Below are 114,144 nucleotides of genomic sequence, written 5' to 3'. Positions count from 1 at the left end.
GCGGTGGATTAACTAGGATTTAGTGATTCGACAGAAACTCGGTGCAATTCAGCAGCGCCCAGTACATGTCTTCCCAGGCCTGCTCGCGCGGCGTGTCGCCACCCGGCGCGCCGGCCAACGCCTGGAACGGTGCCTCGGCCGCAAAGGCCTGGAACGCTTTGACGAATAAGCCGGCGTCGGCGTTGTTCTTCATCTTGTCGCGCAAGGCCGCGAAGTCGGCGCCGGTCTTGGCGTGCTTCAACAGTTCGGCAAAGTCAGCGTCTTTGTCCGCTTTGGTGATCTCGTCGCTGACCTTCAACGCGGCCAGCCCTTGCGGCGTGGTGCTGGCCGGTCCCTTGGTGCGAACCACGGGGCGAGTCTGCTTGAGGAACACTTGCCACTTTTTCGACTCGTCGCTCGATGGCCGACGCGACAACGTGCATAGGTACAACCGCTCGATCACCTGCGCATCGTTGCCCGAGTCGAGCTTCAAGGCCGACAGACCATAGCCCGGGCCGGCGCGCGTCGAGCCGTTGACCAGCGCGCCGTTCAGCAACATCAGTGAGCGGGGAATCGTTTCTTCCAACTCGGTCACTTCGGCGTTTTCGTCGGTCCCCATTTGCGTGACAAACTGGCCGATAAACGCATTGCGGACTAGCATGAAGTTGCTCTTGGTCAGCTTGTCGATGGCCGGCTTCGAGCCGCTCGCCTGAACGATCATGTCGAACAGTTCTTCGACATCGAGGGCCTTGATCGGGTAGCTGGCCCAATAGGTCGGCTTGTCCGGCGGCAGCTTCAACTCGACGCAGGCCCGCTGGTACGCCTGGGTATTCAGGATCACCGTCAGCAAGTGGCGAATGTCGTAACCGCTGCCGCGGAAGTCGTCGGCCAACAGCTTCAACGTCTCGGGCAATAGCGCCGGATTCCCCGGCCGCGCGTCGTCGATCGGTTCAAAGAACCCGGTCCCCAACAGCTTGCCCCACATCCGGTTCACCAGCGCCTGGGCGAACCAGGGGTTGTCGGCCGCGGTGACCCAATTGGCCAACTGCGTGCGTCGACTTCCCCACCCCTTCACCTCGGGACCGTTCAGCAGCTTGGGCGTCTCGTTGATGTAGTCCTTGTACGAGCCGAAGAAGGTTTCGTACTTGTCGGCCGGCGGCGAGAACAGGCGATCCTTCACCTCCAAACGATACGTGCCGACCATTTGCGCCAGCATCCCCGGCCGATCGACGTACGACGCCCAGGTTTTGCTGAAGCAGGCGGTGAACTGTTTGAAATCCTTCTGCGTCCACTTTTCCGTCTTGTGGTCGTGGCATTGCGCGCATTGAATCTGCACGCCCAGAAACACTTTCGACGTGGCCGACGATAGATCGGGAATGCTCCGCGAGTGTCGCAGGAACCAGTTCGAGGCCGGGCTGAAACGGCTCTCCAAGTCCTTGGGACCGGGGCTGCCCCCCTTCAACGGCTGGCGGTTGGTGTTGTACCCCTCGGCCGTCAGCAACTCGCGAGCGAGCTTGTCCCAGCGCTTGTTCTCGGCAAAACCTTCGCGCAGGTATTCGTGGAACGCTGGCCGATCGAGGTAGGCCTCGCGGGTCAAACGCCCCATCAGGATGTTGTCCCAATAAGTGGCCCAGTGGACGGCGTATTCGGGACTGGCCAGCAACCGCTCAATCAGCCGCGCGCGCTTGTCGCTCCGCGAATCGTTCAGAAACTCGGTCACCTGGTCCGGCTCGGGCAGTCTGCCGGTCAGGTCGATCGTCACGCGGCGCAGGAACCGCGCGTCGTCCACCTCGAGGGCGGGCGTGATGTTGTTCGCTTTCCAGGCCGCGGCGATTTGCTGGTCGACTTGGGAGACGACCTTCGGCACATCGGCCCCTGCCACGGTCGCAATGAACAGCGTCGCAATCACCGCTAAGCTGATTCCGCCTCGTCGCATCGCCTGCTCCTTTGCCGTTGGCACGTCCGTTGAGTTAGCTATTACTGAAACGACTCCGTCACGGCTGTGGTTACAACGAATATCAAGATCCCACCGCTGGGGCCCCGTAGGGCCAGCGATGTTTCTCGCCCTGCGATCGTTTGACCGCTTCGCGCAGTTGTTCTTGCTGTGACTCGTCAAGCTGCGGCATCACCTCGGTCAAAAGCTTGCCGACCACGGCTCGCCAGCGCTGGCTCGACTCGTCGCGCAGCTCGCGCATCTCTTGCATCGAACGCTCGACGAGCGGGCGGACGGCGCTTTCCTGATCGGGGCGCAGCTTGGCCTCGCTGCGCAGCCAGTCCAAGGTCCGCGGCGTCCAGTTGTCCGGGTTCATCCGCTCGCGCGCGGTTCGTTGGATCGCGCCGACGGTCAGCGCGCTGCCAATCAACAGTCCCGCCGTGAAGACCACCAGCAACCCGACGATTGTTTTCCAGTACGGGACGATCATGGCCACAACTCCAGCGAATCGAGCGGCGCGGCAATCTCGGGGGGCGGCGTCCAGGCCGCCTGCAAGTCGGACCAACTCCACAGACAGACCAGCAACGAGGCCGCCAGCGCAAACCAAGCCGCCGCCGAGACCAGTCGCTGCTGTCCCGCTTCGTATTGTGGTCGAACTGCCAATTTCAAGCGCGGCCCGCTCGCAACGGCAGTCAGCACCCGCGCCGCGAAATCAGCCGGCGCAGCGTCATCGCCTGCCCCCGACGCCGGCAGCGCCTGCCGCTGCGCTGCCGACGTCAGTTGTCGCCAGGCCTGGGCGGCCCGATTCAAGTTGTCTTGATTCTTCCCAGTCATCGTTCTTCGCCTTCAAAACTGCAACCGGCGCCGCACAAAACCCTTCTCCCCTCGGGAGAAGGTGGCGGCGCAAGCCGCCGGATGAGGATCCCGCGTCAATCTCGCGCGACGCCCCTACCCTCCCCCAGCCCCTCCCTGCAAGGGAGGGGTGTTCACCGAATCCGCCACAGGCTCTGCTACACCTAGCAAACGTATCAGTACGCCACGCAGCTTGCGTCGTGCTCGCATGGCTCGCACCTTGACACCCACCTTGGTGCGCCCGGTCAGTTCGGCCACCTCGGCCACCGAGCGCCCTTCCAAATCCAACAGCGAGACGATCATTCGATCGTCCGCCGACAACGTATCGAGCAACTTGTCCACCACCTCGCGTGACGCCAGCGCCTGCATCGCGTCCCCTTCGACGCCGGCTCGCGCCGCCTGGGCCACGACGGCCGCTTCGGCAACATTCAGGTCGGCCCAACGCAGCTCGCGCCGTCGCCGCCGGCTGCGCAGCGCATCGACACACACGTTCACTGTCAGCCGGGCCACCCAATGTTCCAGAGGCGCGACCGGCCGATACTGATTCAACCGGGTCAGCACCCGCACGAAGACCTCTTGCGTGGAATCATCGACCGGCATGGTCCGCGGCAGGTTGGCCCGGACGATCCTGATCACCAGCGGGTAAAGCCGATCGATCAGTTGCCGCGCCGCCTGCTCGTCCCCCGCCCTAACGGCCGGCAGCAATTCGCGCAAATCTATCGAGGCGTGGTCCATGCCCAGAGTGTCCGCCGATCAGGCAGCCCCGGTTCGCGATCGCACTGCGCACTGCCGCGCCAATCGTGGTAACGCCGCCCGCCGGTTGCCGGTTACAGCCGGCCGCGAAAGATTACAAAAATCGCCAGCCCGAAAAGGTCGCCGCCTGCCCTACTCGTACCCCGGCCGAGTCGACCAGGTTCCAAACCGTGGCCCGATCGATCTGAAACCGTTGCCCCGTGCTCGAAATGCGAACGCCGGAGTAATCGTCCACAAAGCCGTCGCGCGTGGTCCGCTCGAGCAACCTGGCCCGCTCGTCACGGTGCATCGGTTCGGCCGTCAGCCGCGACGGCGTGGCCGTAAACCGCTCGACATCCAGTTCCCACAAGTCGAGGGCCGTCTGGTTGCCGTAGTTCAGCACCGGGTCGGCCTCGACGCCGTGCGAGACCACGACCAGCGGCGCGCGGAACAGCCGTTCGGCCTGCTCGGCCACGGTCCCTTGCCGATCGATCAATTCGACGCCGACCCAACGGCGGTACGAATCGAGCATGATTTGGCTGTGAGCAATCCAGCCTGGGCGTTGCCAGATAACTTCGGTCACACACGAATCCTCACGACACGATCAGAAACGTCGTGAGTTTACCGGGCCGAAACGTGCGAGCCCAGAGGCATCGTGCGATCCCCCAAGCCGGCGGCTCTGCCGCCATGATCGGTGGCACAGCCACCGGCTTGGTCGATTCGCCGCGATTCATTGAATCGAGAAGCGTTTTAATGAACCGGCGCGTGAAGCGCGGCATCGTTCCGCTGGGGAATCAGCGGCAGGAACTGGGGATAGCAGACGCGAAACGCCTCGACGACCACCGGGTCGAAGTGCTGTCCACACTCGGCTTCGATCATCCGCCGCGCCACCTCGGGATCGAACGCCGCCTTATACACGCGCGGCGAGGTGAGGGCGTCGAACACGTCGGCCAGAGCCACAATCCGCGCGGCCAGCGGAATCTCGGCGCCGCGCAGCCCGTGCGGATAGCCGTTGCCGTTGAAGCGTTCGTGGTGATACTTGGCAATGTCGGCGGCCATCCGCATGAAACTGCCCGAGCTGGAATGCCGCACCACGTCTTCCAGGGTTTCGGCGCCGATCAGCGCGTGCCCCTTCATAATGTCGAACTCGGACGGCGTCAGCTTGCCTGGCTTGAGCAGAATGTTGTCTGGAATGGCCACCTTGCCAATGTCGTGCAGCGGCGTCGAGCGATACAGGTCTTGCAGGAACTGGGCGTCGATCAGGTCGGCGTACGGTCCTTCATTGCTCAGTTGAATGGCTAGCATTTGGCTGTATTCGCGCATCCGTTCCAGGTGCTGACCGGTCTCGGGGTCGCGCGATTCGGCCAGTTTGGCCATGGCGAACATGCTCAGGTCGCGCGTGGCGACGACTTCTTGTGTCTGCTGCTCGACCACGCGGAGCAACCCTTGAATGCCGCGGCGCACGTCGCGGGCCGTGTGCCACTTGCACAACAGCGCCGACAAGCCTTGCCGCGCCTCGATCGCCGCCAAGGGCAACCGCAGCAGCAACAGCCGGTCGGTGTCGCCCAACAACTGACCGATCAGCGTTTCGATCTCGGCATGGCTCTCGGCGCACAGCACCATCTGCAAGTCGCTGTCGATCTGCCAGAGTTGGCGCACCGACTGCAATACGTCAAAGGCCCGATGCAGCGGGACGTGGACAAACACCACGCTGTAGGCTTCGCCGCGCGCGAGCCCGCCCGCCACGATGGTTTCAGCCTGGGCAAAGCCATCGACACAGGCCATGGCCGGGCTATTGCCCAAGCCCGTGGCCGGCGCGGCCTGGGCCGTGCCATTCGCGGCGCCGGGGCGCGACCCCAGCGGCGCGATGTTCATACCCACCAGCGCGGCGGTCAATGGTTCGCGGAGCACGCGCTGGGGATCGACAATCAACACCCGCGCCGCGGGCAACACCGACTGTGGTGCGGCCGGCGCAGCAGCGGCCCCAGTCGACAAGTGCTTGTCGACAGCGAAGGCCGGCGTTGATTGCTGAGGGGCGTGCATTTCGCTGCAATCCCAATGGTCCGCCAGAACCGCTTGTCGCTTGCGCCGCACAATGTCGCGGCGCGTCCGACCGGGGTCGACCCCCGAGCAGTTCCTGGATTAAGTCGCTTTCAAACTTAGGCCATAGATAACGGCGCGCGTGCCAGCGGGCTAAGGGTGCGGGTCCGCGCCAGCGCGCCCTATATATATGGTCAACGTGCGACGGGCCGACGTGCTAGCGTCCGCACCCTGTTCGGCTTTGCCGGTGGTAACGATTATGCCGACGAGTAGCCTGGGCGCATGAAAAAAGCCCAGGGGATCGAGCCCCTGGGCTTCTGTTGTCATTCGTTAGCTAGCGAAGCCGCGGATCACGGACCAATGCCGCGCGGGTTCGGATTCAAAAAGTCGCGCGGGCCGCGGGTGGTGTAGTACGGATAGACCACTTGCGGCGTCATCGGGCCATTGTAGCGCTGAGCAACGCGCGGGTTGCGGGCGTAAGCCGGTTGATGATGGCCAGCCTGGCGGATGCCATGTCCGCCCGAGCCGTCGGCGTAGAAACCATCGTCAGTCGATGGGCCAGCGTAGGCGCCGCAAGAACAAGCGTGCGAATTGGCGTTGCCCGGCACCGGCGCCGACGAATAAAAGTCATCTTGCTGGCAGCTTTGACAGTTGCCGCCACAGGCAGGACCACAGCTCGAGCCACAACCGCGATTGCATCCCGGCACCAACGGATAGCCGGGGTGTACGCCACAGAGGCGGTCCAACAGGCAACAGCCGGTGTTGAGTCCCACGAGCGACAACATCAGAGCAGCCCACACGAGTCGTTTCATGGATCGCAATTCCTGAATGATGTCCTGCGCAAGTGCGCGCCAATGAACCACCTGCGGTGTGTTATCGTCCGCAGAGTCGTTAAAGTTGAGTGATTCGGCAGGACCGGCTTAAACGCTAGCGACGGCGTGCTTGAGCGGTTTGAGCGACCGCTGCTAGCACGATCCGCGGCGACTAAACCGCCAGCATTCGGCAAATTGCTCGCGATACCGCACGACGCAATTTGTTCTCTTGGCCCGCGCGGGGGCATCTGTTACAAGTTGGCACGCTTGCCCCCTTTCGGCGCACTGGCCGCGACGGTCTGCGCCCCGTGGGTGCTAGCGGGGGCGAATCTCACAAGGCCGCATGCGTCAGGAACGGCGACGGATGAACGATTTCGGCAGGGCGCTGCGCCTGGCACTCAAACACCGCTGGACCTTCGCCTTCTCGGTGGCCTGCGCCCTGATCATCGCCGTACTCTGGGGCAGCAACATCACGACGATCTACCCGGTCGTCGAAATGACTTTCCAGGGCAAATCGTCGCATCAATGGACCGACGAGCGGATTGCCGAGTTGCGTCAGGAGATTGCTGGCCAGGAAGCACAGCAGGTCGAACTGACCGCCGCACCCGTTGCGCACGATCCCGCGGAACAAGCGCGTCATGACGCTCAGTCCGCCAAGCTGACTCACGACCTGACGCTCAATCGCGCCACGCTCGCTTCCTTTGAGTGGTTCAATCGCGAGATCGTCGACGCCTGGCTGCCGGACAACGCCTTTCAGACCCTGGTGATCGCCATTCTGTTTCTGTTGGGTGGGACGATCATCAAAGGGTTGTTCACCGTGGCCCATTCGATCCTCTGTGATCGGATGTCGCAGTTGGCGGCTTATGACTTGCGCACACTCTTCTTTCGCCGCACGTTGCACATGGAGTTGGCCCGGTTCAACCAGGAAGGTACTTCCGATCTGATGAACCGCTTCACCAGCGACAGTGAAAGCGTTGCGTCAGGCATCAACGAGCTGATCGGCAAGCTGGTCCGCGAGCCGTTGAAGATGATCGTCTGTCTGATTGGCGCCGGCTGGGTCTGTTGGCGGTTGCTAGTCTTCTCATTGGTGCTCGCGCCGCCGGCCGCATTACTCATTCGCTGGCTGGGGAAGAGCCTGAAGCGGGCCAATCGCCGCGCCATGGAAGAGATGTCGCAAATCTACGGCGTCCTCGACGAGACGTTCCAGGGGATCAAGGTCGTCAAGGCCTTCACTATGGAACGCCAGGAACGTCTGCGATTTCATCGAATCGGCAAGAACTATTTCCTCCGCGCCATGCGGATCGCCTATCTCGACGCGCTGACGCGACCGCTCATCGAGTTGCTAGGCATTACGATGATCTGTCTGGCCGTGCTGGCCGGCGCGTACCTGAGCATCAACAAGCACACGCACCTGCTGGGCATCAAGATGTGCGACGTGCCGCTGGATCGCGGTATGCTGATCCTGTTCTGGAGCCTGCTGGCCGGCACCAGCGACCCGGCCCGCAAGCTGTCGGAAGTGTTCGCGCGAATCCAGCGCGGTTCGGCCGCGGCCACGCGCATTTACCAGTTGCTCGACCGCCAGCCGGCCATTGACGATCCCGCGCGTCCGCGCCCCCTGCCCCGACACAACCAGGCGCTAGTGTTCGACAACGTCTCGTTTCAATACGAAACCGGCGCGCTCGTGCTGCACAACCTCAGCCTGGAAATCGAAGCAGGCGAGACCGTGGCCATCGTCGGCCCGAATGGTTGCGGCAAGAGCACGCTGTTGAACCTGATTCCGCGGTTCTTCGACCCGACCGGTGGCGCGGTGAAGCTCGATGGCGTTGACCTGCGCGAGGTGCGCGTGCGCGACTTGCGCCAGCAGATCGGTATCGTCACCCAAGACCCCGTCTTGTTCGACGACACGGTCTTCAACAACATTCGCTACGGCTCGGCCGACGCCACCCACGCCCAAGTCATGGCCGCGGCCCAGCAAGCGCACGCCCACAAGTTCATCACCGACAAGCTCGACGCCGGCTACGAAACGATCGTCGGCCCGCGCGGCGCGCGCTTGTCGGGTGGTCAACGCCAGCGGATCGCGCTGGCCCGGGCCATCTTGCGCGACCCGGCCTTATTGATCCTGGACGAAGCGACCAGCCAGGTCGACCTGGAAAGCGAACAGCTGATTCAGATGGTGCTGGAAAAGTTCACCAAGCACCGCACCACCTTACTCATCACCCATCGGCTTGGGCTGTTGGCGCTGGCCGATCGGATTGTGGTCATGGATCATGGCCACATTCTGGACGTTGGCACGCACGACGAGTTGATCCGCCGCTGCGAAGTCTACAGCCGGCTCCACGATATTCAGTTCCGCAAGGGAGCGTGAGCAAGACGCGACTGAAATACTTCGCCACGGAGACGCAGAGGCACGGAGTATTTCACGGAGAAGAGTTAGGAGTGGCAATCAAAGCCTCAATGTCCAAATCCCAATGACCAATAATTGAAGCGCACTTTGTCCTTGGGCGTTGGTCATTGGTGCTTGGTCTTTATCCCATCCTCTCCGTGCCCACCTCCGTGCCTCAGTGTCTCCGTGGCTAATCCCCTCACTCCGGCGGGGCATCGGGGAGCGGCACTTGCTGCGGGCTGGCCAGGTAGCCGACCAGGTCGCGCACGTCGTCCGGTGACAGGGCGTTGAACAACCCCTCGGGCATCATCGACAACGGCGATCGGGCCCGCTCGTCGATGTCACTCTTGGCCAGCACCAGCCGCTCAGCCGTCGTCTGCAGCGTCAGCGTCTGGTCGGTCTCCTCGGCGACGATCCCGGTCAGCAATCGCCCGTCGTTCAACACCAACTGCGTCATCTGATAGTCGCGGGCCACGGCCGCGCTCGGGTCCAGCACGTTGTCGAGCACATAGTCCAGGTTCGACCGTTGCGAGCCGGTCAGCTCGGGGCCAATCCGCTTGCCGGTGTCGAACAAGACGTGACACGCCGCGCAGCTTTTCGCGAACAACTGCCGGCCGTGCGACAGGTCGGCTTTGGCCAACAGATCGGCCGTAAGCTGCGACTGGTAGCGCGACTTCAGCTCTTGCTTGTCCTTGGACGGCGGACGGAGCGCGCCCCAAATCTGCTCGATCGACTTGTCGATCTCCGGCTGCTTGAACGCCTTCAACTGGCGAACCACCGTCAGCGGCACGTCCCCCTTGGCGATCCGCTGCTTGGTGACGGCGTCGAGCAACACCGTCGCGTACTTGGCCCGCGAGGCAAGTGTATTGATCACGTCGGCCCGCTCGTCGTCGTCGAGTTCGGCGTAAACGACCAGCAGCCGGAACGGCACCTCAGGATCGTCGATGGCCGACAGGGCGCGAACCGCGGCCCCGCGCACGACGGTCCGATCGCTGAGCAACTGGGGCAAGTTCGCGCCGAGCGGCCCGTAGTGAATCTCCTGCAAGATCGCCAGGGCCAGCAGGCGGCGCTCGACCGGCGCATCGCGTGTCAGCAGGGTGACCAGCAGCCGATGCTGTGACTCGGCGTCCCCCAATCGCGAGGCGACCTGCAGTTCGAGCCAGTCGATCAACTGATCGCGCTCGAACGGCGCGGACTTTAGCTTGGACCATTCCCCGGGCATCGGCATGGTGCGGCGGCCGCGCCAGGCGTTGGCCATGCCTCCCAGGACGTCGCGCGCGACGTTCGCATCCTTCTGAATTGCCAGCCAACCGACCAGCGGCGGCAGAATCTCGGCCAGCGACTTTTCATCGCGCTCGACCAGCCGGCGCACAATGTTCTGACGCACGAGGGGTATTTTACAAGCTTCGATCAACTCGCAGGCTTGCGCGACGCTTTGCGCGGCCAACGGCTCGACGCCGTACCAGATCATTAGCGGCAAGGCGGGATCGTCGGCATCCTCGGCCCGCGCGACCATCGCCTTGGCCAGCGGCAGGCGATCCTTGACCAGAATGCGCTGCAACGCGCTGGCCAGCGCCAAGCGCACCTGCGGTTCCGTTTCGCGGCCCGCCAATTGGGTCAACACCCGTACCGTTTCCGCTTCAATCTTCGGGTGGTTTGTCTCTAGCCGCACTGCCCATGCGCGGGTGCGCGGTGTGGAGTTCGCCGTACCGATCAACATCTCCATCCAAGGCAAGTCACCCAGGCTCATGGCCCACATCAGGCGCAAGCCGATCCGATCTTCGATTTGCTCAGGTTCGGCCTCTTTGGGGAGGGCTGCCAGCCAATCGGTTGGATCGACTTTACGCGCCGCTACCCGCTCTTGGATCTTGAGCCTCGCCTGGCGCGAGTTCCATTCGTTGGTGTCGATCACCAGTTGCATCAATTGCGCCAACGACTGCTTCGCCCAATCGACCGCTTCATACTTCGGCGTGCCGTAGACCACCTTGTAAATCCGCCCGTTGCGTAGATCGACCTGTTTATAGTTGTGGCACTCGCCGGTGTCGGTCCAATCGCTGACGTACAGCCCGCCGTCGGGACCGTACTTCACGACCAGCCCGCGGAACCATTCGTCGTGGGCGTGCAGAAAGTCTGGCCCGTGCTTGGCGGTGTAGGTCGAGCCGTTCGGCTCTAACAGATCACGATTCAGCCGATTGCCGTGCAGGTTGCACATCAGCACGCTGTTCCGGTACTCGGCCGGAAAATTCGTCCCCAGGTAGACGCAACAACCGACGTGGGCGTGGCCGCCACCGGCCACATCGTGCGAACCTTTGCCGCCGCGCGAGTCGGTCCAGTTGCCGCCACCCCAGTGGATGTGATCGGCGCAGCTGGGCAACAAGCCGTACGTGTGCGGCGTCACATCCTGACCATACATCCGGTCGTAGTGCGCGCCGGGAATCACATGGAACAGGTGCTTGATCACGCAATTGGTGATGAACGCTTCGCCGTACTCGTCCCAGTCAAGCCCCCAGGGGTTGGTCGTGCCCGAGGCGACCACCTCGAACCGTTTGTCGGTCGGGTGATAGCGCCACACGCCACAGTTCATCGCCGTCCGCTCGGCCTCGGGCGTGCCGGGGCGGCCGATCAGCGACTCGGCTTGAATGCCGTTACAGCCCCACAGCCAACCATCGGGGCCCCAGCCCAGGCTGTTAAACACGTTGTGCTTGGTCTTCACGCAGTCCCAGCCGTCGAGCAGCACCTCGGCCGGCCCGTCCGGCTTGTCATCGCCGTTCTTGTCCGGCACAAAGATCAAGTTCGGCGCCGAGCAGAGCCACACGCCCCCAAACCCCAGTTCGATGCCCGACAAGTTGGAACCATTCTCCAAGAACACGGTTCGCGTGTCGTGCCGGCCGTCGTGGTCGCGATCTTCGAGGATCACCACCCGGTCGCGGCCGGTGCCGTCCTGGCTCCAATTCGGGTACGAGTAGCATTCCACAACCCACAGCCGGCCACGATCGTCAAAGGCCATGGCGATCGGCTGGACGATGTCCGGCTCGCCCGCGAAGAGCGTGACCTTGAACCCCTCGGGCACAGTGATCGCCGCCGCCGCCTCGGCCACCGGCCGCGGCCCGTCTTGGGCGAGGGCCGTCGAACAAATGGCAATCGCTACGGCGATTGGGGCATAAATCGATCGGCAAACGTACATCGCGATTCCTGTCAGTGGTCCGTTGTCAGTTGTGAAAGGCAGCTAATCATCACTCAGCACTCATCATTCATCACTCGCCTCCGGCACCGGCGTTGCCCCGGGTGGCGGCGTGCCGCCGCCGGCGCGGATGTACGCAGCTCGTTGCTTAGCGTAATCGGCCGCGGCGAGGTCGGCAGCGCTGCCGACCTGGCCAGCCTGATATTCCTCGAACAATCGCGTCAGATAGGCCCGGCACCAGCCGCAACCGGTGCCCGCGCCGAAGCACTGGCTTAACTGGCTGGCGCGCTGCGGCCGCTCGACGCGCAGAAAGTTCACCACCTTGCGCTTCGAGACGTGGAAACAAAGGCAGAGTTCTTCGTCAAGGTTCATGGGAAGCGGTTAGCAATTAGCGGTTAGCAATTAGCGGTTAGCAATTAGCGGTTAGCAATTAGACAAATGCGGCAGCATTCGCCTCGAACACTCCCCCACCCCCCAACACCCCCACGCCCCCACTTCTTACCCCGCTCCCACGGCCAAGCGCAGCGCGACGCGGCAGGCGCGCTCGAACTCGTCGACGTTCAGCGTCTCGCTCGTCGTGTGAACATCTTGCTGGCCGCAACCGAGCGTGACCGTCGGAATGCCGTGAGCCGTCATCCAGTTGGCGTCCAGGCCGCCGTTGCCAATGGCGCGCAATGGTTCGGCCCCCGTCGCACGCAGCGCCCCCTCGGCCGCCACCACGCACGCTTCGTTGTCCGCCAGCCGGAACGATTCATAGTCGAGCCGGCTCGCGATCGTCACCTTGCCGGTTGCGCCGCCCGCGCTCTTCACGCGCCGAGCCGCTTGCTTGAAGGCTGTTTCGATTGTGCGGAGCATCTGCTTGCGGAAGCGGGGATCGTGGCTGCGGCATTCGGCCCGCAGCGCCACGCGATCGGTGACCACGTTCGTGGCCGCGCCGCCGTTGATGACGCCGATGTTGCTAGTGCCGGAGCTTTTGCCTTGCGTCACCTTGCCGAGCCAGCCGCCGCGTTCAAGCTCCGCGATCGCCAGCCCGGCGATGGTGATGGCGCTCACTCCTTTCTCGGGGGCGACGCCGGCATGGCTGGCCAGACCGGTGATCTCGATGGCAATCCGATACGCGCCGGTCGCGCCGACGCTCAGCTTGTTGGCCGGGCCGCCGTCCCAATTGAAGGCCAGCGCCGGCTTGCCCAGTAGTTTGATATCGACGAACTGCGCTCCATGCAGGCCGACTTCTTCCTGCACCGGCCAGAAGAATGTCAGCGGCGGATGCGGCAACTTGCGGCGCAGGATTTCCAGCGCCGCAGTCAGCACCACCGCCACGCCGGCCCGGTCGTCGGCCCCCAGTCCCGTGGCCGGATTGGCCGAGCGAATCTGCCGGCCATTGAGCTTTGGCTGTGAACCGGCACACAACGGCACGGTGTCCAGGTGGGCCATCAACAATCGTCGCGCCCCGCGCAGCGTGCCGGGCAGTTGCACGATCAGGTTCCCCGTCTCGCCGCCCAATGGGGACCGCGTGTGCGCCGTGTCGATCTTCACGGCCGAGCGGGGCAAGCCGGCGTCGAGCAGTTGGCCGATCACATAGTCGCGGACCTTTGTCTCGTGACCGCTCAGCCCCTCGATCCCCATCAGCTCAATCACCCGCTTCAAGGCGGCGGCCAGATCGGGCTCGGGCGAGGCAGTGTTCGCCGACGAAGTGCTGGGCGACGCAGGCTTTTTCTTTACAGTGCGCGAAGCAACGGGCACGCGGTATTCTCCTGTTTCGGTGTGCCGGCCGTGCGATGTCACGCGCACCGGCTTGCCAACCCCGCGAATGAATCTATCATCGAACACGCGCCGGCTGCAAATTGCGCCCCTGCGCCCTGACCTTTAGCCCCCGGTCAATGACCGGGGGCGTGCGAGCTTCTACTGTCGTGAACGCTTGAACCCTTCTTGCAATACAACAACCATTGCCATGCGCATCTTCTTGGCCGGCATCATGCAAGGCTCGCACCTGGGGGCGATCCTGCACAACCAGGACTACCGGCCTCGGCTCAAGGAGTTGCTCCGCACGCACCTGCCCAAGGCCGACCTCTATGACCCGTTGGCCGACCATGCCGACTCGCTCGACTACGACGCCGACCGGGGGCGCAAGGTATTCCTGCATCATAACCAGATGTGCGGCCAGGTCGACGTGGTGGTCGCGTTCGTGCCCGAGGCCAGCATGGGGACCGCCATCGAAATCTGGGAGGCCCATCGCCACGGCCGCGTGGTGGTCACCGTCAGCCCGTTAGTTCACAACTGGGCCGTCAAGTTCTTGAGCGACATTCTTTATCCGACCGAAGCGGAGTTCGAAAGCGAACTAGCCAGCGGGCGACTGGCCGAGCGGCTTGATGTGCTGCTCAAGGCGCGCGAGGCGCTGTGAGCGAATTCTCAATACGGTATCGATGGCCCCCGGTCATTGACCGGGGGCTAACGGTGGTGATGCTGACGGTCCAGACACGTTAATAGATCGTTAACTCGTGGCAAATCCCGCGACTTTGGCATGTGTCGCGCGCCGACCCACCCCCGGAACCGTGACGTAGAATTGACGGCGTAGCGGCTTGCTCGGCGAAGCGCGGGGTAGCTTGGCGTCATGTGGCGACACGGTGGGTTCATCGCAGTTCTGGCCGGTGCCTTACTCGGCGTGCCTGGGCTGCTGCGCGCCGCCACACCTTCGTCGACCGCGCCCGAGCCGATCGTCGTCACCAACTCGATCGGCATGACCTTGGCGCTCGTGCCGCCGGGCGAGTTCATGATGGGGCTCGAAGAGCCGATCGGCGACGCCGCGGCCAAGTTTCCCTACGAGGCCGAGAGCCGGCTCCAAAATGAATCGCCGCGGCATCGCGTGCGGATCACCAAGGGGTTCTACCTGGGTCAGCACGAGGTGACGATCGGACAGTTCATGACCTTCTTGCGCGAGTCGGGCTACCAACTCGAAGCCGATCGCGACGGCCGGGCCGATTGGGGTTATGTCGGGGCCAAGTTCGTCAAAGGGACGAACTACCGCCCCTGGTCGCCGGGCTGGCCGATGACGAACGATCATCCGGCGGTCTATGTCTCGTGGAACGACGCCGTAGCGTTCTGCAATTGGCTCGGCGGCAAGGAAGGAATCAAATATCGCTTGCCGACCGAGGCCGAGTGGGAATACGCCTGTCGCGCCGACTCGAACACGCGCTATTCGTTTGGCGACGACCCGGAGCAAGGCGTGCGCTACGGCAACCTGGCCTCGCAAGATTGCCTGCAAATCTCCACCCACCTGTACATCAACAACTTCAGCGCCCACGGCGACAAGCATCGGACCAAGATTCCGATGCCGCTGCTGCACAGTCGCGACGGCTACGCCTGGACCGCGCCGGTCGGCAAGTTCCGCCCCAATGCGTTTGGCATCCATGACATGCACGGCAACGCCCGCGAGTGGTGCAGCGACTGGTACAGCAGCACCTATTACGGCACGTCGCCGGTCGACGACCCGCAAGGGCCGCCGACCGGCACGTCGAAGGTGTCGCGCGGCGGCGGGTTCATTTCGCCGCCGTTCGAGGCCCGTAGCGCCGCCCGCATTGCCACCGAGCCGGACCAGCGGTCCTTCAGCCGAGGTTTCCGCGTGGTGCAGGAGCCCACGGGACCGAAGCTGCCGCTGCGTGGCGAGATGATCGTCACCGCGGCCAATTGAACGCGCGTGCGTGAGCGAAAGCTCACGGCTTATTCAAGGCCGCTCGCGCCGGCCACGGGCAAGGCCTGGCCGCCGACGTTGCCGAACCGCGAGCGCGGAATGATGCGCGGCTCGATCATGAAGTTGATGCCGACGTTGTGCTTGTACGGATCAGCCACGAAGTTGAAGTTCGTCAGGAACGCCTCGCCGATGCGCGTCAACGACAACTGGTTTCCCACCAGGCCGTTCCCCGCCAGGTCGTACGTGATGCCGGCCGACGACAGCCACTTGGGGCTGAGCCGATAGCTGTAGAACGTCGACAACACATCGGCCGTGATTGGGCCGTTCATGGCGTAAAAGCCCAAGTAAAGCTGTCCGCGCGGCGGGCGTGTCAGGGTGATGCCGAACGTGGCGATCTTTTGTCCCTGGTTGAAGAAGTCGAACTGCCCGCTCGAGACCAGCGACAACCGGTCGCCGATGTACCAGCGATAGTCATAGTTCGCCAGGCCCAGCGCCTGGCCAAAGTTATCGCGGTTCGGGTTGGGGAACAGCGTGGCCCCGGCGTCGAGCGTCATCCAGTCGATGATCCGCCGATTGTCGGCGCGGCCGCGCTTGGTCTGCAAGCGCTGTCGCGCGCCAAAGCGGAAGGCCGCGAACCGATCGGCGATTTCAGACGCCGGCGAAGTGACCGAGCTGGCGAGGCCGCTGCGCAGGGCGTAAAACCGCTCGTCGAACTGCGCCGGCATGGTGCCATTCTGGTTATAGATGTTGTATCGCATCCGCTCGCGGAACACTTCCTGGGCGTCGTCGTCCAGCGGGTCGTACAGCGTCATGTTGTTCAGGTGCGTGTTGGCGTCCGAAACGGACAGATCGCCGTCGAGCACGACCTTGTGCGCCAGACCATGCACGTTGAGCAACGAACTTTCGATCGTGGGATCGACTCGCCAGAAGGGAATGTTGGCCCGAATGCCGGCCTGTCCATACAGGCGGTCGACTGAATTCAACTGCAAGTCCTGGCCCCAGTAGCCATACTGGCCCAAGGCGTAAGGCACGACCTTGAAGGGCCCCAGGTCAACGGGCGCGTCGACTTCGTGCGTCGAGATCACCCGCGCGCCTTGCGCGCTGACCATCCACGCCAGCGGCTGCTCTTTCAACGCATCGACCGGGTTCAAACCGCCGCCAGCCACGCGTTCGCGGTAGTAACCGGCCGAGGTATGCTCGTAATAGGTCAGCCGATCCGCCAGGAACGATTGCCCCAGCCAGTAGTGATCGCCGCGCGGCAGTTGTTCGGTCTGGGTCAAGAAGCCGTTCGGACGCATGTCGACATTGACGCCGTACGACATGTTGCCGTCGAGCCGCTTCAGTTGCCCACCGGTGGTGAAATCTTTCTCGGTGTCCCAATCGCGCTCGAAGTATTGCTCGAGGAAGTTGCGATCGGTGATCAGCCATGACTCGGTCTTCAACCGCCAGCCATTCGCTAGCTCTTGCTGATGCCGGGCCTCGATGCGGCCGCGGTTCACCTTTTCGGGAGACAGGTTCATCCGGTCGGAACCGAGCGTATCGGTGCCGCCATCATACGGCAGACCCCAAGCGTCGATGAACCCGCGCGCCGGCCCACGGAGCCCGAACAACTCGTCCCGCGAGTAGCGAAAGTTGGTTCCGCCCGCGAAGCCGCGGTAGCTGAAGTAATCGGCGCTGATCGTCCAAGACGTTCCCTTGGGCTTGCGCTTGATGCCGAGCATCTGGTAGGCGTCGAACCGCGAGAGGAACTGCGTGCCGTAGATATTATCCTGCCGCATGGTCAACTGGCGGATGAACATCGACGGCTCTTCCAGGTCGGTGGCGAACGTCGGCCAATAGAAGACTGGCACCGGCCCGACGTAAACGAAGTTGCCATTGCTGGTCAGCGTCTGCCGGCGATCGATGACCTGCTCGCCTTCTTCATCGACGACGGGCGTGCCGGTCAGGCCGTCGATCACCGGCACGTCCTCGTCCTCGAACACCATCTCGCGCGCTTGCAGCCGGTAGGTCGGCAGTTCGAACTTGCTGGTCGTCACCGAGGTTTCACGCGCCACGAAGCGGTTCTTGCCCACCTGCTGAATCAGATCGCTCTTCAAACGGACCACGCCCAAGTACGACGGGACCGGCGCGTTTAAGTCGGCTTCGACCAACGTGCCCAACTGGTTGTTCACGTCGTAATAGACGCGATTGGCGTAGATGACGCGGTCCCCCTGGCGGAACGTCACGTTCCCTTCCAGGTACAACTCCATCGGCGTGCCGGCGGCCTGGGCCGTCTGGCCGGCCAGGTCGGGCTGCTCGGCGCCACGCGTCCACAGCACCAGTCGATCGGCGGCAATGTCGAGCGTGCCGATCGTCGGATCGTTGTCCACGATCAGATTCACGCCCGAGGTGATCACCGCCACCCACTCTTGTCGCTCGGGCACCGAAAACCACGAGGCCTGCACCCGGGCGCCGCCCCGCGGGTAGGCCCGCAAGCGGCGACCTGCCGACGGCAACGCCGCCGGCGCCGGCACGCCCTCGGGCTGGAACTGGGTGCGGTGGATCGATTGGCCCAACAGCGGGTCGCGCCGCGCCTGGGCGCGCTGGAACACCGCCGGTTTCACGGCCGGTTCCGAGCGCGGCGGCGGTGTGCGGACCACGACCGGCGCGGTGCTAAAGAACTCGCCAAACCAGGTGGCGTCTTGCAGCTTGTAGGGGAAGCCGGCACGCTGGTAATCGATTTGCACCTGGCCTTCGAAGTAGGCCGTGACAAAGTTCTGGCGATCGCCGAATTCGCCCGAGCGCTTGATCCACAGCACGGCTTCGTTGCCGCGGGCCACGGTGGCCCCTTGCTTCAGCGCGCACTGCCCGGTGAGCCACCAGACTTCATACGGCCCTTGCGTCCAGCGATGCGCTTCTTGGGCCGAGATTTCGATCGTCTCGTTCTTGTCGGGTCGGGGCGGCTCGATCTGCGCTTGCAGCGGCGCGGCACAGCTTAGCGACACGACCAGCGCGGCCCCCAGCGCGCACCACCAGCGCCACGGCGCGCGATCGACAGTTCGCGCGCGCGACAAATCGCGCCAACAATTTGGCCGACGAACGAAAAGCAGAAGAGCGTCCTTGCGAACACGCGCAGGCCGGCGATAACTCGGGGAGAGCGACCGGCTTGCGAACCAAACGAGCGATGAGTTGCAGACGAGGAGACTGACCGGGTGGGGCCTGAGTGTTCAGGTGGGGCGGGATTATAGGTTTGCCCCCTGTTCGCAGCAAGGCAACTTGAGGTCCGCTGGCGCTACTCAAGCCGTTTGCCAATAAGCCGTTTACGCTCAGACGCTAGCCCTGCTGGCTGGGGCGTTTTCGAGGCCCACATCGCAGGTGAGTTTCCCGCGTTCAACGTGGGGTAGCCCCGACAACTCGCTTGTCGGGGTCGCGCCAGCGACAAGAGGGCTCGGAACACGGTGAAAATCGCTCGCGATTGCAACCGCTAGCATGCCCTCGTGCGGCTGCGCCGCCCCGACAATGAGTTGCCGCGGCCACCCAAAATCTGCTAGCCCCTCGCCTCTCACCCCTAGCCCCTCTCCGCCCCGCATCACTCGTAGAGCGAGTACATCACCACGTTCAGCCCAATTTGCGCAGCATCCTTGCGCGCATAGCCAGCACACTCGATCGATTCGTGGCGCTCGAGCGAGCAGCTTAGATCGTGCGGCGAGAAGATCACTCCATAGTGCCCGTCGATTTTGATCCCTTCCAGGTCGGGCGGGCCATCGCGCGTGATCAGCTTGCGCGGCCCACCACCGGCCGCCGGCTGCGCTTCGCGCAGGCTCACCGTCCGCACGTCGAAGCCGCCATACTTCTTGGTGAACATCGGGTGCGCCGGCGGAATCCGTTCCAGTGGATGATCGGGAAAGACTGCCGCCATCTCTTGCCGCATCGCGTTCGTAAACTCCGGGCTCGAGCAAATCGAATCGGCCAGAATGCACCCGCCCCGGGCCACATAGGTCCGCAGCTTGGCGCGCTCGGCTTCGCTGAACTTAAAGCTGTGCCGACCGTGCATGAACAGCATGTGATGCTGGAAGAGCGCGGGGTCATCCAGGCTCAGGTCTTCGGCGTCGAGCCGCACCCGCAGTCCCGCTTCGCGCTGGACGATGTTCATCAAGTTCGGCAGCGCGGCCGGCGCCACGTTCCACCCGCCAGCATGGCGCACCTTGCCGACCCAGATTTTGGCCCGCTCGACTTTGTCGCGATCGTGGCTCGCCAGCGGCGGCGCGATTTCATCGAGCTTGCCGCGCAGCTCTCGATTGGTGGCATAGGCCAGCACGTTCAAGCCCAGCGACCGAGCCGCTTCGACCTGCGCGCGTGGACGTCCCCTGAGCCATTCGTCGCGCATCGGCGACGCCACTTCCCAATAACACCCCAGATCCTCGGGACAATACGCCACGGCCGTGCGACAACCGACGTCGATCCCCCACAGCGGCTTCAAATAATTCGAGTCGACTCGCTCTTCGGCCGTCCAGATCGGATGCTCGGGCGGCAGCAAGCGCAGTTCGTGTTCGACCTCGGGGAACATTCGTTTGACCAGCGCGCGGAACGACTGGTCGAAGTCCTTGCCGCCGCAGCATTGCTCGGCGAATAGAAAACCACCCCGATCGACGTAGTCGCGCAGCGACGCAACTTGCGCATCGGTCAGTTGCAACTTGTCGCGCCCCGACAACCAGACGACCGGCGATTGCAGCAAGTCGTCGCTCGACGCACGGGGCCAATCGATCACTTGCCAGGTCATGTCGCGCTTCCAGCGCGTCTCGGCGTACTCGGTCAGATTCCCCAAGTCGTTGGGATGATGGTTCCAGTCCTTGCTCGGCTCGTGCTTCAGCTTGCTGATCAGCACCGGCCGGCGGCCCTTCGACAGAAACAGCAGCGCCAGCGGCGTGGCTACGCTGGGACTATCTTCGCCGGTGCCGGGGCCGACCCACAGCCCCCCCTTGCGGTCCTGCATTTCGACCAGCATGTTGGCCCCTTCGCGATACCAATCGTGGCCGCCCAGGAAGCGTTGATTGGTTAGCCGGCCGACGCGCTCGACGCCGTACAGGTAATAGAGCAGCCAGTTGCGCGCCATGCCCGGGTTGGTTTCGACCTTGAAATGGCTGCCCAGCCATTGCAGCGCGCGCTGCACCGGCGTGTCGTCGGGCGCATCGCCACAGCAACGGATCTGGTCGCCATGCACCTCGGCGCTGGTCTCGGCCAATTCTTCCGACGCGATCACCACGGCCGCAATGCCGGCGCAGGTCATGCTGCCCGTGCCGGGCGCGCCTTCCATGTATCCCCACGACCCGTCCAAGTTCTGGGTTCGCAGCCAATAGGCCAGCGCCAGCTTCCACGTCTGTTTGCTGACGGGCACGCCCACGCGCCGCGCCTCGTGCAAGGCGAGCATGGCGAACTGGGTGTTCGAGTTGTCGCCGGTCCCTTGGCTGTTGCCGTAACCCCAGGCTCCCTTCTTTTCATTTTCGCGAATCTGCTGGCTTTCGAGCCATTGCACGTTCTCGCGAATCCGCAGCAGATCCTTCTGGGGCTCGGCCGCGCAGAGCACGAGCGTCTGGAGCGAACAGGTGTACGTCATCCGCGGCCGCAGGCTGCGCAACAGCGTCAGCGATTTTTGCACCTGCGGATCGTGTACACTGACGCCCGCCGTGATCAGCGACAGGGTACACAGCGCCGTCACCCCGCCGGGCAGGCCCGGGTGCTCTTGCCAGGTGCCGCTCCGCTGGTCCTGCATGGCCAGCAGCTTGGTCGTTCCCAACTCGATCGCCTTGCGGACCCGCTCGGCGTCGATATCGGCCCGGGCCGAGCGGCCCGTGGTGGCAATGACAAGCAGTCCGATCAGCACCAGTCGAGCGGCCATTGAACTCACGATGGCGACCATCCTTTGCTGAAAAGCAACGCCGGAAAAGAACCGCGCTCCGCGACCGTTCGTACAGCAAGCAGATTCATCGAACTGACCTGCTTACATCATAGCATTTGCCCGGCGGAAGCGAACTTGCGAACCCGCCATGCCGCCAGCGCTCGACCGCCGGACGCTGCCGACCGTAGCCCGATCACAAACCAACCGATAAGATACCGGACGTGCCCGACGGCGTCTGACAACATCGAAAGAACCGCTGCGCGAAGGAGCTGCGTTGTCTACCGGAAGTACCCGCAACTTGGGAGACGTGCTGCGCGAGTTCAGCCAACACCGGCGGCTCATGCAGGAGGAATTGCAAAAGGTCATCGTCGGCCAGAACGAGGTGATCGAGCAACTGTTCGCGGCTATCTTTACCCGCGGGCACTGCCTGCTCGAAGGGGTGCCGGGGCTGGCCAAGACGTTGATGGTGAGCACGCTGGCCAAGATTCTGGACGTGCAGTTCAAGCGCATTCAGTTCACGCCCGACCTGATGCCGTCGGACATCACCGGGACCAACGTGCTGGAAGAAGACGAGCACGGCCGGCGGAACTTCCGCTTTGTCGAAGGGCCGATCTTCACCAACATTCTGTTGGCCGACGAAATCAACCGCACGCCGCCCAAGACGCAGGCCGCGCTGTTGCAGGCGATGCAGGAGCGCGAAATCTCGGTCGGGCAGCAGACCTACACCCTGCCCGAGCCGTTCTTCACGATCGCCACCCAGAACCCGATCGAGCAGGAAGGAACCTACCCGCTGCCCGAGGCGCAGCTCGACCGGTTCATGTTCAACATCAAGGTCGGCTACCCGACCGCCAGCGAAGAGGAACAGATTCTCGCCGCGACCACGCGCGGCGAGCGCCCCGAGGTGCGCAAGGTGTTGTCGGGGCGCGCGATCCTGAATCTGCAAAAGCTGGTCAACTCGGTAGCGGTCAGCGAGTACATCATCAAGTACGTGTCGCGGCTGGTCCGGGCCACGCGCCCCAAGGACCCCAGCGCGCCGAAATTTGTGCAAGAGCTGGTCGATTGGGGAGGGGGTCCGCGCGCCGGGCAGTTCTTGATTCACGGCGGCAAGGCGCTGGCCGCGATGGATGGCCGCTTTTCGGTGGCCATCGAAGACATCCAGCGCGTGGCGGTCCCGGTGCTGCGACACCGCATCAGCACGAACTTCCAGGCCCAGGCCGAAGGGATGAGCAGCGAAGAAGTGATCCAACGGCTGATCAAGGAAATCCCCGTGCCGGAAATTCCGAAGTTCGAGTGAGCGGAGAGTTTGAACCGCAAAGACGCAAAGGGCGCAAAGAATACCAAAGACATTTGAAACGCAGAGATCGCAGAGAGACGCGGAGAAACTTTCATATCAACTTCCCTCTCCGCGATTCTCAGAGTCCCCCGCGATTCAACTCTTTTGCAATTTCCTTTGCGTCTTTGCGCTGAAAAACCTGCTGAACTGAAGCTCAACAGATGACCGCGGCTGAGAAGTATTTACGCCCTGACGTTGCGCGGCAGATTTCGCGGCTTGATCTGCGCGCGCAGTTCATCGTCAAAGGCTTCTTGCAAGGTCTGCACGCCAGCCCGTTCCAGGGCTTTTCGGTCGAGTTCAGCGAGCACCGCAAGTACACCCCAGGGGACAATCCGCAAGACATCGACTGGCTGGTCTACGCCAAGACCGACAAGTACTACGTCAAAAAGTTCGAGGCCGAGACGAACATCACCGGCTACCTGGTGATGGACCTGAGCCGGTCAATGGCCTACACCTACCGGCAGCAGATGAACAAGTTCGACTACGCCATCTGCCTGGCCGCGGCCCTGGGCTACTTGATGATCCACCAGCAAGACCCGGTCGGCCTGATCACCTTCGACGAGCGAATTCGCAACAGTCTGCCCCCTCGGTCCAAGCGCACGCAGTTGGCCAATATCTTGTCGCTGCTGGCCAAGCTGCAACCGACCGGCAAGACCGAGATCGCCAAGTCGATCATCCAGATCGCCGCCATGCTCAAGCACCGCAGTCTGGTGATGATCTTCAGCGATCTGCTGGCCGACCCGGAACCGGTGCTGCGCGCGCTGCATCGACTGCGCCACGGCGGGCATGACGTGATCTTGTTCCACATTTTGGACGAAGCCGAGGTGCGGTTTCCGTTCGACGGCATGGTCGAGTTGGAAGACCCCGAGGCGAACGAGAAGCTGACGCTCGACGCCGCCGGCTACCGGCACGAATACCTGGAACAGATCGAGTCGTTCCGCGACGAGTATCGCCGCGACTGCGCCCAGACCGGCGTCGACTATGTGCCGCTGGACACCAGCATGCAATTCGACCGCGCGCTGATGGAATACCTAATCAGCCGCCGCACGCGGTGCTGAGAGCCAGGAACCAATCATTCGCCCCGCTTCAATCGCGGCAGCCAATAAAACGGCCGACGGCTGGCGTGACTCACCGCCACAACGGTCACTTGCTCATTTGCAACCGCATACACCACTAGATACGGAAACGGTGCAAGGCGAATGCGGCGAACGCCACGAGAGCTGGGAAGCCCTTCCAGCAGGGGCGCGCGCTGCGGAGCAAGACTGATCTGCCGCAGCGACTCGCCGAACGTCGATAGAAACCTGGCCCCCAACCCGACCGACTGGTTGTCGTACCAAAGGGACGCTTCGCTCACTTCGAGCTCAGCTCGTGGGAGTACAATCACCTTCACGAGGACGCCTGCTGCTTGCGGAAGGCGGCCAATCGCTCGTGCAAGCGAACTAGAACCTCATCGGCATCCAAGCCTTTGACCTCGCCGCGCTCATACTCCGCCAGCCGTCGCTCGATCTCCGCTGACCACGCCGCAGCGATTTCAGGGGTGGCAAAACCGTCGTTCGACAGGCTCTGCTCCAACACGTCGGCAACGTACATGCGGTCTTCGGCATTCAGCGCCAATGCCTGTTGAGCGATTTGTTCTCGCGACATCATGGTTCCACTCCCGATTGGCTTCCGATATACCCATCGTCGCATTCGATCGAATAAATGTCGAGCATTATCGGCGATTTCTGCATGCATCAACTGCGTCACTCACCCTCCCTGCCCCCTTGCTCCCCTGCGTTCTCCGCCGTCTCCTCTCCGTGCAAACCTCCGTGCCTCGGTGTCTCCGTGGTTAGTCCCCACCAGCCCTGCCCCAAGACTGCCCGGCTGGCTATAATTGTCCGTTTCCCTGCCGATCGGAGATTGCTGGCGTGCCGCTGCGCATTATCACCTACCCGCACCCTACGCTTCGTCGCAAGGCGCTCCCGCTGCGCCGCGTCGATGCCGAGCTGCGCGGCATGGTCGCCGAGATGTTCGAGCTGATGTACAAGCACAAGGGGTGCGGGCTCGCCGCCACGCAAGTCGATTTGCCCTATCGGCTGTTCATCGTCAACGAGTCGGGGGATCCGGGCTTGAAGGACGAGGAGTTCGTCATTTTGAATCCGGTCCTCAGCAAGCACAAAGGCTCCGAAGAAGACGAAGAAGGTTGCTTGAGCCTGCCGGGCCTTTACGCCCAGGTGCGGCGGCCGGCCCAGGTGTCGCTCGAAGCGTTCGATCTTGCCGGCAAGCCGATCCGGCTGGAAGCCAAGGGGCGCTTCGCCCGGGTGTTGCAACACGAGAACGATCACCTGGATGGGGTGCTGTTCATCGATCGGCTCAGTCCGACCCAGTTGCTGGCGTCGAAGGATCAGATTGCCGAGTTCGAAACCGAGTTCGCCCAGCGGCGCGAGCGGGGCGAGATTCCCGGCGACGCGCAAATCGCCGCTCGCATCGCCGAACTCGAAGCCCAGCGCAGCTAACCAAGGGCGGCCACCGTGACAGAAAACGCCCGCCCCAACGACTCCGACTCGTCACCCTCCCACGCCCCCACACCCCCACTCCCCCACGGTTCCGCCCCACTCCGCATCATCGTCATGGGAACCGGCCCGTTCGCGGTCCCCATGTTCGAGGCGCTGCTCGCTTCGCGTCATCAAGTGTTGCTGCTGGTCACCAAGCCGCGCCCCGCGGAGCATGGCCGCGGCGGCCCGCCGCCGAATCCCATGCGCGCAGCCGGCGAGCGGCACAACATTCCGATCTTCGACCCCGAGTCGATCAACACACCCGAAGCGCGCGACGAGTTGGCCAAGCACCAGCCCGACGTCCTGGTCGTGGCCGACTACGGTCAAATCCTGGCCCCCGAGACACTGGCCCTGGCGCGGCTGGGGGGTGTGAACCTGCACGGGTCGCTGTTGCCCAAATATCGCGGCGCGGCGCCGATCAATTGGGCCATCTATAACGGCGACGCCGAAAGTGGCGTGACGGTAATTCAAATGACGCCGCGCGTCGACGCCGGGCCGGCGCTGGCGATCACAAGTACGCCGATCGAGCCCGATGAAGACGCCGTGGCTTTGGAACACCGCCTGTCGCAACTTGGCGCGCCGCTGGTGGTTACGGCGCTCGAACAACTAGCGGCGGGCCAATCGGGCGCTATTCCACAAGACCCGGCGTTGGTGTCACCGGCGCGCCGCTTGCGCAAGACCGACGCCGCGATCGACTGGCAACGCACGGCCCAGCAGCTCAAGGATCAGGTCCGCGCGTTCGAACCGTGGCCGCGCACGTTGACGTTCTTGCATCGCGCCCACGGCGGCGCGCCGCTGCGGCTGATCCTCGGTCACGTGCAAATCGTCGCGAGCGATGCCCCGCAACGAGCGCCGGGCCAGGTCGCCCACGCGGGTAAGCAAGCCGCGAGCGGCGAAACCGAATTGCTCGTGCAAACCGGCGCTGGGCAGTTGCGAATCGATTCGCTGCAACCTGCCGGCAAACGGATGATGAACGTCGCCGAGTTCCTTCGCGGCCATCCGATCGACGTCGGCGATTACTTCGGCCCCGAGTCGCCGTCGGCAACTGGCGGCGGCGCGGCAGGACGCTGATTCTCCGGCGGCTTCGGCCCCTCGCCAGGTTTAGCGCCATCCTTGGGTTTAGCACCGTCGTTGGGCGCGCCACCCATGCCGCGATTTACGCCCGGCCGACCCTGTGGGGTCTGATTCTGATTGCGCGGGCCAAACTGATTCGGCCGGTTGAACGGCGGCTGGCCGCCCGGCTCGATGTTGCCGCGCTCGTTCGGCTTGCCCGGCTCGCCGTTCGGTCGGCGACGATTCGCCCCCGAGTTGTCACTCGGCGACCCCGCCGGACGATTCGGCACCAGACTCTGAATTTGGTAGAGCCGCCAGAGTTGCTGCTTCATTTCCTCGGCCGGCAAACCCATCAGCCGCTGGCGATCGGCGTCGGACAATTCGTGCTGGAAGAAGTTCCACATCCGCTCCGGCGTCAACTCACCTTGCTGCGCCGCGGTCTTCCGCATGGCCAGCGTCATCAGCCCTTGCCGCATCCAGGCGGTCAGAACTTCCAGCTTCTGTTGCGGCGTGGTGGCTTTGTTCAATTGCTCGCGCGCGGGCTCGGACAACTGCTCGCGCAGCGTCATCAAGTCGTTGAAGACCGGCCCACGCCCTTGGTCACCAGCGAAACCTTGTTGTAGCGCAATGCGGCGGACCAGTCGCTCGGCCTCGGCCGGTCCCAGTCGAGCAAGCAGCTTCTCGAGCCAGTCGGCCACGGCTGCCGCGTCGGCCGGGGTGAGCCGGCGTGTCATGTCGAACCGCTCGGCACGACGGGCTTCTTGCATTCGCTGGATGCGTTGCTCGCCCGGCAAGGCGAGCAGTTCCTGCCGCTGAGCCGCCGGCAACCGATTCAACGCCAAGTCATAGCGGACCAGCAGCTCGCGCAGCGCCGCGCCGTCGGCAGCCGAGTTGATGTCTCGATCGAGCTGTCTAAGTCGTTCGCGCTCGGCTTCGTCAAGCCGCTGGTAGCGATCGTACTTGTCGAGCAGTCGTTCCCGATCGGCGGGGGCAAGCTTGGCAACACGTTCGCGCCGCTGACTCAACCTCTCGCTGACAGCAACCTTCGCTTCAATGGTTTCGCCAGGTCGATTCGCCGCTGGCAACTTGCTGTCCGCTGGCTTGCTGCCCGACGACTTGTCAGTGAACAGCCCGCTGGCCTGCAATTTGCGCAGGAAGTCGATGCTTTCGGCGTGCCGATAGGCGTCCAGGTTTTCGATCACCGGCAAGTCTGCGAGCAGCAGCCGATTCGGGTCGGGGCGCGCGAGCGCCACGCCCAGGAACCCCCCCGCCGCGGCCAAGAACAACGCCGCCGGCCACAACACCCAGCGCCGCGACGCACCGGCTGCGGTCGTTTCGAGCGCGGCCTCGTCGGCTTCGCGGACGGCGGCCATGGCCAAGGTCGTGGAGGTGAAGGTCGACGCCACCTCCTGCCGGGGCAGATCGTCGAGCATCCGCCACGCCTTCTCCAGGTGTTGCAACTGCTGGCGCAGCGCCGGCTCGGCGGCCAAGCGCTCGTCGATCTGCCGGCTTTGCTCGGCATCGAGCTCGCCGTCGAGATACGCCGTCAATTGCTCGAACGTCGCCTGGCTGGCGTCGGGCGTTTCGTCTTTTAAATCAGACTCAGACATGCTCGGTCTTACACTTTTACTGGGCGTCGCACTTACTGGGCTTCACGCTGCCGACCGGTTGCCAGGTAGGGTTCCAGCACCTCGCGCAACTGCACGCGGGCGCGCGATAACAACGACTTCACCGCCTCGGGCGATAGCTCCATCGTCTCGGCAATGTCGGCGTAGCTCATGTTCTCGAACTTGTTCAACAGCACCGCCAATCGCTGGCGCTCATTCAATGAATTGAGCGCCTGGCGGACCTGAGCCCTTAGCTCGGCCTTGTCGACCTGCCGCGCCGGCATCAGCCCGCTGGCGGCCAGGGCGATTTGCTCGAGCGGCATCGTCGTGGTCGTGGCCACGCCGGCCGGCGCGACCATTTGCACTTCGCGCCGCCGGGCCAACGTCCGCCGCGCGTTGCTGGCCACGTTGTTGGCGATGGTAAACAGCCAGGTCGAAAACTTCGAGCCGGGCGTGTACTTCTTTCGCGCGCGATAGATCCGCAAGAAGACCTCCTGGGCCAGGTCTTCGGCCAGCTCGGCGTCGCTGACCAGGTGGGTGAGCACCGTGACCAGCCGATTCTGGTAGCGCAACACCAGTTCCTCGAAGGCCGTGGCGTCGTCGTTGCGCACCGCGAGCATCAGCCGGACGTCGGGGTCCCGCAGCGCATAGGTCGACGACGAACTCAGGCCGTTGGACAAGGGCGCTCTTCCTCGAATCTGCTCCGCACTCGATTAAACCCCGGCCGCGCCGGGAAAGTTTCCCGCCGTTTGCGCTCGGACGACTTTCGCACGCTCAGCACGCAACTCGGGAGTTTGTAGCGCAAGATTACCCAAGCCGGCGACTTTGTCGCCTTTGATCGGCGGCAGAGCCGCCGGCTTGGTTTCCGCTACACTATCACGGAAAGCGCTCAAGCCGAGTGTTTAACCGCTCGGCAGCGGTGCTAGCGTCACCACGTCGACGTTCGAGCGGCGCAATTGGCCACAGGCGGCGTCGATCTGATCTCCTTTGCGGACACGCACTTGCACGTTAACTCCGCCGCGTCGCAGGATGTCCAAAAACGCGGCTTGGTCGCGCGCGGTCGGCGTCTGGTAGGGCAAGCCCGAGACCGGGTTATAAGGAATCACGTTCAGCATGGCCGTCCGCCGGGACAACAGCCCGACCAGTTGCTTGGCGTGCTGGGGTCGATCGTTCAGACCGCCGAGCAGGACGTACTCGAACGTCAGCCGTCGCCCCGAGGCCTCGAAGTAGCGATCGGCCGCGGCCAGCACGGCGGCCAGCCCGATGTTTTTGTTGACCGGCACCAGTTGATTGCGCAACTCGTCGTTGGGCGCGTGGAGCGACACGGCCAGGTGGTAGTGGGCTTCTTCCTGGGCCAACCGGTCGAGGGCCGGTGGCAGCCCGACGGTCGAGACGGTGACCCGCCGCTGACTGATGCCGAAGCATTCGGGATCGCAAATCGTCTTCAGCGCCGGCAGCAAGTGATTCAGATTGGCCAGCGGCTCACCCATGCCCATCACCACGACATGGCTCAAGCGCTCTTCAGCCGGCAGCAGCCGCGACAGACGCAACATCTGTTCGATGATCTCGCCGGTGGTCAGGTTGCGGGCCACGCCGTCCAGGCCGCTGGCGCAAAACACACAGCCCATCGCGCAGCCGACTTGGGTGCTGATGCAGACCGTGCGGCGTTCCCCTTCGCGAATCAGGACGCACTCGATCCGGTGCTTGTCGTGCCATTCGAGCAGTAGCTTTTCGGTCCCGTCGCCGGCCTGCTTGTGAGTGACGATCTGGCTGGTCCAGAGGGTGAACTCGGACTTCAAGGCGTCACGAACCGCGCGCGGCAAGTCGGACATGTCGTCGAACGACGCGGCCCGGGACTGGTAGAGCCAGCGGCGGATTTGCGCGGCGCGATACGCGGGCAGCTCGCGCTCGGCAAGCCAGGCTTTGAGGTCGTCGAAGGAAAGGTCGAGGATGGGGCGCATGGCTCCATTCTACCCGGCCGAATCGGCCCAAGCCCAGGGGCCGCCTTCCCCGCGAATTGCAGCACTTTTTCGCCACGGAGGCACGGAGCCACGACGGACGTAGAAGAAAGAAAAGGACCAATACTATCTCTCGCGGATCCGTTTGTTTGTTTTGTCGATGTACCAGGATCCTCCTCGCCCATCCACGGAGGCGAGCCCGCCGACGAACTCAGATCTGTTTTCAAACTGGGGCTCCATTACCCATCTGCCATCGCGGTCGATGAATCCCCACTTCTCGTCCTTCCACACGCACGCCAACCCGTCCGAAAACTCTAAGGCGATTTCCAAGCCCAAACTGATCACGACCTTCCCGTCGTGGTCGATGTAGTACATCTCGCCCTCTGGTCCACCATTGTCCGTTACAACGGCTCTGCCCTCGGAAAACTCGTATCCGTTTGCGAATGGGCCCGCGATTTTCACATTGCCGTGCTGATCGATATACCGGCAGTCGCGCAACGGCGAGTTTCGAATCAATAGTACATCGTCGACAGCAGCAAGCCCTTCGGAAAAGTCTCCTACGTACGGATACTGAGGATTAATCTGAAAACTTCCGGTTCGATCAATGAATCCCCATTTGCCGTCTTTCTTCGCGCGAGCGAGACCCTCGAAAAAATCGCCCACGTCTTCGAACTGAAGTTCGATCGCAACCTTGCCAGAGGTGTTGATATAGCCCCACTTGCCTCCCTTGACATCGCCGCGAAAGACACGAGCCCCTTGATTCACCCTCGCCAAGCCTTCAGAGAAGTCGCCGGCAACGTCAAACCACTCTGTTGATATTTGCTTCCCATCCAATCCAACAAACGAGAACCGCTCGAAATTACCGACAAACATCTTCAGCTCGTTCTGCCGCTTGGCAACACGCGCTCGACCGTTTGAAACGCGATAGATCCTGTCGTATTCCGGCACGGCCAAGAATTCACCTGACGAGTTAAGCAGACCTTTGACACCGCCTTTCTCGGTCACCGCTACGTCATCGAAAAAATCACCAGGGCCGCCAAATTCAGGGGCAATGACAGTCTTCCCCTCGCGATTCATATATCCCCAAGCACGACCGTCGTGATAAGGAAAAAGCGTGCGTGTGAACTGCCTAAGATTGGAGGACGCCTGTTCGATCGGCGGGTCGGCTGAATGTGCCGGTCTTTCGACCGTTGACCGATCGCACCCCCAAATAAAGACGCATGGCAGAATCGCGGCCGTAATCAGGCGTTTTGTCATGATTCGATTCCCGACCCGTTGGGTAATCCAGTGGAAATTCTATTTCCCCTTCGGCGGTTGCTTCGGCTTGAAGTCGGGGTTTACCGTCGGCAACCGCGCGCCGATCGATTCGCGCCACGCGGCTAGTTGCGCCTTCAGTTCCTTGGCGCGCTCGGGTTGATCGGCGGCCAGGTTCTTTTGTTCCCCCAGGTCACTGGCCAAGTCGTACAACTCCAACCGCCCGTCCTCGAAGTACTCGATCAGCTTCCACGTGCCGGCGCGGACCGCGCTGGCCGGCGACGTGGTGTGATAGTAGTGGGGGTAATGGAAATAGAGCGCCTCGCGCGCCAGCTGCTGTGTCGGCTCCTTCAGCACCGGCGTCAGATCGAGTCCGTCGGTCACCGCATCCTTCGCCGGCGGCAAGCGGGCCGCCGTGGCCAACGTGCACGGCAAGTCCATCGTCACGACCGGCGTCGTGCTGACAGCGCCGGCGGGCGTGACCCCCGGCCAGCGGACGATCAACGGCACACGCACGCCCCCTTCATAGAGCGAACCCTTGCCCGAGCGCAGCGGCGCGTTGTCGGTCACCGGCACGGCGTCGCGGCGCTCGCGGCCGACGTAGCCACCGTTGTCGCTGGTAAACAGGATCAACGTGTTGTCGGCCAGGCCGCGCTTTTCCAAGCGATCCATCACGCGGCCGACGCTTTCGTCCAGACTCTTGATCATCGCGGCGTACGTGGCGTGACGGTGCTTCATGTCGGGGCGCACTTTGGCCTGAAAGTACGACACGTCGGCCGGCTTGGCTTCGATGGGCGTGTGCGGCGCGTGATGGGCCAGGTACAGCAAGAAGGGCTGGTCGCCGGCGCGATCGATCACATGCAACGCCTCGTCGGTCAGCCGGTCGGTCAGGTATTCCCCCGGCTTGCCGAATTCCAAATGGGGCACGTAGCGATACTCGTTGCCGTACATCCCCTGCCCACGGTACGGGTAGAAGAACGTCTGGGGCGCACCCCACAAGGTGCCGCCGATGTTGATGTCGAACCCGTGCGTCTCGGGATAGTGAAGCGGATCGCCGAGGTGCCATTTGCCGACGAGCGCGGTCAGATAGCCGGCCTGCTGCAAGCGCGACGCGATCGTCGTTTCGGTGCGGGACAAGTTATGCTCGGCCGGCGGCGGAATGAGCCGTTGCGGTTTGGGCGGCTCGAAGGCGGCCTCGGCCCAGATGGTCATGCCCAAGCGGGCCGCGTGCTTGCCAGTCATCAAACAAGCGCGCGTCGGCGTGCAGACGCTCATGGCGTAAGCGTCGGTGAACCGCACCCCCTCGCGGGCCAGCCGATCCAAGTGAGGCGTCTCGTGCAAGTCAGCGCCGTAACACCCTAGATCGGCCCAGCCGAGGTCGTCGGCTAAAACGACGACGATGTTCGGCGGCCGATCCGCGCGCGCGGCATGGGCCAGCGGCAACGGAAACAACTCATTGGCAAGCGCCAAGAGAACGACCGCCGCGACAAGCAACCGACCGTCCACGCCTTGCCGCGCCGTGCCGCGCCGCTTCAGCACTTTGAGCAACATTGGTGCATCTCGAACCCGAGATTGTCACAACATCTAGTTTGCCGCCAACGTGATTCTCAAGATGGCGAACATGGCCAGCCAGACGACAAGGTCCGAGCGGAATGCCGGGTGTCGGGTCGGCCGCGCAATAGCTTCGCGGCGCCAACTTGATCGCGCCTCGCGCAGGTCAGCTCCGGCGCGATCAATCCTAGCGCGACTATTTGCCTTTTGTGGCCCGGTCCCAGGTTTCGCCCCGCTTGTAGCGGTTGGCCCGTTCAACCACCTCGGGATTGCTGGTCGCGGCGATCACCTTGTCGAGCGCCTTGTCGAACTCGGCCTTGTTCGGGTCGCGCACCTCGCGATGGTGAGCCAGTTCGACGATCGTCTCGCAAGCAATCTGGGCAAACGGCGACTCGTCCACGTAGGGCAGCACGAACCGTAGCGTGTCGACGTCATACGATGTCCGCGCCAGGCGAATCACCAGCGTCTTCTCCTCGTCGGTCTGCGCTTCCTTGATGGCTTGCTTCATCCGGTCCAGGCGCTGCTTATCGTTCCGCTTGTCGCGCATCGACGCGACTTTGACGTAGCCTTGAAAGGCCGTGGCCCGATCCGCGGGCGAGCCGGCCTTGCGCGCGATTTCCAGCAGCGTGTCGGCCGGGCTGGCGTCGGGCCACTTGGTCAGAGCGTCGACCCCCAGCTTGCGGCGGGCGGTATCCGAACCGGTGGCGATGTCAGCCACGAACTTGATCAGCTTCTTGCCGCCCACTCGACCGACAAGCGACAACAACTGGTCCCGCTCGGCCGGCGACACCGTGTCGAGCGCCTTGATCAGCGCGTCGCCGCGGCGGTCTTCATTGTCGATCCGCGCGCAAATCAGCGCCACGTTCTTCTCGGCCTCGTCGCGCTCGCCCCCCTTGGGCGCTTTGAGCACGGCGACCAGCATGGGGCCAATCTGCTCGGGCCGGCCGATCTGTCCCAGCGCCTTCACGGCCGCGGTGCGAACCTGGGCGTTGTCGTCAAGCGCGGCCGTCAGGAAGGTCGGAATCTCGTCGCTGGCGCGTCGCGTGGCCAACACTTCGATCAACGCCGCCTTCACCACCGGCGAGGCGCTCTTCAAATCGGCGGCCAAAGCGCTCGTCACGGCGTCACCGCGCATCTGAGTGAGCGCCAGCTTCGCGGCCGCGCGCTCGACGGCCGATTGAGCCGATAGCGCGGTAATAATCAACGGCAGTTCATTGGCCGAACCCAAGGCCGCCAGCGCGCCCAGGGCCGCGCCGCGGACGCTTTCATCGCCACTGGCGGCCAACAACTTCAGCACAGCGGGTCGAGCGGCCTTGTCGCCCCGGTCGGCCAGCGCGCTGAGCAAGCCGACCTGCTGGGCAGGCTCTTTCAATTGCTCCAACAGCGCGGCAAACTCCTTGGTCGCGGCCTCGCCCGCAAAGGCGCTGCGCACCTGGTCGAGCGCCGCCGCGCGGAACTCGGGATCGCTGTCAGCGATCAACTTGACGACCATCGCGCGACCCGATCCCTCCTTCTCCCCCGCCGGCGCGATGCCCGCCGTCGCGTGCCACAACAGCCCCAAGGCCAGGCAACCCATCATCGTTCGTAACATGGATATCTCCGCGAGAGTTGAATGCCGTGTGAGTGGGTTAAGCTTGCTGCGACGAACAGGCCAGAATGCCGCGCGTGGCGGCCAGCCGTGTGAGCCGCGCTTGGCCATCGCCGGCCAGCGCTTGATAGATCGCCAACGCCGCGCTGCTGTTCTTGCCGGCCAGCAACGATTCGGCGCAGTGGAGCAAGGCGTCGACGACGTTCGTCTGGTTCGAGCCAGCCGACTTGGCGACCGCTTGCAGGGCCGCGGCAGCCTCGGCCGTGCCGATAGCGCCGAGCGCCAACGCCGCCGCCCGCGCGGTCGCCGCATCGCTGTCGCCGAGCAGTCCCTTCAACAGCCCGACCGCGGCCGCGTCCTGACGCGCGCCGAGCGAACCGACGATGCCCACTCGCACGCCGCCGCTGGTCTTGCCGGCGGCGTCGCGCAGGGCCTGCGCCGCTTCCGGCGCACTGCTTTGCTCCAGGGCGAACCGCGCCATGTGGGCGTGATCGGGTTTGACCACCAGTGCGGCCAGGGCCGGCACCGAGGCCGCCGAGCCGATGACCGTCAGCTTGCGACAGATGTAGTCCTTGGCATCGCGCGAGACATCGCTGGTCAGCACCTCGACCAGCTTGGCCTCCAGCGCGCGGGTCGCCGCGGCGTTGCCGTGGGCCGCGGCCAAGGCGTCTTCCAGCGGCGCGAGCGGGGCCAACTCGGTTCCCCAATCGTATTCCTTCAAGGCGGCCAGGGCGTCGTCCAACATCGTTGATTCCTTATGAGGCAATGCTTGTTTTATGTTTCAGGTTGCGGGACGAGCCGACGCGCGTCGCGCACCGGCCGAAAGGACGACTACAACTGCCACGGTTCGCGCCGCGCCCGATCGCACAGCCGGTTGGCCTCGGCGTCGCCGGGGAACTCTTGCTTCACCGTGTCCCACTTCACCGAGCGGCGCAACTGGTAGGCGATGTTCCCCAGGTGGCTGACCACGGCCGTGTTGATGGCCAACTCGATGTCGCGGAACGGCTTCTCGCGCCGCTTCACACACTCGATGAAGTCGCCGAAAATGCTGTCCCCCTTGTAGACCGGCACCGGCTTGGCCGGCAGCTTTTCGCCCGGCGTTCCTTCGATGGCCAGGTTGTCCGTCTTGGGCTTGTTGTGCGTCAGCAGCAAACCGTTCGGATACTGGTAGCTCAGCCAGGGGCCGTCCTTGTCTTCGTGATAGGTGACGTCGGTCGGCTGTAGCTCGCGCACGTCACAGGTGAACAACGCGCCGCCAAAGTGGTGCGCGCCCCAGTCGGTCATGCCACCGCCGGAGTAATCGCTGAACGAACGCCAGCTCGAACCGTTGATCGAAAAGCTGCCGCTGCAGCGCTTCGAGTTGTACGGCGCCCACGGCGCCGGTCCCAACCACAAGTCCCAGTCGATCTTCTCGGACATTTCTTCCGCCGGCAGATTGCACAGTTGCGGCAGCGGCTTGACGTTGACGTTGATCGACTTGATCGTGCCGTACTCGCCGGCCCAGGCCGGATCGACGTACTTGCGATAATCGCCCAGCACGCGCTGGCTGCCACCCGAGACCACGCGCCCGTAGCGCCGCGCGGCCGCGACCATCAACGGCCCCTCGGCCAGGGTCAGCGACTCGGGCTTCTGGCAATAGACGTCTTTCCCTTGGCGGCAGGCTTCGATGACCATCACCGCGTGCCAATGGTCGGGCGTGGCGATGTGGACCGCGTCGATGTCAGGCCGCGCCAGCAGCTCGCGGAAGTCGTTGTAGACCTGGCAGTCCTTGTTGCTGTATTTGGCGTCGACGTTGGTTTTGGCCTTCTGACGGACTTCGTCGCGGACGTCGCTGAGGGCGACGTACTGAACGTCCTTGCGATTCAAAAAGGCGTTCTGGTCGCCGCGCCCTTGATTGCCGATGCCGATGCCGCCAACCACGATCCGGTCACTGGCCGCGGCACGCGACGCGCTGCCCAGCGCCGCCGAGGTGATCACGTACGGCGCAGCCACCGCGGCGCCAGTCGCCTTGAGAAAACTACGTCGCGTTGAATGCAGGGGAGTGGTCATGGGCCGTGCCTCGGTGAAGGGATCGTGGTTCGCGCGGGGAGCGCGCCTGGGGCTGGGAATGAATCCTCCCAGAGTATCACGCCGCGCAGCCGACAACAAACGTCCGGGCGGGCAGAGTTGGCGTCAGATTGACGCGAATTCAAGCCTAAAGTGAATACACAATGCCGCGACGATGGAACGATTACGGGGAAAGCAAGGGACGCGCGTGGGCCTACTCTGACAAACAACCGAGGAACGAAGCACCGTGACTGACAGATTCATCGAGGCCAAGTGAGCGTTGAACTAGAGCGAGCGCGGATTGACGACGGCAATGTCGCCATATCGCTGAAAGTCTCGCTCATTAAGAGTGACCACCGTCGAGACACCACGCGCGAGCATCACAGAAACCAATCTCGCATCATGCACGGCAACGCCCGTCACTGCATGAGTGATGAGCAACCCCTTCCAAATGCGATACGAGTGTTCGTCCTCGGTCACGACCTCGCAGATTCGCTCAACAATTGTCAACCGCCTTTCCGCAAGCTCAGCGGACAAGCCAAAGCCGTTCTTGTCGATGGGCCTGGTCGAGACGTTCCAGAACTCAGCGAGGTTTTGCAGCGTGACGACGAGGCGCTCTTGACGCAACCAGAGCGTGCGAAGCGCTTGCCGGATGGGGCGATACTCCGGGGAAGATGTATCGAACGCCCGCAACAGAACCCCGGTGTCAATCAGGCTGGCCATCAGTCGTGGTCGCTGTATAGCTCGGCCCGAGCGAACGTGCCCGCTGGTGATGAACCGCTGGTCGCTTCCGCATCCAGCAAGCGGTCCAGTTCCTCAACAGATAGTCGTGCCGTGGGGCGTAACGGCGCAGCCAGCAACACGCATTCGAGATATGCCTCGACCGTCATCCCCTGGGCGGCGGCCCGGGCACTCAAAGCAGCAGCGACCGTGTCATTGAGCGGAATGTTAACCATACGACAAGCATACCACGCACCGAGGAGCGATGCACCTGCTGGTTGAATCGCCTCTGCCGTGGAAATGGATCATGGCCTGCTGAGAGTCGGCGGTCTGACCCCGCAGCCGACGTCAGCAAACTGGGCGGCCAGTTCGTCGAAGTGCCGACCCGTGGCGGTGTGAATGACGACGGCGCGTTCGCGGCCGGCGGTTTGTACCTTGCGCACGCCGTGACCGAACCCCTTCAAGCGCCGCCGCGTCTGCGACGCCCCCAGGTTCACGAACAGTTTGTATCCCTTGGGATCGGCCATTGGTCAGTGCCTTGTCCGGCGTGACAGTATTACTGCCAGCTTATCGCGCCGCAGGCTCGTCAGACCGACTTCTTCTGATAAGGCTTGGCGGCCTTGATGATTTTCCGATTCGCTCGTCGAGATAGGCGTCGCAGTAGCGCCCACATGCGCATTTGGTCATCGTCGAGCTGATCGAAGTCGCACCAGCCGTCGTACAGCCTGTCCAGGACCGGGGCCAATTGCCGGCTGAGCGCGTCGGGCACGTTCTGCTCCCTCGTCATGCTTCTGCTCTCGATTCAAGGCCAGACCATTCGGCGGCACGCCGGGCCAGATTTGGTAGGTCAGCTACCTGTACCTGACGATTGTGGCCTGCTTTGAAACGAATTGCCAGTTGCAGGGGACCAGCCCTTTCAACATGCGTACCACGCACACCATCGCGAAACGAGACATGCCGTCATTCCCGCGCAGGCGGGAATCTAGGGTGCCATCCACAAGGTCTAGATTCCCGCCTGCGCGGGAATGACGGCAAGCGCGAGGCGTAAGGGCGAATCCCGTGCGGTAATTCAGGCCGCGAGGGTACGCATCCGTGCGTACCACGCGCCGGCGTCCATCGTCACCGAGCCAGCGCAAACCCTTCTCCCCTCCGGGAGAAGGTGGCCGATAGGCCGGATGAGGGTCCACGCGCCACTGCAAATCGCGCCCGCCTGACGCGACCCCTCACCCAGTTCGCTAACGCGAACCACCCTCTCCCGCAAGGGGCGAGGGTCAGAAACAGGTCGCGCGTCACGCGGAGTTGGCGCCATAGCTCGCGCCGCACTTTAGCGTCTGGGTGGCACGCCCGTCCTTCGGGCGTGGGGAAGCATGTACGGATGCCGATATTTGATTGGCGATTCCCCACGCCCTGCGCTGCGCTGGGGACGTGCCACCCCCGCTATCGTCTCTTGAGTGCTGCTCGAATGCGACGCCCCGCCTCTTGCGTTGCGCGGCGTGGCGGTTGAAAATCTCGCTGACTCGTAACCCTCCCCTGCCCTGGTCATTCAGGATTCGCCGCCATGAACATTCGCGCGTTTGCTCTCGCCTCGTTCTCCGTTCTAGCCGCCGCTTCGTTGGCCCGGGCGGCCGGGGGTGAAGCGTTCACCGAAGCGGCTTCGGCCGGACCTGACTTTCAGGTGCAAGGGGAATACCGCTCGGTCGACGGCGACCCGAAATGGGGCGCCCACGTCATCGCGCTGGGCGAAGGCAAGTTCGACGTCGTCGGCTACCGGGGCGGGCTGCCGGCCGAAGGGTGGCAGCGCGGCGACGAACGCAAGCGCGGCACCGGCGAGTTGAAGGACGGCGTGCTAACCGCCACGGGGGACGATTGGCGCGGCACGATTCGCGACGGCGTCTTGACCGTCAGCGACACGGCTGGCAACAAGCTCGTCGCCCTGCGCAAGGAAGAACGCAAGAGCCCCACGCTGGGGGCGGCGGCTTCGTCGGGCGCGATCGTCCTGTTCGACGGCAGCTCGGCCGACAACTTTGTGAATGGCAAGTTGGTCGAAGGCAACCTGTTGGGCGCGACCGGCTGTGAAAGCAAGCAGAAGTTCAACGACCACACGCTGCACATCGAGTTCCGCACGCCGTTCATGCCCAAGTCGCGCGGCCAGGCCCGCGGCAACAGCGGCGTCTACATCCAAAGCCGCTACGAATGCCAGGTGCTCGATTCGTTCGGCCTGGAAGGTGAGAACAACGAGTGCGGCGGCATCTACAAGCAACAAGCGCCGGCCGTCAACGCGTGCCTGCCGCCGCTGGCGTGGCAGACGTATGACATCGACTTCAAAGCCGCTCGCTACGACGCCGACGGCAAGAAGACGCGGAACGCACGAGTGACCATTCGGCACAACGGTGTGCTGATCTACGACGATCTCGAGTTGACCGGCAGCACGCCCGGTCGCCATGCCGAGGGGAACTCGCCCGACGCGCTGTTCCTGCAAGATCACGGCAACCCGGTCGCGTTTCGTAACATCTGGGTCGTCGAGCGGTAATCGCCGACGATCCAACAGCGACGACGAGTGAAGTTTCCGCGAGGCGCAGGCACGAGACGCATGAGTCGAATCGTCACGTTCGGCGAGATCATGGGACGCCTGGCCGCGCCGGGTTTCCAGCGATTCCAGCAAGCGATGCCCGGCGCGATGGAAGTCACCTTCGCCGGGGCCGAGGCGTCGATCGCCGTCTCGATCGCTTACCTGGGTGGCGAGGCGGCGTTCGTGACCGCGCTGCCGCGGCACGCGCTGGCCGACGCCTGTGTGGCGGACTTGCGCTCGCTGGGGGTTGACACTCGCCACATCGTGCGGACGCCGACCGGTCGGCTGGGGCTGTACTTTCTCGAGCACGGCGTCAACCAACGGGCCGGCCAGGTGATCTACGATCGCGAAGGCTCGTCGGCCGCGGTCACGCCGGCCAGCGCGTATGACTGGCCGGCGATCCTGGACGGGGCCGAGTGGTTCGTCATCTCGGGCATCACGCCCGCCATCTCGCGCAATGCCGCCGAAGTGGCCCGTACGGCCATGCAAGAGGCGAGCCAGCGCGGCGTGAAGGTCGCCTGCGACATGAACTATCGAAGCAAGCTCTGGAATTGGGAGCCGGGGCTCAAGCCGCGCGAGCTGGCCACAAGGACCATGCGCGAGTTGCTGCCGCTGGTCGATCTGTTCGTCGGCGGCCCGGAAGACGCGGAACAGATGTTGGGCCTGACTGGCACGTCCGACAACACGGCGCTGGTGCGCGAGATCGTCCGCGCGTTTCCTCGCATCAAGCGAGTGGCCATGACGGTGCGTGAAACCGTTTCCGCGGCGCACACCCGATTCGGCGGCTTGCTGTACGAAGCCGGCGCGGGCCAGGTGTTTCACGGAACCGAGACGGGGCAACTTTACGACGTGCCGCAAATCGTCGATCGGCTGGGGGCTGGCGACGCCTTCACGGCCGGGTTGATCTTCGCGCTGACCACGCCCGAGCTGGCCGCGCCGCATACGGCCGCCCGCTTCGCCACAGCGGCGGGTTGCCTGGCCCATTCGATCGCCGGCGATTTCAACTACACCACGCGCGGCGAGATCGAAGCGTTGATGACCGGCACGGCCTCGGGCCGCGTGCAACGGTAACTCGCGGTGAGGACTCGTCACTATCGAGGGGTAACCCCGGTTGCTCGCCAACCGATGTTGCGCAGCAACAAGAGGCATCGAGCGCCGCGGTCGACAAGAAGCAGGTCACGCCCGCAATCAGCGTTCGCCCGGTGCCTCTTGCGGGCTTCGCCCGCCCCGGTTGACGAGCAACCGAGGCTACCCAGAGATTTGTCTCGTCCGCTCGCCTCGCTATCTCGAACTCACGCGCGCCGCCTATTCCTTTTTCTCGGCGTTGTGCAGCGGGGCGAGCGTCTTGAGCCGCTGCTCGATTTTGATTTCGCGCATCGTCCCTTCCAGGATCGTCGCCGGATTGAACGACGGCGGCGTCGAACGGGGCGGGAACTCCTTGAAGGTCGTGGCGAACTTGAAGACGTCATCCATCACGCCGTACATGCTGCCCACGTGGTTAAGCTGCCAATCCCAGAATGTGTTCGACGTGATGTCGGCCCGCTCGAACGGATCCTGGAACAGGTTGAAAATCTTCTGCAAGCGCAGCTTGGTGAACGGCTCGGCCCAGACTTGCATCGTCCCCTGGGCGCGTTGCTCCTCGAAGACGTACTTGTAGGCCCCCTGACGCATGGCGACCAATTGGCCGTCGTCGTCGGCATAGAAGAACTTGTCGCGGGCACTCTTCACGCCGTTGTTCTTGCCCACGGTTCCTTCGACCGAGGTGAGGAACTTCGACTGGTTGTAGCCGTCGAGATGGACTTGGTAGCTGATGCCGTTGGCGGTGTATCCTTGCTTGAGCTTGCCGGCAATGTCCGACTCGCCGGCAATCGCGCACAACGTGGGAATCCAGTCGTTGTGGCTCATCAGCTCGTTGGTCACCGTGCCGGGCTTGATGTGTCCGGGCCAGCGGACCAGGCACGGCACCCGGAACGCCCCTTCCCAATTGGTGTTCTTTTCCGAACGGAACGGCGTCATCGCACCGTCGGGCCAGGTGTTCATGTGCGGGCCGTTGTCGCTGGTGTAGAGCACCAACGTGTCGTTCGCGATGCCCAACTCGTCAAGCGCCGTCAGGATCGCGCCGATCGTTTCGTCGTGCTCGATCATGCCGTCGATGTACTCGCTGTCGCCGTGCGTGTATCGGCCGCGATGTTCCTGGCGGACGTGGGTGCGCAGGTGCATGCGCGTCGAGTTGTACCAGCAGAAGAACGGCTGGCCGGCCTTGTGCTGCCGCTTGATGAAATCGATCGCCGCGGCCGACGTTTCATCGTCGATCGTTTCCATCCGCTTCTTGGTCAGCGGGCCGCTGTCTTCGATCGTCTGCTTGCCCACGCGGCCAAAGCGCGGATCGACCGTCGGATCGTCGCGGTCGGTGGCCTTGCAGCGCAGCACGCCCCGCGGCCCAAACTTGGCCAGGTAGGCCGGGTCCTTGGGATAATCCGGCAGCTCGGGCTCTTCCTCGGCGTTCAAGTGGTACAGGTTGCCAAAGAACTCGTCGAAGCCATTCACCGTCGGCAGCGATTCGTTCCGGTCGCCGACGTGGTTCTTGCCAAACTGCCCGGTGGTGTAGCCCAAGTTCTTGAGCAGCCCGCCGACCGAAGGATCTTTCTGGTTCATCCCCATCGGCGCGCCCGGGAAGCCGACCTTGGTCAGCCCGGTGCGCAGGCCGTGTTGTCCGGTCAGAAACGCGGCGCGCCCGGCCGTGCATGATTGCTCGCCATAGTAGTGCAGAAACCGCATCCCCTCGGTGGCCAGCCGGTCGATGTGCGGCGTGGTATAGCCCATCAGGCCGTCGCTGTAGGCGCTGACATTCGCAATGCCGATGTCGTCGCCAAAGATGACCAGGATGTTCGGCTTGTCGGCGGCCTGCGCCACCGTGACGGCGACGCTCGCCACCCACGTCAGGGCGACTAGTTTGATCATCGTGGACCAGCGAATGGCGTTGCAGTGGCTCATGGCAGTCTCCCCCAGCGGTATCTCAATGAATCAAAACCTACGAGCAGATAATCCTTGGCGGCCTGAACGGGTTCCTCGATAAGCGGCTTGAAGTCTAGTTCCACCGCACGGCCGCCACAACGAAAAACGTGATCAGTTCGCCCCGCATGGTGGAACGTGCGCTAGGGCAATGTTATTGTTTTGCTCACATCATTTGATCGCCCGCGCATAACCTTGGTTGTGAAAGCCGTCGCATGCCCCCACCGCCCAACAATCGTCGCGCGTTACTTCTGGCCGTGGTCGGTAGCACGGTGGGCACGACCATCGAGTGGTACGACTTTTTTCTCTACGGCGCGGCCGCGGCGCTCGTCTTTCCGCAAGTCTTCTTCCCGGAACAGACGGAATTCATCGGCCAGATTTCGGCCTTCGGCACGTTCACGGTTGGTTTCCTCGCCCGGCCATTGGGGGGCGTGATCTTCGGTCGGATGGGGGATCGCAGCGGACGCAAAGCCGCGCTCGTCGCGACCTTATTGCTGATGGGGATCAGCACGCTGCTAATCGGCTTTCTGCCGTCGTACCGACAAATTGGCGCACTCGCGCCGCTGGCGCTGGTCGCGCTGAGGTTCATGCAAGGGATCGGTGTCGGCGGCGAATGGGGTGGCGCGGTGCTGTTGGCGCTCGAAAGCGGGCATCGCGGCCGGCGCGGCTTGCTGGCCAGTTGGCCGCAGGTCGGCGTGCCGATCGGCTTGCTGCTGTCGACCGGCGCGCTGTACGCATGCGAACGGGCGCTGACTCCGGAACAGTTGATCGAGTGGGGCTGGCGGCTGCCGTTCTTTGCCAGCGCGCTGTTGATCCTGGTCGGCTTTCTGATTCGCTCGTTCGTCACCGAGTCCCCGCTGTTCGCCGAGGTCAAGGCGCACCACGAAGTGGCCCAGACACCGCTGCGCGAAGTGCTGCGCACCAACTGGAAAGAGATCGCCCTGGGGGCGGGCAGCCGACTGAGCGAGAACTCGGTCTTTTATCTGTTCGCAACGTACCTCCTGACCTACGGCAGCAATGTTCTCGACGTGCCGCGGAACATCACGCTGGCCAGCGTCAACGTGGCGGCGGTCGTGGCCTGTGTGACCATTCCGCTGTATGGCTGGTTGTCCGATGTCTGGTCGCGCAAGTCGCTGTACCTGACCGGAAATGTGTTACTGATCGTGCTGGCGTTGCCTTACTATGCGCTGCTCGACACGCGGGAACCGCTGGCGATCATGGTGGCGACCGGCGTCATGCTGGGCATCGTCCACGCCATGCTCTACAGCGTGCAGGCGGCGCTGATTCCCGAGCTGTTCTCGACCCGGCTGCGCTACACCGGCGCGTCGCTGACCTATCAGATCGCCGGGCCGTTCGCGGGTGGGCTCGCGCCGATCGTGGCCACGACGCTGTCGTATCACTTCCCGGAAAGCTACTGGCCGATCGCGGTTTACATCGCGCTGTTGGCGGTGATCTCGTCCCTGTGCATCCATTTTCTCAGCGAAACATCGCACAAGGATATCAGCGGTTAGTTGCTCTTGCCCCTGCACAAGAATAATTTGAACCGCAAAGACGCAAAGGGCGCGAAGGAAATGCCAAGGACTTAATCGCAGAGAACGCAGGGGGCGCGGAGAAAGGAATTGTTCTTCTTCTCTGCGACACTCTGCGTTTCAAATGGTTTTCTTGGCGTCCTTTGCGTCTTTGCGGTTCAAAATGTTTTTAGACCGAGCGCCGTAGCGTCGCGTTGCGCCAGCACCCAGTCGACCACGCGCCAATCGAGCCAGCGCCGATCGGGGTCCACGCCGCCGCGAGCGATAAAGCCCAGGTGCCCGCCGCGCTCGGTCATGTGCAACTGCACCGCACTGGGAAGCGTCAGCCGGTCGAAATCGTCGGCCGCGACCATCGGATCGTCGCGCGACGCCACGATCAGCGTCGGCAGTTGAATCCTGGCGACCAACGGCCCCGCGCTGCACTGGGCGTAATAGTTCTCGGCCGTGCCAAAGCCGCTGACCGGCGCGGTGTACACGTCGTCAAAGTCCCACACGCTGCGCGGCTCGCGCGCGAACTGGGCCGGTGGCGGATCGGCGACCAGTCGCGCCAATTCTCGCAACATCTGTCGCAACTGCCGCGCGAAGTAGCGGTCATACCCCCGCCGCAGCCCCACCTGCAACCCGCGACAACAGCCCGCCAGGTTGATCGGCGGACAGACGGCCACGGCGCTGTCCAAGTTGCCGACCGGCCGCGCGCCGATCTCGCCCAACAGTTTCAACGTGATGTTGCCCCCGAGAGAGAACCCAACCAGCGTCAGCGGCGCATCGGGACAAAACGCGGCAACGCGCTCGATCGCCGCGGCCGCGTCGGCCGAGCGCCCGCTGTGATAGGGCAACCGCGCCAGGCCCGCCCCCGCGCCGCAACCGCGCAGATCGAGCCGAAAGGTCCGCACTCCGCGGGCGTTGAGCTTGTCGGCGATGCGGCACATGTACCCGCTTTGATGGCTGCCACACAGTCCGTGCATCAACAGCACGACACGTTCACCCGGACGCCACTCGGCCGGCTGGTCATCGTGCAGCACGATCGTGTCGCCGTCGTCGAGCGCGACACGGTGCTGAACGGCCCGATAGGGGACCGCGTGTCCCGGCAGATAGACGCCGGCCAGCGTCTGGGCATGCGCGCCGCGCAACCAGGGATGAGGCTCGAATGGAGGCAAGTTGGCGGGGTTCATGGTTCCGAAGCCCAACGTGTCGGAGGATGCGGTTATAATACCCGTCCTGGTCAATAAACCGGAGAGAACCCCTGTTTAGAAAAGCGACGGTGCTGGTGACGATCTTGTTGCCGAGGACGTAGACTGCCCTTTCGACCGTCAAAGGTATTCGCCAGCGTATGGAAAAACGAAACGCCACCCACAACCTGTTCGACCCTCGACAGGGCGGACAGGCCATTCGCACGGAACGCCTCGACCCGAGGCGCAAATCGTTCGAGCCCGCCCGCACGAATTACTTTTCGGTCTACCTGATCGAATCTGGCAGTGGGACCGTTTGGGCGGACGCTTCCCAGTTCAGTTTTGGCCCGAATGAGTTGCTGTTTTTTGTCCCCTACCAGCACCTTCGGTTCGCCGCCGGCGCGCCGATATGCGGAGAGTTGGTACAGTTTCACGCCAACTTTCTGTGCGTCGAGACGTTCCACGCCGAAGTCGGTTGCAGTGGCGTCTTGTTCAATGACCTCTATGGCACTCCCGTGGTCAAGTTGAAAGGGCCGGCCAAGTCGGCCATCAAGAATCTGATCGACCGCATCCAACAGGAAGACGACAAGCGTGAACTCGCCTACGGCGAAGTCATGCTCGCTCATCTGAAGGTCTTGCTCGTCCTCGCCACGAGGCTCAAGTCACCCCAGGCGGCCGCGTGCGCGCCGGGGCCGGACCTCCGGCAGCCCATTCTGGCGGAATTGCGCGAGCTGATTGAGCAGAACTACCGCACGCTGCACTCGCCCGCCGACTACGCCAAGCGGCTGCACGTTACCGCCAAGACGCTCGGCAGGGTCGTGCGCGAGCAGCTGGGAACAACGCCAACCGATCTGATCCGCAACCGCGTCCTGATCCACGCCAAGTGGCAACTGCTCCACACGCTGAAGCCGGTGAAGGAGATTTCCCGGGAGCTTGGCTTTAGCGACGAACTGTATTTCAGCCGCCTGTTCAAGAAGGCGACCGGCTATTCGCCGACGTTCTTTCGCGAGTTCGAGACGGAAATCCGGGGCGGGAGCAATTTGTCCATGCCTTCGGGCCATGCGCCCATTCTGCCTGCCGCCGCGGCTTCCGATACTTGAACCATGGCGGCGGACGAACCGGGATGTACCGAGGAATCTCCGCTCGCGTGGCTCTCGTGGAGGAAGAAAAATGGGCGTGCTGAAGCTTTTCGAACTGGCCTCCCGGATGGACCACGTGGGCGTGGCCGTCACGCGAGTCGGCTTGATCGTCGTGCTGCTCTGGATTGGTGGATTGAAGGCGTTTCGCTACGAAGCGGACGGCATCGTGCCGTTCGTCGCCAACAGCCCATTCATGAGCTTCTTTTACGCCGACGGCGAGAACTACAAGACCCACAAGAACCCGGAGGGGGTGCTGAACGCCGAGAATCGAGCTTGGCACGAAGCGAACCACACCTACGAGTTCGCCTATGGCCTGGGGACCGTGATTGTCCTGTACGGCCTGCTGCTCTGCCTGCATCCCTGGCTGCCCCAGGCCGCGGCGCTGGGTAGCTTTCTGGTCTTCGTGATGTCGCTCGTCACGCTGTCGTTCTTGATCACGACTCCGGAATGTTGGGTTCCCGCGCTGGGCGACGCCCAGCACGGCTTCCCCTATTTGAGCGGCGCCGGGCGGCTGGTCGTCAAGGACGCGATTATGATGGGTGCGGCCCTGGTGACGATGGCGGATTCGGCGAAGGCGTACCTCCGAAAGCGGGCCGCGGCCGTCATGCTGTCAAAGGCCGCCGTGACTGAGAATCGGACGACCCTGGCGAGCGCGTGAAAGCGAAAGGACCAACAATGACTACCGACGAACCGCTCCGACCGATTGATCCGGGCGTTCGCATCGGCCATGTCCATTTGAAGGTCGCCGACCTGGAACGGGCGCTGCGGTTCTATTGCGGCGTTCTCGGCTTCGAGTTGACCCAAAGGTACGGTACCCAGGCGGCATTCGTTTCGGCGGGCGGCTACCACCACCACATCGGACTGAACACCTGGGAGAGCCTGGGCGGGTCGCCCCCGCCGCCGGGGACGACGGGCCTGTACCACACCGCCATTCTGTACCCAACTCGCGGGGCGCTGTCCGCTGCGCTGCATCGCGTGTTGGCCGCGGGAATCTCGCTCGACGGAGCCAGCGATCACGGCATCAGCGAGGCGCTGTACCTGCGTGACCCGGACGACAACGGCGTGGAACTGTATTGGGATCGCCCCCCGGAAGCATGGCCGCGGACGCCACGGGGCGAATTAGCGATGTTCAGTCGGCGGCTCGACCTGAACGGGTTGCTCAAGGAAGTCAAGGCGCACCAGGACGTCCCGGCGGTCGGTGAAGGGCCACGGGACGGGTGACAAACCGCGGCAACAACGATGGCAACGAACGACGAACTGAAGGTGGAGTGGTGATAAAGGCAATCATCTTTGATCTCGATAACTGCCTCTGTGCCGCCGATGCAGCCGGACGGCAGTTGCTCGAAGCGGTCTTCGCGGTAATTCGAAGCACGAATGACGGCACATACTCCGCGGCCGAAGTCTCTGCCATCATTGGTGATCTGTGGCGTCAGCCCTTGAATGTTGTCGCCGAGAAATATCAGTTTCCTCCTGAGATGCGGGCGGCGGCTTGGGCTGCGTATGCTCGCGCGGAAGTATCCGGCCAGATGGCAGGCTGCGCCGACATCCCTACGGCCGCGCCGACTTATGACAGAGAGCATTCCCGATGAAATTCTTCCGCTATCGTCGCCCTTCGTTGAAGACCCTGCTCGGCGTCACCAAAGCCAAGAAGCGAATCAAAAAAGACCTGGGCATCACGGCCCTGCTCAAGCCGCTCCGTTGGTGGCCGAACAAGAAGCGGCAGCTCAAGCGGGAGATCGGCTATGAGTCCGAGGCCGGGCGATTGATTCGAGATGGATTGCCAAAGGCGGGTGGTGGGTGCTTGTTGGTCCTGATCGGAGTCGTCATGCTGACGGGCGTGGCGTGGGCCGTGGCATGATCTTTTTGACGGCAGGAGCCTCTCGATGAACCAGCTTAACGAGCCCGAACACAACAAGCCCCCCACTCACGAACAGATACGAAAGGTGCTCGCCCAGGCCATGAGCGAACTGCTCACTGGCGAGCATCCTGGCCCGCAATCGTTCCGCCCGAAACCAACCAAGAAGGCCAGCTCACTTTACCCGCTCAAGCTCACCAAGCAGCAGTGAGAGAGTCTTGTCTCCTGCACCCGGCTCAGCCTGAGATTCAAGAAAAGGATCGAGGCCGCAAGTGACGGCATGCAGGTCGTGTCATTCACGATGAAGGAACTCAACCAGTTGAACGACGAGATCGGCACGGCCGCGGTTTACGCACCGAGCCCCCACAAGAAGAGGTTGCTTTCGGTCCTGAACAAGATCGGCGTGTTTTTGGAGGAGGCCAGCGACTCAACCCTGGGGAACGAATCTCCGCAAGCCAAGTCCCAATCATCCGGCGTGTTTCAATTCAAGATCACCCTGCTTGGCTCCAAGCCGCCGATCTGGCGGCGAATTCAGGTTCAAGACTGCACGCTCGACAGACTGCATGACCACATCCAGACGGCAATGGGCTGGACCAACAGCCATCTTCACCAGTTCGAGATCAAAGGGAACCGATACGGCAATCCCGAACAACTCGACGACGGCTTCGATGACTTCGAGTGTGTCGATTCCACCAAGACAAAGCTCCATGACATCCTGCCCCGAAAAGGGAAAGCCTTCCGGTTCAAATACGAATATGACTTCGGCGACGGCTGGGAACACGAAATCCTTTTCGAGGGCTGTCCGCCCGTCGATCCCAAAGCCAAGTACCCGCTCTGCCTGGCAGGCGCGCGTGCCTGTCCACCCGAGGATTGCGGCGGCATCTGGGGCTATTACGAGCTTCTCGAAGTCATCCGCGATCCGAAGCACGAGGATCACGAGAATCGGTTGGAATGGATCGGCGGCTCTTTTGACCCAGAGGAATTCGATCCGCAGAAGACCTCGAAGGAAATGAAACGCGGGCTGCCGGATTGGCGCTCATAGCGACTGGAATTTACCAATGCCTGTGATCTTGTCCGAAGAAAACGATGCCCGAGGCCGAAGTTAGGCTGCGGCTTGCGTTTCACCTGCTCTCGTAAAGACGGCCCGTAGAGAAACACGTCCTGGCCAGCGACCACACGCACCGGGGACGCCCCCCCTCGCACGTCGAATCAAGGCCGCTGGTCTGCTTCTCGATTGCGGTACGGGCGGTCTTGTTCAAAGAACCCCTCGGCAAGCCGTGACCGGCGTGTCGTGCCCGTCATCGTACTCAGGGCCAAGAATCGTCACTTTTCTTCGGGAAAGACGAGCAAGCTCAAGCCCCCCAACGAGGGCGTGCCTGTCGATCGCGACGTGCCGACAGTTTTACCAGTGAAACTGGTGCGGCTCCGCCACGGGGGACGCGCGTTTGCGGCCGAAGCCCGGCGTTGGTTTGACTTTCGCTCGGCCAGCGTACACATTGCAAGCCGCGACTTTGGTTGCGCCTGCCCCCCTGCTACCCGCCTTTCCCTTTGCGAGTCATCCATGCCCACTCCTTATTCCTGTGTTCGTCGCGCGCCCCGTTGGTTCGTTGGTTTGATGTCGCTGACTCTGGCGATTGTCCCCCTGGCCGCCGGCGCGTTGGCCGCCGAGCCGGTCGCCCCGCCGCCGGGCTTCACCGCGCTGTTCAACGGCCAAAACCTGCAGGGTTGGTACGGCTGGTCCACGCGCGACCCGGCGGACCTCTGGGGGATGAGCGACGAGGAAAAAGCCAAGTACAAGCAGCAATCGATCGAGGGTGGCCTGCTTAACAAGAAGGGCGAACCACTGAACGATCACCTGAACGCCCACTGGAAAGTTGAAAACGGCGAGCTGGTGAACGACGGGCACGGGCTCTACCTGACGACTGACAAGGACTACGGCGACTTCGAGCTGTTGCTCGAGTACAAGGCCTTGCCCTTGGGTGACAGCGGCGTCTACCTGCGCGGCACGCCGCAAGTGCAGATTTGGGACACCACGAACGGCGATCCGCGCGGCCTGGGCCAGGACAAGGGCTCGGGAGGTCTGTGGAACAACCGCAAGGGTTCGCCCGGCAAGGATCCGTTGAAGAAAATGGATAAGCCACTGGGCGAGTGGAACAGCATGCGGATCACCATGATCGGCGAGCGTGTGACCGTCGCCTTGAACGGTGAAGTGGTGGTTGACAACGCGCCCTTGGAGAACTTCTTTGCCAATCGCAAGACCGGCTACCTGGCCTATGGCAAGCCCGGCGCGACCAGCAGCGACGCTTCGGCCGCGAAGGCGCCGAACGGCTTCATGCTCGACCCGGTCTACGCCAAGGGGCCGATCCAACTGCAAACCCACGGCAGCGAGATTCGCTGGCGCAACGTCTTTGTTCGTGAAATCAGCGGCGACGAAGCAAACAAGATTCTCGCCGCGCGCGACGCCGACGGCTACGTCGAATTGAACAACGGCAAGGATCTGAGCAACTGGCAAGGAGCGGTGAACAATTACGAAGTGCTCGACGGCGCGATCGTCTGCAAGCCCGGCAAGGGGGGCGACCTGCTGACCAAGGACGAGTACGAAGACGTCCTGATCCGCTTCGAGTTCAAGCTGCCGCCGGCCGGTAACAACGGCATCGCGCTGCGCACGCCACTGGGCAAACATTCGGCGGCCGATGGCCTGGAAATCCAGGTCATCGACAGCGATGGTTACAACGCCAAGGCCAAGACCCCGCTGTTGCCGTATCAGTACCACGGCTCGCTGTACCACTGCGTCGGCGCCAAGCACGGCTATCTGCGGCCGGTGGGCGAGTGGAACTTTGAAGAGATCGAAGTCCGCGGCCAGAAGATCAAGGTCACGCTCAACGGAACCAAGATTCTGGATGTGGACATCGATTCGTTCGACCGCAGCCAGATCGCGCACCCGCCCAAAGGGCTCGACAATCGCAAGGGGTTCGTCGGCTTCGCCGGTCACAGCGACCCGGTCGCGTACCGCAGCTTCAAAGTCAAAGCGTTGTAAAACGCCACGCCAATCGGCCACTAACAGGTTTCGAGTCAGCTTGGGCACTCGCCGCGCGCCGCGGCGTGCCTTGGTTGATTGCGCAAATCGGTAAGTCAGTCGTAGGATACGCACCCCGGTGCGTACCAAGAATTAAATCCGGTTCATCGGTACGCACGGGGTGCGTACCCTACAGGAAACTAGGAACAACGCGATGAAGCGCTGGGGCATCTTGTTGACGGTCGTCACTCTCGTAGCGGTCGCCGGCTCGGCGCACGCGGCCACCATCATTCATGCCGGCCGGTTGATCGACGGGCGGAGCGATCAGCCGAAGACGCGGCAGTCGATCGTGATCGAAGGGGATCGCATCACGCGCGTCGTCGACGGTTACCTGGAACCCGGCCCGGACGACAAGCTGATTCAATTCACCGACCGGACGGTGATGCCTGGCCTGATGGACATGCACACCCATCTGCAATCGCAGCACTCGAAAGATTCGTATACCGAGCGGTTCTTCATGGACCAGGCCGACTACGCCCTGCGCTCCACGCATTTTGCCCGCGTGACGCTGATGGCGGGCTTTACCACGGTGCGCGATCTGGGGGACAACGGCGTCAACTCGATTGCGCTGCGCAAAGCAATCGATCAGGGCTGGACGCCCGGGCCGCGCATCTTCACCTCGGGTAAATCGCTGGCCACCACCGGCGGGCACGCCGATCCGACCAACTCGCTGCGGGGCGACTATCGCCGCGATCCGGGCCCGCTCGAAGGGGTGATCAACGGCGCCGACGACGCCCGCAAGGCCGTGCGCCAGCGCTACAAGGACGGCGCCGATCTGATCAAGCTGACCGCTACCGGCGGCGTGCTGAGCCTGGCGGCCAGCGGGCAGAATCCGCAGTTCACCGACGAGGAGCTGCGGGCCGTGGTCCAGACGGCCAAGGATTACAACATGATCGTGGCCGTTCACGCCCACGGCACCGAAGGGATGAAGCGCGCGGTCCTGGCCGGGGTCGACTCGATCGAGCATGGCACGTTCATGACCGATGAAGTGATCGCGCTGATGAAAGAACGCGGCACGTGGTGGGTGCCGACCAACCTGGCCGGCAAGTGGGTGGCCGAGAAGGCCAAGGAGCCGGGCTATTTTCCCGAGATCGTCCGCCCCAAGGCCGCCGCCATCGGGCCCGTGATTCGCGAGACGTTTGCCAAGGCCTACACGGCCGGCGTGAAGATCGCCTTTGGCACTGACTCGGGCGTGTCGCCCCACGGGCAGAACGCCGAAGAGTTCGAGTTGATGGTCGCCGGCGGCATGCCCCCAATGAAGGCCATTCAATCGGCCACGATTCAAGCGGCCCGGCTGCTGCGCATCGATGACCGCTTGGGAACGATCGAAGCCACGAAGATCGCCGACATCATCGCCGTCGAAGGCGATCCGCTGGCCGACATCAGCAAGATGCACAAGGTCGTGTTCGTGATGAAGCAAGGCGCCGTATTCAAGTCACCTTAAGCCACTGGTTTTAACGAGACACGCTATGCAATCTGTTCGCGGATTCATCCTGGGCGGGCTGTTCCTGTGGGGCGCGATCGCGCCGGTCGGTTCGGCCAGCGCCGCCGAGATCGCCATCCTGACCGCCGACAACTGGAACGCCTGGGTGCCAGCCGGCAAAGAGGTCGACGCCATCTACGGCGACATCGTCATCCGCAATGACAAGCTGGTGGCGGTCATCGCCCAGCCGTTGGTCACACGCAACGCCAACATGACGGTCAAGAACGTCGGCGGCTGTCTGCTCGATTTCACTACGCGCGAAGGACAGAACGACCAGCTCGGCGCTTGGTATCCACTGGGCAAGGCCGCCAATTGGCGCACGGTTACCACGACCCCCGCCGTCAGCGAGCAGTCGCCAACCGCCAAGGCCGAACGGATCGTCGTCCGCGTCGGCGCGGTGATCCAGGAAGGGAAACTGACCGCCGAAACCACCTACGAGTTGGCCGACGGTGACGGCCGACTGGCCGTGACGACTACATTCAAGAACTCGACTGACAAGCCGATTGACTACGACGCGGCCGACGAGATTCGCGCCGACGGGACTGTGTACACCAAAGGAACCGCAGGCGCGCTCGCCTGGAACTATGACCGCTGGTGGAACGCCGCGTATGGCGTGATCATCGACCAGCCCGAAGGGAATAAGCCGTCGGCCACCAGCCGCAAGTTGTCGATCCCGGCCGGAGGCACGGCCGCAATTGCGCGGCACGTCTACGTGGCCAGCGACTTGAACCAGTTGCTGCAAGTGGCCGGCGCGGCCAACGAACCCGGCGCGAAGCCCGCCGTCATCACCGTCACCGACGAGGCGGGCAAGCCGCTGGCCGGCGCTTACGTCGAGTTGAAGCAAGACGACAAGGTCATCGCCGCGGGCAAGACGGGATCAGACGGCATGTTTATCGCCTCGCTCACGGCGCCGGCCAAGGCCAGTGTGTCGTCACCGCATCATGGCGAGCGGACGCTCGAAGTCACCGCCGGCGGCCAACACGCAGTCAAGCTCCCCACGGCCGGCACCGTGGTGGCATCAGTCACCAATCAAGCCGGCGGGCCGATTCCCTGCAAGGTCCAGTTCCGCGGCGCGGGCGACACCAAGAACCCGAACTTCTTCGACAAGTCGGGCGAGCACGCCGTCGGCAATTTGTACTACTCGCACACCGGCGCGTTCCGGTTGGAGTTGCCGCCGGGCAAGTACGACTGCACGGTTAGTTACGGCCCCGAGTACGACATCGTCGAGCAGCAGCTTGAAGTCCTGGCCGGCTCCGAAACCCGGCTGAGCGCCAAGCTGATTCGCACGGTCGACACCCGCGGCTGGGTGAGCGGCGATTTTCACAACCACGCCAGCCCGTCGGGGGACAACATTTCGAGCCAATACGGCCGGGTGTTGAACCTGCTGTGCGAGCACGTGGAATACGCCCCCTGCACCGAGCACAACCGCATTTCGACCTACGTGCCGCACCTGAAACGGCTGGGAGTCGAGCACCTGATGGGCACCTGCACTGGCATCGAGCTGACCAGTTCGCCGTTGCCGCTGGGACACATGAACTCGTTCCCCTTGCACATGCACGACCACACGCAAGACAACGGCGCGCCGCTGCCCGACGCCGATCCCCAGGCGCAGATCGAACGACTGGCCCTGTGGGACAATCGCAGCGAAAAGCTCGTCCAGCAGAATCATCCCGATCTGGGCTGGCTGCTGTTTGACAAGAACGGCGACGGCAAGCCGGACGAGGGTTATCAGCGCGTTCTGGCGCACATGGACGTCGTCGAGGTCCACCCGCCGCAGAACATCTTCAAGCCGGCCCTGATCGATGGCAAAGACGGCCAGAAGAACAACACCATCTTCAACTGGCTGCAACTGCTGAACCAGGGCGCGCGCGTGCCGGGCGTGGTCAACACCGACGCCCATTACAACATTCACGGCTCGGGCTGGCTGAGGAACTGGATCGAATGCCCGACCGACGACCCGGCCAAGATCGAAGTGCTGGACATTGTCCACGCGGCCGAGCATGGCCATATCGTGATGTCGAACGGGCCGTTTCTGGAAGTGAACCTACAAGCGGCCCAGCCCGGCCCACGCTCGCAAGGGACCGCCGGCGACGACATCGACGCGCCGACTGGCAAGGCGACCTTGTCGGTGCGGGTGCAGTGCGCCAACTGGCTGGACGTCGACCGAGTCCAGGTGTTCATCAACGGCGCGCCGCAGCCTGAACTGAACTTCACGCGCAAGTCGCACCCCGACATGTTTGGCTCGAAGGTAGTCAAGTTCGAGCAGAAGATTCCGCTCGCGCTCAAGAGCGACGCGCATGTGATCGTGGCCACGATCGGCGAGCAGTCCAAGCTGGGGCACGTGATGGGCCCCGAGCACGCCAAGACGCCGCCGGTCGCCGTGTCGAACCCGATCTACGTCGACGTGGACGGCCAAGGCTTCAAGCCGAACCAAGACACGCTCGGCGCGCCCTTGCCGGTGAAATCGCCCGGCTCGAAGAAGTGAGTTGCGAGGGGAAGCGATTAGCCGTTAGCGATTAGATAGGACGCAGATCGCGCACCCCGTAGGCCACGCGGCATCCACCATCACCGAGCCAGCGTCAACCCTTCTCCCCCCGGGAGAAGGTGGCCGAAGGCCGGATGAGGTTCCACTCGCCACCTCGAATCGCGCCAGCCTGACGCGTGACCCTCATCCGTCGGCTACCGCCGCCACCTTCTCCCGGTGGGAGAAGGGTTCCTGCCCCGAATCGCGCCAGCCTGACGCGCTGAGGTGCCACCGACCACGGACAAACACGTGCTTCGCGTCTTTGCCATAGGTATACTGTCCCCCGTATTGTATCGCTCGCCTTATCAATCACGCCCACGCTTGAGAGATTGCCATGAATCCACGCCCTGAACTTGATCGTCGTTCGTTTCTGGCTGGTGCTTCGTTGCTGGCTGGCGCCGCGGCCGCCGCGTCGACGCGCCCGTTGTGGGCCGCTCCGTCGGCGAGTGACACCTCGTACCCGCTGGCCGGCCGGCTCTACAAGACGCTCAAGGTCGGCATGATCAAGGTCCCCGGCACGCTGACCGATAAGTTCAAGGCGGCGAAAGCAGCCGGCTTTCAAGGGGTCGAAATGGCCGCGCCAGGCATGGACGTGGCCGAGACGCGAAAGGCGATTGCCGAGTCGGGCTTGCCGGTCGACGGAACCGTTTGTGGTTCGCACTGGCAGATTCGTCACACCAGCGCCGACCCGGCCACCCGGGCTCAGGCGCTCAAGGATTTACAGACCGCACTCCGCGATACGCACGCCGTCGGCGGCCACAGCGTGCTGCTCGTCGTCGGCAAGGGAGAAGACGGACCCGAGCAGGAAATCTGGCAACGCTCGGTCGAGAACATCGCCAAGGCGGTGCCGCTGGCCGCTGAGTTGGGCGTGGCGATTGTCATCGAGAACGTCTGGAACCAGTTCCTCTATGACCATACCGGCGGCGCGACTCAGACGGCCGACAAGTACGTGAAGTACGTCGATGAGTTTCACTCCCCCTGGGTCGGCATGCAGTTCGACATTGGCAACCACTGGAAGTACGGCAGCATGGGGGACTGGATTCGCCAGCTCGACAAACGCGTGCTCAAGCTCGACATCAAAGGCTTCTCGCGCACGAACAACAAGTTCACGCCGATCGGCGAAGGGGACATCGACTACGCCGACGTCCGCAAAGCGCTCACCGAGATCAACTTCCACGGCTGGCTGGCGGCCGAAGTTGGCGGCGGCGATCTGAAAGAGCTGACGAGCATTGCCCAGCAAATGGACGTGGCGTTCGGGCTGTAACGCTCGGCCCGCCAGTCGCGGCGAGAGTGTTTTTCATTGCTATGTCGCATGCCGTTGCAGGCCGTCATTCCCGCGCAGGCGGGAATCTAGTGGTGACGGTGAGCGTCTAGATTCCCGCCTGCGCAGGAATGACGGTGAATTGGTTGTCGCCTGTTTACTGACTCATCTGCGCTCGTGGCGATCGAGTTCGCGCGCCACGTTGATACAACGCAAGGTCAATCTTCATTACGATCTCGTAGTCAAAAGATTACGTTGTAATCAAGGCCGTAATAAAACTCCGGCTCATGGTGGCAGCAGCGCGCCCGTCGATGACGAGTTCTTCATCCGCGCCTTCGTTGACATTGTTCGTTCCGCAAACCGCCGATAGTTTCCAACGCCACACGGAGCCCGGGCTGCCCCCTGGCGAGGAAAGGCCGGCGTATGCGGACGAGTTTGACAACAACGAGCGTTCCCCTCACCGAACATATGGCAACCGCGAAGCTGGACTGGTCGGGGTTCGACACTCCGGCGATCGATGACCGCGAGACAATCTTCAGCGACTGGCATCTGCTGAAGCGCTGGCGGCGGCAACTAGCGGGTTGTTTCTTTTGCCTGCCCGATACGGGCTGGTTGGGCCTGCGACCGTTGCGGACGCATATTGTCGTCTGCGGCCTGCCCCGATCCGGGACAACGCTGTTGCAGTTGATGTTGGAATACGCCCTGCCCCACGCGCGGCGATTTGGCCGCGAAGTTTCCGGGTGGCGCGCGGCGATGTACCGGCTGCGCAACCATCGGGTGATGATCTCGAAGGCGCCTGCCGACTTGCTCCGCCTGCATCGGTTGCACAACTTCTATCGCCAGCGGACGGCCCGGCTGCGCCCGATTGTGATGTTGCGCGACCCGCGCGACGCGCTGACCTCGTACCACGCCAAGACCGGCTCGCACCGTTACTTTGTCTCGCTGGACAAGTGGCGCAAGCACCGGGCCGCGCTGCTGCCCTTGCTCGACTCGCCCCGAGCGCTCGTGGTCCGCTACGAAGATCTAGTCACCGACACGGCGGGGGTGCAGCAGCGCATCGACTCCTATACCGGCGAGCCGACCGCGCGGAGCTTTGCCCACTTCCACCAGGAGCAACGCGCGACCGTCGATCTGTCGTCACTGAACGGGCTGCGCCCCGTCGACGACAACACGGTCCAGCGCTGGCAAAGCGCCGAGCACATCGCGCGGATCGAAGAGGTGTTACGAGAAGACCCGCAGTTCGGCGAGACCTTGATCGCGCTGGGTTATGAGTCGTCAACCGCCTGGATCGACGCCTGGCGGGCCGCGTCGTCGCGCAAGCGCAAGCCGCCGCGCTGAGTCGCATCCTCGGGTGAGTGTGACTCGTTGCATTCTCGCATCGGGGTGGCACGCCCGTCCTTTGGGCGTGGGGAAGCGCGTACCAGCCCCAACATTTGATCGGCAATTCACCACGCCCTGCGCTACGCTTGGGCGTGCCACCCTCGGCACGGACTTCGTAGCAACGACTTAATGTTGCACACTGTCGGCCGCGGCGCGTTCGAGCGCCGCCCTGATCTCGCGCTCGATCACTTCGGGCGGGTTCAACGGCTCAAGCGGGTCGTCGACCGGCGTCACGCGGTTGGTCGACTGGTCCCAATGGACCGGCCCGAATCGTCCCGGCTCGCTGTTGCCCAACAGCAAGTTCCCCATCGCGTCGTCCTGGTTGAAGTGCCAGAACTCGAAGGGGAAGTGGACAAAGCCACGCGCTTCGAGCAGGGCCGTGATCTCCAATCGGTTGCGCAGCGAGTCGGCGTCGACATACGGCGAACGCATGGGGGTCAGCTCGCTCATCTCCAAATACGGCTTGCCGCGCCAGACTTCCGTGCCGTCGTCGCGGCGAAAGACCGAAACGTCGATGGCCGAACCCGACATGTGCGTGCCGATCTTGGGAATATTGGCCACCAGGACAATGGCGCGGCGCGACAGCAGTTCGACCGACGGCAACTGGCCGCCGCACTCCCAGACGCACTTCCGCAAGATCGCGTCGAAGACCGCAGGCTTGCGGACCAATTGCCGCTGCATGTCGAGCGAGCGATAAGCGTCCTCGATCTTCAGCACCCAGCCGCGACGATTCATGTCGCGACCGGCCGCCACCACGCGCTCGACCAGGCTCTCGCGCATGTAGTACACCCGATCGAGTTCACCGGCAATCTTCGACGTCGAGAACAGCATCTCGACTCCGGCTGCTTGGGCGGCATCGCGCAGCGAGCCGAACCCTTCGCCGCACTCGCGCACCGGCCAAGGGAGAACGCGCTGGATCACTTCATAGCCGGCCTGCATCTGCTCGGCCCAATAGGCCCGCCGGGCGGCTTCGTCATTGGCAACCGTCATGATCTGCTTTCAGTTCGTGGCTTTGTTGTCGGCATTGCGCGCCCGTTCTTGTTCGGTGCGCTTTTGCACATCTTTCGGGTGTTTGGAAAACGACTCGAATACGTCGCCAATCACGCGATCGGCCAATCGCCCCAGCCCTTCCAACAGCAACGCCTCGGCCTCGGGTTTCAACGGCGAACGATTCGGCTCGTAGCCACCAACGGTGTACGCATCGGCCGTGGGAATATAACCGACGTTGCCGTTGGCGTAGCCCACGATGATCGGCACGGCGCGGTCGGCGATGGCTCGTTCGAGCTTGAATCCGTACTCGACCATCGGCTCGCCCGGCATCGTCAACAGCAGGTAAGGCCCCAGTTTCAGCGCCTGAATCTCGGCCTGGACCGGATGTTCTTTACCCGGCAGTTCGAGCGTCTGGTTGGCCACCCGCAATTGGTAAAACTCGGGGCGCTCGCGCAGCTGCTCGCGCGTGACGCTCAGCGCCAGGCTGCGCGCCACGGCCGAGCCCAAGTCGCGGCCGGCCCATTGAATGTCGGCTTCGTCCGCGCAGCGATAGGGATAGCCGGGTAGGTTGGGCCGGATGTCACCGGCGCAACCCTGCAGAAACAAGGCGCAGGTGCGCTGGGCGTAGGCGCCCTCGACGAATGTCTGGGCCTCGCCGGGGAAGTCAGCGCTCAGCTTGGGATAACCGTTCGGATAAGGGGGCGTCCCTTTGTCCCCCCAGGTAAAAAAGCAGGGGTGGCAGACGGCGTGCATCACCACGGCCAGCGGCGTTAGCGATCGGCCGTCGTCGAAGCGGAGCACCTTCACGCGCGGATCGTTCGGCCCCTCGGGATTCAATCGCACCACGGCGCGGCCATCGATCACCTTGCGACGATTGATGCCAAAGCCGATGCGATCCTCGCCATAGCCAATCGAGACGGGGCGCATCGCGCCGGCCGCCGCCTGGGCCGCTTCGACCAACTGTTCGACCAGCCGGCGTCCCCACAGCGGGTGCTCTGCAAAGCCCGGCCCCGAGTGATTGTGCGACGCGGCCACCAGAATGTTCGCCGCGGGCACCTTGATGGCTTGTTCGAGCCGGTCGCGCACCTGCTTGACCATGGGCTCCCACGCGCCGATGACGTCGAGCGTGACAATGGCGGCGCGGGTCTCGCCGTCGTCCAGCACCAGCACGCCCGCGCGCAACGGATCGCGCACGCCGGTCACTTCGCGTCGATGCCCGACCACGACCATGCCCGAGACGTCGCTGGGCGTGATGTCGACCTTGGCGCAGCCGGCGCGCAGATTCGATTTGACCGCAAAGGCACCGTCAGCCGGTTCGGCCCCCTGGGCCAGGGCAATCAGGCAGGGCCACAGCGCCAACGAAAGAACACGTGTGTTGAACATGAGAAGTGCTTTACGGAAAGAATGGGAACAAGGTTTTGATCTCGGCGGTCGACGGTTGCCGGCCGTATTCACAGATTTCGAAAGCTTCGGCATACTTCACGGCCCCCCCTTTTTCGGGGCCGTACCAGCGGTTCAGCGCGTCGCGATAGCGGTTCGCCTCGCCCGATTGGCGCTGGGTCCAGCGATCGCGCAGCCAGTCCTTGCGCGCCGCCTCGTCCGAGGCCGGCGGCACGTTGCGGACGTATTCTTCGCTGCCGCTGGCCCCCCCTTCGTAGTGCTGGGACGGCATTTCGTGAATGGCGGTCAGCTTCAAATCGAACACGTCGTCGACCGAGACGGCGATGTCGGCCTGGAATGGATAGGGCTTCTTGAACCCGTCGCTCGAATAGAGAAAGACCGGATTCTTTTTCAGCGGCGGCACGTCGGTACAGACGAACGGCACCGTGACCATGAAGGCCGCGTCCTGCATCAGCACGCCGACGTAGCGGTGATCGGGATGATAGTCCCAGGGGCGATGCGCGATCACAATGTCGGCTTGCCACTCGCGGATGACGCGAATGATCTTCAGGCGATTCTCCAGCGTGGGGACCAACTCACCGTCGTGGATGTCGAGCACCTGCGTTTCGGCGCCGATGATCCCGTCGGCCTTCTTCACCTCGGCCAGTCGCCGCTGAGCCAACGGGCCGCCGGCCGATTGCCAATGGCCGATGTCGCCGTTGGTGACCGAGACGAGCTTGACCTTGTGCCCCAACTTGGCCCACTTGGCGGCCGTGCCGCCGGCTTTGTACTGGGCGTCGTCCGGATGCGCGCCGAAGATGATGATCCTCAACTTGCCATCAGCGTCGGCGGCACACGCGGGTCCGGCGGCCATGAGCAGATTGGCGATACAGACAGCCAGCGTAAACATCGTGCGACGCATTATCGGGTGGGTCTCCATAGGCGGGATGACAGGTGGCGAGCGCAGGCAGGCCGGCGCAAAAGGCGGGAGTGACGCGCGGCCAGACCACGATCCTAGTCGGTGTTATGGCCCGTTCCAATGTTTTTGACTGGCGCAAGTACCAACAACGGGCGGATTGGATTCGCGTGCCGCGTGGCGTCAAACCGCAGGCAGGTTTGTCAGGGTGTAGGTCAGGCTGATAACTGTTGCAGAATGTTGCCCCGTGAGAAGGTGGCCGATAGGCCGGATGAGGGTTCCCGTTGCACTTTATCACGCAAGACTGACGCATGCCACTTCGTCAGGCCGAGGCCTGACCTACGACACTCCCACCCCCATCGCCAGAAAGAACCCGACACACAGCGCCGTCGTGCCAACCCCAATGGCCAGCGCGCCGTATCGTCGCCCACTCTGATTCGCCGCCAAGGTTGACTCGTTCATACGCGCCCCCGCATTTCTCTAGTCCCTAACCCCTCTTCTCTCCCTCTTCTTCAATCCAACTCCGGCGGCACCGCGCCGTAGTCCCAGCCAGTGCCTTTGAACGGTGGCACCTTGGCTCGCTCGGGGGCCGCGGTCGGCTTGAACTGGTGCGCCAGTTTAATGCCCGCTTCGGTAATCTGATCGCCGGCGGTCGGTTCCAGGTTGCTGTAGAACGTCAGCCGCGTTTCGTACCCGCCGCCGCGCGGGCCCAGCGCCTCGGCCGTCGGCACATAGCCCACACAGTCGTTGGCCAGTTCCACCGGGAACGTGAACGGGAAGCCGCTCTCTGCTTTCTGGCGCAGACCGAACTCACAGAAAAACTCCGCCGGGTTCGTAATCAGCACCAGCGGCCCGACCTGCACCGCCTGAATCTCGGTCTCTTTCACCGGCTCGTGCTTCAACAGCGCGTCGAGCAGGACAATCTCCTTGGCGAAGGCCCACTCGGTGGCGTTCACCTTCTTGGGATCTTGCGTGACGATTTGCCGGCAGCGCGAGACGCGCTCGGCGCTCGGCACGCGCCGCTTGAGCGATAACACGGTCGTCTTGACGCCGACCGGCGACAGATCGGCCGGCTCGACCGTAAGCAGCACCTTGACGGCTTCGGCCCCGACTCGGCCGCCGACATAGCGGGCCCAATTCTCGGCCGCGCGATTCACGTAGGGGCTCTGGTTGTCGACCTGGGTAATGTCGCCACAGCAGCCGGGCAGGAACACCACCACCACGTCCGGCCCGAACGAGCCGCGGATGACTTGCTCCAAATAATAGATGTAATTGGCCGAGATGCCGCCGGGGCTGGTCGTGGCGTGACAGGCGAAGTTGACGACGCAGCCGATCAGTTTCCCCTCGGCGTTCCAGGCACCGAGCACGCCGACTTGCGGATCGACCGGGCCGGCGGGTTCGACGATGTCGGGGTTCCCTTGCCGCGGGTGAGTCATGGTCAGGCCGTTGGTCATCCGGAACCGCCGGTTGTAGGCGACCCGCTCTTCGACGCCGTAGCCGACGCCGGCCGTGGCCGCGGTGCGCCGCTCGTTGGCTTCGCAGACCGCGTCGACGATCGCTTGCTCGACGCGCTTCAAGTATTCCGCATTGGCCATCGATGTCTTCTCATAGGCCAACTGCCGCACGTCGGCCGGCGCGTTGTCGAACTCGCCGGGCAGCACCATGCCGACCGGCCCCGACGAATGCGAGTGAGACGCCGAGATCAGCACCGCCTCGGGCGCGATGCCGGCCCGCTCTTGAATGCCACGCCGCGCGGCCAGCACTTGCGGCCGACGAATCAACAGGGCGTCGAGCCCGACGATCGCGACGCGGTTCTTGCCGTCGTCGAACACGGCGGCCCGGACCTTGCAAGGATCGTGCAGCGAGCGATGGAACGATTTGCCGTACCCGCCGGGCTGTTCCATGCCGATCTCGGGCGTAATGTCCCGCTCGGCGAAACCGGCTTTGAAAGCCGACGCAACCGGCTCGGCGGCGCGCGTGACCAGTGGCGAGAGCAGTAGCGCGCCAACCATCAACGCGTGAACCCATTGTTGGCAAATCAACATCGGAGAACCTTTCTTTTTTGGCGGCGGGAGGCATGGCGCAATGCGGGCGAAGCCTCACAAATAGTCGATTCCGGGCTCAATTACAATTTCGCGTTCATCAGCGGCAAATGCCGTGAAAACGCGTGGTTAAAACGAGCGAGCCGGGGGCTTGTCGCCCGCCCCCCCTTGTGCCATATTTCACGATCTTAAGAGCGGCCACTTCGCGCCGCCGTTTTTGCGCTCGAATTCCGCCGAGAGGAAGTCCGCGGCCGTGGCCGATTATCTCGTCCAACTATTAACTAGCTTGGCAGGTTGGCTCTCAGGACACCTTCCCAGTTGGTTGTTGTGGCTGGTTCCCCCGCAATGGGTTGTCATTGCGACGGGATACTTGCTGACTGCACTGGTCCACGCCGTCCTCATTATTAATGTCGTCGCCGTCGGCGCGCTGTTCTTCATCTGGCTCGAACGCAAAGTCTCGGGGCGCATTCAAGACCGCCTGGGCCCCACGCGCGTCGGTGGCAAGTTCGGCTGGCTGCAAACCTTGGCCGACGGCTTGAAGCTGATCACCAAGGAAGACCTGATTCCCGGCGGCGCCGACGAGATGCTGTTCCGCATCGGCCCGTACATCAGCTTTTGCGCTTCGTTCTGCGCGTATCTGGCCTTGCCGTTCAGCGACGGCTGGGTGGCGCTCGATCTGAACGCCGGCGTGTTCTTCATCCTGGCCGTGTTGGGGTTGGAAGTGTTCGGCGTGATTCTGGGGGGCTACGCCTCGGCCTCGAAGTGGTCGCTGTTCGGCGCCATGCGCGAAGCGGCCCAGGTCGTCAGCTATGAAGTGCCCATGGGCATGTGCGTGGTGATTCCGGTGCTGATCGCCGGCTCGATGGACCTGGTCCGCATTGGCCAGATGCAGCATGGCTGGTTCACCAACTGGCTGATGTTCCACGACCCCTTCACGTTCATCACGTTCTTCGTCTATTTCACCTGCGCCATGGCCAGCGTGAACCGCGCGCCGTTCGATCTGGCCGAAGCCGAAAGCGAACTGGTGGCCGGGTTCCATACCGAATACTCCGGCTTGCGCTGGAGCTTCTTCTTCATGGCCGAGTACGGTTCGATGTTCGCGGTCAGCGGGTTGGCGGCGACGTTGTTCTGTGGCGGCTGGAACGGCCCGATTCCGGTGACCGAATGGCTGGGGCTGGCCAATCCGATCGCTCCGGCCGAGACCGCCGCGTACGCCCAGTGGTTCGTCGACCATCCGGTGGCGAGCTACGTGGGCAATTTCATCGGCTTGCTCAACTTTCTGTTCAAGTGCGTGTTCGGCGTCACGTTCATGATGTGGGCGCGGTGGACGCTGCCGCGATTGCGTATCGATCAGGTGATGCGCGTCTGCTTGAAGTACTGCACGCCGATCGCCGCGGTGATGTTCCTGGGGGCCGCCTGGTGGGCCTACCAGTTCCCGCGCGGCGAATACGCCAAATACTCCCAGGCCGCGAAGCACGGCCCTGTCGCTCCGCAAGCCACGGGGAGCGCCGCGGGGGCCACCCTGGCGCCGACTCGGGCCCAGTCATCGCTCGGCGCTCCGCGCGCAGGCAGGTCGTAACCCACATGGACCCGATCAACTGGCATTCGTTCTTCTTTCTGTTGTTCGCGCTATTGGCCTGCGCGTTTGCCGTGGCCGTGGTCGTGACCAGCAACATTGTGCGGATGGCGTTCTACCTGGTGATGTCGCTGGCGGCGACGTCGGGGTTGTTCTTCGTGGCTGGCGCTGACTTCGTGGCGGCCATGCAATTGATGATCTATGTCGGCGGTACGCTGGTGCTGTTGATCTTCGGCGTGATGCTGACGGCGCAAGGGCCGTTCATCAACATGAAGACCCGTGGTGGCGACTGGATTTTGGCGGCGCTGGTGTCGGGCGCTCTACTGGCCGTGCTGGTGCCGGCGGCGTTCAGCGTCGGCGGCTGGCGCAACGACAACCCAGCGGCCGACATCGTCGACCAGCAACAGGAACCGCTGGCCACGTCGGCCCCCCTGGGGCTGGGCCTGTTGGGAGTCCGCGTCGACAAGCTCGACGCCACGACCGCCAACTTGAACACCGGCCGCTCCGGCTACCTGCTGCCGTTTGAAATTGTTTCGATCCATTTGCTGGTCGTGCTGGTGGGGGCCGCTTACCTGGCCCGCAGCAAGCGCCGCCGCAACGCGACAAGTGGTTAAAGAAAATCCGCGGTTAACGAACAGAACCAACGCCCACAATGAACCTGCTCACTCAACCAATCGGCGTTTCGCACATGATGGTCGTCGGCGCGATCTTGTTCGCGGCTGGCGTAGTGTGCATGGCCACCAAGCGCAACGCGCTGGGCGTGCTGATGGGGGTCGAGTTGGTGCTGAACGGCGCGAATGTGAACTTCGTCGCCCTGGGAAGCGACCTGTTGCGTAGCGACACGGCTTACAGCCTGGGCCTCGACGGCCAGTTGGTATCGTTGTTCGTCATTGTGCTGGCCGCCGCCGAAGCAGCCGTCGCCTTGGCGATCACCCTCAGCTTTTACAACAATCACGCGACCATCGACGTGGACAAGGCCGACGAGTTGCGCGGCTAACACCCAGCCCCGCAGCTTGAGTTGGCGACGCATCACCAGAAGTCGACACCGCAGCCAGACCGAAACCGATGAATATCGAATCCCTGTTACCGATGCTGTTGGGCGCGGCCTGGCTGTTGCCGTTGGCGTCGTTCACGCTGATCGTCTTCTTCGGTTCGCGGATGGGCAAAGCCGGCGTGCTGGCCAGCTATGTGGCCACCGGCGCGATTGTGACGGCGTTTGCCTTGTCGGCCACGGCCCTGGTCGGCTGGTGGGTGACGTCGCCGGCGACCGAGTCGCACGCCGCCGCGAGCGACCACGGCCACGCCGAGCATGCGGCCGATCACGGGCACGAACACGGCCATGAAGCCGGCCCGCCCCGCGCCTACACCGACGATTGGTACGTGTTGGGCCAGTTCGGCAAGCTGCGCGTCACGGTCAGCTATTACATCGACGCCCTGACGGTCGGCATGTTCACGATGGTGACGCTGATCGCCTCGTGCATTCATTTCTACGCCATCGGCTATATGCACGATGAATTGCATCCGATCACCGATACCGAAGTGCTGCTGCCGATTCGGCCCGCCTCGGGTCACGGCGAGCATGGCGCTCACGAAGGCCACGGCGGACACGATCATGGCCACGAATCGCACGCTCACGAGTCACATAGTCACGGTGACCACGGCCACGGTGACCACGGCCACGGTGACCACGGCCACGGCGATCATGGCCATGACGACCACGCCCATCACGGCCCGCAGCCTCCTGAAGGAATGCGGTTCCTGCATCGGCCGGGGCGGTTCCACCGGTTCTTCCAATATCTGTCGCTGTTCTGCTTCAGCATGTTGGGGCTGGTGATCGCGGGTAACATCTTGATGGTGTTCGTGTTCTGGGAGTTGGTGGGCATTTGCTCCTACTTCCTGATTGGCTTCTACATCGAGCGCAAGAGCGCGTCGAACGCGGCCAACAAGGCGTTCATCGTCAACCGCGTCGGCGACTTTGGCATGATCATCGGCCTGATGGCCTTGTGGGGCAGCTTGGGCACGTTCGCCTTTGGCGATGTCCCCGGCCAAGGGCCCGGCTTGTTCAGCCAGGTGCGCCCCGCCGAGAATCACTACCAATTGACCACGCCGCTGGGTATGGTCGCTTCGGCCGCCGCCGACCGCGCGGGACCGATGCTGGCCGAAGTCGAAGCCGATCACAAGAGCGATCCCGAAGCGGGCAAGCTCGAAGCCGAGTCGCGGCTGTCCCAGTTGCGCGACGAGCCGGGTCACCCAGGCTATTGGCTGTTGATCATCGCCGGACTGGGCATCTTCTGCGGCTGTGTGGGCAAGAGCGCGCAATTCCCGCTGCACGTCTGGTTGCCCGACGCGATGGAAGGCCCCACGCCGGTGTCGGCGCTGGTCCACTCGGCCACGATGGTCGCGGCGGGCGTTTACCTGGTGGGCCGGTTCTATCCGGTGTTCGCGCCCGAGGCGCTGTTGGCAATCGCCTATACCGGCGGGATCACGCTGTTCATTGCCGCCACGATCGCCATCACCGCCACCGACATCAAACGCGTGTTGGCTTACTCGACCGTCAGCCAGTTGGGCTACATGATGCTCGCGCTGGGCGTGGGCGGCTGGGCGGCTGGCATGTTCCACTTGATTACTCACGCCTTCTTCAAGAGCTTGTTGTTCATGTGCTCGGGGAGCGTGATTCACGCCTGCCACACGAACGAGATGCCGCGAATGGGCGGGCTGCGCAAGAAGATGCCCTATACGGCCTACACGATGCTGGTTGGCTGCCTGGCGATTGCCGGCGCGCCGTTCTTCAGCGGCTTCTACTCCAAGGACGCCATTCTCGCCCAGGCCCTCAGCTTTGCCGACAACAACCCATCGCACGGCATTCTGTTCTATGCCGTGGCGGTCGGCGCCGCGATCACCGCGTTCTACATGTTCCGGCTTTGGTACATGACGTTCGCCGGCGAGCCACGCGAGCGGGACATCTACGATCACGCTCACGAATCGCCGCCGGTCATGTATCGGCCGCTGCTGATTCTGGCCTTCTTCGCGATCACGGCCGGCTGGACGTTGCCGTTCACCGGCTTTAGCGTGACCAACCTGTTGGAACAGGCTCGACCGGCGGGCGAGCTGGCCGCGGGCGTGGTGCTGCCGACGTTGGCCTATCCCAACGAGCACGCCAGCCACGAGCCTCACTATCACCTGTTGGCCACGATCATTGCCAGCGCCACGGCCCTGGCCGGGTTCACGCTGGCCACGATCTTCTATGGCTGGCGGTTGTTGAGCGCGGCCGAAGCCCGCCAGCAGTTCGGCCCGATCTACACGTTCTTGTTGAACAAGTGGTACTTCGACGAGCTGTACGACGTCCTGTTCGTCAAGCCGACGCACTTCGTCGCCAACCTGGTGGCCAAGTGCGACAAGCAAGTCATCGACCGGTTCATCGACGGCACGGCTCGCGCGGCCGTCCGAGTGGCCAAGTTCGACGACCTGATCGACCGCCACTTTGTCGACGGGCTGGTGAACATTACGGCCCACTGGACCTATTCGATCGGCCGCTCGCTGCGCAACATACAAACCGGCAAGCTCCGGCAATATGTGATGTTGATCGTCGTGGGAACCGTCGTGCTGGCCGTGCTGATCCAATGGTCCTCGGCCGCCGGACAATAACGGGCAACGGTCCATCGACTTCGACAACGAAGAAACCTTGAACCACCAACACCGCAGTTAATCAGTCGCACTGCTAACCAGCCAGAATTGGCGCGGAACAACGCTATGCAATCGTCCTTCTTTTTGAGCTTGATTGTCTTTCTGCCGGCCCTGGCCGCCTTACTGTTGGCGTTCTTTCCCAAGAGCAAGCCCGAGGCCGCCAAGCTGTTCACCATTCTGAGCACCGCGGTGGTGTTTCTGCTGACGCTGGCGCTGATTCTGCCGGCGGGGGGCGACCTGCAATTCAAGCAGGGAGTGGCCGAGTTGCAAGACGCCTTCTCACTGAGCTGGATTCCCTCGTTCGACATTTACTACTTCATGGGTCTCGACGGCATCAGCCTGCCGCTGCTGCTGTTGACTTCGTTTGTCAGCTTGCTGGCCGCCGCCGCCAGTTGGAACATCGACAAGCACGTCAAAGCCTACTGCATGCTGTTCCTACTGCTCGAGACGGGCATGCTGGGCGTGTTTCTGGCGCTCGACTTCTTCCTGTTCTACGTGTTCTGGGAAGTGATGCTGCTGCCGATGTACTTCCTGATCGGCGTCTGGGGAGGCCCGCGCCGCGATTACGCTTCGATCAAGTTCTTCCTGTACACGCTATTGGGTAGCGTGTTCATGCTGATCGCGATCCTGATGCTCTACTTCAACAGCGACCTGCGCGAGCTGTCGGAAGTGAAGGGCTTTGACGTTGACGGTCCCGCTTGGGCGCAACTGCACATTCACCCCTCGGTCACGGCCCAGGTCAAAGCCGACGGCGCCGACCCGATTCACACCTTCAACATCATGGCGCTGGCCAAGATGGGGCAGCACACCGATCTGTTCGACGGCGTGATCATGCCCAAGGGGCTGCTGGGGACCGGTCTGCTGGCCGGCCACAACTTGCAGTGGTGGTCATTCCTGCTGTTGTTCATTGGCTTCTTGATCAAGGTGCCCGGCTTCCCGGTCCACACCTGGTTGCCCGACGCCCACGTCGAGGCGCCGACGCCGATCTCGATGATCCTGGCGGGCGTGCTCTTGAAGATGGGTGGCTACGGCATCCTCAGAATTTGCTACCCGATCTGCCCCGACGCCGGCTACGACTTGTCGATGTTCGTCTGTGCCATTGGCGTCATCAGCATGATCTACGGCGCGTTCGCCGCCTTGGCCCAGAAGGACTTTAAGCGGCTGGTGGCCTACAGCTCGGTCAGCCACATGGGCTACGTGCTGCTGGGCATCGGCGTGTGGAGCGCCGACCAGCGCTGGAACTTCAATTCGGAATACTGGGCCATGGGCATGAACGGCGCGATGTTCCAGATGCTGGCCCACGGCATCAGCTCGCCCGGCATGTTCTTCCTGGTCGGCGTGGTTTACGACCGCGTGCATCATCGCAATCTCGACGAGTTCGGCGGGCTGTTCCGGATCATGCCGGTCTACAGCGGCCTGGCCTTCGGCATTTTCTTCGCCGGCCTCGGCTTGCCCGGCTTGTGCGGGTTCATCGGCGAAGTCTTCGTCACGCTCAGCGTCTGGAACTTCAGCCACACCCTGGCCGTGCTGTCGGCCGCGGTGGTGATCCTGACCGCTGGCTACATCCTGTGGACGCTGCAGCGCGTGTACCTAGGCCCCGAGTACAAGGGTCCGCACGGCGACCATCTGACGCCGATGACGCCGCGCGAGCTGGCCATTGCCGCGCCGCTGTTGGCGTTGGCCATCTGGTTCGGCGTGAATCCGCAGGCGATCTTCACCTATCAGACCGCCACGGTCGACAAGCAGGCCGAGGATCTGGCCACCTGGACGCGCGACGTCAAGACGCCGCGCCTCTCGGCCGCCGACGAAGGCAAGGTCGAAACCACCGACCACAAGGTTCCTCGCCACAACGAACAGGCCGGCGTCACCTTGAACATTGCGGGCGGCACGCTCGTTTTGAACGGACAAGAGGGCGGAACCTTGCAACTCGACGCGGGCGCCATCGAACTCAACAATCAACCTCGCTAACCATCAAACACGCTAAGCCATTGCCGTGAATTTCTATACGTTCGTCAACAACCTGCTGCGCGACACGCTCGACAACTCGCTGCCGAACTTTCGGCCCGAGTTGGTGCTGTGCGCCACGATCGTGGCCATGCTGCTGGTTCGCATGCCCCGCTGGGGCCACAAGATCAACTCAGTGTGCATCGCCCTGCCCGGCGTGGCCATCGCTCTGTACTACGCCGCGCCGTGGAACTTTCTGGCGCAAGGGAGCAGCGCCCTTGAACCGGTCGAACTATTCCAAGGGATGCTGATCTACGACACGCTGACCGTTTACTTCCGCAGCGTGCTGCTGGTCTTTGCCTTGCTGTTCCTGGTCTTTACCTGGCTGTCGGGCATTCCCGATCGCGAGGACAGCCCCGACTTTTACACCTTGGTCCTCGGCGCGACGATCGGCATGTGCCTGATGGCGTCGTCGAACCATCTGTTCGTCGCCTTGCTGGGCATCGAGATGGCCAGCGTGCCGTCCTACGCCCTGGCCGGCATCCTGAAAGGCCGCCGGCGCAGCAGCGAAGCCGCCCTTAAGTACTCGGTCTACGGCGCGGGCGCGGCCGGCGTGATGCTGTACGGCATTAGCCTGCTGGGCGGCGCGCTCGGTTCGTTGCACTTGCCGACGATGGCCGCGCAACTGGCCGCCCTTTCGCCCGAGACGCTGGCCGAGCGGCAGACGGTGCTGATGCTGGGCGGATTGATGGTCTCGGTCGGGCTGGCGTTCAAACTGTCGGCCGTGCCGTTCCATTTCTGGTGCCCCGACGTCTTTGAAGGGGCCGCCGCCGAGGTGAACGCCTTCTTGTCCGTGGCGTCCAAGGCCGCCGCGCTGGCCCTGCTGGTCCGCATTGCCATCGGCTTCTCGGTGGTGCCGCCGTCGCTGGTCGCGGAATCGCCACAACAGGAACAAGTCACGCTCGAAGCCAACGCCAACGCCGTGGGCAAGGTCGCCACGGCCGAAACTTCGGAGGCGATGGGCATTCAAAGCGCCCCGGGTCAGAAAGCCGCTCGGCATTTCATCGCCGGGCTGATCGCGCTGCTGGCGGCGGTGAGCTGCACGTTTGGCAATCTGGCCGCGTATGGTCAAACGAACTTGAAGCGGCTGCTCGCGTATTCGACGATCGCCCATGCTGGTTACATGATGATGCCGGTCGCGGCGGCGGTCGTGTTCCTGGGAGACAACCCCGACCATGTGCGTCAAGCCGTCACGGCGGTTTGCATGTACGTCGGCATTTACATGTTCATGAATCTAGGGGCGTTCGCGGTCGTGGCGTTTTTGCGCAACACAATGCGCAGCGAGGAAATCGCCGACTACGGCGGACTGATCAAATCGTCGCCGGGCGTCGTGCTCTGCCTGGCCACGCTGCTGGTCAGTCTGATCGGCTTGCCGCCGCTGGCCGGCTTTACGGCCAAGTTCGCCGCCTTTGCGCCGCTGGCCGCCAAAATGCAAACCAACGCCTACGATCCGCTGTTGATGACCTTGCTGGTGATCGGCGGGTTGAACACCGTGATCAGCCTGTTCTACTACCTGCGAGTCGTGAAGATCATGACCATCGATCCCGCGCCCGAGGATCGCTTGCCGGTGAGCTTCTCGCTGATCTCGGCCGAAGGGGTGTTCGTCGTGGCCATGACCGCCCCGGTCGTCGCCCTGGGCGTGGGTTGGGACGGCTTGCACCGTTGGGCCCAGGCGGCCGCGCAGGCGGTCCTGTCGTAGTCGCGTTTCCGCCGGGGCGGGCTCCGCCGCGGCACCTTTTCTGACCATCCTGAAACTTCGTGAAAACCGAGCAATCCCTTTCGCCATGCGTCCCACGCACGACTCGCTGCCTGTGTTGAATCGGCTGTTGGCCATCGAATATCGGTCGCTGCCGATGTATCTGATGGACGCGCGCCCTTGGCGGCATACGGGCGATCAGCGCGAAGTGCAAGCGCTGTGCGACATCATCACCAATCAGAAGAGCTACGTGCAGCGGCTATCGGACCTGATCCTTTCCCGCGCCGGCGCGCTCCGCTTCGGCGAGTTCCCCATGGAATACACCGCGCTGCATGACTTGGCGCTCGACTATCTGCTGGGCCAGTTGGTGCAACACCAGTTTGGCGTGGTGGCCGAGGTCGAGCAGTTGGCCGAACGGCTCGGCAACGACCGCCCGGCCCGCGAGCTGGCGCTGGAACTGCTGGGCAGCGAAAAGGCGCACCTCGAAACATTGCAAGAGCTGGCCAGCCACGCCTCGAGCTGGATGGCGTAGCCAGGCCCAGTGTGCTCGCGCCAGGCTGCCATTTCGACTGATCTGCAATTGTAGGGTGCACTCCGTGCATCTTATTGCGACGTTGCAATGGGTCGCGGTCTCAATCGCTAGGCGCCGCCCACATCCGGAACCTCGAAAATCGGCCGCGCGAAGCTAAGGTGCACGGAGTGCACCCTACCAGACCGGCGGCAACCACCCTGCAATCGTTCCCATGATCGACACGCACGCCCATCTGGACCAGACCGAGTTCGACGCCGATCGCAACGCCGTGCTGAGCGCGGCTCGGGCGGCCGGCGTCGAGGCCGTGGTCGTGATCGGCGTCTCGGGCGCCAGCAGCGCCGCCTGTGTGGCCCTGGCCGAGCAACATCCGGGCTTTTTGTACGCCGCGGTCGGCGTGCAACCGAACTATACGCACGAAGCCACCGACGCCGATTGGGACCTGATCGTGTCGCTGGCCCGCTCGGGTCGGGCGGTCGCCTTGGGCGAAACAGGGCTCGATCGCTACTGGACCCACGTGCCGATCGAAACGCAACGCGTCTGGTTCGATCGGCATCTGCGCCTGGCCCAGGAGTTGAACCTGCCGTTCGTCGTCCACACTCGCGAGAGCGACGCCGACGTGCTCGAGATGCTGCGCGAGGCGGCCGCCCGCGGGCCGTTGCGGGGTGTAATGCATTCGTTCACCGGCACGGCCGAGACGGCGGCCGAGTGCGTGGCCCTGGGGCTGCACATCAGCTTTGCCGGCATGGTGACGTTCAAAAAGTCGGACGCCCTGCGGCAAGTGGCCGTCACCGTGCCCCCAGATCGGATCCTGATCGAGACCGACAGCCCTTATCTTTCGCCCCACCCCTTGCGCGGCCGGCGGAACGAGCCGGCCCACCTGGTCCACACGGCGACGTGCCTGGCCGCTCAGCGCGGCGTGACGGTCGAAGCCTTCGACCAGCAAACGACGGCGAACGCCCGGGCATTGTTCCGGTTACCAGGGTAGCGGAACAGCGGTCAGCGGCGGAATTGGGCGACCGGGGAACCGGGACGTTGCGTCGGGCGTCTAACCGATGCACATTGGCGCTATCAATGCGCACGCATCGCGAACTTTGAAATCCAAACGTCCCAGATTCCGGGGAGCTTCGATCATGGTCAACCAACGCCTATTTGGGTCGTTCGGCTGCTACGTGGCGGCAACGCTGCTTCTATTCGTCGCCGTCGGCGAAGCCGCAGGCCAACAGCAGACGGCCGACCGCAAGGGACGGAATTACCGCTGGGCCAGCGACAAGATTCAGCTCGACGGCCCGATCCCGCAGGACCTGCCCAGCGAAGGAACGCTCGTCGCCAGCGAAGCGGAAATCGCGGCCGAAAAGAAAATCCTAGCGGCATTGGCGAAGAAAGGATCGCTGGAGGTTACAGAGACGTTTCTGGTCGACGTGGCGTCTGAGCTGCGAGACAAGCTCCAAGTGCCGATCGTGTTCGATCACCGATCGTTACAGGGAGGAGGCGTCGATCCTGCCACCGCTCCCGTCACTTTGACTATCAAAGATGTCTCATTTGAGGCGATCCTGAGCAGTGTGCTGCGGCCGCTGGAACTGACCTGGATCATTCGCGACGAAGCATTGGTCGTCACCACGCGCACCGAAGCCGACACCTGGCTCGAGACGCGCGTATACGCGGTCCAAGATCTAGTGCTAGTTAAGAGAGGCGACTTTTACACTCGCGAACCGGAGGAATTGGTATCCGCGATCAAGGAAGCCATCATTCCGCAGTCTTGGACCGATACCGGCGGAATGGGAAGCGTTCGATTTCTTGGCGACACGCTCATCGTCAGCCAAACTCGCGAAATCCAAGCTCGCACTGCCGACTTGATCAGGACGTTTCGAGCGACGCGCAAGTTGAGCGCGCCGACGACCGAGACTCGCATCAAGGTCTACGATTCGCACCGGCCAGGGGGCACTGCCTGCGGACAGTTTTAGCGTCTGGGTGGCACGCCCGTCCTTTGGGCGTGGGGAAGTATGTACCGACCCCGATATTTGATTGGCGGGTGGCCCCGCTGGCGTAGCCATCGGGGTTGCGAAGCAACAAGAAACCCCGGGTGCCGTGCCGTCCCGTTTTGCAAGCCACCACCCCATGAAGCGCTTGCCCGAGGTTTCTTGCGGGCGAAGCCCGCCCAGGTTGCAGGAGCAACCTGGGCTACCCAGTTGGGGTGTTCGTTCTGCACCGCTCCCCTGATTGCGGCTTAACTTCGGCCACGATCGCCGCCCCTGCCCAAATAACCCCCCCGCCCGGCGCGTCTGGTTCCTGGTGGCGGTGTTGTCCGGTCGCCGCTTGTCGGCCGGGGTCATGCCTGGGTTCGTTCGCACTGTTTTCGGGAGCTGATTGCGATGCGCTTTCAACTGATTCGCCGCTGGTTATGGGTCGCGCCGGCGCTGCTGGCCGCGGCCGTTTGCCTGGCCCCTGTCGCCGCTCGGGCCGGGACCGACACGCGCAAGCCGAACGTGCTGATTTTTCTTTCCGACGACGTCGGCTATGGTGAGTACGGCTTTCAGGGCGCGACCGACATCCCCACGCCGAACATCGACTCGATCGCCAAGCAGGGGGTCCGCTTCACCCAAGGTTACGTCTCGGGCCCCTATTGCAGCCCGACGCGGGCCGGCCTGATGACCGGTCGCTACCAGACCCGCTTTGGCCACGAGTTCAACAGCGTGGCCCGGCAGAGCGGTCTGGCCCTGACCGAGACACCGTTCCCGGCCCGGTTCAAGGAGCTGGGCTATTCGACATGTGCGGTCGGCAAATGGCACCTGGGGGACAAGCCCGAGTATCGGCCGTTCGTCCGCGGCTTTGACGAGTTCTATGGCACGCTGGCCAACACGCCGTTCTATCACCCGACCGCGTTCGTCGACACCCGAGTGTCGAAGGAAGTGCAAAAGGTCGAGGACAAGGATTTCTATACCACCGACAAGTACGCCGAGCGCTGCGTCGATTGGCTCGAGCAGCACAAGAACGAGCCGTGGCTGTTGTATGTGCCGTTCAACGCCCAGCACGCGCCGCTGCAATCGCCGCAGAAGTACCTGGACCGGTTTCCGAACGTGACCGACGAGAAGCGGCAGTTGTTCTCGGCCATGATGTCGGCGATGGACGACGCCGTTGGCCGCGTGATGGGCAAGCTCCGCGACATGGGCCAGGAAGAAAACACGTTGGTCTTCTTCTTGGCCGACAACGGCGGCCCGACGCAATCGACCACGTCGCGCAACGGGCCGCTGCGCGGCTTCAAGGCCACGACTTGGGAAGGGGGCGTGCGGGTGCCGTTCTGCATGCAATGGAAAGGTCACGTCCCGGCCGGCAAGACGTACGAGAACCCGATCATTCAGCTCGACATTCTGCCCACCTGCCTGGCGGCGGCGGGCCAGCCGATCGATCCGGCCTGGAAGCTCGACGGCGCGAACCTGATGCCGTACCTCGCGGGTGACGTCAAGGAAAAGCCGCACCAGACGCTGTACTGGCGATTTGGCCAGCAATGGGCGGTTCGCGACGGCGATTGGAAGCTGCTGGTCGGTCGCGGCGGCGGGAAAGAGCCCGAGTTGTACAACCTGGCCACGGACATCGGCGAGTCCAAGGACCAGGCCAGCGCCGAGCGCTCGACGGTCGAGCGGCTGCAAGGGTTGTGGGCCGCCTGGAACGCCGAGCAAGCGCCCCCGTCGGCGCCGCAAGAGAAGGGACGCGTGGGCAAAGCTCCGAACAAGAAGCAAGCCGCCAAGCGGGCAGCCAAACGAGCCCAGCGCCGCCCGGCGAAGCGTTCGTAGGGCATTGCGCGGGGGCGCACGCGGTTCGCACTGGTGGGCAAGCCACCAGTGGCACCCTGGCGCTGATGCAGTCCTCGGGGGACGCGGCGCACGGGTGGCCCAGGTGCTTGCACCTAGGTGGCCGCAGGCCACAAGAAACCTCGGGCGCCGGTCTGCTCAAGTGGCGACTTTCCACTCGGCAACGCATGTTCATCGAGTTTCTTGTTGCTGCGCAACACCGATGGCCGAGCCATCGGTGCCACCCAGACACAATTGCATGCGACGATCGCGACGGTGCTTGTGTTAGCCCGAGCGTTTCAGGAAATCGGTCATGAAGTCGGCCAGGGCTTCGACACCGGCCAGCGGCATGGCGTTGTAGATCGACGCCCGGACGCCGCCGACCGAGCGGTGCCCCTTCAGGTAGTGCAGCCCCTGGGCCTCGGCCTGCTTGAGGAACTTGTCCTGCGTGGCGTCATCGCGCAGACGGAACGTCACGTTCATCAGCGAGCGGAACTGCGGCTGGGCGTGCCCTTGGTAGAAGCCGTTGCTCCCGTCGATCACATCGTACAGCAGCTTAGCCTTCCGCTTGTTCAAGTCGAGCATTCGCGGCAGCCCGCCGATATCGTTCAACAGCCACTTGATGACCAGGTTGACGATATAGACCGAAAAGACCGGCGGCGTGTTGAGCATCGACTTCTCGGCCGCGATCGACTTGTAGTTCATCATCGTGGGCAGCTCGTCGCTGCTGCGGGCCAGCAGATCGTCGCGAATGATCACAATGGTCGCGCCGGCCGGACCGAGGTTCTTTTGGGCACAGGCGTACAGCAGCCCATAGCGCTTCATGTCGACGGGCCGATGGAGCAGATCGCTGCTGCTGTCGCAGACGAGCGGAACCGAGCCGACGTCGGGCTCGCTGGCAAATTGCACGCCCTGGATCGTTTCGTTGCTAGTGATGTGGACATAGGCGGCCGAGGTGTCCAGGTCCAACTCGTTCGCCGCCGGCAGCCGGTCAAAGTTGGTCGCCTTGCTCGAATAGGCGGTGTGGACTTCCCCTTCGCGCTTGGCCTCGGGGAGGGCCATTTGTCCCCACGAACCGGTCACGACGTACTCGGCTCGCTTGCCGGTGCCGCGCAGCAGGTTCATCGGGATTTGCGAGAATTGAAGCCGGGCGCCCCCTTGCAGGAACAGCACCTTGAAATTGTCGGGAATCGACAGCAGCCGCCGCAGGTTGGTTTCGGTCTCGGCGAACATTCCTTCGCACCAGGGGGAGCGGTGGCTGATTTCGAGCGGCGAAACGCCGACGTTCGGCAGACCCAGCAGCTCGTCGCGCGCCCGTTCCAGCACCGACACAGGCAACACGGCAGGCCCCGACGAGAAGTTGAAAATCCGTTGGCTCATGGCGGCGTCTCGCTCTCCAGCAGTTCGATGCGTTGCAACTTGCCCAGAAGCTGCAACTTTGAGTGAAAGATGGCCAGTATAACGAGGAGCCGCGAGGCAGATAAGCGGTTCGGGCAGTGGCTTGTGGTCAGTTGCGCGCCGATCATGCGTCGCAAGCACCGAACCACGGCATGCATCACGGCGTAGGACCGATACGACCGTACGACAGCCCTTGACCGGCACGGGGCGGGAGATTGTCCCGACTTACCGAAGGTGTCCAGCACGCACTGCTTACATCACCGCCGGCTCAAGCATGAATGCGCCGGTTTGCCACATCGGCAAAAGTGTCCATCGGCCGCGCGAGCGCGTGCGATGCGCCGCACGCGTCGACTCGCTGGTTCGCAAACGAGCACGCAAAACACCTGACAAGATAATTTAGATAAACTGCGACGAGGTGCTGAGTGGCCAAAAGCATCAACCAGACGGAATCTTTTCACAAATCAAAGCCGGACGCCAAGCTGCGAAAATAATCGTGTAGAATTCGTTGGCTTTTAGACAGCCGTCTAGAGATAATTGCACGGCTTGTAGAGACCCCACTTACCCCCCGATTGCACTGGTTTTTGCAGCAAGGCGCGCACGCCCCGTGGGTGCCTTGTCGTTCGTTTTCTGTCTCGACTAGTGTTTGTCTTTGAGGGGACTGACTGTTTCTCATTTGAGGAGCGGAGTGCCGCCGCTAGCCCTGGGCGTGTCGCCCGGCCTTTAACTCCCCACCCGCGGTTCAGCTAGGAGGATGGTTGACTTGTACGACGCACTGTTGGACGAATTCGAAGACGAAGAAACTCCGAATCCCGAAGACGCGGTCGAACTGGCCGACAAGGAAGACGTCGTTGCCGACGAGGACATGGGCGACGACATCGCCGTCGTCGAGGCCGAAGTCGAGGCCGAGGTCAAGACTGACGATCTGGTGCTTGAGGCCAGCGAAGAGACCGAATCGTGGTCCGACGACCCGGTGCGGATGTATCTGACCCAGATGGGCGAGATTCCGTTGCTCACGCGGCAACAGGAAATCGCGCTGGCCAAGGAAATCGAAATCACCCGGCTGCGGTTCCGCCGCATGCTGCTCGAATGTGACCATGTGATCAAGATGGCCATGAAGACGCTCAGCCGCGTCTACACGGGCGAGCTGCCGTTCGATCGCACGGTGCAGGTCTCGGTGACCGACCGACTGGAGAAGGACCAGATTCTGGGCCGCTTCCCGCACAATCTCCGCACGCTCGACGTGCTGTTGAAGCAGAACTGGCAAGACTTCCGCCTGGCCCTGTCGAAGAGCCGCAAGACCGCCGAGCGGCAAGCCGCCTGGCGTCGCTTGGCGCGTCGTCGTCATCGCGCGGTGCGGTTGGTCGAAGAGTTGGGTCTGCGAACCCAGCGCATTGAATCGTCGATCCCGTTGCTCGAAAACTTTTCGCGCCGCATCGACGAGTTGCAAATGCACATCCGCAATCACAAGGCCGCGCGCCAGCCCGCCGAGGGGCGCCGTCACATGGTGACCGAGTACCGCAACTTGCTCTGCACGTTGCAAGAAACGCCGACCAGCTTGCGCAATCGCATCAATGTGCTCAAGGACGTCTATAGCCGCTATCAGCGGGCCAAGCGCGGCTTGTCGGAAGGCAACTTGCGACTGGTCGTCTCGATTGCCAAGAAGTACCGCAATCGCGGCCTCAGCTTCCTGGACTTGATCCAAGAAGGAAACGCCGGCCTGATGCGCGCGGTCGACAAGTTCGAGTACCGCCGCGGCTTCAAGTTCTGCACCTATGCCACGTGGTGGATTCGCCAGGCGATCACCCGCGCCGTGGCCGACCAGAGCCGCACCATTCGCATTCCGGTGCATATGGTCGAGACGATGTCCAAGGTCCGCAACGTCTCGCGGCAACTGCTGCAAGAACTGGGTCGCGAACCGACGATCGAGGAAGTGGCCAAGGCGGCCGGCACCCCGATGGACGAGACGCGTCGCGTGCTGGCGATGAGCCGGTATCCGATCAGCCTCGACCGACCGGTCGGCAACAGCGAGGACAGCCACTTTGGCGACTTGCTCCCCGACGCCGGCGTGGAAAGCCCCGCCATCGGCGCCGCGCAAGAGATGCTGCGCACTCGGATCAACAAGGTTCTGAAGACGCTCAGCTACCGCGAACGCGAGATCATCAAGCTGCGTTACGGCCTGGGCGACGGCTACAGCTACACGCTGGAAGAAGTCGGCCACATCTTCAAGGTGACCCGCGAACGCATCCGACAGATCGAAGCCAAGGCGGTTCGCAAGCTGCAGCAACCCAGCCGCAGTTCGGAACTCTCGGGCTTCCTGGACTAGTTTGCTGCTTGAAATCGCGAGCAATGGACCATGCAGTACAAAGCTGTGATTCAGCAGCGCGATGCGTGGTGGATTGGCTGGGTCGAGGAAGTGCCTGGCGTTAATTCACAAGGCGCGACTCGTGAAGAGTTGTTGGATAACCTGACCTCGGCTTTGCAAGAGGCGCTGGAAATGAACCGCGCCGACGCATTGGCCGCATGCCAGGGACCGTATGAAGAAGTGGGCATTGTCGCGTGAAGCGTCATGCGGTGATTGCCCACTTGCGAGCACACGGCTGTGTATTGATTCGCGAGGGAGCCCGCCATTCGTGGTGGGGCAACCCAACGAATGGAAAACGCAGCGCAGTGCCGCGACACGCCGAGGTCGATGACCATCTAGTAAGAAAAATCTGTCGCGATCTTGGCATCGCGGAACCATAAGACCAACCACCCAAGCCCAGGGGCCACATCCCCTGGGCTTTTTTATTCCCGCACTCCAAGTAAAGTCGTCGGACAGTTCCGCATTTCTCTAGCAACCAGCAACTAGCAACAAGCAACTTCCTCCCCCATGCCCACCATCCTCGACAAAATCGTCGCCAGCAAGCGAGAGGAGATCGCCGCCGCCAAGCGCTCGACTCCGCTGGCCGCGGTCGAGCGGCAACTGGCCGACGCGCCGCCGGTGCGCAACTTTTTCGCGGCGCTGGCGGCCGGGGGGCCGATCCGCCTGATCGCCGAAGTGAAGAAGGCCAGCCCCTCGAAGGGCGTGATTCGCGCCGATTTCAAACCGGTGGCGATTGCTCGCGAGTACGCCGCCCACGGCGCCAGTTGCATCAGCGTGCTGACCGACGGGCCCTACTTTCAGGGACAACTCGACGACCTGCGGGCGGTTCGCGCGGCTGTCGACGTGCCGGTGCTGCGCAAGGATTTCATCCTCGACGAGTATCAATTGTTCGAAGCCCGGGCCGCCGGGGCCGATGCCGCGCTGCTAATCGCCGAATGCCTCGACGATTGCCTGCTCCGCTCGCTGGTGCGCAGGGCGATCGACTTGAAGCTGACGCCGCTGGTCGAGTTGTACGAGCCTGACAATCTGCAACGGGTGTTCGACGCCGGAGCCACGTTGATCGGCATCAACAATCGCAACCTGCACACGTTCGAGGTCGACCTGGGACACACCATTCGCATGCGCGAGCGCGTGCCCGACGAGTGCGTGCTGGTCGGCGAAAGCGGCATCGCCACGCGCGAAGATGTGCTCCGGCTCGAGGCGGCCGGCGTTGACGCCATGCTGGTCGGCGAAACGCTGATGCGCGAGCCCAACGTCGGCGCCGCCGTCGACCGTCTGCTGGGACGGTAGGGCGCCTCTTCATCATCTCTCGCGCATCAATCGCGAGCGGTGCCGCGCTAACCCTTCTCCCGCCGGGAGAAGGTGGCGGCGCTAGCCGCCGGATGAGGGTCTCGCCGCAATCTTGCGCGACGCCTTTACCCTCCCCCCTGCCCCTCCTTGTCAGGGAGGGGTGTTCATCTCTAGCGCTACAAGAATCGCTCCACCGCGCACAGCCATTTGCTGCAAGATGGCTACTCGGCACCACCGCTAGCAATCGTACGTCGCATTACGATCCCCGCAACAGGGTATCCCCGCCCGCGCTCCGCCGGGCTACAATCCGCGCCGGGTTTCCCTCGACGTTTCCCCGGTCACGGACGACGCGCGTGTTTCGCCCTTTGGACAATGGCCAGTTCGCCGGCTTTGGTCGCTCGGATCGGATCGGCAACTGCCGCTCGCCGCTCACCACGCTCGAACTGCCGGCCACCCGCCGCAAGACGCGCCGGCTGCTGCGCGAGCAGTGCCCTGCCGCGCCGGGCGTCTATGGCATGATCAACGATCAGGGCGAGTTGATCTACGTCGGCAAGTCCAAGTTGCTGCGCAACCGGCTGATCACGTACTTCCAGTCAGGCGCCGACGCCGAAAAGGCGGGCCGTATCGTCAGCACGGCCGAGCACCTGGTCTGGGAACGGACATCGCACGAGTTTGCCGCGCTGATGCGCGAACTGGAACTGATTCGCCGCTTCCGCCCGCGCTACAACGTCCAAGGCCAGCCCGGCGGCTTGCGGCGGGGCTATCTCTGTCTGGGACGCGCGCCGGCCGCTTACGCCTACCTGTCCCCCACGGTCACCAGCAAGTCCGAGCGAGCCTACGGCCCCTTGTCGATCGGCCGGCGGATGCGCCGCGCCGTCGAACGCTTGAACAACTTGTTCCGCCTGCGCGATTGTCCCGATCGGGTGCCCATGCACTTCGCCGACCAGCGTGGACTATTCGACGAATCGCTCGCGCCGAAGTGCCTGCGCTACGAGTTGGGCGTCTGCCTGGGGCCCTGCGCCGGTCTCTGCTCGCTACGGCAGTATTCGCGATCCGTCCGCGCCGCGGCCGAGTTGGTCGAAGGGCGCGACCTGTCGGCGCTCGAACGACTGAACGCCACCATGCTCGACGCCGCCGCCAAGCAGCAATTCGAACGCGCCGCCGCGCTGCGCGACGCAGAGAGCGACATGCGCTACCTGTGCTACCAGGTGGCCCACATCAACGAAGTCCGCCGCAACTGGACGTTCATCTACTCGCCCCATCAGGCCCGCCGCCGCCACACCTGGTATCTGGTGCGCAACGGCGTCCCGGTCGGCGCGATGCGTGCGCCGACCGACGCGCCCCAGGCCCAGCGGGCGGCAGCGCGACTGGGCGCGGTCTATGACAACCCGTTTCCCGCGGCCGAAGGGGCCGAGCACAACACCTTGCCGTTCGTGCTGCTGGTCTCCCTCTGGTTCCGTCGCCATCCCGAGCAAATGGCCCACGTCATGCCCGTGGACCAGGCCTTGGCCCATTGCCAATCGCTCGTGACCAAGCACACGTAGAGTAGCGTTCCAACAAGTGTTGGCGATTGACCAGGGGTGGCCCGGCCGCTCGTCGGCCGGGTTGCGGAAGCAACAAGAAGAACGAGCATCATCGCCGTGTGATTGAGCGTCCAAGCTTGTTCTTGCCGCTAGCGCGACCCAGCCGGCAAGCGGCTGGGCCACCCCCGACCTTTGCACCGAAACCGGGTTCATGGTACGCACGGGTTGCGGACCCTACGGAAGCAAACTCCAAGTCTGCCGCGTCGCGTCCGCGCCCGTGGAGAACCGCGCCTCGCCGTGGTATCGTGGCACTCGCGCGCGTTGATGACCACCGAGACAGCGGGCCGGGCGAACATCGTGGACTTTGTTGAGACATCCAACTTTGTACAGCATTACTGGCTCCACCTGCTCGGGCTGGCCACCGTCTGTTTGCAGCTTGTCGCCGGCGGCCACGCGCTGTTGAACAAGCGCGACCCGCGCTCGGCCATTGGCTGGGTCGGACTGATTTGGCTAACCCCGTTGGTCGGCGCGACGCTGTATTTCCTGCTGGGCATCAACCGGATTCGTCGCCGTGCCCGTTCGCTGCGCGGCCCCATGGCGCGTGGTCAGCGCCGCTCCAAGTCGCCGACCAGCACGGTCGATCGGCTGTTCAAGGCCACGTCGGGGCACGGCGCGCACCTTGACCCGCTGGTCCGGCTGGTCGGCGAGGTGACCGGGCAGCCGCTGGTGATCGGCAACCGCGTGACGCCGCTCGAACACGGGTCGCGGGCTTATCCCGAAATGCTGGCCGCCATTCGTGACGCCCAGAAAAGCATCGTGCTGGCGACCTATATTTTTAACAACGACATCACCGGGCGCGAGTTCGCCGCAGCGCTCGGCCAGGCCGTCGAGCGGGGCGTCGAGGTCCGCGTGCTGGTCGACGCCATCGGCGCGCGCTACTCGCTGCCGACCATCTTTTCGCTGTTGCCCAAGTTGAAGGTGCGGTCGGCGCGCTTTCTGCCCACCTATGTGCCGGTCTTCGCGCCGTACTTCAATCTGCGCAATCACCGCAAAATCCTTGTCGTCGACGGCCACGTTGGCTTTACCGGCGGCATGAACATCCGCCGCTGCGGCAAGCAGGGCGAGGAAAGCGACGACGAACTGAACGACTTGCACTTCAAGCTCGAAGGGCCGATCGCCTCGCACCTGGCCCAGGTGTTTGCCGACGACTGGGAGTTCGCTACCGGCGAATCGTTGGACGGTGAGTCCTGGTTCCCCATGATCGAACCGGTGGGCGAAGCGCTGGCCCGCGGCATCGTCGATGGTCCCGACGAAAACCGGGGCAAACTCCGGCTGAGCATCTTGGGGGCGATTTCCTGCGCCGAATCGCGGATTCGCATCCTCACCCCCTACTTCCTGCCCGACCAGGCGTTGATCACCGCGCTGGGCGTGGCCCGCATGCGCGGCGTCGAGGTCGACATCATTCTGCCGGCCCAGAACAATCTGGCCCTGGTCCAGTGGGCCTGCACCGCCCAGTTGTGGCAGGTGCTCGAACATGGCTGCCGCGTCTGGTACAGCGCGCCCCCGTTCGATCACACCAAGCTGATGATCGTCGACGACTGTTGGACCTTGCTGGGCTCGGGCAACTGGGACCAGCGCAGCCTGCGGCTTAATTTCGAGTTCAACGTCGAATGTTACGACGCGGCGTTGGCCACCCAGCTCGAGCAACTGGCCGCCAAAAAGCTGGCCACCGCGCGGCAAGTCACCCTGACCGAGGTTGACTCGCGGGCGCTCCCCGTCCGGCTGCGCGACGGCATTGCCCGGCTCTTTTCGCCTTATCTGTAGGCGGCGCGGGGCTAGCAGTCCCACGCGGCCAGGCCGGGGCGCGGTGAATTCACGTTCATCGAACGCGCCACATTTCATACAATTCCCAGGAACGATTCCCCACGAGTCACACTCTGAAGTTTTGTAATGTCCCAGCACGCCGAAACGACGAACGACGAACCGCGCGTCGGCTGGGCTGCGCGCGTTCCGTCCTGGGCGCTGTCGTTGGTGTTTCATGCCGGGCTGTTCACCACGATGGGCTTGCTGCTGACCCCCGAGCAGCGCGGGGCGGCCACCGAACCCGGCCGCGACGTCGGCGTGGTGCTGGCCCATGTGGCGCCGTCGGGCGAGTTGCAATACGAATCGGCCCCGCTCGACGCCCCGACCGCGGACCAGCCCAGCGACGCCGTCGCCCAAAACAACCCGCTGGCCACTGCTGCCGCCGATCGGCCACCGCTCGACTTGAGCGAGGCGTTGCCCAAGCAGCGCAATACCATCGGCCCCGGCGCGGCCACCGGCCAGGCGGCCCCCTCGGCGACGGGTCTGACCCAAGGGGCGCCGTCGGGCAGCTCGAAGCAAGGGAACTTTGCCCGGACCAAAGTTTACGGCCTGGTCGGCGAGGGACAGCGGTTCGTCTATGTCTTCGATCGTTCGGCCAGCATGGGGGGCGAAGGGAACAGCGCGCTCCGCTCGGCCAAGGGAGAACTCTTAGCCAGCCTCGACAGTCTGGGCCCCGAGCACAGCTTCCAGATCATCTTCTACAACGAGCGGCCCACGATCTTTAACCCGCAAGGTCTGCAAGGGCGTTTGACGTTCGCCACCGACGCCAACAAGCGGGCGGCTCATCAGTTTGTCAGCGGCATGGTCGCCGACGGCGGCACCAACCATTACGACGCGCTGATGATGGCCCTGCGCCTGGACGCCGACGTGATCTTCTTCCTGACCGATGCCGACCAGCCAGGGCTCAGCCCCCCGCAGATGCAGCGCGTCCGCCGAGCCAACCAGCGGGCCTCGATCAATTGCATCATGTTCGCCGTCGGCCCGGCCCCGGCAGGGAGCGAAAACTTCCTGCAAGTCCTAGCCCGCGAGAACCACGGGCAATACCTGTACATCGACATCACGCGGCAATTGCGCCCATGAGATACACGGATCGGCACAACACGAGTCGGCTCGTTCGAGTGGCGCTGGTCGTCGTATTCGTCGGCGTCGCGCCGCTGCGCGGCGAGGACATCGTCACGTTGTCATCGGCATCGAAGCCTGACGGGCGAGTGCGGATGACCGGCACCGTGCTCGATTACACCGGCGCGGAGCTTTCGATCCAGCTTCCCGGCGGCTCGCAGCAGAAGTTCCCCGGTCGACAGGTGATCGAGATTCAGACCGCGCGGACGGCCGAGCACCGCCAAGGGGACGAACTGCTAGCCGCCCGGCAATACGCGGCCGCCGTGCAGAAGTACAACGACGCCTTGAAGCCCGACCGTGAAACACGGCGCTGGGTCCGCCGGCTGATCTTGTCGCGGCTGGTCGTCTGCTACGCGCGGCTCGATCGCGCGGCCATCGCGGGAGATTACTTCCTCACACTGGCCAAGGACGATCCGAACACCCCCTACTTCGACACCATCCCGCTGGCGTGGCGTCCGCAAAGCGTGCCAGCCGACCTGGAGCAAAAGGCTCGCGAGTGGGCCGGCCGCAGCGATTCGCCCCTGGCGCAACTGTTGGGGACGAGTTATCTTTTGACCACGTCGAACCAGGCCAACGCGCTGACCTTGCTACGTACCCTAGCATTCAGCAAGGACGAGCGTGTGGCCATGCTGGCCGAGGCTCAATCGTGGCGTGTGACGTTTCCAACGGCCACATCAGTGACGCTCAACGCCTGGGCCGAGCGCGTGGAAAGGTTTCCCGAGTCGCTGCGCGCCGGTCCCGAGTTCGCCCTGGGGCGCGCACTGGTCCAGCGCGATCAACCCGAGGCGGGCGCCATCGCGCTACTACGTGTGGCGATCGTCAACAGCGACGACCGGCCGCTGGCCAGCGAGAGTCTCTGGCTGGCCGGCCAGGCGCTGGAAAAACTGGGCAAACCCGTCGACGCCGCCCGGCTTTATCGCGAACTGATTGCCAACTATCCCGAATCATCGAACCTGTCGGCCGCGCAGGAGCGTTTGCGAGAGCTAAGCGCCGCGCCGGCCGCGACCAAATGAACATCAAAGGAGTGATGGCTTGCACACCATTCGTTACGCGGCGCTGACGTTGATCGGCTGGCTGGCGCTGGCTGCGCCCCTGGCCGCGCAAACCCCCGAGGCTCAGCGCCAAGTCGAGGATGACGTCAACTCGTTCAGCGGCATCATCCTGGCCGGCGGCAGCGTCGGCGCGGTGATCATTCTGTTGTCGATCGTCGCCGTCGGCCTGGCCATCGACTACCTGCGCACGCTACGGCAACCGGTCCTCATGCCCCGCGCGCTGGTTGAACAGGTCTGGCAGTTGGCCCAGCAAGGCCAGATCGCCGAGGCGCTGCAAGTCTGTCACAACGATCGATCGTGCCTGGCCATCGTGCTGGAAGCGGGCCTGCGCCACGCCGACGAAGGTTGGCCGGCCATCGAGAAAGGAATGGAAGACGCCCTTGCCGAGCAGGCCGGCAAGCTCTATCGCCGCATCGAATACCTGTCGGTCATCGGCAACATCGCGCCAATGCTCGGTCTGCTGGGGACGGTGGTCGGGATGGTGTTCGCCTTCCGCGTGGTCGCGACCACCCAAGGAGCCGCGCGCGCCGCCGATCTGGCCGAGGGTATCTACAAAGCCCTGATCACTACGGTCGAAGGGCTGGTCGTCGCCATTCCCGCGCTCGGCTTGTTCGCCATGTTTCGCAGCCGCGTTGAAAACATGCTCGGACAACTGGCGTCGACCGCTCAACAGACGCTCGCGCCGCTGCGCGCCCCCAGGCCGGCCCCGCGCCGCACGGCCCCCGTCGCCCCGCCGGTGGAGGGACGTTAGTCATGTTCGTCCCTCACGCCAAATCGCGACCGAGCCTGGAATTCAACATGACGCCGATGATCGACGTCACGTTCTTGCTGATTATTTTCTTCCTCGTCTCGGGTCACCTGGCTCACCAAGAGACGCAGCTCGAGCTGGAGCTGCCCAAAGCCGCCAGCGGTCACAAGCCCGACGACGAAGAATCGACGGCGCGGCGCGTAACGATCAACGTCCTCGACGACGGACAGTTGATGTTGGCCGGCCAGCCGGTCGACCCGGCCGAGTTGGAACGCCGCATCGGCTTTGAAAGCCGGCATGCCGAGCACCCAGGCCAGGAAGTCGAAGTGCGGATTCGCTGCCACCGCGCCGCGCCGTATCGCGCCGTCGAGCCGATCTTGCTGGCCTGCGCCCGCGGCGGCATCTGGAAGGTCACCTTCGCCGTGTTGCATCGCGACGGGAGCGGCTGATGCGTGTGCCCAGCTATAGCGAGGCCAATCGCGGTCGGATGGACACGAACATGACGCCGATGATCGACGTCGTGTTTCAGTTGTTGATCTTTTTCGTCTGCACGGTCAGCTTTCAGGCGTTGGAAGAAGTCCTACCGACCAATCTGCGCGCGCCGGGGGCGGGTGCCGGCGCGACCGCGCTCGATCCCGCCTTGGCCGAGTTGGAAGACGTGATCATTCGTATCGAGCGCGAAGGGGCCAAGACGCGCTGGTCGCTCAGCTCGCGGAACTTTGCCACCTTGCCCGAGCTGCGCGCCGTGCTGGGGCAACTGGCCCAACTGCGCGCCGACCTGCCGGTGATTCTCGACAGCCAGCCCGACGTGCCGCTGGGCGATGTGATCGACACCTACGACATGTGCCGCGTGATCGGCTTTGAGAAAATTCAGTTCGCGGCTCACACGCCGGTGAATCCCGCGCCGCCGAAGCCACCGGCGGGTTCTTAAGATCGGCCCGATTGTTCCACGAATGCGCTGCACGCTTGCCATACCGCTGAGACGGCTCCCCGAATGTCGCAACTTGCGCGCGCTGTGGATGCTGTACGTCGTCGCGTGTTGGTTTCTGTTAGTCGGTGACGTCGTTGCCAGCCCCCAAGATGAGCGATTCCTGGCGGGCTTGCGTGAGCGTCAACTGTATGAGTTGGCCGAGCGATATTGCCAGCGCCAACTCGATCGCTCGGGCCTGTCGCCGGCCCGGCGTGTCTGGTTCACTCTGGAAATGGCGCGGAGCTGCGCCGACCAGGCCCTCAACAGCGCCCCCGAGGCCCGCGAGCAACTCTGGCAGCGGGCGATTGCGGCACTCGACTCGGTGGCGAAACAAAACCCCTCGCCGAGCGACGTGGTGCTGACTCAAGTACAGCGTGGCTTGATCGCGTTAAGTCGCGGCAGGCAACTGCGCGCCGAGGCCCCCTTGTCGCTCGACTCAACTGGTGTCCAAGAGCAGGCGAAGCTCCATTTGCGACAGGCGATCGAGCAACTCGCTCATGCCGCGGCCACGGTCGATACGTTGCAGCGTCAGCGCGTCGGTCGGGCCGCCACGGCGGAAGATTCCCTTGGCGAGCCGCAATTGCTGGCGCTGACGCGGAACGTCACGTATCAGCAGTCGCTGGCCCTGATGGAGCAAGGGCTCTGCTACCCGGCCGATAGCGCCGATCGGCTGTCGTCAATGCAACAGGCGTACGAACGGCTGGGGGCGATCCCGGCGCTCGACGACGCGCTCGATTGGCAAGTGCAGGTGGCCCGGGTGGCAACGCTGCGCGAGTTGAACGATTGGACGAGCGCCGATCGACTACTGGCGGAACTCCAGCGCAAGCAGCCCCCCGCCGACGTAGCGCTGCTCCTACGCGCCGAACGGCTGCAATTACTCCTGGCTCAAAAACAGCTTGACGCCGCGCTGCGCGAAGCCGACGCCCTCGAGCAAGCTCTGCCAGCCGTGCGACCGGCGGAACTCGACATGTCAATTCTCGCGGTGTACCTTGCGGCCGCACAAGCTGACCGGCAAGCGAATCACGCTCCCGAGGCCGAGCGCCGACAGCAGCAAGCCGCCGCGGTGGCCCGCCGGATCGAAGAGCAACAGACTGCTTACTGGGGACGGATGGCCGAGATGACGCTGGCCCGAGCGGTCAGCGGCGCACCGGCCTCGGCCGACCTGGAACAATTGACCCGGGCAGCCGAGAGCTACTATCGGGTCGGCAAGCTCGGCGAGGCGATCGCCACGTACGAAGTCGTCGTCCAGCGCGCGCGTGAAACCAAACAGACCGACGCGATGTTCGCCGCCACGCTGGCCGCCGCGGCCATCGAACAGCAGCAACAACAATTCAGCCAGGCGGCCCAGCGGCTGCACACCCTGGCATTGGCGTCGCCCGAGAACGCCCGAGCAAGCGCCGCGCACTTGCAGGCGATTTATCTCATGGCCCAGCAGCTTAAACCCGCCGACGAGGCGGCATTCAAGCAATACCTGGCCTGGCTTGATGAGCATCTGCAACGCTGGCCGCGCGGCGAGACCGCCGACCAGGCGCGCGTCTGGCTCGGCCGGCTGCGCGAGCGTCAGCGCGCGTGGGAGCCGGCCATTGCGGCCTTTCGCGGCGTGAGTCCCGAGAGCGATCAATACACCGCAGCCGTCGAAGCGGCCGTGAGGTGTTACCTGGAATGGCTTGATCAACTGCGGCGCGAGCGACAATCGACTGAAGCTCTGGCGGCCCAGGCGGCTGCGTATTGCGAGCAGACGATCACCGGCCCCAGCGGGCAATTGCCGGCCCAGTGGACTTCGCTGCAACGCGACGCCGCTCAATGGGCGGCGGAAATCTGGTTGCAGTACGCCGGTCAGCAGTTCGCGCGGGCCGAGCGGATCGTTCGCGCCGCGCTGGCCGCTCCGGGCGAGACGAGCGCCGCCTGGCGTGAGTCGATGAACGCCTGGCTGGCGCTGGCCCTGGCCGGTCAAGGACGGCGCGACGAAGCGGCCACCACCATCGCCCAAGCCGCCGCGGGAAACACCAGCCAGATGCTCGCGCTGCTGGACAATCTGGCGCGCCTGGCCGCTGGCGCCACGCCCGAGGCCCGAGCCCAGTTGGCCGGCCTGTCACTGCGATTCATCGAGCAACAACCCGCGGCTACGCTCGAAAAGCTTACACCCGACCAGCGGCGGCGGTTCGAGCTAAACCGGGCACAGGCCATTCTCGACCTGGGCCGGCGACCCGACGGACTGGCGGCGTTTGAACAACTGAGCAAGCAACTGCCGCGCGACGCCGAAGTGATGAGTCACTACGCCCAAGCGCTCCTCGACGGAACCGATGCGGCGAATTGGCAAGCGGCGCTAGCTAAGTATCGCCAACTCGAACAGGGAACCCAGCCGGGAAGTGAACGCTGGTTCCGAGCCAAGCTCGGACTGGCGCTGGCCCATGAACGGCTGGGCAACGCTGCGCGCGCGGTGCAGATCGTGCAGTTGACGGCGCTCTTGCATCCGGAACTCGGCGGCCCCGAGTTGAAGCGGCAGTTCGATGAACTGCTGGCCCGGTGTCAACGACGCTGAGCTTTACGCGAGCAGCGATTTAAGATCGCTCACGCTTCGCACTGGTGGACTAGCCACCAGTGGCGCCCCTGCTTAATGGCGTTGGTCAAGGTGTAGGTCAGGCCTTGGCCTGACAAGATGGTGCGCACCACTTCGTCAGGCCAAGGCCTGACCTACGGTGCTTGCCGATGGCAAACACAAAGCCCCGGCGACTCGCCGGGGGCTAAAGTATTTTGCGCTCTCGCCAGTGACGACTTGAGCGGTTTACCGATACGGGGCGCGGACGAAGTACGTCCCGCTTTGCTCGGTGTGGAATGGCTGGGCCGGAGCGGGCACGATGCCCCAAGCGCCGATGTTCCCCGCGCCCGGATACGCGCGGCGGAAGCGGTAGCGGTTGGTCACCTTTTCGGTGTTGGCAACGCCCCAACTGTAGTTGACGTATCGCTTGCCACCCGGGGGCGCGACCAGCGCGTGGGGCTGGCCCCAAGCCGGGTCATAGTAGTTGGCGTGCCACGGCGTGCCCGCCGGGTTGCCGCGCCAGCCGGTTGACACCGGAGGATACTGCGCAAAGGCTTCTTGCGCCGCGGTCGCGGCCAGCACACCGACGACGATCAGCGTCGCCCAGGTTCGCAACTTCATGTCAGATCTCCTCGCGCGGCACGTCGTCGCCGCAATTTCGGTGTCGCCAGTCGGACCACTCAACCTGCCAAACCGGAGCGAACTTCGGCCCCTCGCCAACTGCTTACCAGTAGACCGCCCGGGTCGTGTTCATGGGCACCAGGTGGCCGCGCTGAAAGCGGCGATAGGTGCGCGCGTGGGGGTACATGAACTCCTGAGGGTAGAACGGCTGGTAGGTCAGGTACGTTCCGCCCACACGCGCCGGGACCGGCTGTGGCGACGGGTACATGCCAACCGGAATGCCAGCAGCGCCGCCCCCGGCATAGTAGTTGTAGAACAGGTCGTACGGTGGCCGGGCAGCCATCCCTTCGGCCCGGGCCGAGCCGGCCAGCGGAGCGCCCACCACCGCGACAGCCAACAACATCACGGCGGCCAGTCGGCCGCGCCAGGCAGAGACGGTCATGTGTGCGACTCCCAAAGGTCAGTCAGGGTCGGCCTGGCGACTCGCCCCCTAGAGGGCTACCGCGCCAGCATCATCGGGCCGCGCCGATCGCGGGGCATTTCAGGGGGATACCTCCCCCGCGGCCCCTCGCACGCGCCACTAGGCTCACGTTCGGCGTGGGCGGCACAAGCGGCTGAATCAAAATAACCTTCCCCGTGCAGTTTGCCTGATGCGTACGAAGCGACTGGGAGGGCTCCGCGCCAGGCGTTATAATCGGCACGGCCTTGCCCCCGGGGGTCGGCCAGGTCGCTCGGCCCAGGTTGATTTTCGCCTGGCAATGGCGGCCAACGGCAGGCCGCGACCGGCCTGGACCACCACGCCGAGTGAGCCACAGACTTAGGCTCGCCCTGGCACACGGACGGAGTCAGAAATGGAACTAGCGGCCACGGACTGGGGGCTAGTCTGTAGCGTACGGCCCTCGCGCGCACCATGACCGGTTACCTGGTCTCGTTGGTTCAACACGCGCCGAGCGCGTGCCGTAAGTCCAAAACGTCATCGCCACATCCACTGTATTTGATCGTCGGAGTCGCATGATAGTGTCGAAGCTCAAGTCGAAGAAACAGGCGGCCAAGGCCGACAAGCAACCCTCGAAATCGCGGCTAGCCGCGCCGTCGACCAACGGCGACGGCGATCACGAGGCCAACGGCTCGGCCGCCAGCGTCGAGCAGAACGGCGCCGCGTCGCACGTCGCCAATGGACACGCCGCGCCGGCCAAAGCGCCCAAGCGCCGCACCACGGCCGAGGCCATGGCCGCCGGCCAGCGCGATATCTCGGTCAGCGAGTTCTTCGCCAAGAACCGGCATCTGCTCGGCTTTGACAATCCGCGCAAAGCGCTGCTGACCACCGTGAAAGAGGCCGTCGACAACTCGCTCGACGCCTGTGAAGAGGCCGGCATCCTGCCCGAGATTTGGGTGCATATCGAAGCGACCGGCACGAATCGCTTTAAGGTCGGCGTTCAGGACAACGGCCCCGGCATCGTCAAGCAGCAGATTCCGAACATCTTTGGCAAGTTGCTGTACGGTTCGAAGTTTCACCGCTTGCGGATGAGCCGCGGCCAGCAAGGCATCGGCATCAGCGCCGCCGGCATGTACGGCGTGCTGACGACCGGCAAGCCGGTGAAGGTGATGTCGCGCATCGGCGCCAAGAAACCGGCGCACTACTTCGAGATTCAAATCGACACCAAGAAGAACAAACCCGAGATCCTGAACAACCGGGGCGAAGGGGTCGACGTCGAACCGGGCGAAGCCGGCCAGAAGCAAATGGAGAAGTACGGCATCGAATGGGTCGAAACGCCACACGGCACGCGCGTGACCATCGAGCTCGAAGCCAAGTACCAGCGCGGGCGCGGCAGCGTGGACGAGTATCTGTCCCAAACGGCCATCGCCAATCCTCACGTCACGATCCATTACAAGGATCCGGACGGCGAGGAGTATCACTACGCGCGGGCCGCCGAGGAATTGCCCCCCGAGCCCAAGGAAATTTTGCCGCATCCATACGGCATCGAACTGGGCAACCTGGTGACGATGTTGCAGGCGACCAAGGGATCGACCCTGTCCCAGTTCCTGACCAGCAGCTTCTCGCGGGTCAGCCCGGGCACGGCGGCCAAGGTGTGCGAGGCGGCCAAGCTGAGCACGCGGGCCAACCCAGGCCGGATCGGTCGCAACGACGCCGAGTCGTTGTACCAGGCGCTGCAAGCGACCAAGATTCCCGCGCCGTCAACCGATTGTATTACGCCGATCGGCGAGCCGTTGTTGCTGAAAGGGATGCACCACGTGGTGCCGGCCGAGTTCTACGCGGCCGAAACTCGCCCGCCGTCCGTCTATCGCGGCAACCCGTTCCTGATCGAGGTGGCGGTAGCCTACGGCGGCGCGTCGCAGGCGGCCAAGGTGACGCTCGAAGCGCTGACCGAGCTGCTGCAAGAGACCGACGCCCGAACGCTGCGCCAGTTTCTGATCAACGGCTTCAGCGGCGTTGGGTCCGAGGCGGCCGACAGGATCTTGGAAGAAGCGAAGTTCGGCACGCGTGTCTCGCCACAAAAGCTCAAACCGGCCGAGATCAAGCAACTGCACGAAGCGATGCGAAACGTGAACCTGGACGAAGGGCAGACGATGAACGTGCTGCGCTACGCCAATCGGGTGCCGTTGCAATTTCAGCCCGGCGCGTGCGCGATTACGCAAATGATCATGTCGACCAATTGGCGATCGTACGGACTAAGCCAGTCGCGCGGCGGCTTGCCCAGTGGGCCGGTGACCGTGCTGGTCCATGTGGCCAGTGTGTGGGTGCCGTTCACCAGCGAGTCGAAGGAAGCGGTCGCCAGCTACCCGGAAATCCAGCGCGATCTGCGATTGGGGCTGCAAGCCGTCGGCCGCAAGCTGGCCATGTACGTCCGCAAGCGGCAGAAAGTCAAACAGGAGGGCGAGCGGCGCTCGATCTTCCTGCGCTACCTGAAGGAAGTCGCGTCGGCGGTCCACGACATCAACGGCGCCAATCAGCAATCGCTCTATGACCAACTGCTGAAAGTCGCCAAACGCAAGACGGCCCAGGCCGACGCCAAATACGACGATCAAGGCCGCTTGGTCGAAGAGCCGGACGAAGAAGACTACGGCGACAAGGTGTTGATCGTCGGCCAGGCCGGCGACGAGCCGAGCGGCGAAGCGGTGGCGGATACGCCGAAGAAGGGCAAGAAATCGGCCAAGAAGTCCTAGGCCACGGCGCTGCGAAGCCACGTCACGGGCAGTTAGAATTGAAGTTATGCCTCTTCCTGAGCCAACCAATCAGAACCTCGGTGCGAACATCGGCCAACCGCCAATCGTCGGCATGGTCGAACCCTTCGAAGCCCGAATGAACCAGGATTTGGAGTGGGCCATGTCCGAAGGAAGCGTGTTCTTCGAGGGACGCGGCAAGGTTCAAGACAGCTTGCGCCGCGTTACCAAGCGATTGGACGAAATCGGAGTTTCCTATGCCGTGGCCGGCGGGATGGCGCTGTTCCTGCACGGGTATCATCGCTTTACCGAGGACGTCGATATTCTGGTCACGCGCGAGGGGCTACAGCGCATCCACGAACAGCTTGAAGGCCGCGGCTATGTACGCCGCTTTGAGGCCAGCAAGAATCTGCGCGACACCGAATCGGGCGTCAAAATCGAGTTCTTGCTTACCGGTGGTTTCCCCGGCGACGGCAAGCCCAAGGAAATCGCGTTTCCCGACCCGAGCGCCGTCGCCGAAGTGCGCAACGGCATCCGCGTGCTCAACGTACCGACCTTGGTCACGCTAAAGATCGCTTCGGCCTTGACGGGCGTGGGACGGACCAAAGATTTGGGCGACGTCGAAGAAATGATCAAGCTGCTATCGTTGCCCAAGTCGTTCGGTGACCAACTGCATCCATCGATCCGCGACAAGTACGAGTCGATCTGGTCGTCGATCAACGCTTCGCCCAAGCGTTATGTATTGTTGTGGAAGCACGAATCGCTGAAGCAACAAGTCGCCTCGCTCGATGAGTTGATCAATGCGATGCCGAGCGCGGCTTCGACCTTGGAAAGCATGCGCAAGGAAGGGATCACGCTCGATCCCGGCCTGACCACGCTCGAAAGCGCGTATCTCGTGACGACCGATCGCACGGTCGCCGACAAGTATCAGATGGAAGACGAATCAGAACTGTTAGATCGCACCCGCTAATTTGAACGGAAGCCAAACGCCTTATGGCAAAGAAGCAAGCTGCAAAGGCCGTCGCCACCGCGACCCTGTCGACCAAGGACAAGAAGACGATGGGGGCCCTGCGCGGCATGGCCAACGACGTCGAGCAAAAGGCCGAAAACGGCCGCGCGCCCCACCTCGACGTCCCCAGCCGGTCGCTGTCGAACGTCCGCTACAACAAGACCAAGAAGTTCATTGAAATGGGCTCGGGCACCAATCGCCGCGAGCTGTTCAACCTGTCCCAAGCCAAAAGCTACATGCAGACGCTGCTGGTCGGTAGCGGCTGCAAAAAGCTGATCGATCAGGGCAAGACGACCAGCTTGCGCGGTCTGTACTACATGCTCAAGCACTCGATCGAGGGGACCAAGGAAGAAACCTTCGAGGGGCAGGAAGAGTCGGACTCGATCATCGAAGACGTGGAAGTCACGCTCAACGCGCTGCGCGAAGAGATGCACCTCTACGCCAGCAACCGTGGCAACCTGGTTGGGCCGATCACCCTGGTCGACAACGGCGACACGATCGACTGTACCCGAATGGGAAGCGCCGGCTACAGCATTCCGTCGATCTGCGAGCCCGACGTGATCGAGCTCGACCCCCAGAAGTGCCAAGCCGATTTCATCCTGCACGTCGAAAAGGACACGGTCTGGCGCCGCTTTGCCGAGGACAAGTTCTGGAAGAAGCATAACTGTATCGTCAGCCACGGCGGCGGTCAGCCCCCGCGCGGCGTGCGCCGGTTGCTCCATCGGCTGCACAACGAGCTGAAGCTGCCGGTCTACTGTCTGCTGGATAACGACCCGTGGGGATACTACATCTACAGCGTCTTGAAGCAGGGCTCGATCAACCTGGCCTTCGAGAGCGTGCGGATGGGCATTCCCGACGCCAAGTACCTGGGCCTGCGCAGCATCGACTATGACCGTTGCGAGCTATCGAACAGCGTGAAGATCAACCTCAACGACCAGGATATCAAGCGCGCCAAGCAGATCGCCGAGTATCCCTGGTTCAAGGAAAAGAAAGCCTGGCAGAAAGAAATCGAGCGGATGCTCAAGAACGGCTTCAAGCTGGAAGTCGAATCGCTGATCTCCAAGGACATCAGCTACGTGACCGAGGAATACGTCCCGGCGCGATTGAAGGAAAAAGATTGGTTGGATTAGGAGCGATTAGCTATTAGCGACTAGCGATTCGACCGGAGCAGAGACGATCGCTTCGCGCCTTCTCTCTACCCCCCCACTCTGCCACCCCGCAACTCCCCCACTTCCTTCCCTGCGGGCAGCACGAAAATCTTCCCGTCTCCCATTCGCCCGGTCCGCGCCACTTCGACGATCTTGCGGATCACTTCCTCGACGCGGTTGTCCTCGACCCACAGCTCGATTTCCACCTTGGGAAGAAACGCCAACGAATATTCGCTGCCGGCGTATTGATCGAGATAGTTCTTCTGCCGGCCATAGCCCTTCACTTCCGTGACGCTGACGGCTTCGAGCGGTGCTCGCTTCAGACTGTCGAGCACCTTCTCGGCCAAGTACGGCTTGACGATCGCCACCACCTGTTTCATGTGCGGCCGCGCGGGACTTGAAGACCAGGATATCGAATCACGGGCGTGGGCGGGCGGCGCGTTACGAAATGAAAGTAGCGTAGCAACGCGAACTAGCTAAAAAAGTTATCGCCGAACAGGTTGAACTCGGGGCAAGTCACCACGTCCATGTCGCCGTTGACCTTCACACAGCAAGCCAGCCGCATGTTCGCTTCGTTGCCGATATACGCGAACGCGCCGGCGCCGACCTTGAAGGTGATCTTTTCCATCGCCCCCATCTCGCTGGCGTTTTCCAGCCCCTTGGTGATCAGCACGCGACAGGTGCCGCAATGTCCCAGCCCGTGGCAGTTGAACACTTCGTTCAGCTTGGCGCCGAACCCATTCAGACCGTTGTACAGCTTCACCCCCGCCTGCATCGCTTCCGTTCGCAGGTTGGCCCCCTCGGGAACATTGATCTGCTTCTTCTCGGTAACGAAGTTGACCACAGGCATGGGCAGCACCTTGCATGAACGAAAAGATATGATCTGACCCGCCGGCGCGCGAGCCGCGGTCGGAGCGCTATCGCGCGCCGTGCCGCGAAACCAGCATCTTACCCGTCGGCCCCGGTTTGTTAAAGACGGCCGCGCGAGCGGGGTCATTCGCGGGTTTTTCCCACATTTTCCCGGGTCAAGAGCCTGACGGCCTCGGCCGTCGCGACCCTATAATATCCCCGCGCGCCGCCCGACGCCCCGCGTTCCGTCACGCGCGGCGTACTCGTCAGGCATCGTTCCCATCACCCTCGTTGGAAGTCAGCACGACATGGAAAAGCTCATCCGCGGCATTGTCGAGTTTCGCGAACACCTGCTCCCCGAGTACGTCGAGCGCTTCGGAAAGTTGGCCTCGCGGCAAACGCCCGACGCTCTGTTCATCTCATGCTCCGACAGCCGCGTCGTGCCCGACCTGGTGGCCTCGACCGACCCGGGCGACCTGTTCGTGACGCGCAATGTCGGCAACCTGGTGCCGCCGGCCACGTACGAGGGGCACTCGACCGGCGATGTCTCGGAAGCCAGCGCCATCGAGTTCGCCGTGCTGGTCCTGAAGGTCAGCAGCATCGTCGTCTGTGGCCACTCGGAGTGCGGCGCCATGAAAGCCACGTTGGCTGGCGTCTCGGCCGACGAAACGCCGAACCTGGAGCGCTGGCTGCACCATTCGACCTCGGCGGCCATGCGGCTGGCCAACGAAGGCCCCTTGGACCCGACGATTGAACTGCACGACCAGCTTTCCCAACTCAACGTCCTGGTGCAGTTGGAAAACTTGGGAACCTATCCACTGGTGCGCGAGCGCATGCAGACGGGCAACTTGCGGCTCTTCGGCTGCTGGTTCAATATCGCCACCGGCGAGATGCTGGCCTATCGCCGCGAGACACGCCGCTTCGAGCCGATCGACCGCGACCACGCCGAACGAATGATCGCGGCATTGCACAGCAAGGCGTAGAACCTTCGACATGCACACTTTAGTGGGTAGCGCCGGCAACTGGTTGTCGGTGTCGCGCGGCGACAAGAGGGAATCGAGCGCCGTCCCGAGCCCTCTTGCGATGGCGACAAACGACCTTTAGCCCCCGGTGATTCACCGGGGGCGTTCGACTCACAACCGCGTTCAACTCCGCTTCGCGCCAAAAATGCCGCATCGCGCCGCCACCTACTTCTGGGCCGACATCATCCCGCTCAGTTGCGAATACTGGCGGTTTTTGCTGCACGTGACGATCGCCTCGTTGCCGTTTATTGGACTGTCGCTGTTCGCGCTCTACTTCGACGCGGTGACGCCCTTCCCGCTTTCGCTCGGCATCACCCCTTACGAAGTCGGCGGCGGCGTGCTGGGCGTGCTGCTGGTGTTGCGGACCAACTCGGGTTATGACCGCTGGTGGGAAGCCCGCCGGCTGTGGGGTGGTATCACCAACCAGAGCCGAGCGTTGGTGTCGGCGGGTGTGGCCTATGCCCCCGCCGGTGCGTGGCGCGAGGAACTGGCCCGCTGGGTGGTGCTCTATGCCCATGCCGTGCGGCGCAATCTGCGCCGCGAGCACGAACTGCCCGAGGCGGCGCGCCTGCTCGGTGCCGACGTCGCGGCCCAGGCGATACCCGACGTGACGCAAGCCCCCTTGTGGATCAGCACCCGAATCGCCGAGCTGTTGCAACAGACGGCCGCGCGCGGCGAGTTGTCGACCGCGGCCCATCTGCAAATGGAGCGCGAGCGAATCGGCCTGGTCGATCACTGGGGCGGCTGTCAGCGGATTCTACAGACGCCGTTGCCCCGGGCCTATGCGATCGTCGTGCGGCAGTTTCTGTTTGTTTTCTTGGCGACCTTGCCGTTCGGCATTCTACAAGACGTGCATTGGCTGGCGCCGCTGGTGACCATGTTCGTGGCGATCCCGATGTTGGCCATCGAAGAAATCGGCACCGAGCTACAAAACCCGTTCGCCACAAAGAACATCAACCACCTGCCGCTCGACGACATCTGCACAGGTCTCGAGACCAGCCTGCTCGAACTAGCCACCGTGAAGCAGAGCGCGTAGACATCGCTACCCAACAACAGCGCTCCCATCATCACGGAGCATGAAGCAACCCTTCTCCCCCCGGGAGAAGGTGGCCGAAGGCCGGATGAGGGTCAACGCCGCGCAATGCTTAAGGCCGAGACTTGGTAGGCCACTCCCGTAGGATGCACTCCATGCACCTTATACTCCGCTGCGGGCGCGGGAAGTGAATCAGGCTGATAGCGGCACTGACCGTGGTGGCGAATCGTTTGGCATTTGGCCAGGACACTCAATCTAAGGTGCAGAGAGTACACCCTACCAGGCTAGCTCGCTGGTGCGGCTGACACTAAACTAGGAACCGTTAAGTCCTTATTCCAGGAGAACTTGTCCGCTTAATGAAACAATTCGAATGACGCGCGTGCGTCAAGTTTGCTGCTTCGCAGAAACGACCAACCTGAGCCGTAAGGCTCTTGAAAACAGAAGCGGCGCTTGGACCGCGCCTCCGCAAGGGGGCGTCGGCCGGTGCTGTTCTGTTTGCCCCTTGGTCGGGGTTCTGCGAGCGGCGTTGGTTCGACGCTCCTTTTTATTTGGGGTACACCTCATGGCCGTTCGAGAAAAGAGTCTGCCCGTCGCCATTGGTTTGAACTTCGTACTGGTTGGTCTGGGTTACTTCTACATGGACCGGCCATTCTCAGGCATCGGTTGTCTGCTAATCGCAATCTACACCTATGCCGGATATGGACTATATGGGTTGCTGGGATCGTGGCTGTCTCTGAATCTGGTGATGCTCATCGACATGCTCATTCTGCGTAGCATCAACAAGCAAGAGGTAGCAGCAGCCACCACCAAGAAGTGCCCCAATTGTGCCGAGACAATAAAGCTCGAAGCGCGGGTTTGTCGCTACTGCCAGACCAAGCTATTTAGCTCGAACGCGGAACAAGTCGATATGTCCGCGATCGCCAGTTTCAACAAGGGCCAGCAGAGTCCTACCGCAAGTATTGATGATCTGGTGGGTGATTGGGAACCGGAAGCCGAAGCGAAGACGGAACCGTTAGCGACACCCGCCCCAGTCTCCGTATCACCACCGTCGGAAGCCGATCGCTATTTGGCCCATGCCAAGGATGTTCTGCAAACCGATCCCAAACGAGCCGCGTTGGTCTGCCGGACCATTATCAAACGCTGGCCGGACACGACGGCCTCCAAGAACGCGACTCGATTGCTTGAGGAAAAGCTAAGCTAGGCGGGCGCCGTTTGAAGTGGAGGGTGGACCCTCATCCGGCCTTCGGCCACCTTCTCCCCGGGGGAGAAGGGTTGACGCCGGCCCGCAATTCGTCAGTTGTCAGTAGTCCGTGGCCAGTTGCACCCTGGCGGAATCCGGGTGACGCTGCGCGCCGATCTGTCGGCGGCATTCGAGTTCGAGCGTCATTCCCGCGCAGGCGGGAATCTAGACGCCAACCGTCACCACTAGATTCCCGCCTGCGCGGGAATGACGGCATCCGCATGACAAATGCCTAAACTCCATTCACCTGAAATTGGCCCACGAGTTCTCTTTGCCCACCTCAGCGGTTTTCTCTGCGCCCTCTGCGCCTCTGCGGTTCAAACTGCTGCCGCATTTCCGGCGTCGTGACCGTCGTGCCGTCGTGGTTGAATGCTCTTCATCATTCGTCATTTCCTACTCTGTGCCTTGTGGTTCAATTGCCTGGCCACCGCTACCCCAGCAGCTCTTTAATCACTTCCCCGCCGGTTTGGCTCAGTTGCTTGAACCGCCCTTCGTGAAAGTAGGTCAACTGGTTGTCGCTCAGCCCCAGCAGGTGCAGCAACGTCACGTGCAGATCGCGAATCGGATGCACCGCCTCGACGGCCGTGGCCCCCAACTCGTCGGTCGCGCCGATCACTTGCCCGCGCCGCACGCCCCCGCCGGCCAGCCACATGGCCATCGCCCGCGCGTTGTGATCGCGGCCGGCCGCCTGGGCGCCGCCGCGCACGCCATTGTCGGGCGAACGGCCAAACTCGCCGCACCAGACGACCAGCGTCTCGTCCAGCAGCCCGCGCTGTTTCAAGTCTTCCAACAGCGCCGCGATCGGCTGATCGACCGAACGAATCCGCGCGCGATGAGACCGCTCGATGAAATCGTGCGAGTCCCAGCCCCCCGAGTAGACCTGCACGAAGCGGACCCCCTGCTCGACAAGCCGCCGCGCCAACAAACACCGCCGACCAAAGTCGTCGGTCTCGCGCTGGCCCATGCCGTAGCGCTGGCGAGTGGCTTCGCTCTCTTGTCCCAAATCGACGATCGCCGGCACGTCGGCCTGCATCCGAAAGGCCAGCTCATAGGCGTGCATCCGCGCGGCCAGTTCGTCATCGTGCGGATGCCGGGCCCGATCCGCCTCGTTCCACTCGGCCAGCAAGTCCAAGTTCCGCCGTTGTAGCTCGGTGGTCACGCCGCGCGGCGGTCGCAAGTCCAAGATCGGCGAGCCTGCCGCGCGCAGCGACGTCCCTTGATAGAACGCCGGCATGAACCCGTTCCCCCAGTTCGCGGCCCCGCCTTGCGGATAAGCCGCCTCGGGCAGCACGACGAACGCCGGCAGATTGGCGTTCTCGCTGCCGAGCCCGTACGTGACCCAGGCCCCCAGCGCCGGGTCGCCGCCGAACTGGTTCCCCGTGTTCATGTGATAACAAGCCGTCGGGTGATTGATCGACTGGGCCTGCAAGCCGCGATAGACGCACAACTCGTCGGCCACGCGCGGCAGGTGCTCCCAGACGTCGCACATCTGCAGGCCCGACTGGCCGACCTGGCGAAACTTGAACGGGCTTTGCACGTAGTAGCGTTGGCCACTGGCCATGGCCGACGCGAACTTATCCTGGCGCTCGAAGGCCTGCATGTGGACATCGTTGAGCTTCGGCTTGGGATCGAACGTGTCGATGTGGCTGGGGCCACCCTCCATGAACAGCATGATGCAGGCTTTGGCCTTGGCCCGATGATGCGCCGGCTTGGCCGCCAATGGGTTCACGCGCTCGGCGTTTGCATCACCACCCGACTTCGCGGCCCCGTCGATCTTGCGCGCTTCGTCGGCTTGCAACAACGTATTCAGCGCCGCCGTCCCCAGCGTGGCCCCCAGGCCATAGAGAAACTCGCGCCGCGGTGGCACAAAAAGTTTAGCGCACATAAAGAAACTCGTTCGAGTTGAACAGCACCAGACACAACTCCGCCAACGCCCGCGTCCCCGGGCCGACATCCCACGGCTTCAAGTCCGACTGGAACGACTTCATCCGGTCGAGCATTTCATCCCAAATGAACGGCTCGCCGGTCATCTCCTCGATCATCTCGCGCCGCACCGAGCGCGGCGGGTCGACGCGCTGGGGCTCGTGCTGTCGATGCCAAGCAGTCATCCGCTCGACGTGCTCGACGGCACGAGCGGTCTCTTCGGCCCGCGGCGCGCGACCATAAACCAATTCAAACGCCCGGGCGATTTGCGCCGGCCGATCCGACGCCTCGCGTTCCAGTCGCGCGGCCAGCGCCAACGCGCGATCGTGGGCTTGTTGAGCATTGAACAGCGCGAACACTTGGGGCGTGACGGTCGTGTTGTCGCGGCACTCGCACGAAGTGTCGCTGACCGGCTGGTTGAAGACTTCGAGCATGGGATCGGCCAGCGTCCGAATGCGAAACGCGTAGAGCGTCCGCCGGTGCCGCTCGCGCGGATCGGTCGCCGGTTGATAGGCCGGCGCGACCGAACCCATAATGTGGCGCGGCTGCATCGCCACTTCCCAGTTCAGCTCGACGAACACGCCCGGCCCGCCCAGCCGCGGGTTCAGCTCGCCGGTCGCGGCCAGCATGGCGTCGCGAATCTCCTCGGCCGCCAACCGGCGACGCGGATAGTACGACAGTCGCGCGTTCCGCGAGTCGGCCTGGGCCACCGCGTTGGCGTCGACCGGGTCGCACCGCCGCGCGTACGCGTCGCTGGTCATGATCAGCCGGTGCAGCCCCTTGATCGACCAGCCGTGGTCAATGAACCAGGTGGCCAGCCAATCCAATAGCTCGGGATGGCTCGGCCGAGCCCCCATCTTGCCAAAGTTGTTCGGCGTGGCGACCAACCCGTGGCCAAAGTGCTGCTGCCAGACGCGATTCACAATCACGCGGGCCGTCAGTGTGTTCTCACCGCTGGCAATCCAGCGCGCCAGCGCCAATCGACGCCCCTCGACCGCGGGGGGGACGCTGTTCCAGGCGCTCGGTTCCGCGCGGCTGTTCGAGTGGGCCACCGCCGACAAGACGCCCGACTCGACCTTATCGCCCGGCGCGTCGAGCGCCCCGCCGGTCAGGATGCAGACGTCGGGCGCTTCGCCGCGGCGTTTGGCCTCGGGGGGCATGTCGTTATTGAGTCGTGGCGAGAAGTAAAGCCGCGGCGCGCCGCTATAGACGCTGAAGGCGATCGGCTCGTACCGCTTCAGCTCGCGCTCGAGGTACGACTTCCGCTTCTCGGTCACCTTGAGCGTGCTTTTCTCGATCTCGTCCAGGCCAACCAGACGGAGCTTCTGCTGCTCGTCGCCCGATAGCTCCTTGATGTCCTTCACGCCCCACTCGGCCAGAACCCGTTCGAGGGCCGCCTTGGTCTTGGCGGTGATCGCGTCGCTGGTCGCTTCGCACTCGGCGATCAAGCGCCGCAGGCGGGCCTGCTCCTCGCTGACGTCGCCAAGCTTCTCGCTGGCCAGGAACGGCACGCGACGATCGGTGAGTTGCGTCGGGGCAAAGACCGCTTGCAGCCGATAGTAGTCGCGCGTCGGCACTGGATCGAACTTGTGATCGTGGCACGACGCGCACCGCAGCCCCTGCCCCAGGAACGTCACGCCGATGCCGTGCGTGACGTCGTCCAAGAATTGCTGCCGCGTCACGGCCGCCACGCTCATCGAGGTGTGTTCCCACGGCCCCATTCGCAAATAGCCGACCGCGATTTGCAACTCGGGATCCTTGGCGTCGAGTTCGTCGCCGGCGATCTGCTCGACGATGAACCGGTAGAACGGCTTGTCGGCGTTGAAGCTGCGAACCACATAGTCGCGATAGCGCCAGGCGTTCGGCCGCTCGAAATCGTTGGAAAAGCCGCTGGTGTCGGCATAGCGCACCACGTCCAGCCAGTGCCGCGCCGCTTGCTCGCCATAGTGCGGACTGGCCAGCAGCCGATCGACGAGCTTCGCGAATGCCTCGGGCGCGTCGTCGGCGTCGAAGGCCGTCACATCCTCCGGTCGTGGCGGCAGCCCGAGCAGATCAAATGTCGCCCGCCGCACGAGCGTTCGCCGGTCGGTGCGCGGGGCCGGTTGCAACTTGGCCTCAGCGATCTCCTCGTTGAGGAACGCATCGATCGGATGCGCGGCCCCTTTTGGCACCTGCGGGCGCTGGATCGGCAGATAGGCCCAAATCTCGTCGGGCTTGTAGCGGCGCTGATTCCAGGCCTCGCTCAACCCACCGCTGGTCGACACGAGCGTCCCTTCAGCTTGTTGGTCTTCTGGCGCGGCGGACTTGCCCGCGCGCGCTTTGGGCCACGGGGCGCCGGCTTCGATCCAGCGTTCGATCGAGGCGATTTCATTCGCCCCCAATCGGTTGCGGGCCTGAGGGGGCATCCGCAGTTCTTCATTGTCCCAGAGGATCGCTTGGTAGAGCAGGCTTTCGCGCGGCTTCTTCGGCACCAGCGCCGGGCCCGAATCGCCGCCGCGCAGCAACGCCCCCCGCGAGCGCAAGTCGAGCCCCCCTTCCAGCTCCTTACCGTCGCCGTGGCAGCCGAAGCATTTTTCGCGCAGTACCGGCAACACTTCGCGCTGGAACAACGGCTCGGCATCAAGCGGCTCGGCGGCGTGCGCCACCGCAGCCACGAAGATTGAAACACAAGCGCTGACCGCCGAACGCAACGTGAGGCTCATACGATGTTCGCCTCCAGCGCCGCGAGCGCGGCCGCGCGATCGCCGGCCCGAACCGCGTTGAAAACGGCCAGGTGTTCTGGGTAGACTTCGCTCAGCGATTCGTGCCGCGAATAGACCAGCAACATCCGCGAGACGATCGGCAGCCAGACCGCCACCAGGTCGGCGTCGCCAGTCCGCTCGATGATCCAGCGGTGGAACGCCATATCGTGTTCGATCACCCCGGCAAAGTCGTTGGCGTCACAGGCCCATTTGAGCCGATCGAGGATCGAATGCCACGAGGCCAGCGCCGGCTCGTCGAGCTCGTCGAACACCAAGTCGAGCGCGAACCGTTCGATCTGCCGCCGCAGGGAAATCACCAACGGCCGCAGCGTCTCGCTCGGCCCGCCGTGAACCCGAACGCCGCAATTTGGCTCGGCGACCAGCAGACCTTCCTGGGTGAGTTGCAGCAGGGCGTCACGAACCGGCGACCGGCTGACACCGTAGCGTTCGGCCAGCTCGACTTCGCGCAGCGGATCGCCCCGACGCACGCGCCCCGACAAGACTTCTTGCCGCAGATGATTGGCGATTTGCTCGCGAATGTTGCGAAAAACGACGGGAGATGCCATGAGCGGTGCGACCCTCGTTCGGATGGCAAGTTTTCCACAACATAACAATACCTAAACTTCAACGCGACAAAAACTTGTATGAATTGTATGCAAAATACAATCGATGTACCAAACTCCTTTTCATGGGCCAACTTAACGCTCCCCGCGCCGCTAGTCCCTTCGCCAGCACTGGTCTACGATGGCAAGTTGCGAAACCCTGTCCTTGAGCCCAGAGAGTTGCCCGTGCCCGAGCGTGTCATCGCGCTGCGTCGCGTCGAAGTTCACAACTTGCAGCAAGTGGACCTCGATCTGCCGCATTATCGCTGGATCACCTTCTGTGGCCTGAGCGGCAGCGGTAAGAGCAGCCTGGCGTTCGACACCCTCTATGCCGAAGGCCAGCGGCGGTACATCGAAAGCTTCTCGGCTTACACCCGGCAATTCCTCGAACGCCTGGAAAAGCCCGCCGCCGAGCGGATCGACGGCCTGCCGCCGGCCATCGCCATTGCCGCCGACAGCTCGACACGCTCGAATCGCTCGACCGTCGGCACGGCCACCGAGACGCACGACTACCTGCGGCTGCTGTTTGCCCGCATCGGCCGCGTGATCTGCCGCGGCTGTGGCCGCTGGATTCGCCGCGAGTCCCCCGAAACGATCGTCGATGCCTTGCGGCGTTTGCCCGAGGGAACGCGGTTTCTGTTGGCCTTTGAATCGCACGCCGAAGAAAGCGACGGCACAGCGCCGCTGGTCGAACGGCTCCGCAGCCTGGGCTTTCAGCGCGTGATCGCTGACGAAAAAACCATCACGCTCGAACAAGCGCCGGCCGATTGGAACCCCGAGAAGGTATTCGTCGTCGTCGACCGGCTGACCGCCGGGGCGCAAGGCGAAACCCGGCTGCGCGACTCGCTCGAGACGGCGCTCGGCCACGGCGCGGGACATTGTTCGGTCTGGCTACCGGCCGAGGTGCGTACCGAGGTCTTGCCCGCCGGCGTGCCCGCGACACTCGACGGCCAGCCCTGGCGTCGGCTCGGCTTTGGCACCCAATTGCGCTGCGACGATTGCGGCATCGATTACCCCACGCCCGAGCCGCGCCTGTTCAGCTTCAACAGCCCGCTCGGCGCGTGCGCCGAATGCGAAGGGTTCGGCAATGTGATCGATCTGGACTGGAACCTGATCGTCCCCGACGCGAGCAAGTCGCTAAGAGAGGGGGCGATCGCGCCGTGGAACACGCCGGCCTACGAGCATGAGCTGAAAGAGTTGTTGGCGCTCGCCCGCGATTACGAGCTGCCCGTCGATGTGCCGTTCGGCAAGTTGACCGAGGCGCAAAAGGCGCTGATCGTCGCGGGCGTGCCCGAGCGGAAATTCGGCGGCCTGAACGGGTTCTTTGCCTGGCTCGAGCGCCGCAAGTACAAGATGCACAACCGCGTCTTTCTCAGTCGTTGGCGCAGTTATCGCACGTGCCCCACGTGCGAAGGCCGGCGGCTGAACGCCGACGCTTTGTCGGTGCGCGTGGGCGGCAAGAATCTGGCCGAGCTGTCGGCCATGAAAGTCGGCGACGCGCTCGGCTTCTTGAAAGCCCTGGAACTGAGCAACCACGAGCGGCAAGTGGCCCGGACCATGCTCGAACAGGTCCAGTCCCGGTTGAACTTTCTGGTGGTGGTGGGGCTCGACTATCTGACACTCGATCGGTCGTTGCGGACGCTGAGCGGCGGCGAGTCGCAGCGCGTGGCGCTGGCCTCGGCCATCGGCAGCAGCCTGGTCAACATGCTGTACGTCCTTGACGAGCCGTCGGCCGGGCTGCACCCGCGCGATACTGACCGGTTGATCGGCGCGATCCGCGGCTTGCTGGCGCGACAAAACACCGTGATCGTCGTCGAACATGAAGAGGCGATGATCCGCGCCGCCGATCAGGTGGTCGAAATTGGTCCCGGCGCGGGCCAGCGCGGCGGCCGCGTCGTCTTTCAGGGGACGCCCGAGGAAATGATCGAGTCGCCCGACAGTCTGACCGGCGACTACCTGGCGGGACGCCGGATCATTCGCAGCCCCCAGCGCCGCCGCACGCCGAACCACGGCTGGATTCGCCTGGCCGGCGCGCGGGGGAACAACCTGAAAAACCTGACCGTCGAGTTTCCGCTAGGAATGCTCTGCGTGGTCACGGGCGTGAGCGGCGCCGGCAAGAGCACGCTGGTGCAAGACACGCTGTATCCGGCGCTGTGCAAACGAATGAAGAAGGAGACGACTCCGCCATTGGCGCACGATGACGTGCTGGGGGACGGTCAGATTGGCGACGTGGTGCTGGTGGATCAAGCGCCGATCGGCCGTTCGCCGCGCTCGAACCCGGTGACCTACATCAAGGCCTTCGACGAAATCCGCGCCGTCTTTGCCGCGACCGTTGACGCCAAAACCCGCAACTACACGGCCACCCATTTCAGCTTCAACAACGAAGCCGGCCGTTGCAGCCAGTGTGAAGGGGACGGCTATATCCAGGTCGACATGCAGTTCCTAGCCGACGTGTTCATGAAATGCAGCCAGTGCCACGGCCGGCGCTATCGCCGCGAGATTCTCGACATCAACTATCGCGGCCGCAACATCGCCGACGTGCTCGATATGACCGTTCGCGAAGCGTTCACGTTCTTTCGCGGCCACGCCAAGGTGCAAGCGCGGCTCAAGCGGCTGATCGACGTCGGACTCGACTATCTGCGGTTGGGACAGCCGGCCAACACCTTGAGCGGTGGCGAGTCGCAGCGGCTGAAACTGGCGGCCTATATCTCGGCCGCCAAGCGCGGGCGGACGTTGTTCCTGTTGGACGAGCCGACCACGGGGCTTCACTTTGCCGACATCGTGCAGTTGCTCGATTGCTTCGAGGCCCTGCTGGCCGTCGGACATTCGCTGATCGTCGTCGAGCACAACCTGCACTTGATCAAGTCGGCCGATTACCTGATCGACCTGGGCCCCGGCGCGGCCGACGAAGGGGGCGAAGTCGTCGCGACGGGCACGCCCGAGAACGTGGCCCGACAGTCGCGCTCGATCACGGGACGTTACCTGGCCAAAGCGTTGGCCGAGGCCCAGCAAGCCGCGGCCAGCGTCTAGGATCGAGCATGCCGATGTCACCACTCGATCAATTGCGCGTCGTCTCGACCGTGGCCAGCGCGGCCTCGGCGCGCGTCTATGTCCAATTACCGCGTGCTGATGATGACGCATTGGCGATCAAGGGAACGCTGACGGGGCCGTTTTGCCGCGGGCATCACACGCTGACGGCGCGGATGCCGCTGGTGGACCGCGGCCCTGGGCCGACCGTGCTGGCCGAAGGTGTCGTCGTCGACCCCTGCCCTTGGACGCCCGACGAGCCGTTCTTGTATCAGTTGGATGTCGAGTTGTGGCGCGGCAGCGAGCGCGTGGCCGAGGCGCGCCGCACCGTCGGTCTGCGCGGCATCGAGCTGCGCGGCGGCTGGCTGCGACGCCAGGGCAAGCCTTGGGTGCCTCGCTGTGTGCCGTATGCCTGGGGCGACACGCACGATTGGAGCGAATGGCGCGCGGCAGCAGCCGTCGCCATCGTGCGGTCGCCGAGTGACGAGCTTCTGCACGCCGCGACTGAGTATGGCGTAGCCCTGGTGGTCGAGTCGGATCGGGCCGACACCGAGACACTGGTACGATTGGCTGAATGCCCCGCCGTGGCGATCGTGGTGTTGTCGCGCGATGCGTTGCTGGACGAAGACGCCCGCACGGTGGCGCGTCGGTTGATTCTGGCCGGGCGTTCGACGCCGGAAGCGCCGGGTCAACCGGCCGCTTGGGAGCAACTGGCCTGGTGCGTCTTTGATCGAGCCGACGAACTGGCGGCGCGGCGGGGCGCCTGGCCGGCGTCGCTTCCCTTGGTGGGCGCGCAGCGGCTGGTCGAATCGCTCGACTTGACCGCGGCGCGCGCCGCGTGCGACCATGCCCAAGGGCTGTTAGCCGGGCACGTCCAATGTGCCGGCTTTGCCGTGGTTTGAACTGCTTTCTGAACCGTTGTGGATAGATCGATCCCGATGTCGCACGCCGAAGCTGATGACGATCCGACCCTGGCGCGATACTCGCGACAGATGCGTTTCGCGCCGATTGGCGTCGAGGGTCAGCGCCGCTTGCGCGCCTCGCGCGTGCTGGTCGTCGGCTGTGGCGCGCTCGGCGGGGTGCTGGCCGGGACGCTGGCCCGAGCGGGCGTGGGGCAACTGCGACTGGTGGATCGCGACTTTGTCGAGCTGACCAACTTGCAGCGGCAAGCGTTGTTCGACGAAGACGACGTGGCCCAGGCGTTGCCCAAGGCCGAAGCGGCGGCCGCCAAGCTGCGGCGGATCAACTCCGACATCACCATCGAGCCGATCGTGGCCGACGTCACGGCCGAGAACGTGGCCGAGCTGTTCGCCGGCGTCGACGTGGTGCTGGACGGGACCGATAACTTCGACACCCGGTTCTTGTTGAACGACGCGGCGCTGCGCTACCAACGGCCGTGGGTCTTTGGCGGTTGCATCGGCGCCGAAGGGCAAACGATGACGATCCTGCCGGGCGAGACGACGTGCTTGCGATGCATAGTGCCCGAGCCGCCCGAGCCGGGGACGACGGCGACCTGCGACACGGCGGGAATCGTCGCGCCGATCATCAACGTGATCGCTTCGATCCAGGCGCTCGAAGCGATCAAGCTCTTGACCGGCCAGCGCGACGCAGTGCAGCGCGAATTGCTGGTCGTCGATCTGTGGACTAACCGCTGGCGCCAGATGCGGATCGACCGAGCCGCCACTTCGCCGACGTGCCCCGCCTGCCAGGGGCGCTATGACTGGCTCGATGGCACGCGCGGCAGCCAGACCGTCGTGCTGTGCGGGCGCAACTCGGTCCAGGTGCGCGGCGCGGCGGGGGCGCGACTCGACTTGGACGAACTGGCCGGCAGGTTGCAAGGCCTCGCAACCGTCGAGCGCAATCGCTTCTTGCTACGGGCGCGCGTCGACCAATACCAGCTCACGATCTTTCCCGACGGGCGAGCGATCATCACCGGCACCGACGACCCCGTCACGGCGCGGACGCTGTTTGCCCGCTATGTCGGCGTGTGAGCACGCATCTTACCCTTCTCCCTCCGGGAGAAGGTGGTGAGCGCAGCGAACCGGATGAGGGTCCACGTGGCCCAATGCGACGCGTTTGAAGGAGGCGACGGTGACCCTCATCCGGCCTTCGGCCACCTTCTCCCGAAGGGAGAAGGGCTGGTGCGCGCCGTGTGATGAAGGCGCGCATCTTGAAACTCACGCCACGCGGTTCGTGGCGGCTTCCATGATTCGCTGCTCGGTCGCTTCGGCCCGCGAGAATTCGCCGGTCAGCCGCCCTTCGCATAGCACGACGATCCGATCGCAGAGGGTCAGCAACTCGGGTAGCTCGCTCGACGTGACGATGATGCCCAGGCCCGAGCGGCACAGTTCGTCGAGCAACCGGTACAATTCGGCCTTGGCGCCCACGTCGATGCCGCGCGTCGGATCGTCGAGCAACAACAGCTTGGGGCGCGTCAACAGCCAGCGGCCGATGATCGCTTTCTGCTGGTTGCCGCCGCTTAGACTGGTAATGGCCGCTCCGATGCCGGCGGTCTTCACGTGCATCCGCTCGGCCATCTGCTCGGCCAGCTCGGCTTCGCGGCGCAGGCTGAGCCAACCGCCGCGGGCCGCTTCGCGCAACTGGCACAGCGAGATGTTCTGGCCGACATTCATCTTGTCGAACAGGCCAAGTCGCTTGCGGTCCTCGGTCACCAGCGCCACGCCGGCGCGGCAAGCGTCGGCCGGGTGCTCGAAGCGAACCGGCTGGCCGTCGAGGACAATCTGACCTTGCGGCCGCTCGGGGCTGGCGCCGAACAGGGCTTCGAGCAACTCGGTGCGGCCGGCCCCCATCAGCCCCGCCACGCCCAATATCTCGCCACGGCGGAGCGCGAAGTTGATGTTTTGCAAGCGCCAGGCCCGGGCGTGTCCGCGCCAGGGGAGCGCGAGCTGATCGACCTTGAGCAACGTCTCGCCCGGTTGCCGCGCGCCAAAGTGGGTGGCTTCGAGCTCGCGGCCGACCATCAGGTGGGTCACCTCGCGCGGGCTGGTTTCGGCGCATTCGAGCGTGCGGACCAGTCGGCCGTCGCGGAGGATCGTGATTCGATCGGCCAGGCGGAACACCTCGTCCATCTTGTGCGAGATATAGAGGATTGTCACGCCGCGTTGCCGCAATCGCTCGATCACGCGGTAGAGCCGGGCGACTTCGGCCTCGGTCAAGGCGCTGGTCGGCTCGTCCATGATCAGGACTTCGGCCCGCAGCGACAGGGCCTTGGCGATCTCGACCAACTGTTGATCGCCCACGCGCAGGGCGCCGACGCGAGCCCGCGGGTCGATCGGACATTCAAGTTCGACGAACAGTCGGGCGGCGGCGGCTTCCATGGCCCGCTCGTCCAGGCGGCCGAACGATCGGCAGAGCTCGCGCCCTAGGAACACATTGGCGGCCACGCTCAACTGCTCGACCAGGTTCAACTCCTGGTGAATGATGCTCACGCCGGCGCGCTCGGCATCGCGGGTGCCGGTGAACTGAACCGGCTGGCCGTGCAGGCGAATCTCGCCGTCAAAGCCGACGATCACGCCCGCGAGGAGCTTCATCAGGGTGCTTTTGCCGGCACCGTTTTCGCCGCAGATGGCGTGCAGCGAGCCGGTCTTGACCTCGAACGAGACATCATCGAGCGCGAGCACGCCGGGAAAGCGCTTGGCAACGTGTCGGATTTCGATGATGTGAGGCATGGAAATAAACGATAAACGCGAAACGATCAATGATAAACGATGACGTGAGATACGATCACTTTGCCTTTACTTCATCGTTCATCGTTTCCACTTTATCGTTTCTTGCTTTCCAGCACGCGGCAGGCGATCAGCAGCACCAGCGCCGCCGAGAGCGAAGCAATGCCAACATTGCGCCCGCCGATCAGCGCGCCGAGCAGGCCGGCCAGCAGCGACAGCAACAATACGGCCACGGCGCCCAATGGCCCGGCAAAGAATTGTTTGCGCAGCGCGCCGGCCTCGCGCAGCTGACTGGCCGCGACCGCCAAGACCACGACCACGCCGACAATCATGCCTTGGTAATGGTCGGCGCCGCTTTTGATCACCTTGTTGATACCGTCCGAGACGACTCGCAGGAACAAGCATCCCAAAACGGTGCCAGGAATCGTGCCAGCGCCCCCTTGCAGGCTGCATCCGCCAACCACCGCGGCGGCAA

95 protein-coding genes (1 of these 95 cut by a window edge) are annotated in these 114,144 nt (G+C 63.5%); 53 read left to right on the top strand and 42 right to left on the bottom strand.

The genetic code is table 11. The features are described 5' to 3' along the window. Nucleotides 1-19: 19 nt before the first annotated feature. The 7 genes from JSS27_09490 to JSS27_09460 form a co-directional block, all read right to left on the bottom strand. Nucleotides 20-1,915 carry a DUF1549 domain-containing protein gene (locus JSS27_09490; GenBank protein MBS0209174.1) on the bottom strand — a complete coding sequence of 632 codons (1,896 nt, stop codon included), beginning with the start codon at nucleotides 1,913-1,915 and terminating at the stop codon, nucleotides 20-22. 82 nt (nucleotides 1,916-1,997) lie between these two features. Then, complete coding sequence (locus JSS27_09485) at nucleotides 1,998-2,402, bottom strand: hypothetical protein (protein ID MBS0209173.1); 405 nt, start codon at nucleotides 2,400-2,402, stop codon at nucleotides 1,998-2,000. After that, nucleotides 2,399-2,746 carry a hypothetical protein gene (locus tag JSS27_09480; GenBank protein MBS0209172.1) on the bottom strand — a complete coding sequence of 116 codons (348 nt, stop codon included), beginning with the start codon at nucleotides 2,744-2,746 and terminating at the stop codon, nucleotides 2,399-2,401. Before JSS27_09480 ends, JSS27_09485 begins: the two co-directional genes overlap by 4 nt. Nucleotides 2,747-2,860: 114 nt before the next feature. After that, nucleotides 2,861-3,499 (bottom strand): sigma-70 family RNA polymerase sigma factor, encoded by a 639-nt coding sequence (locus JSS27_09475; protein ID MBS0209171.1) that lies wholly within the window; start codon nucleotides 3,497-3,499, stop codon nucleotides 2,861-2,863. Between the two features lie 112 nt (nucleotides 3,500-3,611). Then, entirely contained in the window at nucleotides 3,612-4,028 is a 417-nt protein-coding gene (locus JSS27_09470) for an MEKHLA domain-containing protein (GenBank protein ID MBS0209170.1), read from the bottom strand. Nucleotides 4,029-4,246: 218 nt separating this feature from the next. After that, on the bottom strand, nucleotides 4,247-5,539 hold the full coding sequence (locus JSS27_09465; protein ID MBS0209169.1) for an HD domain-containing protein: 1,293 nt from the start codon (nucleotides 5,537-5,539) through the stop codon (nucleotides 4,247-4,249). A gap of 347 nt (nucleotides 5,540-5,886) precedes the next feature. Then, complete coding sequence (locus tag JSS27_09460; protein ID MBS0209168.1) at nucleotides 5,887-6,348, bottom strand: hypothetical protein; 462 nt, start codon at nucleotides 6,346-6,348, stop codon at nucleotides 5,887-5,889. Between the two features lie 364 nt (nucleotides 6,349-6,712). Here JSS27_09460 and JSS27_09455 point away from each other — a divergent pair, with 364 nt between their 5' ends. Beyond that, nucleotides 6,713-8,713 carry an ABC transporter ATP-binding protein gene (locus tag JSS27_09455; GenBank protein MBS0209167.1) on the top strand — a complete coding sequence of 667 codons (2,001 nt, stop codon included), beginning with the start codon at nucleotides 6,713-6,715 and terminating at the stop codon, nucleotides 8,711-8,713. Nucleotides 8,714-8,930: 217 nt separating this feature from the next. Here JSS27_09455 and JSS27_09450 read toward each other — a convergent pair whose 3' ends face one another. From JSS27_09450 to JSS27_09440, 3 genes are all read right to left on the bottom strand, one after another. Continuing rightward, the gene (locus JSS27_09450) at nucleotides 8,931-11,915 is read right to left on the bottom strand and encodes a c-type cytochrome (protein ID MBS0209166.1); all 2,985 of its coding nucleotides are present in this window, start codon (nucleotides 11,913-11,915) and stop codon (nucleotides 8,931-8,933) included. 63 nt (nucleotides 11,916-11,978) lie between these two features. Next, on the bottom strand, nucleotides 11,979-12,284 hold the full coding sequence (locus tag JSS27_09445; GenBank protein MBS0209165.1) for a (2Fe-2S)-binding protein: 306 nt from the start codon (nucleotides 12,282-12,284) through the stop codon (nucleotides 11,979-11,981). Nucleotides 12,285-12,410: 126 nt separating this feature from the next. Beyond that, a complete protein-coding gene (locus JSS27_09440; GenBank protein MBS0209164.1) occupies nucleotides 12,411-13,538 on the bottom strand; it encodes a M20/M25/M40 family metallo-hydrolase in 1,128 nt (375 codons plus the stop codon). A gap of 325 nt (nucleotides 13,539-13,863) precedes the next feature. Between JSS27_09440 and JSS27_09435 the strand changes: the two genes are divergently transcribed. Beyond that, nucleotides 13,864-14,313: a hypothetical protein gene (locus JSS27_09435; GenBank protein ID MBS0209163.1), complete on the top strand. Its 450-nt coding sequence runs from the start codon at nucleotides 13,864-13,866 to the stop codon at nucleotides 14,311-14,313. Nucleotides 14,314-14,523: 210 nt separating this feature from the next. Then, entirely contained in the window at nucleotides 14,524-15,600 is a 1,077-nt protein-coding gene (locus JSS27_09430; GenBank protein MBS0209162.1) for a formylglycine-generating enzyme family protein, read from the top strand. A 29-nt stretch (nucleotides 15,601-15,629) separates the two neighbouring features. Here the strand turns inward: JSS27_09430 and JSS27_09425 are convergent, their stop codons facing one another. Both JSS27_09425 and JSS27_09420 read right to left on the bottom strand, forming a co-directional pair. Next, on the bottom strand, nucleotides 15,630-18,653 hold the full coding sequence (locus JSS27_09425; GenBank protein MBS0209161.1) for a hypothetical protein: 3,024 nt from the start codon (nucleotides 18,651-18,653) through the stop codon (nucleotides 15,630-15,632). 515 nt (nucleotides 18,654-19,168) lie between these two features. Next, nucleotides 19,169-21,484 carry a DUF4159 domain-containing protein gene (locus JSS27_09420; protein MBS0209160.1) on the bottom strand — a complete coding sequence of 772 codons (2,316 nt, stop codon included), beginning with the start codon at nucleotides 21,482-21,484 and terminating at the stop codon, nucleotides 19,169-19,171. A gap of 298 nt (nucleotides 21,485-21,782) precedes the next feature. Here JSS27_09420 and JSS27_09415 point away from each other — a divergent pair, with 298 nt between their 5' ends. Further along, the gene (locus JSS27_09415; protein MBS0209159.1) at nucleotides 21,783-22,769 is read left to right on the top strand and encodes a MoxR family ATPase; all 987 of its coding nucleotides are present in this window, start codon (nucleotides 21,783-21,785) and stop codon (nucleotides 22,767-22,769) included. Nucleotides 22,770-22,969: 200 nt separating this feature from the next. Further along, a complete protein-coding gene (locus JSS27_09410) occupies nucleotides 22,970-23,866 on the top strand; it encodes a DUF58 domain-containing protein (protein MBS0209158.1) in 897 nt (298 codons plus the stop codon). 14 nt (nucleotides 23,867-23,880) lie between these two features. Here the strand turns inward: JSS27_09410 and JSS27_09405 are convergent, their stop codons facing one another. After that, entirely contained in the window at nucleotides 23,881-24,162 is a 282-nt protein-coding gene (locus JSS27_09405) for a type II toxin-antitoxin system RelE/ParE family toxin (protein ID MBS0209157.1), read from the bottom strand. Nucleotides 24,163-24,194: 32 nt separating this feature from the next. Continuing rightward, nucleotides 24,195-24,455 carry an addiction module protein gene (locus tag JSS27_09400; GenBank protein ID MBS0209156.1) on the bottom strand — a complete coding sequence of 87 codons (261 nt, stop codon included), beginning with the start codon at nucleotides 24,453-24,455 and terminating at the stop codon, nucleotides 24,195-24,197. 260 nt (nucleotides 24,456-24,715) lie between these two features. On the opposite strand from JSS27_09400, the gene def reads away from it, so the two are divergent. Together def and JSS27_09390 are read left to right on the top strand one after the other, a co-directional pair. Next, the gene (def, locus tag JSS27_09395) at nucleotides 24,716-25,303 is read left to right on the top strand and encodes a peptide deformylase (protein MBS0209155.1); all 588 of its coding nucleotides are present in this window, start codon (nucleotides 24,716-24,718) and stop codon (nucleotides 25,301-25,303) included. A 114-nt stretch (nucleotides 25,304-25,417) separates the two neighbouring features. Then, nucleotides 25,418-26,413 (top strand): methionyl-tRNA formyltransferase, encoded by a 996-nt coding sequence (locus tag JSS27_09390; GenBank protein MBS0209154.1) that lies wholly within the window; start codon nucleotides 25,418-25,420, stop codon nucleotides 26,411-26,413. Here the strand turns inward: JSS27_09390 and JSS27_09385 are convergent. The 12 genes from JSS27_09385 to JSS27_09330 all read right to left on the bottom strand — a co-directional run bounded on the left by JSS27_09385 (nucleotide 26,359) and on the right by JSS27_09330 (nucleotide 37,906). After that, nucleotides 26,359-28,005: a hypothetical protein gene (locus tag JSS27_09385; GenBank protein ID MBS0209153.1), complete on the bottom strand. Its 1,647-nt coding sequence runs from the start codon at nucleotides 28,003-28,005 to the stop codon at nucleotides 26,359-26,361. The two genes, JSS27_09390 and JSS27_09385, sit on opposite strands and share 55 nt — an antisense overlap. A gap of 32 nt (nucleotides 28,006-28,037) precedes the next feature. Beyond that, complete coding sequence (locus JSS27_09380) at nucleotides 28,038-28,622, bottom strand: sigma-70 family RNA polymerase sigma factor (GenBank protein ID MBS0209152.1); 585 nt, start codon at nucleotides 28,620-28,622, stop codon at nucleotides 28,038-28,040. Between the two features lie 282 nt (nucleotides 28,623-28,904). Further along, nucleotides 28,905-29,963 carry a 23S rRNA (adenine(2503)-C(2))-methyltransferase RlmN gene (gene rlmN, locus JSS27_09375; protein ID MBS0209151.1) on the bottom strand — a complete coding sequence of 353 codons (1,059 nt, stop codon included), beginning with the start codon at nucleotides 29,961-29,963 and terminating at the stop codon, nucleotides 28,905-28,907. Nucleotides 29,964-30,086: 123 nt separating this feature from the next. Then, nucleotides 30,087-31,217, bottom strand: a complete 1,131-nt coding sequence (locus JSS27_09370) for a WG repeat-containing protein (GenBank protein MBS0209150.1) — start codon at nucleotides 31,215-31,217, stop codon at nucleotides 30,087-30,089. Nucleotides 31,218-31,256: 39 nt separating this feature from the next. After that, nucleotides 31,257-32,765 carry a sulfatase gene (locus JSS27_09365; GenBank protein MBS0209149.1) on the bottom strand — a complete coding sequence of 503 codons (1,509 nt, stop codon included), beginning with the start codon at nucleotides 32,763-32,765 and terminating at the stop codon, nucleotides 31,257-31,259. Nucleotides 32,766-32,961: 196 nt separating this feature from the next. Continuing rightward, on the bottom strand, nucleotides 32,962-34,356 hold the full coding sequence (locus JSS27_09360) for a HEAT repeat domain-containing protein (GenBank protein MBS0209148.1): 1,395 nt from the start codon (nucleotides 34,354-34,356) through the stop codon (nucleotides 32,962-32,964). 37 nt (nucleotides 34,357-34,393) lie between these two features. Then, nucleotides 34,394-35,098: a HEAT repeat domain-containing protein gene (locus JSS27_09355; protein ID MBS0209147.1), complete on the bottom strand. Its 705-nt coding sequence runs from the start codon at nucleotides 35,096-35,098 to the stop codon at nucleotides 34,394-34,396. Nucleotides 35,099-35,184: 86 nt separating this feature from the next. Next, entirely contained in the window at nucleotides 35,185-36,402 is a 1,218-nt protein-coding gene (locus JSS27_09350; protein MBS0209146.1) for a Gfo/Idh/MocA family oxidoreductase, read from the bottom strand. A 282-nt stretch (nucleotides 36,403-36,684) separates the two neighbouring features. After that, nucleotides 36,685-37,122: a PIN domain-containing protein gene (locus JSS27_09345; protein ID MBS0209145.1), complete on the bottom strand. Its 438-nt coding sequence runs from the start codon at nucleotides 37,120-37,122 to the stop codon at nucleotides 36,685-36,687. Next, nucleotides 37,122-37,355 carry a hypothetical protein gene (locus tag JSS27_09340; GenBank protein ID MBS0209144.1) on the bottom strand — a complete coding sequence of 78 codons (234 nt, stop codon included), beginning with the start codon at nucleotides 37,353-37,355 and terminating at the stop codon, nucleotides 37,122-37,124. Before JSS27_09340 ends, JSS27_09345 begins: the two co-directional genes overlap by 1 nt. A gap of 69 nt (nucleotides 37,356-37,424) precedes the next feature. Continuing rightward, entirely contained in the window at nucleotides 37,425-37,646 is a 222-nt protein-coding gene (locus JSS27_09335) for a hypothetical protein (GenBank protein MBS0209143.1), read from the bottom strand. A gap of 59 nt (nucleotides 37,647-37,705) precedes the next feature. Then, nucleotides 37,706-37,906 (bottom strand): hypothetical protein, encoded by a 201-nt coding sequence (locus tag JSS27_09330; GenBank protein ID MBS0209142.1) that lies wholly within the window; start codon nucleotides 37,904-37,906, stop codon nucleotides 37,706-37,708. Nucleotides 37,907-38,677: 771 nt separating this feature from the next. On the opposite strand from JSS27_09330, the gene JSS27_09325 reads away from it, so the two are divergent. Then, the gene (locus JSS27_09325) at nucleotides 38,678-39,649 is read left to right on the top strand and encodes a DUF1080 domain-containing protein (GenBank protein ID MBS0209141.1); all 972 of its coding nucleotides are present in this window, start codon (nucleotides 38,678-38,680) and stop codon (nucleotides 39,647-39,649) included. A gap of 60 nt (nucleotides 39,650-39,709) precedes the next feature. Beyond that, nucleotides 39,710-40,759, top strand: coding sequence for a sugar kinase (locus JSS27_09320; GenBank protein MBS0209140.1), 1,050 nt, complete (start codon nucleotides 39,710-39,712; stop codon nucleotides 40,757-40,759). Between the two features lie 234 nt (nucleotides 40,760-40,993). Here the strand turns inward: JSS27_09320 and JSS27_09315 are convergent, their stop codons facing one another. Continuing rightward, nucleotides 40,994-42,649 (bottom strand): arylsulfatase, encoded by a 1,656-nt coding sequence (locus tag JSS27_09315; GenBank protein MBS0209139.1) that lies wholly within the window; start codon nucleotides 42,647-42,649, stop codon nucleotides 40,994-40,996. A 266-nt stretch (nucleotides 42,650-42,915) separates the two neighbouring features. Here JSS27_09315 and JSS27_09310 point away from each other — a divergent pair, with 266 nt between their 5' ends. After that, the gene (locus tag JSS27_09310) at nucleotides 42,916-44,211 is read left to right on the top strand and encodes an MHS family MFS transporter (protein ID MBS0209138.1); all 1,296 of its coding nucleotides are present in this window, start codon (nucleotides 42,916-42,918) and stop codon (nucleotides 44,209-44,211) included. 176 nt (nucleotides 44,212-44,387) lie between these two features. On the opposite strand, the gene JSS27_09305 is transcribed toward JSS27_09310, so the two are convergent. Next, nucleotides 44,388-45,401 (bottom strand): alpha/beta fold hydrolase, encoded by a 1,014-nt coding sequence (locus tag JSS27_09305; protein MBS0209137.1) that lies wholly within the window; start codon nucleotides 45,399-45,401, stop codon nucleotides 44,388-44,390. Nucleotides 45,402-45,559: 158 nt separating this feature from the next. Here JSS27_09305 and JSS27_09300 point away from each other — a divergent pair, with 158 nt between their 5' ends. From JSS27_09300 to JSS27_09245, 12 genes are all read left to right on the top strand, one after another. Continuing rightward, nucleotides 45,560-46,498, top strand: a complete 939-nt coding sequence (locus tag JSS27_09300; protein MBS0209136.1) for a helix-turn-helix transcriptional regulator — start codon at nucleotides 45,560-45,562, stop codon at nucleotides 46,496-46,498. A gap of 70 nt (nucleotides 46,499-46,568) precedes the next feature. Beyond that, nucleotides 46,569-47,195: a YkgB family protein gene (locus JSS27_09295; GenBank protein ID MBS0209135.1), complete on the top strand. Its 627-nt coding sequence runs from the start codon at nucleotides 46,569-46,571 to the stop codon at nucleotides 47,193-47,195. Between the two features lie 17 nt (nucleotides 47,196-47,212). Beyond that, nucleotides 47,213-47,758 (top strand): VOC family protein, encoded by a 546-nt coding sequence (locus JSS27_09290; GenBank protein ID MBS0209134.1) that lies wholly within the window; start codon nucleotides 47,213-47,215, stop codon nucleotides 47,756-47,758. Further along, nucleotides 47,755-48,126, top strand: coding sequence for a hypothetical protein (locus JSS27_09285; GenBank protein ID MBS0209133.1), 372 nt, complete (start codon nucleotides 47,755-47,757; stop codon nucleotides 48,124-48,126). Before JSS27_09290 ends, JSS27_09285 begins: the two co-directional genes overlap by 4 nt. Then, nucleotides 48,123-48,395: a hypothetical protein gene (locus tag JSS27_09280; GenBank protein ID MBS0209132.1), complete on the top strand. Its 273-nt coding sequence runs from the start codon at nucleotides 48,123-48,125 to the stop codon at nucleotides 48,393-48,395. Before JSS27_09285 ends, JSS27_09280 begins: the two co-directional genes overlap by 4 nt. Before the next feature lie 25 nt (nucleotides 48,396-48,420). Then, nucleotides 48,421-48,603, top strand: coding sequence for a hypothetical protein (locus tag JSS27_09275; protein MBS0209131.1), 183 nt, complete (start codon nucleotides 48,421-48,423; stop codon nucleotides 48,601-48,603). 69 nt (nucleotides 48,604-48,672) lie between these two features. Then, complete coding sequence (locus JSS27_09270) at nucleotides 48,673-49,434, top strand: plasmid pRiA4b ORF-3 family protein (GenBank protein ID MBS0209130.1); 762 nt, start codon at nucleotides 48,673-48,675, stop codon at nucleotides 49,432-49,434. Between the two features lie 573 nt (nucleotides 49,435-50,007). Next, nucleotides 50,008-51,429, top strand: coding sequence for a DUF1080 domain-containing protein (locus tag JSS27_09265; protein MBS0209129.1), 1,422 nt, complete (start codon nucleotides 50,008-50,010; stop codon nucleotides 51,427-51,429). A 193-nt stretch (nucleotides 51,430-51,622) separates the two neighbouring features. Next, nucleotides 51,623-52,912 (top strand): amidohydrolase family protein, encoded by a 1,290-nt coding sequence (locus JSS27_09260; protein MBS0209128.1) that lies wholly within the window; start codon nucleotides 51,623-51,625, stop codon nucleotides 52,910-52,912. A gap of 25 nt (nucleotides 52,913-52,937) precedes the next feature. Next, complete coding sequence (locus tag JSS27_09255) at nucleotides 52,938-55,436, top strand: carboxypeptidase regulatory-like domain-containing protein (protein ID MBS0209127.1); 2,499 nt, start codon at nucleotides 52,938-52,940, stop codon at nucleotides 55,434-55,436. A gap of 373 nt (nucleotides 55,437-55,809) precedes the next feature. Beyond that, entirely contained in the window at nucleotides 55,810-56,739 is a 930-nt protein-coding gene (locus JSS27_09250; protein ID MBS0209126.1) for a sugar phosphate isomerase/epimerase, read from the top strand. A gap of 465 nt (nucleotides 56,740-57,204) precedes the next feature. Further along, nucleotides 57,205-58,074 (top strand): sulfotransferase domain-containing protein, encoded by an 870-nt coding sequence (locus tag JSS27_09245; GenBank protein MBS0209125.1) that lies wholly within the window; start codon nucleotides 57,205-57,207, stop codon nucleotides 58,072-58,074. Nucleotides 58,075-58,242: 168 nt separating this feature from the next. On the opposite strand, the gene JSS27_09240 is transcribed toward JSS27_09245, so the two are convergent. From JSS27_09240 to JSS27_09225, 4 genes are all read right to left on the bottom strand, one after another. Then, nucleotides 58,243-59,106: a hypothetical protein gene (locus JSS27_09240; GenBank protein ID MBS0209124.1), complete on the bottom strand. Its 864-nt coding sequence runs from the start codon at nucleotides 59,104-59,106 to the stop codon at nucleotides 58,243-58,245. 9 nt (nucleotides 59,107-59,115) lie between these two features. Next, nucleotides 59,116-60,489, bottom strand: coding sequence for a hypothetical protein (locus tag JSS27_09235; protein MBS0209123.1), 1,374 nt, complete (start codon nucleotides 60,487-60,489; stop codon nucleotides 59,116-59,118). Between the two features lie 10 nt (nucleotides 60,490-60,499). Beyond that, nucleotides 60,500-61,408: a PIG-L family deacetylase gene (locus JSS27_09230; GenBank protein ID MBS0209122.1), complete on the bottom strand. Its 909-nt coding sequence runs from the start codon at nucleotides 61,406-61,408 to the stop codon at nucleotides 60,500-60,502. Nucleotides 61,409-61,914: 506 nt separating this feature from the next. Beyond that, entirely contained in the window at nucleotides 61,915-63,447 is a 1,533-nt protein-coding gene (locus JSS27_09225) for a hypothetical protein (protein MBS0209121.1), read from the bottom strand. Between the two features lie 328 nt (nucleotides 63,448-63,775). Here JSS27_09225 and nuoH point away from each other — a divergent pair, with 328 nt between their 5' ends. From nuoH to JSS27_09175, 10 genes are all read left to right on the top strand, one after another. Then, nucleotides 63,776-65,023, top strand: coding sequence for an NADH-quinone oxidoreductase subunit NuoH (nuoH, locus tag JSS27_09220; GenBank protein ID MBS0209120.1), 1,248 nt, complete (start codon nucleotides 63,776-63,778; stop codon nucleotides 65,021-65,023). A 5-nt stretch (nucleotides 65,024-65,028) separates the two neighbouring features. Beyond that, nucleotides 65,029-65,634, top strand: a complete 606-nt coding sequence (locus tag JSS27_09215; GenBank protein MBS0209119.1) for an NADH-quinone oxidoreductase subunit J — start codon at nucleotides 65,029-65,031, stop codon at nucleotides 65,632-65,634. A gap of 38 nt (nucleotides 65,635-65,672) precedes the next feature. Continuing rightward, on the top strand, nucleotides 65,673-66,017 hold the full coding sequence (gene nuoK / locus JSS27_09210) for an NADH-quinone oxidoreductase subunit NuoK (protein MBS0209118.1): 345 nt from the start codon (nucleotides 65,673-65,675) through the stop codon (nucleotides 66,015-66,017). A 449-nt stretch (nucleotides 66,018-66,466) separates the two neighbouring features. Next, a complete protein-coding gene (locus JSS27_09205) occupies nucleotides 66,467-68,665 on the top strand; it encodes an NADH-quinone oxidoreductase subunit L (GenBank protein MBS0209117.1) in 2,199 nt (732 codons plus the stop codon). Nucleotides 68,666-68,770: 105 nt separating this feature from the next. Beyond that, entirely contained in the window at nucleotides 68,771-70,672 is a 1,902-nt protein-coding gene (locus JSS27_09200; GenBank protein ID MBS0209116.1) for an NADH-quinone oxidoreductase subunit M, read from the top strand. Between the two features lie 25 nt (nucleotides 70,673-70,697). After that, complete coding sequence (locus JSS27_09195; GenBank protein MBS0209115.1) at nucleotides 70,698-72,407, top strand: NADH-quinone oxidoreductase subunit N; 1,710 nt, start codon at nucleotides 70,698-70,700, stop codon at nucleotides 72,405-72,407. Nucleotides 72,408-72,492: 85 nt separating this feature from the next. Continuing rightward, nucleotides 72,493-72,936: a hypothetical protein gene (locus tag JSS27_09190; protein MBS0209114.1), complete on the top strand. Its 444-nt coding sequence runs from the start codon at nucleotides 72,493-72,495 to the stop codon at nucleotides 72,934-72,936. Nucleotides 72,937-73,147: 211 nt separating this feature from the next. After that, nucleotides 73,148-73,921, top strand: coding sequence for a TatD family hydrolase (locus tag JSS27_09185; protein MBS0209113.1), 774 nt, complete (start codon nucleotides 73,148-73,150; stop codon nucleotides 73,919-73,921). Between the two features lie 145 nt (nucleotides 73,922-74,066). Beyond that, nucleotides 74,067-74,897: a hypothetical protein gene (locus JSS27_09180; protein MBS0209112.1), complete on the top strand. Its 831-nt coding sequence runs from the start codon at nucleotides 74,067-74,069 to the stop codon at nucleotides 74,895-74,897. Nucleotides 74,898-75,305: 408 nt separating this feature from the next. After that, nucleotides 75,306-76,724, top strand: coding sequence for a sulfatase-like hydrolase/transferase (locus JSS27_09175; protein MBS0209111.1), 1,419 nt, complete (start codon nucleotides 75,306-75,308; stop codon nucleotides 76,722-76,724). A 282-nt stretch (nucleotides 76,725-77,006) separates the two neighbouring features. Here the strand turns inward: JSS27_09175 and serC are convergent, their stop codons facing one another. Next, a complete protein-coding gene (gene serC, locus JSS27_09170) occupies nucleotides 77,007-78,101 on the bottom strand; it encodes a 3-phosphoserine/phosphohydroxythreonine transaminase (protein MBS0209110.1) in 1,095 nt (364 codons plus the stop codon). A gap of 778 nt (nucleotides 78,102-78,879) precedes the next feature. On the opposite strand from serC, the gene JSS27_09165 reads away from it, so the two are divergent. The 12 genes from JSS27_09165 to JSS27_09110 all read left to right on the top strand — a co-directional run bounded on the left by JSS27_09165 (nucleotide 78,880) and on the right by JSS27_09110 (nucleotide 91,588). Next, nucleotides 78,880-80,442, top strand: coding sequence for a sigma-70 family RNA polymerase sigma factor (locus tag JSS27_09165; GenBank protein ID MBS0209109.1), 1,563 nt, complete (start codon nucleotides 78,880-78,882; stop codon nucleotides 80,440-80,442). Between the two features lie 30 nt (nucleotides 80,443-80,472). Next, nucleotides 80,473-80,679 carry a type II toxin-antitoxin system HicB family antitoxin gene (locus tag JSS27_09160; protein ID MBS0209108.1) on the top strand — a complete coding sequence of 69 codons (207 nt, stop codon included), beginning with the start codon at nucleotides 80,473-80,475 and terminating at the stop codon, nucleotides 80,677-80,679. Beyond that, nucleotides 80,676-80,861 (top strand): type II toxin-antitoxin system HicA family toxin, encoded by a 186-nt coding sequence (locus tag JSS27_09155; protein ID MBS0209107.1) that lies wholly within the window; start codon nucleotides 80,676-80,678, stop codon nucleotides 80,859-80,861. Before JSS27_09160 ends, JSS27_09155 begins: the two co-directional genes overlap by 4 nt. A gap of 127 nt (nucleotides 80,862-80,988) precedes the next feature. After that, nucleotides 80,989-81,771, top strand: coding sequence for an indole-3-glycerol phosphate synthase TrpC (trpC, locus tag JSS27_09150; GenBank protein MBS0209106.1), 783 nt, complete (start codon nucleotides 80,989-80,991; stop codon nucleotides 81,769-81,771). A 353-nt stretch (nucleotides 81,772-82,124) separates the two neighbouring features. After that, the gene (locus JSS27_09145; protein ID MBS0209105.1) at nucleotides 82,125-83,315 is read left to right on the top strand and encodes a GIY-YIG nuclease family protein; all 1,191 of its coding nucleotides are present in this window, start codon (nucleotides 82,125-82,127) and stop codon (nucleotides 83,313-83,315) included. Nucleotides 83,316-83,618: 303 nt separating this feature from the next. Beyond that, nucleotides 83,619-85,118, top strand: a complete 1,500-nt coding sequence (locus tag JSS27_09140; GenBank protein ID MBS0209104.1) for a PLDc N-terminal domain-containing protein — start codon at nucleotides 83,619-83,621, stop codon at nucleotides 85,116-85,118. Nucleotides 85,119-85,244: 126 nt separating this feature from the next. After that, nucleotides 85,245-86,237, top strand: coding sequence for a hypothetical protein (locus JSS27_09135; GenBank protein ID MBS0209103.1), 993 nt, complete (start codon nucleotides 85,245-85,247; stop codon nucleotides 86,235-86,237). Beyond that, the gene (locus tag JSS27_09130; GenBank protein MBS0209102.1) at nucleotides 86,234-87,289 is read left to right on the top strand and encodes a tetratricopeptide repeat protein; all 1,056 of its coding nucleotides are present in this window, start codon (nucleotides 86,234-86,236) and stop codon (nucleotides 87,287-87,289) included. Before JSS27_09135 ends, JSS27_09130 begins: the two co-directional genes overlap by 4 nt. Before the next feature lie 19 nt (nucleotides 87,290-87,308). Then, entirely contained in the window at nucleotides 87,309-88,079 is a 771-nt protein-coding gene (locus JSS27_09125; GenBank protein MBS0209101.1) for a MotA/TolQ/ExbB proton channel family protein, read from the top strand. A gap of 2 nt (nucleotides 88,080-88,081) precedes the next feature. Continuing rightward, nucleotides 88,082-88,525, top strand: coding sequence for a biopolymer transporter ExbD (locus tag JSS27_09120; GenBank protein MBS0209100.1), 444 nt, complete (start codon nucleotides 88,082-88,084; stop codon nucleotides 88,523-88,525). Then, complete coding sequence (locus tag JSS27_09115; GenBank protein ID MBS0209099.1) at nucleotides 88,525-89,007, top strand: biopolymer transporter ExbD; 483 nt, start codon at nucleotides 88,525-88,527, stop codon at nucleotides 89,005-89,007. Before JSS27_09120 ends, JSS27_09115 begins: the two co-directional genes overlap by 1 nt. A gap of 88 nt (nucleotides 89,008-89,095) precedes the next feature. Beyond that, a complete protein-coding gene (locus JSS27_09110; protein ID MBS0209098.1) occupies nucleotides 89,096-91,588 on the top strand; it encodes a hypothetical protein in 2,493 nt (830 codons plus the stop codon). Between the two features lie 243 nt (nucleotides 91,589-91,831). On the opposite strand, the gene JSS27_09105 is transcribed toward JSS27_09110, so the two are convergent. Then, nucleotides 91,832-92,206, bottom strand: a complete 375-nt coding sequence (locus tag JSS27_09105) for a hypothetical protein (GenBank protein ID MBS0209097.1) — start codon at nucleotides 92,204-92,206, stop codon at nucleotides 91,832-91,834. 103 nt (nucleotides 92,207-92,309) lie between these two features. Further along, a complete protein-coding gene (locus tag JSS27_09100) occupies nucleotides 92,310-92,648 on the bottom strand; it encodes a hypothetical protein (protein MBS0209096.1) in 339 nt (112 codons plus the stop codon). A gap of 785 nt (nucleotides 92,649-93,433) precedes the next feature. On the opposite strand from JSS27_09100, the gene JSS27_09095 reads away from it, so the two are divergent. From JSS27_09095 to JSS27_09085, 3 genes are read left to right on the top strand one after another with little or no spacing between them, the layout of a single operon-like run. After that, entirely contained in the window at nucleotides 93,434-95,392 is a 1,959-nt protein-coding gene (locus JSS27_09095) for a DNA topoisomerase VI subunit B (protein ID MBS0209095.1), read from the top strand. Between the two features lie 46 nt (nucleotides 95,393-95,438). Continuing rightward, on the top strand, nucleotides 95,439-96,359 hold the full coding sequence (locus JSS27_09090) for a nucleotidyl transferase AbiEii/AbiGii toxin family protein (GenBank protein ID MBS0209094.1): 921 nt from the start codon (nucleotides 95,439-95,441) through the stop codon (nucleotides 96,357-96,359). Between the two features lie 23 nt (nucleotides 96,360-96,382). Next, a complete protein-coding gene (locus JSS27_09085) occupies nucleotides 96,383-97,528 on the top strand; it encodes a DNA topoisomerase IV subunit A (protein MBS0209093.1) in 1,146 nt (381 codons plus the stop codon). A gap of 65 nt (nucleotides 97,529-97,593) precedes the next feature. Here JSS27_09085 and JSS27_09080 read toward each other — a convergent pair whose 3' ends face one another. Beyond that, entirely contained in the window at nucleotides 97,594-97,926 is a 333-nt protein-coding gene (locus JSS27_09080; protein ID MBS0209092.1) for a P-II family nitrogen regulator, read from the bottom strand. Nucleotides 97,927-98,018: 92 nt separating this feature from the next. Next, nucleotides 98,019-98,396, bottom strand: coding sequence for a (2Fe-2S)-binding protein (locus JSS27_09075; GenBank protein ID MBS0209091.1), 378 nt, complete (start codon nucleotides 98,394-98,396; stop codon nucleotides 98,019-98,021). Nucleotides 98,397-98,703: 307 nt separating this feature from the next. Between JSS27_09075 and JSS27_09070 the strand changes: the two genes are divergently transcribed. The 3 genes from JSS27_09070 (at nucleotide 98,704) to JSS27_09060 (ending at nucleotide 101,651) form a co-directional block, all read left to right on the top strand. Further along, the gene (locus tag JSS27_09070; protein ID MBS0209090.1) at nucleotides 98,704-99,378 is read left to right on the top strand and encodes a carbonic anhydrase; all 675 of its coding nucleotides are present in this window, start codon (nucleotides 98,704-98,706) and stop codon (nucleotides 99,376-99,378) included. Nucleotides 99,379-99,562: 184 nt separating this feature from the next. Next, nucleotides 99,563-100,453: a hypothetical protein gene (locus JSS27_09065; GenBank protein MBS0209089.1), complete on the top strand. Its 891-nt coding sequence runs from the start codon at nucleotides 99,563-99,565 to the stop codon at nucleotides 100,451-100,453. 559 nt (nucleotides 100,454-101,012) lie between these two features. Beyond that, nucleotides 101,013-101,651: a hypothetical protein gene (locus JSS27_09060; GenBank protein MBS0209088.1), complete on the top strand. Its 639-nt coding sequence runs from the start codon at nucleotides 101,013-101,015 to the stop codon at nucleotides 101,649-101,651. A 469-nt stretch (nucleotides 101,652-102,120) separates the two neighbouring features. Here JSS27_09060 and JSS27_09055 read toward each other — a convergent pair whose 3' ends face one another. The 3 genes from JSS27_09055 to JSS27_09045 are packed head-to-tail and all read right to left on the bottom strand — an operon-like array spanning nucleotide 102,121 to nucleotide 106,920. Further along, nucleotides 102,121-103,575: a DUF1501 domain-containing protein gene (locus tag JSS27_09055; protein ID MBS0209087.1), complete on the bottom strand. Its 1,455-nt coding sequence runs from the start codon at nucleotides 103,573-103,575 to the stop codon at nucleotides 102,121-102,123. Next, entirely contained in the window at nucleotides 103,565-106,315 is a 2,751-nt protein-coding gene (locus JSS27_09050) for a PSD1 domain-containing protein (protein ID MBS0209086.1), read from the bottom strand. Before JSS27_09050 ends, JSS27_09055 begins: the two co-directional genes overlap by 11 nt. Further along, on the bottom strand, nucleotides 106,312-106,920 hold the full coding sequence (locus JSS27_09045) for a GntR family transcriptional regulator (GenBank protein MBS0209085.1): 609 nt from the start codon (nucleotides 106,918-106,920) through the stop codon (nucleotides 106,312-106,314). Before JSS27_09045 ends, JSS27_09050 begins: the two co-directional genes overlap by 4 nt. An 87-nt stretch (nucleotides 106,921-107,007) precedes the next feature. Here JSS27_09045 and uvrA point away from each other — a divergent pair, with 87 nt between their 5' ends. The 3 genes from uvrA (at nucleotide 107,008) to JSS27_09030 (ending at nucleotide 111,974) form a co-directional block, all read left to right on the top strand. Beyond that, complete coding sequence (uvrA, locus tag JSS27_09040) at nucleotides 107,008-109,986, top strand: excinuclease ABC subunit UvrA (protein MBS0209084.1); 2,979 nt, start codon at nucleotides 107,008-107,010, stop codon at nucleotides 109,984-109,986. Nucleotides 109,987-109,994: 8 nt separating this feature from the next. Continuing rightward, entirely contained in the window at nucleotides 109,995-110,885 is an 891-nt protein-coding gene (locus JSS27_09035; GenBank protein ID MBS0209083.1) for a hypothetical protein, read from the top strand. Nucleotides 110,886-110,975: 90 nt separating this feature from the next. After that, entirely contained in the window at nucleotides 110,976-111,974 is a 999-nt protein-coding gene (locus JSS27_09030; GenBank protein MBS0209082.1) for a ThiF family adenylyltransferase, read from the top strand. A 186-nt stretch (nucleotides 111,975-112,160) separates the two neighbouring features. Here JSS27_09030 and JSS27_09025 read toward each other — a convergent pair whose 3' ends face one another. Then, nucleotides 112,161-113,672, bottom strand: a complete 1,512-nt coding sequence (locus tag JSS27_09025; GenBank protein ID MBS0209081.1) for a sugar ABC transporter ATP-binding protein — start codon at nucleotides 113,670-113,672, stop codon at nucleotides 112,161-112,163. A 92-nt stretch (nucleotides 113,673-113,764) separates the two neighbouring features. Further along, on the bottom strand, nucleotides 113,765-114,144 hold the 3' portion of the coding sequence (locus JSS27_09020) for an ABC transporter permease (protein ID MBS0209080.1). Its footprint extends 808 nt past the window's final position; the window shows 380 of its 1,188 coding nt (coding positions 809-1,188); its start codon lies beyond the right edge, outside the window; the stop codon is at nucleotides 113,765-113,767.

The organism is Planctomycetota bacterium, from assembly GCA_018242585.1.
Classification (GTDB): Bacteria; Planctomycetota; Planctomycetia; order Pirellulales; family PNKZ01; genus JAFEBQ01.
This window is presented reverse-complemented; position numbering and strand designations above follow the sequence as displayed.

Coding starts and splice junctions, on each gene's coding strand:
- JSS27_09465 (MBS0209169.1), bottom strand. CDS start 5,539: ATGCACGCCCCTCAGCAATCAACGCCGGCCTTCGCTGTCGACAAGCAC.
- JSS27_09065 (MBS0209089.1), top strand. CDS start 99,563: ATGCCGCATCGCGCCGCCACCTACTTCTGGGCCGACATCATCCCGCTC.
- JSS27_09335 (MBS0209143.1), bottom strand. CDS start 37,646: ATGGCCGATCCCAAGGGATACAAACTGTTCGTGAACCTGGGGGCGTCG.
- JSS27_09435 (MBS0209163.1), top strand. CDS start 13,864: ATGCGCATCTTCTTGGCCGGCATCATGCAAGGCTCGCACCTGGGGGCG.
- JSS27_09140 (MBS0209104.1), top strand. CDS start 83,619: ATGACCACCGAGACAGCGGGCCGGGCGAACATCGTGGACTTTGTTGAG.
- JSS27_09270 (MBS0209130.1), top strand. CDS start 48,673: ATGCAGGTCGTGTCATTCACGATGAAGGAACTCAACCAGTTGAACGAC.
- JSS27_09230 (MBS0209122.1), bottom strand. CDS start 61,408: ATGCGTCGCACGATGTTTACGCTGGCTGTCTGTATCGCCAATCTGCTC.
- JSS27_09365 (MBS0209149.1), bottom strand. CDS start 32,765: ATGTTGCTCAAAGTGCTGAAGCGGCGCGGCACGGCGCGGCAAGGCGTG.
- JSS27_09470 (MBS0209170.1), bottom strand. CDS start 4,028: ATGCTCGATTCGTACCGCCGTTGGGTCGGCGTCGAATTGATCGATCGG.
- JSS27_09430 (MBS0209162.1), top strand. CDS start 14,524: ATGTGGCGACACGGTGGGTTCATCGCAGTTCTGGCCGGTGCCTTACTC.
- JSS27_09245 (MBS0209125.1), top strand. CDS start 57,205: ATGGCAACCGCGAAGCTGGACTGGTCGGGGTTCGACACTCCGGCGATC.
- JSS27_09355 (MBS0209147.1), bottom strand. CDS start 35,098: ATGTTGGACGACGCCCTGGCCGCCTTGAAGGAATACGATTGGGGAACC.
- JSS27_09330 (MBS0209142.1), bottom strand. CDS start 37,906: ATGACGAGGGAGCAGAACGTGCCCGACGCGCTCAGCCGGCAATTGGCC.
- JSS27_09320 (MBS0209140.1), top strand. CDS start 39,710: ATGAGTCGAATCGTCACGTTCGGCGAGATCATGGGACGCCTGGCCGCG.
- JSS27_09120 (MBS0209100.1), top strand. CDS start 88,082: ATGTTCGTCCCTCACGCCAAATCGCGACCGAGCCTGGAATTCAACATG.
- JSS27_09385 (MBS0209153.1), bottom strand. CDS start 28,005: ATGTCTGAGTCTGATTTAAAAGACGAAACGCCCGACGCCAGCCAGGCG.
- JSS27_09300 (MBS0209136.1), top strand. CDS start 45,560: ATGGAAAAACGAAACGCCACCCACAACCTGTTCGACCCTCGACAGGGC.
- uvrA (MBS0209084.1), top strand. CDS start 107,008: ATGCAAAATACAATCGATGTACCAAACTCCTTTTCATGGGCCAACTTA.
- JSS27_09490 (MBS0209174.1), bottom strand. CDS start 1,915: ATGCGACGAGGCGGAATCAGCTTAGCGGTGATTGCGACGCTGTTCATT.
- JSS27_09105 (MBS0209097.1), bottom strand. CDS start 92,206: ATGAAGTTGCGAACCTGGGCGACGCTGATCGTCGTCGGTGTGCTGGCC.
- JSS27_09095 (MBS0209095.1), top strand. CDS start 93,434: ATGGCCGCCGGCCAGCGCGATATCTCGGTCAGCGAGTTCTTCGCCAAG.
- JSS27_09475 (MBS0209171.1), bottom strand. CDS start 3,499: ATGGACCACGCCTCGATAGATTTGCGCGAATTGCTGCCGGCCGTTAGG.
- JSS27_09445 (MBS0209165.1), bottom strand. CDS start 12,284: ATGAACCTTGACGAAGAACTCTGCCTTTGTTTCCACGTCTCGAAGCGC.
- JSS27_09325 (MBS0209141.1), top strand. CDS start 38,678: ATGAACATTCGCGCGTTTGCTCTCGCCTCGTTCTCCGTTCTAGCCGCC.
- JSS27_09485 (MBS0209173.1), bottom strand. CDS start 2,402: ATGATCGTCCCGTACTGGAAAACAATCGTCGGGTTGCTGGTGGTCTTC.
- JSS27_09215 (MBS0209119.1), top strand. CDS start 65,029: ATGGACCCGATCAACTGGCATTCGTTCTTCTTTCTGTTGTTCGCGCTA.
- JSS27_09025 (MBS0209081.1), bottom strand. CDS start 113,672: ATGCCTCACATCATCGAAATCCGACACGTTGCCAAGCGCTTTCCCGGC.
- serC (MBS0209110.1), bottom strand. CDS start 78,101: ATGAGCCAACGGATTTTCAACTTCTCGTCGGGGCCTGCCGTGTTGCCT.
- JSS27_09345 (MBS0209145.1), bottom strand. CDS start 37,122: ATGGCCAGCCTGATTGACACCGGGGTTCTGTTGCGGGCGTTCGATACA.
- JSS27_09460 (MBS0209168.1), bottom strand. CDS start 6,348: ATGAAACGACTCGTGTGGGCTGCTCTGATGTTGTCGCTCGTGGGACTC.
- JSS27_09075 (MBS0209091.1), bottom strand. CDS start 98,396: ATGCCTGTGGTCAACTTCGTTACCGAGAAGAAGCAGATCAATGTTCCC.
- JSS27_09180 (MBS0209112.1), top strand. CDS start 74,067: ATGGTCAACCAACGCCTATTTGGGTCGTTCGGCTGCTACGTGGCGGCA.
- JSS27_09255 (MBS0209127.1), top strand. CDS start 52,938: ATGCAATCTGTTCGCGGATTCATCCTGGGCGGGCTGTTCCTGTGGGGC.
- JSS27_09265 (MBS0209129.1), top strand. CDS start 50,008: ATGTCGCTGACTCTGGCGATTGTCCCCCTGGCCGCCGGCGCGTTGGCC.
- JSS27_09225 (MBS0209121.1), bottom strand. CDS start 63,447: ATGTTGATTTGCCAACAATGGGTTCACGCGTTGATGGTTGGCGCGCTA.
- JSS27_09260 (MBS0209128.1), top strand. CDS start 51,623: ATGAAGCGCTGGGGCATCTTGTTGACGGTCGTCACTCTCGTAGCGGTC.
- JSS27_09200 (MBS0209116.1), top strand. CDS start 68,771: ATGCAATCGTCCTTCTTTTTGAGCTTGATTGTCTTTCTGCCGGCCCTG.
- JSS27_09410 (MBS0209158.1), top strand. CDS start 22,970: ATGACCGCGGCTGAGAAGTATTTACGCCCTGACGTTGCGCGGCAGATT.
- JSS27_09440 (MBS0209164.1), bottom strand. CDS start 13,538: ATGGGGATCGAGGGGCTGAGCGGTCACGAGACAAAGGTCCGCGACTAT.
- JSS27_09055 (MBS0209087.1), bottom strand. CDS start 103,575: ATGTGCGCTAAACTTTTTGTGCCACCGCGGCGCGAGTTTCTCTATGGC.
- JSS27_09390 (MBS0209154.1), top strand. CDS start 25,418: ATGGGAACCGGCCCGTTCGCGGTCCCCATGTTCGAGGCGCTGCTCGCT.
- JSS27_09380 (MBS0209152.1), bottom strand. CDS start 28,622: ATGCTCGCGGTGCGCAACGACGACGCCACGGCCTTCGAGGAACTGGTG.
- JSS27_09275 (MBS0209131.1), top strand. CDS start 48,421: ATGAACCAGCTTAACGAGCCCGAACACAACAAGCCCCCCACTCACGAA.
- JSS27_09070 (MBS0209090.1), top strand. CDS start 98,704: ATGGAAAAGCTCATCCGCGGCATTGTCGAGTTTCGCGAACACCTGCTC.
- JSS27_09295 (MBS0209135.1), top strand. CDS start 46,569: ATGGGCGTGCTGAAGCTTTTCGAACTGGCCTCCCGGATGGACCACGTG.
- JSS27_09235 (MBS0209123.1), bottom strand. CDS start 60,489: ATGTTCAACACACGTGTTCTTTCGTTGGCGCTGTGGCCCTGCCTGATT.
- JSS27_09370 (MBS0209150.1), bottom strand. CDS start 31,217: ATGACAAAACGCCTGATTACGGCCGCGATTCTGCCATGCGTCTTTATT.
- rlmN (MBS0209151.1), bottom strand. CDS start 29,963: ATGCGCCCCATCCTCGACCTTTCCTTCGACGACCTCAAAGCCTGGCTT.
- JSS27_09350 (MBS0209146.1), bottom strand. CDS start 36,402: ATGACCACTCCCCTGCATTCAACGCGACGTAGTTTTCTCAAGGCGACT.
- JSS27_09115 (MBS0209099.1), top strand. CDS start 88,525: ATGCGTGTGCCCAGCTATAGCGAGGCCAATCGCGGTCGGATGGACACG.
- JSS27_09110 (MBS0209098.1), top strand. CDS start 89,096: ATGCTGTACGTCGTCGCGTGTTGGTTTCTGTTAGTCGGTGACGTCGTT.
- JSS27_09060 (MBS0209088.1), top strand. CDS start 101,013: ATGGCCGTTCGAGAAAAGAGTCTGCCCGTCGCCATTGGTTTGAACTTC.
- JSS27_09185 (MBS0209113.1), top strand. CDS start 73,148: ATGATCGACACGCACGCCCATCTGGACCAGACCGAGTTCGACGCCGAT.
- JSS27_09035 (MBS0209083.1), top strand. CDS start 109,995: ATGCCGATGTCACCACTCGATCAATTGCGCGTCGTCTCGACCGTGGCC.
- JSS27_09175 (MBS0209111.1), top strand. CDS start 75,306: ATGCGCTTTCAACTGATTCGCCGCTGGTTATGGGTCGCGCCGGCGCTG.
- JSS27_09240 (MBS0209124.1), bottom strand. CDS start 59,106: ATGACGGTTGCCAATGACGAAGCCGCCCGGCGGGCCTATTGGGCCGAG.
- JSS27_09045 (MBS0209085.1), bottom strand. CDS start 106,920: ATGGCATCTCCCGTCGTTTTTCGCAACATTCGCGAGCAAATCGCCAAT.
- JSS27_09090 (MBS0209094.1), top strand. CDS start 95,439: ATGCCTCTTCCTGAGCCAACCAATCAGAACCTCGGTGCGAACATCGGC.
- JSS27_09305 (MBS0209137.1), bottom strand. CDS start 45,401: ATGAACCCCGCCAACTTGCCTCCATTCGAGCCTCATCCCTGGTTGCGC.
- JSS27_09310 (MBS0209138.1), top strand. CDS start 42,916: ATGCCCCCACCGCCCAACAATCGTCGCGCGTTACTTCTGGCCGTGGTC.
- JSS27_09135 (MBS0209103.1), top strand. CDS start 85,245: ATGTCCCAGCACGCCGAAACGACGAACGACGAACCGCGCGTCGGCTGG.
- JSS27_09130 (MBS0209102.1), top strand. CDS start 86,234: ATGAGATACACGGATCGGCACAACACGAGTCGGCTCGTTCGAGTGGCG.
- JSS27_09360 (MBS0209148.1), bottom strand. CDS start 34,356: ATGTTACGAACGATGATGGGTTGCCTGGCCTTGGGGCTGTTGTGGCAC.
- nuoK (MBS0209118.1), top strand. CDS start 65,673: ATGAACCTGCTCACTCAACCAATCGGCGTTTCGCACATGATGGTCGTC.
- JSS27_09100 (MBS0209096.1), bottom strand. CDS start 92,648: ATGACCGTCTCTGCCTGGCGCGGCCGACTGGCCGCCGTGATGTTGTTG.
- JSS27_09280 (MBS0209132.1), top strand. CDS start 48,123: ATGAAATTCTTCCGCTATCGTCGCCCTTCGTTGAAGACCCTGCTCGGC.
- JSS27_09340 (MBS0209144.1), bottom strand. CDS start 37,355: ATGGTTAACATTCCGCTCAATGACACGGTCGCTGCTGCTTTGAGTGCC.
- JSS27_09315 (MBS0209139.1), bottom strand. CDS start 42,649: ATGATCAAACTAGTCGCCCTGACGTGGGTGGCGAGCGTCGCCGTCACG.
- JSS27_09085 (MBS0209093.1), top strand. CDS start 96,383: ATGGCAAAGAAGCAAGCTGCAAAGGCCGTCGCCACCGCGACCCTGTCG.
- JSS27_09030 (MBS0209082.1), top strand. CDS start 110,976: ATGCGTTTCGCGCCGATTGGCGTCGAGGGTCAGCGCCGCTTGCGCGCC.
- JSS27_09190 (MBS0209114.1), top strand. CDS start 72,493: ATGCGTCCCACGCACGACTCGCTGCCTGTGTTGAATCGGCTGTTGGCC.
- JSS27_09400 (MBS0209156.1), bottom strand. CDS start 24,455: ATGATGTCGCGAGAACAAATCGCTCAACAGGCATTGGCGCTGAATGCC.
- JSS27_09205 (MBS0209117.1), top strand. CDS start 66,467: ATGTTCACGATGGTGACGCTGATCGCCTCGTGCATTCATTTCTACGCC.
- trpC (MBS0209106.1), top strand. CDS start 80,989: ATGCCCACCATCCTCGACAAAATCGTCGCCAGCAAGCGAGAGGAGATC.
- JSS27_09160 (MBS0209108.1), top strand. CDS start 80,473: ATGCAGTACAAAGCTGTGATTCAGCAGCGCGATGCGTGGTGGATTGGC.
- JSS27_09050 (MBS0209086.1), bottom strand. CDS start 106,315: ATGAGCCTCACGTTGCGTTCGGCGGTCAGCGCTTGTGTTTCAATCTTC.
- JSS27_09480 (MBS0209172.1), bottom strand. CDS start 2,746: ATGACTGGGAAGAATCAAGACAACTTGAATCGGGCCGCCCAGGCCTGG.
- JSS27_09450 (MBS0209166.1), bottom strand. CDS start 11,915: ATGTACGTTTGCCGATCGATTTATGCCCCAATCGCCGTAGCGATTGCC.
- JSS27_09250 (MBS0209126.1), top strand. CDS start 55,810: ATGAATCCACGCCCTGAACTTGATCGTCGTTCGTTTCTGGCTGGTGCT.
- JSS27_09290 (MBS0209134.1), top strand. CDS start 47,213: ATGACTACCGACGAACCGCTCCGACCGATTGATCCGGGCGTTCGCATC.
- JSS27_09080 (MBS0209092.1), bottom strand. CDS start 97,926: ATGAAACAGGTGGTGGCGATCGTCAAGCCGTACTTGGCCGAGAAGGTG.
- JSS27_09455 (MBS0209167.1), top strand. CDS start 6,713: ATGAACGATTTCGGCAGGGCGCTGCGCCTGGCACTCAAACACCGCTGG.